We start from the raw sequence: 115,343 nt of genomic DNA, 5'->3' as shown, positions 1-115,343 counted from the left end.
TTCGGATTGTTCACATAACGGAAAATAATCTGGTTATTCTTCTTCAACTCCGCCAACGTGGCCTCATCGCAATAGTAATTGCCTTCGCCGTGCGCAATCGGGATCGTGATTTCTTCCCCGGCAGCGTACTGCGCCGTGAACGGATTGGCGTTGTTCTCCACGCGAAGCACCGTGTCATGGCAGCGGAATTTAAGCGACGTGTTGCGCTGCAGCGTTCCGGGCAGCAGTCCCGCCTCCGTCAAGATTTGGAACCCGTTGCAAATGCCGAGAATGTATTTACCTTGTTCGGCGGCCTTGGCCACCTCGGCCATTACCGGAGCGAACCGGGCGATTGCGCCGCAGCGCAGGTAGTCACCGTATGAAAAACCGCCGGGAACCAGGATGCAATCATAGGCGGACAAATCCGTGGCCGTGTGCCATACATAATCCACCTGCTCGCCGATCGTATCCTCCACCGCCTTGTAGCAGTCGATATCACAGTTGGAACCGGGAAATACGAGTACCGCGAATTTCATGATTAGCCCTCCAGTTCAAAGCGGTAATCTTCTACCACCGTATTGGCCAAAAGCTTCTCGCACATCGCCTTGACCCGGGCTTCCACCTCGAAGCGGTCATCGGTGTCGAGCTCCAGCTCCATATACTTCCCGATCCGTACGCTGCTAACTTCCCTGAAGCCCATCGAATGCAGCGCCCCTTGCACGGCAACCCCCTGCGGATCAAGTACGCTTTCCTTGATGGTGACATAGACTGTCGCTTTAATCATATCCCTGTGTTCCTCCTAGTCATGGATTATGCGGCACGCCGCGAATTTGTATAAAAAAGATTATTGCAGCTCCTGTCCGGTCAACCGGTGAAAAATATCGCGGTACCTCCGGGTCGTTTCCTCCACGACCTGCTGCGGGAGCGGCTCGGGCTGGCTGTTCTTGTCCCAGTCGGAGCCGGCCAGATAGGTCCGTACCGGTTCTTTATCCATGCTGTCGATTTCGATGTCGAGCGCGTAGTTTTCCTTCGCCCAGAAGCGGGAGGCGTCGGGCGTGAACATCTCGTCAATGACGATCAGTTTGCCGTCCACCAGGCCGAATTCCAGTTTGCAGTCCGCCAAAATAATGCCGCGTTCCTCGCAATAATCGCGGGCAAACCCGTAAAGCTCCAGCGTCCGGCTGCGAAGCTGCTCCGCCAAATCGGCACCGACCATACCGGCCATCGTCTCAAACGAGATGTCCTCGTCATGGCCGACATCATTCTTGGCCGCCGGCGTAAAAATCGGCTGCTCCAGCTTGGCGTTCTTGCGCAGCCCCGCCGGCAGCTGAATGCCGTTGATCGCGCCCCCGCTTTCGTACTGCCTCCAGCCGCCGCCGGTGACATAACCCCGGACCACGCATTCGATATCGATCCGCTGAGCCTTGCGCGTCACCATAATCCGGTTGCGCAGCGCTTCCCGATGCGCCTCGGGGACGACCTCGCCAAGCCGGTCCACATCGGTGTGGATCACATGGTTCGGAATCAACTCCTTCGTCCGTTCGAACCAGAAAGCGCTCAGCCGGTTCAGGACATTCCCCTTGTCCGGCACCGCCGGCTCCAAAACATAGTCGAATGCGGAAATCCGATCCGTCACGACGATCAGGTAATGCTCCCCCAGGTCATAAAGCTCCCGGACCTTGCCTTTATAGAGCAGCGGAGCGTTTACCAGCCCCGCCGCCGTGGAAATTGCCGGTGTCGACATCCTGCGGCCTCCCTCTCCTCAACTGCTTTACTTTACACTCTTCATTCCATGTCCCCACCTGGTGGACATTTCAGATAATTTGTCTTTCCAAATGTGGACAAACCGACTATAGTTCGTCCCACCGTTCAAAATCCATATATGGTACTCCAATCCCAAACCACCATCGATATCTGGTTAAGAGATCCACTCGCTGCTCAATCCAACAAGCGGTTTGCGTGTCCACCTTTGAAAAGACACTTTAGCCCGAAAAATCCACCTCACAAGGACACCGCCAGTTACCTCGGAATCCCCGGCATCGCATTTCTTAATTTGCGCCTTTTGTATTTGCTACTATCCAACCGTGCTTCTACTGCTCGCTCCTGGTGCTTGCGTACTCTGCTGCTTACGTACCCCTGCCTGCGTACTCTGCTGCTTACGTACCCCTGCCTGCTTGCGTACTCTGCTGCTTGCGTACCCCTGCCTGCTTGCTTACTCCTGCTGCTTGCGTACTCTTACCTGCTTAAGTGCTCCTAAGTGGCTTCCCCCAACACTGTCCTTCTACTGTCCTTATAGGGTAGACATTCTGCCAATTTGTCTTTCAAATAGTGGACAACCAACTTTTGCTCATATCCCCTCGGCGTCTCGTCCCAAAAACTACATCTTCTATTCGGAATACTTGCTCTGGGCTATATCTAGTTCGGTAAGTCGCCCTGTTTCCCGGCAGGACAAGTGTTCTGTTTGTCCTCATTTGCAAAGACATTTCAGCCCCAAAAGTCCACCTGGTGAGGACGGATGCATTGTCTGCAATGTCTGCAATGTCTGCAATGTCTGCATTGGCTGTACTGTCTACTTTGTCTAATTAATCGATTAAGCCCAGCTTGCGGAAGATCGTGTCCACGTGCTTCAGATGCCAGGACGGATTGAACGCGTCGTCGATGTCCTCGCGGCTTAGCACTGAAGTGATTTCCGGTGTCTCCTCGATGATTTCGCGGAACTGGCGCTGTGTTTCCCAAGCCTGCATGGCGCGCGGTTGAACGGTATCGTACGCCTGCTCGCGGCTGAAGCCTTTGTCGATCAGCTTCGTCATGACGCGGCCGGAGAACGGAACGCCGAACGTGCGGCCCATATTGCGCTTCATGTTTTCCGGGAACACCGTCAGGTTTTTTACGATATTGCCGAAGCGGTTCAGCATATAATTCAGCAGCATGGTCGCATCCGGCAGGATCACACGCTCTACGGACGAATGCGAGATATCGCGCTCATGCCAGAGGGTGACGTTCTCGTAGGCTGAGATCATATGGCCGCGAATGACGCGCGACAGGCCGGAAATGTTCTCGCAGCCGATCGGGTTGCGTTTGTGCGGCATCGCGGACGAGCCCTTTTGACCCTTCGCGAAAGCTTCCTCCACCTCGCGGAATTCGCTCTTTTGCAGGGCGCGGATCTCCGTCGCGAACTTGTCGAGCGAGGTGGCGATCAGGGCCAGCGTGGCCATGTACTCGGCGTGGCGGTCGCGCTGCAGAGTTTGGGTCGAGATCGGCGCCGGGCTCGTGCCGAGCTTGCGGCAAACGAACTCCTCGACAAACGGGTCGATATTGGCGTAGGTGCCGACCGCGCCCGAGATTTTGCCGAACTGGACATTGTCCGCCGCCCGGCGGAACCGCTCCAGATTCCGCTTCATTTCCTCATGCCAGAGCGCCATCTTCAGACCGAAGGTGGTCGGCTCCGCATGTACGCCATGCGTCCGGCCCATCATCGGCGTGTCTTTGTAAGCCAGCGCTTTTTCGCGGAGAATCTCGATAAAGTTGACGATGTCTTTTTCCAAAATCTCATTCGCCTGCTTCAGCAGGTAGCCCAGCGCCGTGTCGACGACATCGGTCGAGGTCAGCCCGTAGTGAACCCATTTGCGTTCCGGCCCCAGGCTTTCCGAGACGGCCCGGGTAAAAGCGATTACGTCATGGCGCGTTTCCTGCTCGATCTCGTAGATCCGGTCGATGTCGAAGGAGGCGTTTTTCCGCAGCAACGCGACATCTTCTTTCGGAATAACTCCGAGTTCCGCCCAGGCTTCGCACGCGCAAATTTCAACCTCCAGCCAAGCTTTGAACTTGTTCTCCTCGGTCCAGATGGCCCGCATTTCCGGTCTGCTGTAACGTTCGATCATGAGTTTTGATTCCTCCAAATATTGGTTTGCTGTATAAAATCAAGTCCGTCCTGGACATCCCCGCAAAGCAGATTCACATGCCCCATTTTGCGTTTGGGAGCCGAGCCGTTCTTTCCATATAAGTGTACTTTCGGGATGACCCGAAATCCAGCCGGATCTGCACCGCCTTCCGCTTCCGCGCCCCAGCGTCCGGTAACCACCGCTTCTTTGACGGCGTCCAGATGCTCGCCCAGGACGTTGACCATAACGACCGGGGTCCGAAGGGCCGGATCCCCGAGCGGCAGATTGCATACGGCCCGAACGTGCTGCTCGAATTGCGAGGTGGCGCAGGCCTCCATCGTATAATGCCCCGAATTATGAGGACGCGGGGCGAGTTCGTTGACGAACAGTTCCCCGTTCTCCGTCAAAAACATTTCGACCGCCAGCAAGCCGACGGCTTCCATCGATTCGGCAATCCGGGCGGCCAGGCGCTCGGCCTCCCGCAGCACCGTTTCCTGGACGCGGGCCGGGACGATGGACAGGTGCAAAATATTGTCCACATGAATGTTCTCCGCCACGGGAAACGTGCTGATTTCCCCGTGCGGGCTGCGGGCAGCGATGACCGACAGTTCCTTGACGAACGGGATGAACTGCTCCAGGACAAGTTCCGTGCCCGCGCGGCTCAGCTCGGCATATGCCGGACCGATCTCCTCGTCGGACCGGATGACCCATTGGCCTTTACCGTCGTAACCGCCGGTGGCCGTCTTCAAGACCGCCGGCAAGCCCAGGCGCCGGACGGCCTCCCGCAGCTCCTCTTCGCTGCCGATCTCCGCATAAGGCGCCACCCTGGCACCGGCGGCCTCCACCGCGCGCTTCTCGCGCAGGCGATGCTGCGTAGTATACAGCAGCCGGCTGCCCTGCGGCACGTACGACTGCTGCTCGAGCAGCGCCGCCACCTCGGCGTCCACGTTCTCGAATTCGTACGTGATGACATCGGCGCGCTTCGCCAGCTCGCGCGCGGCCTCCTTGTCCCCGTAGCCGGCGACGATCTGCTCCGCGACCTGGCCGCACGGCGATTCAGGCGTCGGATCGAGCGCGATGAAGCGGTAGCCCAGATTGCTGCCGGCGAGCGCCATCATGCGGCCGAGTTGGCCTCCGCCCAGTACGCCGATCGTCGCGCCCGGCCGCACCTGACGCTCCCGCCGCTCCGCGGATACCGCCTTGCCGGAAGCCGCTTCAGCCTCGCGGGCCTTCGCCGTGCTCCCCGCCTTGCCGTCCCCCGTCTTTGTACCGGAGGACTCCAGTGAACCCAGTAACTCCCGGCGGATCATAGCGAATCACTGCTTTCCAGCACTTCGCTTGTGATTCGGTCGCGGCGGGCCTGCACCCGCTGCTGGACCGCCGGGTCGAACGCGCCGAGGATCTGCGCCGCGAGGAGCCCCGCGTTGACCGCCCCGGCCCGGCCGATCGCTACCGTCGCGACGGGGATGCCTCCCGGCATCTGCACGATGGACAGCAGCGAATCCAGCCCGTTCAGCGTCTTCGTCTGTACCGGTACGCCGATCACGGGCAGCGCGGTCTTGGCCGCGACCATCCCCGGCAGATGCGCCGCTCCGCCGGCGCCGGCGATGATGACGCGAATGCCGCGCCCCGCCGCCTCCTCGGCAAACCGGAACATCAAATCCGGCGTCCGATGCGCCGATACGACCTTTTTCTCATATCCGATCTCCAGCTCGTCCAGCACCTCGCACGCATGCCGCATCGTCTCCCAATCCGAGGTACTTCCCATGATGACAGCTACCTGTACCGACATTGTTCAACCTACTTTCCGTTTATTTTAGAGTTAAAAAAAGCCCGACCTTCAAGCGAGAAAAGGTTCTCCACCGGGAAGATCGGACCATGACGGGAATGTTGGCGCAGCCCTTGATCCGCGGAAAAACCCGGACGAAAAGACGACAAATGTCCGGTTTCCCCCTAGCTTCTCGGTAAAATGAAGCCGGGGATCACGGCTGACGCTGAATTCCTCGTAGTCCGGAAATTTACGGTTCCCGGGTAGAAACTGCCGGACCTTATTCCCGGCTTTATACGAGATTGATATATTTATTTTAATATTTAAGAAAAGAAGCTGCTTTAAGTTTACCAATCCCCTACGCCGAATGTCAACTTAAACCCGAACATTCATATGTGTAGTTTTTGGAATGTTCGTTTTTGAACAATACCTTCGACCTCCCTCTCTTTTTTTCGCGCGACCTTTCATCGTTTTATACGTATTCGTAATAGACTAAATAAGGAAAATCAAAAATGGAGGAAATCGCACATGCACTTGATTTTAGAAGATATCCTGAAGGACTACGGCGGGAAAAAGGTGCTGCGTGGTGCTGGATACAACTTCGAGCAAGGGAAGATTTACGGTCTGCTGGGCCGCAACGGAGCCGGCAAAACCACCCTATTCAACTGCCTGAGCGGAGAAACGAAAGCCGATGGCGGCAAAGCTTATCTTAAAGAGGCCGACGGAACGGTTCGGGAGCTGCGGGAGGAGGACGTCGGCTATATCTACTCGCTGCCGATTCTGCCCGAGTTTTTGACGGGATATGAATTCGTGAAGTTTTTTATGGACATCAATAGCGACAAGCTCCGGCCGGACCACGATATCGACGGGTATTTCGAGATGATGCGCATTGAACAGGAAGACCGGCATCGGTTAATCAAAAATTATTCCCACGGAATGAAAAATAAAATTCAGATGCTCCTGTTTATGATCACCCGGCCACCGGTCATTTTGCTGGATGAACCGCTGACCTCTTTCGATGTGATTGTGGCTCTGGAGATGAAAAATCTGCTGCGGGAGATGAAACGGGATCATATCCTGATTTTTTCCACGCATATCCTGCAGCTTGCATCCGATTTATGCGACGAGCTTGTGGTGCTCAATCAAGGACGCCTGTCGTCCGTTCCGTCCGAGCTGCTGCATAGTCCCGAGTTCGAACAAAGCGTAATTGATTTGCTGCAAGATGAGCCGGGAGAGGAGGGGTGAGCCTCTTGCTGAACACACTTCGTATGATCTTGAATTTGCGGGTATCCTCCTTTGCGAACATGCTCATCTATTATTTGCAAAGGCTGCCGTGGCTGGGGCGCCGCATTTCGGATCGCATCTACGGCAACCTGCGCATCAAGCGGATCGCGGCCGTCTTCGCCTTTTGTCTTAGCCTGCTCTGGGGATTCCTGGCGCATTCGCTGTACGTGGGGCTCGTGATTTTCTTTCCGGTCCGGGCGGCCGACGGGCATTTGAGTACACCGGAGCAATTGGCCTTATTTTGGCATATCTTCTTCCTATTGAGCTTCATCATCGCCGGTGTGGCCAATATCAAAATGCTGGAGCCCAAGCGGGACAAGTATATTGCGGTCAAGCTCATGAGGCTGTCCGCAACCCGATACATGCAGGCGACTCTCGGCTATCGCTACGCGGCCTTTCTGGTGTTCCTGCTGCCTGCTTTGCTGTTCTTTTCCGCCCGGCTGGGGGCTTCTCCACTGACGGGCGTCATCGTAGCCATAGCAACCACACTTTGGCGGCTCGTTTGCGAGCTGCTTCATCTTTGGATTTTCCGCCGGACCGGGACAATCCTGATCAAGCATAATCTGATCGTCTGGCTAGTGATCCTGGGCGGTTTGGCGGCGGCTTACGCGCCGCTGCAGCTGGAGTGGATTCCGGCGACCGGAACGCTCCTGATCAACGGGCCGGTCATGTTCTTGATCGCGGCGCTGGGCCTCACGGCGGGCATCCGGCTGTTCCGCTTCACGCGGTATGAGGATGCGGTCGAGGCGGCGACGAAACGGGATGATCCCCTGCTGGATCTCGGCAAGGTGATGGCTGATGCGCAGAAAAGCACCGTGCGGACCAAGGAGAGCGACTACACGGCGGAGACTCTCTCCAGCAAGGCCTTTGAGGGGAAAAAGGGATTCGCCTATTTGAACGCGATCTTTTTCGCCCGGCACCGCAGTTTGATCTATGAGCCTGTAAAAAAACGCCTAGCGGTTCTAGGCGGGCTCGGCGCGGCCGCCCTTCTCGCCGTCTTCGTGTTCCGCCAACAGGCGGCGTCTGTAGCGGCTGGGCTCGGTCATCTGCTGCCAATCCTTCTAATCGTCCAGTATTTCCTGTCCGTCGGCGAAAGAATCTGCAAGGCTTTGTTCTACCACTGCGATCTCAAACTGCTCCGCCACAGTTTCTACCGCCAGGCGGCGGCCGAGCATTTCCGGCTCAGGCTCGCCCGAATCCTCGGCCTGAACCTGCTGATCGCCGGAATTCTCGGGTTGATCCTGACGATCGTCGCGTCCGTTGCCGGAGACTTTAGCGTAAATCGGAGCAGTCTGATACTTATGTGGATATGCGTTCTTTCGCTGTCCGTCTTTTTCTCGGTGCATCATCTTTTCTCGTACTATATTTTTCAGCCGTACACCACGGAATTGAACGCCAAAAACCCGTTTTTTCTCATCTTCAACTGGGTCATTTCCATGGTCAGCGTGATCACGATCCAAATGCGGCCGGATCCGCTTTACTTTACTATAGCCGTGCTGGCGCTGAGTGTCCTTTATTTGGGATGTGCGTTCGCTCTTGTGCCCAAGTACGCTCCCCGGACATTCCGTGTGAAGTGAGCCTTGCTTGAAATGGCATCAGCCGACAAAACAGGCGTCCTCCTAGGCCGCATTTGCAAAAAAAGCCCTCCCGGGAAATGGACCGGCAATTTCCTGTCCTTTCCCGCGGAGCGGCTTCTTTTTTCTACAAAATATATAGTTATTTCACGACCAGTACCGGAATCCGGGCATGCTGCACGACATTGTGGCTGACGCTGCCGAGCACGAACTCGCGAATTCCGCCCAAGCCCCGGCTGCCAATAATAATGACATCATTGCCGTGTTTGTCCGCGTAATCCAGAATCGATTCGGCCGGAGCCCCTTGCACCATTTCCACCTTGGCGGCAACCCCGTCGGCTTCCAGCCGGCTCTTCACTTCCTCGACCGTCTTCTCGGCGAGCTCGTAGAAATCCTGGTTCACCTTGGCCGGAACGGGAGCGAAGCCCTCCGCGATATAAAAACGCGGAAAGTCAAAGGCGTGTACCACCTCGAGCGTCGCGCCGGGCGTCATCTTCATCAGCTCCACCGCTTTATCGAGCGCTTTGTTGGCCGCTTTGGAGCCGTCATAGGCCGCTAGTATTTTGGAAAATAACATAGGAAAGCACCTCACTTCTCTAGAGTATGTACTTCTCCAACCTGTCACACTTGCCAAAAACGAATGCCTCACTGCATAAAGAAGGCCCTCAAGTAAAAAAATACCCGTATAACGCGGCGTTTAAAACAAGGAGCGCAGGGATGCCCACCCTGAAGCTGACGTGCTTCGTCTTATGCCGCTTTAATTGCATGGCCAACAGTACGCCCGGCGCTCCGCCGATCGCGGCCAGCAGAAACAGCGTCTTCTCGGGAATCCGTTCCTTCCGCTGCCTGGCCCGCCGTTTGTCATCGGACATGACGATATAGGCCACGGCATTAATAAATATCAGCCAGACCAGCAAGCCCGTCCTCATTACCTTATCGCCTCCTCGTTCCCGTCGGGTTAGTTATGCGGATGCCTTCTGATTCCATTATAACGCCAACTTTTTAAATTAGGAAAATAAAATAAAGTGCTCCCCTTGCGGGGAGCGCTGCGTCTAAGACTCCTGCTTCGGAATCTCGTTGAGGTTCGGAGGATACTCGGCCTGCTTCTTGGGCTTCAGGGCGATATGCTCCTCCAGGATACTGGATTTATTCTGCCGGTTCTCGGTTTTCTCCGCTTTGTTATGCGGCATAAAATCACCTCCCGGGCTTAGGATTCCGGGCGGCCGCGGCTTTTATTCTATTCTCCCTTCTTCTCCAGCGCCGCTTTCAGGAGTTCCCCGAGATTGGAACCGAGCGATTCCTGCTTCGCATACTGCTTGACCAGCTTTTGCTGCTCCCGCTTGTTGACGTGCTTCGCATCCTTGTTCAGCGTCTCCGTAATGCCGCACGGGAGGCACTGCACGTACATGCCCGCCTTGCCTTCCTTTAGCTCCATCTTCTTATGGCACTGCGGGCAGCGCCGGTTCGACAAGCGCTTCTCTCCCGAACGCCGGTAGCCGCAGTCCTCGCTCGGGCAGACCAGCATCAAGCCGCGCTTGGATTTTTTCTCGAGGAGCCGCGTCCCGCAGTCCGGACAATGGCTGTTCGAAACATTGTGCGGCTTGTAGGTGGCCTCGCTGTTTTTTACGCCTTTGACGAGGGTCTGGGCCATCTCCCGGATTCCGTTCAGGAACGGTTCCGGCTTGCCCTGCCCTCGGGCGATCCGCTCGAGCTCCGCTTCCCATTTCGCCGTCAACTCCGGCGAGCGGAGGTCGGCGGGCGCGAGCTCGATGAGCTGCTTGCCTTTGCCCGTCGGATGCAGGCTGGGTCCCTGCCGTTCGATCGTGTCGGAGCTCACGAGCTTCTCGATGATATCCGCGCGCGTCGCCGGCGTGCCCAGGCCATGCTTCTCCATCTGCGTCAGCAGCGCGGCTTCGGTGTACCGCTTCGGCGGCTGCGTCCGGCCGGATTGCAGGCGGCACCGCTTGACGGTCAGCTTCTCGCCTTCCTTCAGCTCCGGCAGCGAGGCCGAACCGCCTTCTTCCTCGCGGTCCTCGTCGTCTTCGTCTTCGCCGTCCGCGACGGCCTGCCCGTCGTACACCGCTTTCCAGCCGCTGTCCTTGACCGTGACGCCTTTGGCGTGCAGCTTCTCCCCGTCCACGTCGATCACGACCGCGACGTTGTCGAACCGGGCCGGCGGATAGAACAAGCTGATAAACCGCCGCACGATGAGGTCGTACAGCTTGCGCTCCTCCGTGCTCAGCGTATTCAACAGCACCGTCTGCTCGGTAGGAATAATCGCATGGTGATCCGTCACCTTGCTGTCATCGACTACGCGTTTGCCCGGCTGAAGCGGCTTGCGAAGCAGCGGTCTGGCCAGCGACGCATAGGGTCCGACCGCTACGCTGGTGAGGCGCTCCTTAAGCGTCTCCACCATGTCGGAGGTCAAGTAACGCGAATCTGTGCGGGGATAAGTGACCAGCTTATGCTGCTCATAGAGCCGCTGAAGCACGTTGGAGGTCTGCTTCGCGGAGAAGCCCAGCAATCGGTTCGCATCCCGCTGCAGCTCCGTCAAATCGTAGGCCTGGGGATGCGGCACCTGCTTCTCGCTTTTGGTCAGCTTGACGATCGTTCCGCCCCGCCCCTCCAGCTTCCGCTGCAGTTGCTCGGCCCGACCCGGCTCAAAAATCCGCGAATCGCCGCCGTTTCCCCGCCATACGGCCTCAAAAGAGCCAAAATCCGCGCGGACTACTTGATACCCCTCCGACCGGAAGGACATAATTTCGCGTTCCCGCTGCATAATCATCCCCAGGGTCGGGGTCTGTACCCGTCCGGCCGACAAGGGCGAACCGAACTTGCAGGTCAGCGCCCGCGTGACGTTCAGACCGATCATCCAATCCGCCTCCGCCCGGCAGCGGGCCGATTGGTAAAGCCGGTCGAACTGCGAGCCCGGCTTCAATGAAGCAAAGCCTTCCTTGATCGCTTTGTCCGTTTGCGAAGAAATCCACAGCCGTTTAAACGGCTTGTTCCATTTCGCCATATCCATAATCCAGCGCGCCAGCAATTCGCCTTCCCTGGCCGCATCCGTCGCGACGATTAGCTCGCCGATGTCCTGGCGGCGCAAGAGCTGCTGCACCGCTTTATATTGATGGCTGCTCTCCCGCAGCACCTTGAGCTTCATTTTGCCGGGCAGAATCGGCAGGTCCTCCAAAGACCAGGTTCCGAATTTGCCGTCGTAATCCTCCGGCTCGGCCAGACCGACCAAATGGCCGAGCGCCCAGGTAACCACGTACTTGGGACCTTCGAAATGGCTCTTATGTTTTTCGCGGCTGCCCAGCACCCGCGCCAATTCCCGGCCAACAGACGGTTTTTCCGCCAGTACCAACGTTTTCATGACTGTTTGAGCACTCCCTTCTTTCCTTCATCCATTATAGCATCCCAATAAGCATCGCGCAGACTCGCCGGTGTTTTTTCGCCTAGATCATTTAAGGGTATGAGTGTATAAAAAAGGGGACTTGGAAAAAGGATACAAACCGGATATAATGTTTTTATCACCAGGTACTAATACCAGATAACAAAATTATCGAACATATGACTAAGGAGTGATTGTGAGTGAACCCGAAATCCGCAGCCCGCATCACCGCTTTGGGAACCTATGTACCCGAACGCCTGCTTTTGAACGATGATCTCGAAAAGCTCGTCGATACCAGCGACGCCTGGATTGTCCAGCGTACCGGGATCCAGGAGCGGCACATCGCCGCCGATGACGAATTCACCTCCCATTTATGCGTGCGGGCCGTTGAGAACCTCCGCGGTCCCGGCGGGGAAACCGTTGGCCTGGAGGACGTGGATTTGATCATCGCCTCCACCACAACCCCGGACTACTCGTTCCCCACCGTCTCCTGCCGCATCCAAAAGCACTTCGGAATAGAGGACGCCGGAGCCGTCGACTTGAACGCCACCTGCGCGGGCTTCACTTACGCCCTCCATATGGCGAACGGAATGATCACTTCGGGACTTCACCGCAAAATATTGGTCGTCGCCGGGGAAACGATGTCCAAAATTACGGACTACACCGACCGGAGCACCTGCATCCTGTTCGGGGACGGAGCCAGCGCCGCTTTGGTGGAGTATGCGCCGGATCAGCCGGGCTTCGAATCCGCGATTATGGGAACGCAGGGTAGCGGCGGTATCCACGTCTACCGCTCCGGCCTGTCGGCGGAGATGGACGGCGAGCCGCTGGCCGGCGAAGGCCGCATCGTTCAGAACGGCCGGGAAGTGTTCAAGTGGGCGGTCCGCACGGTCTCGGCCGGCATCGAGAAGCTGCTGGACCAAGCGCAGCTGACCGTGGACGATATCGACTGGTTCGTTCCCCACAGCGCCAATCTGCGGATGATCGAGTCCATCTGCGAAAAGTCCGGAATTCCCCTGGCCAAAACCCTCCAGAGCGTAACGGAGATGGGCAACACGTCTTCCGCGTCCATCCCCCTCGCGCTGCAAGCCGGCGTCCGGGCCGGGCAGTTGAATCCCGGCGACCGGGTGCTGCTCTATGGGTTCGGCAGCGGTCTGACCCATTGCGGGCTCCTGATCCGTTGGGGAGTAACCCCGAACTAGTTAAAACTCCCGGAACAACAGGCAGGTATATTCATATTTGCTGGAGGGATATTTGAAGACCAGCTTGATGCCTCCGCTCTGAATTTTTACCGCTTTTAGAGCGGGGGTTTTGACAAAACAACGAACCAAGCGGGAAGCGGCCCGTTGATGGCCTCTCCGGATCGCTCTGGCCAAGGCCGCACAATAAGAGGGACGACGGGCCATTTCCCGGTAGTACGGCAGAACGGCCCGGGCGATCCGCTGATGAATCCTCGGATTGAAGTGAAACTGAACCTGCCCCGGCGGAATGGTCACCCCGCACGAATAAGAGGACGACGACGGTCCGCTAAAGGAGATAAAATATCCGATCCCGTTGCTCCCCAACCCGTGGTGGGCCAGCCGCGGCGCCGCTACGCACAGCATTTTTTTCATCCCATCCAGGTCCGCGCCGACCACCGCCCGGCTCCAAGCCTCCGCAAAACGCGGATTGCAGGCGACCGTTTTGTACAAAGGAAGCATGCCCGCCGCCATCCTCTGCAGCAAATAGGCGGTGGGCGTCTGCCTTACCAGTCTTTTTCCGCGCCCTCCTCTCCTACCGCCAAGCCGATATCCAGACATGTCATATCCTCTCCTCAATGAAATTTTGAAAAGTCTTTTTAAAAAAATCGCGTCTCTTACTTCATCATATGCATAAGCCCGGGGGTACGGTTGGGCATTCCTTTCGGGTACCATGAGGCAACTGGACATTCAATAGGTTCGTTGATATGCTGGTGGCAAGAAACGAAGAGAATAGACAAGAGGAGATTATATACGCGTGCCAACGATCAGACGACTTTTGACCGAGCAGGATTTTCAGGAAGCGGTGGACCGTAAACTGTCCGTCCGTATTTTCCGCGATAACCATATGGTAGATAGCAGCACCTGCATCATCCGCTTTACCGACGACACCGTCATCACGCAAAAAGGCGTCAGCGAGCTGACATACCACCCCCGCAGCGACAGCCAATTTTTTGAGCTGAGAAAATAAGGCGGCCATTCCGGAAGACCCGCGGGCGAGGAACCGCTACGCCGGGTTGGAGACGGGTAGGGTCGGCGAGGACACGCTGGGGCAAGACGCGGGGCGGCCAGGACGAGCTGGGGCGGAGATGCGGGACGGTGAGGACGGACGCACCGTGCCCGAGTGAAGGCGAGCATGTGACGGCAGCCGGACACAGAGCGGGCGGAGACGCGGATCGGTGAGGATGAGCTGGAGCGGAGATGCGGGACGGTGAGGACGGACGCACCGTTGCCCGAGTGAAGGCGAGCATGTGACTGCAGCCAGACCATAGAGCGGGCGCGGCGAGGCGCGGGCAGTCAGTTGCTGCTCATGCCCCGCCTTTTTGAGGCAGCTTACGAAAATAGCGGCATTTTTGGGTGCTATTTTGTCGAATTTGGCACAAAAATGAGGAATAGCGGCATTTTGGGCCCTTATTTTTGGAAAATCGGGCCAAAACCTAGTTTCGGGGCCCGAAACAGGAAAATAAGGCCCTTTTTGACCGCTATTATTCCCCCGGAGCCAAAATGGGGCGAAATAACGGTCAAAAATGCCGTTATTTCGGCGGGCGGCCAGAGATTCGGCACGAAGGGCCAGAGATTCGGCGCAGGCAGCCAGAAATTCAGTGGGCGGCCAAAAAATAGCGCAGCGTGCCGGATCCCATTGCCAAGCCGCTCATTAGGGTGGCGAGAAGGACGCTATACCGAGTCCGATCCCATAAAAAAACGCAATCGCATCCCTAAAAGGGTCGCGATTGCGTTCAAAAATGACCGGCGGGATCATGCCGGTTCTTTAAGCACTTTTGGCTCAGGCTCGGCCGCAGGGGTTTCTTTTCCGTAACGGATAAAAATCCAGACTCCGCTCAATATGGCCACCCCCGCAACCAACTGGACACCGGTCAGGCTCTCCTTCAGCAAAAGCCAGGCCAGCAGCGAGGAGAAAACCGGCTCGCCCAGCACGGCCATCGAAACGGCGGCCGCACTGATGAATTTCATCAGCCAGTTGAACAGGTAGTGCCCGAACAAGGTCGGAACCACCGCGAGGAGAAGAAAAATCCCCCACTCTTTTGACGAATAACCGGTGAACTCAAACCCCTTGGCGGCGTTATAGCCCGCAAGTGTCGAAGCCGCGATGAAAAACACCCAGAAGTTGTAAACGAAGGCGCTCATATTTTTGAGCAATTGTTTGCCGAACAGCATGTGAACCGCCACGGCCACCGTGCCGAGCAGGGACAAAATATCTCCGTGCAGGGCGGTACCCGATAATTTAAAGTCCCCCGCACCTATCGCGATCGACCCGACGAGCGCCAGTCCCATTCCGGCGAGCATAGCCCGGTTTACTTTGGCTCCAAACAGGAAAAAAGAGCCTATCATCACGAGGATCGGTTCCAACGTCAAAATGACTGTCGAACTGGCCACCGTCGTTAGCCGCAGCGAGCTCATCCAGAGCAAAAAGTGGAGTCCCAGCATCACACCAGACAACAGCAGGCCTCGCCATTGCTTGGCAGTGAGAGAGAATATTTCCTTGCGGTACTTCCAGACGAACGGCAGCATCAGCAAGCACGTCAAATAAAGACGGTACATGCCGACGACGGACACCTCCGCGGCGGACCAGCGAATAAAGATCGATGAGAAAGAAATCGCAATGATTCCGATAACGTAAAGAAGCTCAAATGAAACAGATGACTTGGTACTCGATTTCATGGTGGTGCTCCTTGCTCTTTTGAATGTGTCGGCGACGTTTTTAAAAATTACAGTAAAGTCAGGCAGACCGAACCTAATTATAGTCTAAAGGCCAGGCGGTGTGCTACATTGAAAATAACTTTCACCTTTGTATCGAAAAAAAGCCATTTACTTAATGGAATGAAAAGGAGAGCCTGAACTCATATGACCGATCCCATCGTAACGCCAAAATGGGTCCTGGCCCGTATGTACGAGCCGGACCTCGTGATCGTTGACTGCCGGTTCACGCTGGGCCGTCCGGACGCCGGCCGGGAAGCCTATGCGGCATCGCATATTCCCGGCGCGGTTTTTTTGGACCTGGAGGCGGACCTGTCCGCTCCGGTCCGTGAACATGGCGGCCGCCACCCGCTGCCGGCGCCCGAGCAGTTAGCCGCCCGTCTCAGCCGGGCCGGCATCGGCAACGCCCACCGCGTCGTCGCCTACGACGACCAGGGCGGCATGTACGCAGCGCGCCTGTGGTGGCTGCTGCGCTGGCTGGGCCATGACGACGTGTACGTCATGGACGGCGAGTTCGCCGCCTGGCAGGCCGGCGGCTTCCCGGTGACCGACGCGCAGCGGACCGCGGTGCCGGCCGCGTTTGTGCTGAACGTCCGCGACGAACTGATCGCAGACGTGGACCAGGTCCGCCGGGCGCTCGGCGATCCCGGCGTCCTGCTGGTGGACTCCCGCGAAGCTTCGCGCTATGCGGGAGTCCAGGAACCGATTGACGCAAAAGCCGGGCATATCCCCGGCGCGGTCAATCGGTTCTGGAAGGACGTGCTGGATGACCAGGGGCGTTGGAAAGCGGAAGCTGCGCTCCGCGAGCAGCTCACCCCGGTCATCCGGGCGCTCGACGACGGACGCGACGCCGTCGTCTACTGCGGATCCGGCGTCAGCGCCTGTCCCAACGTGCTGGCGCTGTACCGGCTGGGCTACCCGCAGGCGAAACTCTATGCGGGCAGTTGGAGCGACTGGATTAGCTATGAGAACAATCCTATCGCAAAGGGAGAAGAACGCTAAAAGTTGGAATTGTAGAAGCCCGCGCCCGACGCGGGCTTTTCTTTTTAGATAGCGCCTGGCAGACGCACCGCTCCCCCCCCCGTCGCTTGGACAAACTCCCATAGCAATCGAGCAACCCCGGAAGAACCAGCGCGATTATCCGAAAACAAAAAAGGACAAGAAAATGACCCGTTACGGAAGTCACCCTTGTCCCGAAAATGAGATCGTCCATGTCTATTCACTGTTTCTCTCCATTCTAGTTGTAGTTATTTGTGTTTTTTTTCACATTTTATTTAACATCAATTTACAGTAAGTTCGTGCCCGGTGATTTCTAAAGAATAATTGGCCGAATCTTCAACACCATAAACGCCAATATAATAAGTTCCTCTAGGAGGATTAGATAAACTAAAGAACTCATGTGGCGGTCCGTCGTTTCTACGAATCCAGTAAGAAGATGGATCCCCTTGGTACGGATTTGATCCAGGTGCCCAAATCACAAGATCCAGATTTTCCGCCTTTTCATTTAAAACTAGCAAGGTGGCATTTAAATCAGCAGCACTTGAATTGACTCTTATAGCATATAAATCCACGTTTCCTTTTTGAACGCTCCCATTAGGTACTCGAATATAGGTCCGATGCGTGTCAAAACTCCCGGATGATTCTTGAGCAGCATCTTTGATAGACTCATATGCCAGTACTCTTCCATTGCCGTAGTTTTTATCGAAACCATCTTCTCCCATATCCGTTACTGTAAAATTAATGCTAGATGAAACTCCACGGGCATAGGCGGCATCATACATCAGCGCAAACACACCTGAAACCATCGGCGTAGCCATGGAAGTGCCAGAAAGTGTCACATATTCCTTCCCCGTATTGGCTGCAGCAGCCCGAACATTGTGACCCGGTAGTACTACGTAAGGGCCTTTATTATAGGATACATTTTCATCAGCTCCGCGAGAAGAAGTCTCTGCTAGTCCCCAGCCTCCTTCATAAGGGTCTTTAATATTTCCGACTGAGGTAGAGGTGTATTTAGCGTAAGTCGATAAAGTGTCGTAATAAGGTTCATCGTTCCCCTCATTTCCGGCTGCTACAAAAACCGGGACACCGCGTGCTTTAATTTTATTTATCGTGTTAATAACTTCTTTCCTGCTTTCATATGATGCTGTAGTTCCTATACTCATATTAACAACATCAATGCTATATCGATCTAGATTTGCTAAGATCCACTCTAAGCCTTTTAATGTATCTCTGGGATCACCGGTTTGACCTACTCCCGGTAAAGTTTTTACACCTACTAAAGCTGCGCCTGGAGCTACCCCTTCTTGTACTCCCGGATCTCCTTCTCCAGTTCCGGCGGCAATGCTAGCTACATGGGTACCATGCCCGCGATCATCATAGGGCTTGGTTTTTCCGTTAACCGCGTCGTACCAAGCAATAACTTTACCACCGTCCAAATCTACATGATTAGCATCAATTCCGGTATCTACAATGGCTATGACTACATCTAGAATAAACATTTTCATTTCCATCTAAATCACCTGTTACCTTAAAGTCCTTCCTTGCCTTTTTGACGCCGATCATGTCAGTAGACGAATTAAGGTTGATACCGATTTCCCCCCCCCCCTTCAGCCGCTTTATCGGGAACTATATAATTATTAATCGAGGCTATTACAAGAACCTCTTTTAGCATCTCAAGCTTGACCAGTTGCTCGTAGTTGATATTTTCAATAAGATAAGAGCTGATTTTTCTCTTTGTTAATTCTAAAGAATTTCCAAATAACTCCTTGTACTTCTGTTCAAACTCCTCGTCGGTATAATCGAAATGTACCAAAACCTCTACATCAAAGGTGGTCTCCTTATCTTTATTTAATTCTAATTCCTCTCTCAACATATGAGTAATCTTTGACTCAGGCTCCTCATCCTTCTCGAAGTTTTCCTCCTCAGTTAAAACAGGTAATTTAAATGTTTGTGTTTCTTTTTGCACACTCTGCTCATCAATCTGCTTTAAAATCAACTTCTCTTTATCCATGACGAGCCCATTTCCATCTGCATTAGCTTGAATTGTTCCGGACTGTGTCATCCCGCCAAAAACAATGGAACCTGCCAGAAGTAATGTAACCGTTTTTTTAGCATGCTTGCTTTTCTCCTTTCATAAGTTAATTTACTGACAAGATTTTAACTCCACGTTCATAATTGACTCTTGAATCCCGCCGCCCATAGACCGCCTCCTTTTGTTACCGTATTGGAGTAAATGATTTCACCTACCTGTTGTAGAATTACATATTTTTACTTTATTTACAGTTGATTCACGTCGAAAAATTGTGTCCAAAATTTTACTTTTTTCTAATGACGCACCCTCTCCCCAATTTGTTGCACAGAAAAAGGCCGATTCCCCAGAAAATCTTCCTGTTTGAACCGTCTACAAAGACATTCAAGCAACTCTCTCGCTTAATTCAACAGCCGGCCAACAAAGCGTTGCTATGTCTTCAAGATCACGGGAATAAACGGAACCCGGAGGCCCGTTTTTTCGTAGTAATATATGGACTTTGATTGTGGTAGGGATTTCCATGTTGTCCTACCCTTAATAGAATAAGCAAAATGGAGATGAACCGATATGGCAGACCATCCAACCAGCAAGGATATTTTTCGAGAATGTTGTTCCAGAATCGCTGCGGCCTGCGAGTCTTGCGGATTCAAGTACTATAAATCCAGGAGAAGCATGGTCAAACAAGTGGGCCCCTTCACGGCCGAGGTGCGTTTTTCGAGTCATAATTCCAATGTGGCCGGAAGTTATTTGGAGTTTAACACCGATTGCCGAATGATAAATACGGCCAGCGGAAAAACATACTGGTATATCAGCTTGAGCAGTTTCCGAGACAAAGGCAAGGTATGGAATCTGGCTAAAGAAGTCACCCGAGAGCGGGAACTGGCGGAAATTATCACGTTGATTCAAGACAAGGTTGTTCCTTTGGTGGACAAGTATGGTACGAATCTTGAGGAGGTACTTGAGGAAGCCATTATGACCGGATGGTTTTTGCCCCAGGCGAATCCTATGGAGTTTTATGTGATCGACATCATTGACCTGGTCGTTGATTTCGGCTCACCGGAACAGATCAGTGCATGCGCGCACCTATACATCCGCCATTTACCTGAGGATCTACAAGAGACATTCCGAAAAGACTTTGAAGCCTATCAAAGGGAGGAAAAGGCTGCATCCACAATCGCATTCCGTAAATTGATCCCTCTTATGGTGGAGAGAAATATTTCTTTGCCGCAGTAATCCAAAGGATACTATATAAGTTGAACTAAAGAATTGGCGTTGGGCAAGGATATGATGGGTTTCGGGATATACGCTGCCAACATCCACAATTGTAGATATAGGATTCCGCCGTCGGAGTCTACAACATTAACGGGAAAATCTCCTGTTAATGTACGGCTCTTGGCTCTTCCAGCGGATTTAGCTGGAAAAGCTCCATCTATTTCGCGGCCCTATTGCCGGAATACACAATTTCAGGCGAATTAACGGGAGGTTTTCCAGCTAATTCGCCTCTGCAGCCGCATACGTACCAAATTAACGGGAAGAATTCCCTGTAATTCAAACCAGACATTTAGTTTCAGATCAAGAGTGTGAAAAGAGCCCTTTACACCGCTGTCTAATATGCAAATCAATAGTTGAACCTAATATAGTTCCGTTTTGGAGCGGTTTCCACACGGATACAGTGAGCACTTTTTCAAAAGATAACATCCAATCCGTATTAAGCCCACGACCATCAAGAGCCCCGCGAACTTCCAACTCCAAAAAGATGCAAATCTGCAGGTATTTAAACCGATCGGACGAGGATATGCGAAAATAGATGCAAATCTGCAGGTATTTCTAGTGAATTTAGAGATAGGAGCCGGTTTCGTCAAAAATTGCTGCAGATTTGCAGGAATTTTCAAATTTGGGGTCCAAACAAGAAAAAAACATGCAGATTTGCAGGAATTCTATGTTAATCAAGGTAGGTTCGCTCAAGGTTGTCTGACGAGGCTGGGGCACTAGGCAAGGACCGCAGACTGTCATATACTGCGGCCCAGCGGCCCAGTCGACCCAGCGTCTCCGCCTATCCAAACGTTTTTGGCTTTGGAAGAGGCCGGCTTCCTTCCACATCCGACGGCGTCCATCCTTTTGTCATATTTCAGGACCTATAATGCAACCGCACCTCGCCGCTTGCTTCCGCGTGATAGCAGGTAAAGTCCATAACCGATAATATTTGTTAACAGAAACAGTGCAATCCAGCCTATATTGCCTTTCCCTTCATAATAAGCATTCATCCCCGCCCAGACCGTAAACAGCAGGCAGTAGCCGCCGAGCAGGAACAATCCCAGACTGTAGAAAAAGGTATAATTGAAATACGTGGTCGCCACGCTGACGATGAAAGAATTCTCGTCAATCGTCTGAGGCTGCTCCGTGGCTGAATGGCCATGGCCAGCTTTAGAAAGGATCCTGGTGTGGATGAAAAAATGGGATTTCGGCAAGGAGTCGCCTTCTCCTTCGGATTCCATATGAGGCGAACGGAAATAATTGAGCCATTGTTCCGCCTCCGGATCGGCTGCATACATAAACAGTCTGGGAGACGCATTCTTCTGATAGTAAGCGCGCTCGACGCTAATTCCTTTTACCCCCCAGGTGTCTTCCACCCAGGCTTTCAGTTTCTCCTGAAGCGGCTGGGATAGCGAGGTGGTACCGGGAGTGCTTAATTCCTGCCCCACCATTTGATAGGCGTCTTCAGTAAACTTTGCTACCGTCCGCTCATTCCATACACCGATGATCAATCCCAGGCAGATGGCAGACAGAACCAGTAAGGTAAGTGCACTGCGGAGTACGCCGGCGGCAAAACGCCTTTTGACGGTGTAGATTTTCTCCAGCTCGCGCTTGACTTCCCCGGCTTCGCCAAACTGCGACAACGCCATAGTTACCGCCTGCTGCTCGTTGATCCCGGTATGCATGTGCTCCAGAACCCCCGAGATCAGGTTGGCTGTCATCTCCTCGCGAAAGTCATTGATTTCCGCAGCGGGTTCTTTCATCAGTCTGCACAGTTGGTCGACATATTCCGTAATCCGGCGGGTGGATTCAGTGGTTAAGCTCATCGTTTTCATCATCGGTCCCCTCCTAGTAATGTATCTATAATGTTGCGGAACACCGCCCAGCTCCGCTGGTTTTCCTGCAAGCGTGTTTGCCCTTCCGGCAGCAGCCGGTAATATTTACGCCGTCCGCCGCCGCTCGATTCATCGTCTTCTCCCCAGAAGGCCTCCACCAGACTCTGCTTCTCCAACCGCTTAAGCGCCATATACAAGGTGGCTTCTTTAATATCCATCGCGCCGCCGCTTACCTCGCGCACTTTCTTGGCAATTTCATACCCGTACATCGGCTTGTCCTGAAGTAGACTCAAGAGAATGACATCGATATACCCCTTCAACATCTCTTTGTCGAAATTCAAAAAACTATTCACCTCTTTCAAATACTTCGTACCATTTAACTACCTCGCATTACGAAGTATATCGTATAATAGTTTTTGGTAAAATACAAGTCCGCACATAAAACGTAAAACCAAAGAGGCCCTTGCCGGACGCACAAAAAAAAGCCCACGCTATCGCGGGCTCTTCGTCTTAAAGATCATGTACAGCAAATTTCCGAGTATTCGATTCCGTTCCTCCGCTCAAGCCTCCTCCTCCGCCACGCCGAGCGCGAGATTTCGCTCCTTGAACTTCGGATTATGGGAGGAGACATACGCCATCCTGTACGCCTCCGGCTCCAGGTACTGCTTGGCGCTGTTCACCGCCAAGGCGGCATCGGTAAACGCCCCGGCGATCAAGTGCAGCTTGCTCGCATAACTCGCCACGTCGCCGGCCACAAATACACCGGGCAGATTGGTCGCCAACCTTTCGTTAGCTTGAATATCCCACTCTCCCATATCCAGCCCCCAGTTAACGATATTGCCGAAGTCGCCGCGAAGACCGTGATTTACGATCACGGCGTCCACGTCAATCCGCATCGAAGTGTCCGCCAACTGGCCTTCTGAAGTCACCTGGGCGATGGATACCGCCTCGATCGCCTTGCCGTCCGTATTGCCGTGAAGCTGCTTTACGGCATAAGGCGTAAGGACACGGGCGGACGACGCCATCATCCGTTTCACAATGCGCTCATGTCCGCCAAAATGCTCACGGCGGTGAACGACGGTTACGCTTGCGGCGATCGGCTCCAATTCGTTCGCCCAATCCACAGCGGAATCCCCGCCGCCGGAAATGAGCACCCGCTTGTTCCGGAATACCTCCAGTTCCTGCACGGTATAATGCAGGTTGCTGACCTCATAGCGCTCGGCTCCCTCGATCTCCAGCTTTGCCATCTTCAGCACCCCCCGCCCCAACGCAAGGATCACCGTTTTGGTCCAATGCCGTTCGCCCGTTTCCGTCTTCAGCAGCATCGTTCCGTCATCCAGACGCTCGAGCCCGCAAACTTGCTGTCCCAGCACGATCGTAGGATCAAACGTCATCGCCTGATCGATCATTTGCCGCGTCAAACGTTCACAGCGCACGGGCGTTACTCCCCCCACGTCCCAGATCATTTTCTCCGGATAAATCAGCGTCCGGCCGCCGAGCTCTTCCTTCGCCTCGATCAGCTTGGTCTTCATATCCCGCATCCCGCTATAGAATGCCGCATACAGCCCGGCGGGCCCGCCGCCGATAATCGTCAAATCATAAAGTTCCAAATCATGCACGTTAGGTTACCTCCCGCTTGTCATCAAGATCTTTCATTTTCTCTATCCATCGATCCGACTCCCGGTCAACACGGCCGCAAAGAACGGCCTTAAGTTCCGAATTGGGCCCGGTGCAGGCGGCTGTATACGCCGCCGGCCTCCACCAGCTCTTGATGCCGTCCCTGCTCGGCGATGCCTTGATCGGTTACGACCACGATGCGGTCCGCCTCTTTGATCGTGGCCAGCCGGTGCGCAATGACCAGCGTCGTCCGTCCATTCGCCAGCTCGGCAAGCGACTGTTGAATCGCCAGCTCCGTTTCGGTATCAAGCGCCGAGGTCGCTTCATCAAGGATCAGAATCGGCGGATTCTTCAAAAACATTCGGGCAATCGCCAGACGCTGCTTCTGACCGCCCGACAGCTTCACGCCCCGCTCGCCGATCATCGTATCCAGCCCTTGCTCCTGGGCGCGGATAAATTCATCAAGCTTCGCCCTCCGGGCGGCTTCCCACACCTCTTCATCCCTTGCGCCGAGCTTGCCGTACAGGATGTTGTCGCGAATCGTCCCCGCAAACAGGAACACATCCTGCTGCACAATACCGATTTGTCCGCGCAGCGATTCCTGGGTCACGCAGCGGATATCCACGCCGTCGATGCGAATGGCGCCGCTATGCACTTCGTAAAAACGCGGCAGCAGGCTGCACAGCGTGGTCTTGCCCGCGCCGGACGGCCCGACGAAAGCCACCGTTTCTCCCTTGCGGATGACCAGGTCAACCCGGTTCAGCACCTTTTTGTCCTCTCCATAGCCGAAGGAGATGTGGTCGAAGTGAATTTCCCGCTGAAACGGCTGCATCTCTGCGGCGTCCGGCGCATCCTCGATGTCCGGCTCCGTATCCAGCAACTCCGTATAGCGTTTGAAGCCGGCAAAACCCTGCGGATAGCTTTCCACTATAGCGTTGATCTTCTCGATGGGCCGGAAGAACACTTGGGTCAGCAGCAAGAATCCGACAAATTCGCCGTAAGACAATCGCCCCTGAATGACGAACCAGGTTCCGCAGACCATAACAAACACCGTAACAAAACGCATCATCATATAGCTGATGGAGCCATTGCGGGCGATCAGCTTGTAGGAGGCCAGCTTCGTCAACCGGAAACGCCCATTGTTCACAGCGAATTGCGCTTCCTCGTGGGTCTCGTTGGAAAAAGCCTTAACGACGCGAATTCCTCCCACGCTATCCTCAATCCGCGCATTAAAATCGCCAATATCGCTAAATAGCTGGTCGACCGCTTTCGTCATTTTTTTATTAAAATAAATCACGACCCAGACGATGCCCGGCACAATCACGAAAGTCAGAAGCGCCAGCTCCCAGTTGATGAACGCCATCAGTGTAAAGGAACCGGCGAGCGTCATCACGGCGATGAACAGATCCTCGGGTCCGTGGTGCGCCATTTCGCCGATCATGTTCATATCGTTCGTCAGCCGGCCGATCAGGTGACCGGTTTTGGTATTGTCGAAGTACCGGAACGACAGCTTCTGGATATGGGAAAACAATTTGCGGCGCATATCCGTCTCAATATTGATGCCGAGCATGTGGCCCCAATAGTTGACGATATACATCAGCACCGCGCTCAGGATATACAAGGCGATAAGGGCGATGGAAGCCAGCAAAATGACATTCCACTTTCCTTGCGGCAGCAGATCGTCGATAAACATATTAACGGCCATCGGAAAGGCCAGCTCCAGCAGCCCGGCGATAATCGCACAGCTAAAATCGAGCAGAAACAAACCTCGGTAAGGTTGGTAATAGGAGAAAAATCTTCGGATCAATCGAAATCTCACTCCTTTCCTGTTGTTATAACCCTTATGATTATGATAATCATTATCAATAAATAATCAGACGTATGCCTTTTTTTCAATAAATTAGCTGTACTCTTTATTTAGGCGGTAATCTTTACTTAAACAGGTCCGGATACATCTCTTTGGCCAAAATCCCAATTCCGTCCAGGGTATTGTACCCATAGCCGAACATGTAGTTATAATCCATGGCGTAGATTTGTTTGTTTTTAATGGCTTTCATGCCGGACAATTTGGGATTGGCGTAAAGCCCGTCCTTGATCTTATCCGGGCTCGTGCCGTTGCTGATGCTCCAATCCGGAATAATCAGCACATCCGGGTCGGCCTCGATCAGCATTTCTATATTCCCCTCGCCCGTCTGATCCTTCAACGCGTTGTCCAATTTGATCATATTCATCGCCCCGTTAAAGAACGTCTCCCCTTCCAGCGTCAATACGCTCACCTCTTTGGGATCGCTCATGTGAAGGTAAACATACGTCTTGTTCTCCGTAATGCCGCTTAACTTGGAAATGACCGCTTCTTGCCGGCTTTTGAGCTCCTGGGCGAATTCTTTTGCTTTGTCCTGCACTTCAAATATCTCGCCCAAATTTTTAATATCGTTATAGATGGATTCATACGTCCCCCCGGCTACGGAAGATTCAAGGACATATGTACGAATTCCCATTTCGTTAAGCGTATCTACGGTACCGACGCCCCAGTCGGCATTGTCGAACAGCCCGCCCCGGCCCATGACCAGATCCGGATTCGTTCCCATCGTTACTTCTTTGCCCACATATCCGTCGCTAAGAATGTTCAGCTTGGCGTACTCCGCTTCCACCGCTTTGTCCGGCTGCCCGAAACTGGCGCCTACCCCTACGATTTTGTCGGCCAAGCCCAGATGCAGCAGCAGTTCCGCGGACGGCCGGGTGTTCGCCATGATGCGCTCGGGAGCTTTGTCGAAGACTTGATCTTTTTTCTCCCAAGTGGTTCCGCCCTCCGTCTTTTTGAAGTTTTGAATCGTTACAGGGTAATGACTTGGCGTTTCGGATTCCGCTACAGGTGAACCGCTTTTCGCCGAACCTCCGCATGCCGCCAATGTCAACATGAGGGTCAAACCGATCCCCAAAACTAAAATTCTTTTCACTTTCCTTCCTCCATTCTTAAATTCCATAAGCAAAGCCGAGTCCGTTCGTTACCGGATTGATGTAAGTCTGGCACTTGACTTGATACAACGCCTCGATAACTTCAGGGGTGAGCACCCTATTAGGGATGCCGTGCGCATACACTTCCCCGTCTTTGATGGCGTATAAATAATCACAATAATGCGCTGCCATTTCCAAATCGTGCAAAGCAGCCAGCACACCTATTTTTAATTCCTTGACACAGGTTAAAATTTCAAGCTGATAGCGGATATCCAAATGATTCGTCGGCTCATCCAGAATCATAAATTCAGGCTGCTGGGCGATGGTCCTTGCCAAAATCACCCTTTGCTTTTCCCCGCCGGATAAGGACAGGTAGCTCCGCTCCCTGTAATCGAGCAGACGGGTTCTGGTTAATGCGTCCTCGACGATCCTGTAGTCTTCCTGTTTATCCGACTCCAGCATCCGTTTATGCGGCGTTCTGCCGAGCATCACCATTTGCTGTACGGTCAAATCGAAGTGCATTTCGTTAAACTGGCCGACGACGCCCAATCGCTGCGACACTTTTTTTTCGGATGATTTCAACACGTCCAGCTCATTCAGAAAGACGGATCCCCTTTGGGGAACCAGGCTTTTGTAGATGCTTTTTAACAGCGTCGATTTCCCGCACCCGTTCGGGCCGATCAAACCTACGAACTGCCCGGTTTTGACCTGAATCGAAACATTTTTTACGATCTCTTTTTTGCCGAGCCTGATCTCCATTTCCTTCGCGGTCAATTCCATGCTTTTTTACCCTCCGAAATTGTAGCCTTTTTTAACAATCATGTAGATAAATAACGGCGAACCGATAACGGAAGTGATGATGCCGATAGGCAGTTCGACATTATGAATTAGCGTCCTTGACAAGATGTCGGCCCAGATGAGAAACAGCGCCCCCAATAGCAGGGTACCCGGCATTAACCGTTTATGATCCGCTCCGAACAAGCCTCTGCATATGTGCGGAACGATAAGACCGACAAAACCGATCATCCCCGCATACGCTACCATCGTTCCGGTAATCAGGGCGGTGGCCACCAAATACAATTTGCGATAACCGCTCAGGTTGATACCGAGAGTTACGGCGGCTTCATCGCCAAGCAGCATCGTATTCAGGACCCGGTGTTGAAAAAGAAACATCGCGCAGCCCAGCAAAACGACCACGGCCATGATCGGCGTTTTCTCCCAACTGGACGAAGCGAGACTCCCCATAGACCAAAAAGTAACGGTTTTGATCCCTTCCGTGTTGTTGGCAAAATAAATAATCAAACTCGAAAATGAACCGCACAACGCGCCGACGACAACCCCGGACAGGACAAGCTTCACCGATGTGGCTTTTCCTCCTATACTGGATAGAACCAACACCGCTAACGAGGTGATCATGGCGCCGGCGAAGGCTCCGAATGCGATGCCGAACTGCGACAAAAACGCGCCGCTTCCAAATCCGACCAGAATCGCAAACGTGGCTCCCAACGATGCCCCCGAAGAAATGCCGAGGATGTACGGATCGGCGAGCGGGTTTTGCACGACAGCCTGCATGACCGTCCCGCACAACGACAGCCCGATGCCTATAAGAAGGGCGAATATAATCCGCGGTGCCCGCACTTGCAAAATAATGTTCAAGTAAGATTCGCTTTCGATATGTTCCAGCGAACCCAGATGACCGTTTGTCATGGCATGAAGCAAAATCTCCATCGCCTGGCTGAAGGGAATGTGAACCTGTCCAATCGATACCGAATATACCGCGGACAACAAAATCATGCCGATCAAAACGAAGATCATCGCAAAGTAGAGGCCCCCTGTTTTTACTCCAACCGGCTTTGATAGCGTTACACTTGTACTCGCACTCGCGCTCTCACTTTTCATATTCCTAATTCACCTCCCTGCATTCATCTCTATATGAAAATGATTCTCATTCTCATAACGATAATATTACGAGAATATATTTTAAATTACAATCAAATATTTTCCAAAAATAAAAACAGCCCTTACTTCAGCGTAAGGGCCGTCCTTTGGTTACCATGGGTAACCATGGTTTTTATGACTCTGCCACAATTAATTTTTGGAGATCAGTACGATTCGCGACACTTTCTCATCGGCCAGCTTCTTGGTCGTTTTGCCGTCTTCGCCCATCCAATACAACCGGCCGTTATCGCCCGCATTGACATAGAAGACCCCTGCCACATCTTCTTTATACACGCAGAGATCCCACTCCACGCCCACCATCTTGGTCAGGGTCAAATCGGCATTCAGCACATAAGCGCCGCTCTCGGCAAACAAGGCCGTCGATCTGACTTTGCCGCCGCTGGTCAAATTCCGTACATACCCCACATCGGTCAAAGGAATCGCCTTGGTGCTCGCCACTTTGCCGTTCGCCAGCGTACTTACATAGGCTTTGCCTTTTGCGTCGACATAAACGAATTTATTCCCGCCCAGGGCGGCGATTTCGTAAATCCCGGTTTGGTTCAGTTGGATGTTCTTGCCCGACTTGTCGATCAGGAAGCCCTTGGATTTGGAATAATCGTAGCCATCACCGGAGCCGGGAAGAACCCCTTTGTTGTACAAGTAATGATCGCCCGCCCACATTCCGGAAAACACGGCGTTCGCGTCCAATGGAGCTTTGGCATTCAAAGCCTTGGCTGTTCCGCCCGCAGCCGGCATCGAATAAAGCACCATACTGTTGAGGGAATATTGGGTTTCCATCGGTTTGGTATCCACCATGAAGTAAAGGGTGTTGTTTTCCTTATGTAAGTAGTAAGAAGATGAAAGCGCACCCTCGGCGATCCACTGAACCGTTCCGCTGCCGTCCGCCGATTTGGCCGCAACCCAGATGGTTCTGCCGTTTTTGAGCGCATTGTAGTATACTTTGCCGTCCAGCACAGTGAACTGAGGATGCTTGGTGTCGGCCATGTCGGCAATCAGCGTGCCCTCTTCTACCTTCTTGGCTTCCGCAGGCACACGATAGATGCGTCCTTTATCGTCCATACAGTAAACGAAATTGCCCTCGGTGGTAAAGTAAAGAATGTCATGATCCCCGCCAAAGTCGGCAGCCTTCGCTTTGGAATCCACCATGGACAATTTAAGCAAGGTGAGCGATTTCTCATCAAATAAATGGAACAGATAATCGCCCGCCGGCTTCAGTTCAACGCCGAAGAAATTTTCGCGGATTAGCTGGGCGGGGCTGCCGTCCGTCCGTACCCGGTACAAATCCCCGTCAGATACATAATACACATAGGCATCCGTTGACGAAGCCTCGGCGGCTTGCGCTTTCGGAGCGGCCGCAGCCGCTCCGGTAAAGGCCAGCAGGACGGCCAAAAGCGGGAGCAGCATTTTTCTGGTAAATTTGACATAGCTGTTCATTCCCATTCTCCTTCTTCTGAAAAGAATATATGTATAAAAGACTATACTTCTCTTTTATCGGAGACAGCTGTGTATATTTTCCATAAGCCTTTAGACCCATATTTTACCTGAAGCAAAAACTATAACCTCAACATCCGCCCGCAGCCCGACAGCTTTACCGAATTATTACTTGAAGTGCTTAATTTCCAGGTTGCTGAATACCGCCGTTCCCCCTTCGGCAAAGAGCGTGATGCCCAAGTCGTTCCGTTCGGGAAAGATAAGATTGGAGAATACCACGGAACCGTCATTCACATAGACCTCAATGCTGGTCTTATCCACCAGTATTTTCAGGTGTGCTTTATTGTCGGCGGGATGAAACGGAGCTTGACTCTCCAAATAACGGCCGTTCAGGTCGGGATGCCCGGTATATGACCGGTTCACATAAGCGTACCCGCCTTCCGTGTAAATCCCGACATCGGCATGACGGCTCCCATCGGCGGATTCCCGGAGCCTGAATCCTACATTCTTTATGGCTGTCCAGGAAATGTCGGCATCCAGCTGATAGGAATCGCCCGAAGCCAGTAGGGTTCGGGAGCCGTTGACAGTGATCGGTTCGAACGATTCCCGCGAAACCACGGATTCATCCAAGGCGTCTACCGGCTTGGAAACCAAGCGATACTCTCCTTCCTTGGACTTTCTGAGTTCAATTTCCCGCACGATCGAGTCCATGCCGTTGTAACCTTCCTTTAGCGTGGGCGTACGATTGGCGTAACTCCAGTTGTTCATCCAGGCCAAGGCATACCGGTGACCGGTCTTGTCGCTGTCCGTTCCATCCTCGAACGTCACCGCCCCGTACCAGTCAAATCCGTAATCCAGCCACCCGGGCTCAGGACGGTCCGGCATAAACTCCTGGCCGTCAAAGCTCCCCGTCCAATAAGCGTAAGTATTGGGCCGTCCCGTTGAAATGCCGTTGGCGCTAACCCCAAGCACCCACTTATAGACACCATCGTCCGCTCTCATCATGAATAAATCCGGGCATTCCACCAGACCGATATTATCCGTGCGGAAATCGCCGGTATAACGCCAATCTTTCAGGTTGGCCGACTCATAGAAACCCACTTTCGTTCCCTCCGCCAAAACCATGGCCCATTTTCGGGACCGGGGGTCCCAGACGACCTTAGGGTCTCTGAAGTCTTTTTTTCCCGGATTCTTAAGCACGGGTTGGTCCCCGTAGAACTTGAACGTCTTCCCCCGATCGGTGCTGTACCATAAAAATTGCTCCTGTCTCCCGCCGTTGGCGGAGGGCTGTGTCACGATCGCAACCAACGCACCCTTGCCGAATCCGGCCGTCCCCGACTCGTCCACGACAACCGAACCCGACCAGGGGTCGCCGTTCCGGTTCGTATATTTGGGAATCGCCACACCCTGATCCTCCCAGTGGATCAAGTCCGAGGAGACGGCGTGCCGCCATTCCGTGCCGTTACCGTTAGGGTAATCACGGTTATACAAATAATAGTAATGATACTTCCCGTCCAGATAGATAGGTCTCTGCGGATCGTTCTTCCATTTGTCCGGTACGGTGAAATGGTAATTTGCCCGCAAGCCTTGTTCGGGAACGAGCGATTGAGCTTGCGTTTCCGTTTTCTGCGCGTTCTTCTGCGTACTCGTCATCATCGGAACCTGCACGGTTAAGCCAAGAGCCGCCAAACAACCGCCGCAAACGGCCCACGTCACAAGTTGTTTTTTCATTCGGTTCTTCATGTTGCTGTTCATAAGGCCCCTCCCCGCTTGTAAAAATAGTAAAGAAAATGCCAATATCATTGACATTTTCTTTACGTACACCCTATTGGAGAACGGGTTTATTTCACCGTCAATTGTCCTTGTTCAAGGATACTGTCCTTCACGACGGATGTTTTGGTGCCTTTAATGTTGACGAGGAAGCTTGGCGCGAAGGTGGAATGATGATCCTCGAAAAAGCCTCTGTTCGTCATGTAACTCGTAATGACCACGTTGTTACCTTGAACTTGCGGAACCGCAAAATGCGCATAGGTCCATGTCACGTCTTTGGGATCAAGATCCTGATGCAGCACCAGTCCGGTCCCGTTCAACGGCTTGTAAGGCCCGGTCAGGGAATTGGATACGTAGCCGAGCATATAGATATCTTCGGCGTCAATGCCGTCCACAAACATTTTGGCGCCTCTTGTATCGGTGAACAGATACCATTTCCCGTCCAATTTAAAGATGTTGGGGCGCTCGATTTCGTCCGTTACGGTATTTGATGCGATGAGCGGCTTCATGACCTGTTTTAACGTGTAATCGTCGTTCAGTTCAATAATCCCCAGAGCGCCGTTGGCCAAGGAAATGCCTTTCTTGTCCGGACTTTGCGACAATTTCTCCCGCTCGGCTCTGAAGAAATTCATGCTTCCCTCGTAGTAAGCCCGGTTGTTGAAGGAATCCTCGCCTTGATAACCCGTTTCCGTTCCGGTGTTCGCTTCAAAAACAAGGTATTTGCGGCCGTTGTCCTCCACATAATGCGGATCTCTCAGGGTATGGTTGTCCGCGTAGTCGCCTCCGCTAAAAGCCTGATCGACCGTTTGATACATTTTGCCGTCGCCGTCAAAGATCGACTTAAAGTCCTCGACACCGTTCACCTGGAGGGTGCCGGATTCAGGTTCGGACACGTTGATTTGAGCGGTCGTCAACGTTTGCTTGCCGTAAAATCCGTTCGCGGGATCCCAGCCATGACGGTTGGTGTAAAACAGGCGGATATGACCGTCGGAAGTCAGCGTGGCGGAACCGGACCACTCTTCTCCCTGCTTGTTCAGGATTGGATCGTTCGGCACGTCCTTGTCCGTGTTTTTGAACACTCTGCCTGCATTTTTCCAAGCATCGATGGAATTGTCGCCGATTTTCTTATAGAACATATAGATGAATGTGTCCCATCCCCGCTTCGGATCGCCAGCCAGACCAAACACGATTTCATAGCCATTGTAGTTAGCGACGGTTCCGTCCGCATTTTGCAGCGGCCAAGTGTCCCACACGTCCAGGTCAATGACGTTGCCATTTGCGTCCAAGCCTTTGGCGGATGGAAGATTCCGGATCGTTGAAGCGTCGAATTGGGGAACCTTAAATTGTTCGCTTGTTTGTTGCCCCGGGATATTCAGGGCATCCGAGCGTGTAATATGGGAGAAGCCGTAGCTCTCTTTGTAATCTGAACCTTTTTTTGCAAATACCGACGTTCCTCCTGCTGCCAATAAAGCTGTTGCCAAGGTTACTGCTGATGCTCTTCTTACGATGTGTTTGAGATTCATACTTGTTCTCTCCCTTTCTCGTGTAATTTTCTGGAGAACAGAAAAAGACCTAAAAAGCCTTAGAGCGTGGTGGACACACCATTCCCTAGCGGATTTTTAGGTCTTGCCTGCTTACCAGTAACAATCCCGACATATTCAAATGTCAAAAGTAATTCTATCCTGTCGAGGCCCGACATGGCTATAGCCCGTATTTCCCGATTTCCACAAGGACCAAAGACCCCTATTCCTATGCGAATTGATAGAAAAGGGCTAATTTTTCGGCTCCCCGCGTCTGGTTCCTATCCGGTTAATTTCCAAAGCGATCACAACCCGTTGACTCTCCGTAAAAACGTACCCGTATTCCCCCTCAACCCATTCTCCGATTTCGCAGGCCTGTCCATAAGCTTCCGTAAAATTGCTTCTTGCCATCGCCACAAGCTCCGGGACCAGTTCGTTGCGAAGTCTGCCCGATTCATCGGTCTGCAGCATATTCTCAAGCTGGGTCAAAAGCCGTTCATAATTGGCGGAACGCCGGTTCAACGTTACCCCCGCAGCACGCTCCACCCCCTCAGCGATATCCCGGATCATTGCCGTTTTCTCCGTCGTCTTCCCGCGAGTCCCCGAGTTCTTCCAGGCGGTATGAATGTGCATGGCGATATAGCCCACCTCATCCTCCGGAATATCCACCTGTAATTTCTCGTAGATCATGGTTTTGGCATGGAGCCCGATCTGGAACTCTCTTGGATAAAGGATGCGGATCTCCTCCAGAAGCGTGTTCCGGATAGCGATTCCTTTACGGATCCGCTCCAGGGCGAATGAAAGGTGGTCGGTCAGAGCGATATGGATATGTTCGTAAAAGGCGACCCCCAGTTCCCGCTCGGCGAACGTAATAATTTGCTGGGTCACCGCGATTTCTTCTTCCGGTAATGTACCCAGCATTTCCTGAAGATGGTCGTATTGCGAAGGATCGCTCATGATGAACACTTTCTCGATGAGGGCGGGGTCAACCACGTCATTCTTTCCCTTCCCGAAGACAATGCCGGCACCCAGGACGATTTTTTCCTCTCCAAAGTCGTTGACAACCGCTGCGTTATTATTCAGTATTTTTTTGATTTTCATGATCGTCTCCTATGCCTGATCGTTTTCAAAGTCGTTTAGCTATGCCTTCATGCATAAAAGTTTGCTTCGTACCGAGCAGCCAAGTGGCGCAAAATGCCGTGATCAGGGCAAGCAAAAAACCCGTTAAATAATGGATCAGATTCATCGGTCCAGGTTGGACAACAAAAGCGGTCATCGGAATTCCGGTTAGACCGAACGAATTGGACACGACCTTATGAAAAGCGACATACGCCCCGCCGACGGCCCCTCCCGCCGCAGCGCCCAAAAAAGGGCGCCCCAGCTTCAGGTTGACGCCATAGACGATCGGTTCGGTGATACCGAATAGAGCGGTGATGGAGGCCGGCAGGGCCACTTTTCTTAAAGCCGTGTCCCGGGTTCCGACATAAACCGCAAGTCCGGCTCCGGCCTGGGCGACATTCGCCATCGACCAAATCGGCAGCAAAAAATTGACGCCGATGTCCGGATTGGAAATCAATCCGGCCTCCACCGCCTGAATGCCGTGATGGAGTCCGGCAATCACAATCGAGCTGTAAATCCCGCCCAGCAGCAGACCGAACAGCGCGCCGCTGGAGGCGAACAACTGCTCCAGCCAACCGCCAAGAGCCCCACCCAGCCGGAAGGCAATCGGCCCAATGATCAGCACCGCTATGCCTCCTGCCATGGCAAAGCTTATAAAAGAGGCGAGTGGAAATGCCCCCCACGACGGAAGCCGGCGGCGCAGCCCTTTCTCGATGAAAGTCAACAACAGCGTCGAAAGAATCGTAGGAATCAGGGCCCCCTGATGCTCAAATTGAGGGGCCATGAATGGGACGCGCATACTCGCCTTTTCCGTAACTAACCCGGTTAGTTCCAGAAAATCGGGATGTGTCATGATCAGGCCCATCGCCGCTCCGAGAACCGGAGTACCTCCAAACCGCTTGGCCGTGTGATACCCGAACAAGACCGCCATAAGTTGAAAGGCCGATCCCGTTAACAGCGACAAGGCGCGAAACCCGACGTTGCCGGGATCATCCCAGCCCATAGCCCCCATCAAGCCCAGAAGGCCGAGCAGAAGCCCCGTCCCGACAAATAGCGGAATCACGGGCACAACGACATCCGAAAAAAACTGAACCGCCTCCAGCAACCGCGACAAAAGCGAGAACGTCCCGTACTTCTTGGATGAGGATGCCTCGAAACCGCTCCGGGCCTCCTGCCGCTGCGGTGTTGGCGTAGCGGCCGCTTCCAGCAAGCCATTCACTTGACGGGTGACTTTAACAACAGCTTCCGGCCCAAGGATAATCTGCAGTTGCCCGGTTCGCACGAACAGCCCTTGGACTTCGCTTATCTCGTTCAGACGCTCCTTATCGACAAGATCGCTATTTCGCAGCCTGAGACGGAGCCGGGTCGTACAGTGGGTACACTCCATAATGTTCTCGGCACCGCCGGACAGCCCGACTAGGCGGGCGGCCAATTCCTTCACCGAACCGCGAACCTGAGTCACACGCTGCTTATCCTGCGGCATGGCGATCCTCCTTTTTTTCAAAACTCCTTAAAAAGCTCACCGGTCAAAAGGTTACAATTTCGTCATCTTAAACAATAGTTCTATTGTGACCACTTCACTTTTCAAAATCAAGGGTCAAGAAATACCATTTTAAACCACGGTATATTTTGAGGTGGGTACGGGGAAACAACTTTTGGGGCAAAAAGACGGAAAGCCCGCGTATCCACGCGGGCTTTCCGTCACTGTATTTGAATGTCCTCGCACTACTCCGCCACCTGCGCCAAAAGCCGCTGCACATAATCGGTATAGTAGCGATTCCCATTACGGGTATCGAATTTCCCGGCGGCGGTCAGGGCCCGTTCCGCGTAGATCTCCGACAGCAGGGATACGTCGCGGGCTGCCGCGGGATCGGTAATATGTCCAGGCAGCCGGATATCAAATTTCACCTGCTCGCGGGCCAGCCGCCTAAACAAGACCGCCGCCGCACCCGTCAAAACCCAGGCGAAAAAGCGGGTTCTCATGGTTAACGGATAACGGAGCAAACGCCTCATAAACCTCGAGCCCTCTGAAAAGATCGGCCTGGCTCAAATAGGCGATCTGCTGACCCGCCGCGAATAGAAAATCGCGGTTTCCCTTGATCAGGCGGTAGCTTTTTCTCTCCAGGTCGGCTGCCTCTTGCCGCTTCCCGGTTCGGTACAGCGGAAGCAGCAGCTTGGGGTACGTAAGATGCGGCACTTCGGCGCAGGATAATCTGCCGCTCAAGATCTTTTGGGCTTCCTTTAAAGTTCGATCATCGTCCCCCGTCCAATAATAGAATTCGACCAGCATATCCTGCTCACAAGCTTGACAGTTGCTAAGCGAATCCCGGTCGGCCGGCCTCCACTGATCCATCCATTGTTTGGCCTGTTCCAGTTCTCCCGTCGATAAAGCCAAACTGAACCGGTAGTAATGATACGTCCTTTCCGAGTAACCGGCCTTCTTCGAGCGGAGGCGGAAATCCTCCAGCAGGTTTTCGATTTGGGCCAGCGGGATATCCGGAAACGACGGAAGATCATGGAGAATCCATTTATACGACCACAGCAAATCATGCAGGTCATGCTCGAATCGCTCGGGATGCTTATCGTATTGGCCCAGTTGCCACGAAAAAGCAACCAATGCTTTGAGCGGATACCCGTTAAAAGAGGCCGTGTTGACCAGCATACCGCGCGCTTCATAACCTTGGTCGATATCGCCCGCCGTATCGGCCACCCTGATCGCCTGCTCCAGCAGTTCGATTTTGGCCGCCGAATCGGGCATCCCCATGGCTTCGTCCATTAAATCCTCAAAATCCAGCTCCATGCTCATAGTGTTTCCCCTCCCTTTCCATAGGCCGATAGACCCAAATCGATAAAGCGCAAAATACCTTCGTTCAGCACCTTCATTTCCTTTCGGTTCAGCGGATAATGCCCCATCATAAGCGCATTGACATACAGCATCTCGACCGCGGCAACCAGGATGGCGCGATTTCCGGAACCGAAAACCCGGGCTACGACTTCATTGTCCAGGTTCAAGTACAAAGTGGAATAGAGCTGATCCTCATAGGCGGAGCTTAAGCTGCCCAGTATCGATGACAGCTCCGTCGTGCTCACTTCTTCAGCCGCGACAAGGTTCCGCAGATCGGACGATTCCTTCGATAAAGTGAACAAGGAAGGAAGCGTCGACGGTTTAAACCGCTTCAACTGCACCCGGCAGCGAAACCGCTGCAGCGCCGCATCCCCATCCCGGGTCAGCTCGTAATACTGTCTCCGTTCTTCCGCCGTAAGGTCGATAAAAGAGAAGGATACATCTTCCGGCAGCAAACGCTCGATTTTTTTATGCGGGTATAAATACGGCAAACCGGCAAGCAGCCCGGCATCATAAACATATCCCCCGTTGATGACCGGCAAGCTCTGCGCGGAAGCTACATGCATGATCTGCCTGTACTCATCGAGCGTGATCGTATAGTAAAGCTCATCGTTCTCATCCAGCAGTTCGCCCAAATCGCGGCGGCCATAACTGCTTTCAAAGGGCAGCCAGCGGTGTATCATTCGGAAGAACGCTTCGTCCTCCACCGCCAAAGCCTTCATGGACAACGCGTGCAGTTGAATGATTCCTTTCAACCGTTCCGGGTCCAGGTCGGCCAGGGTCATCAGTTCCCGGCGAAGCGATTCGCCGAGCTCGGAACGAACCGTCTCCAGCTTCTCGTTTTCATAGAAGTGCTCCCGCGAAGCCGTCGGCTGAAGCTCATCCGTCCAGATGATGCACTTGACGAAAAAGGCCCAATCCGGAACGATATTCTCCGCCGATTCGGAAACCAGCATATACTTCAGGTATACACGATGCGACCGCTTCGCGCTTAGGTTGACGGCATAAGGCAAAATATAAGCGATTCCACAGGTCCGCCCGGAGGAGGAGGTCAGCGGTATAAAATCGCGAACCGATTCTCCAAGCAGCTGTTCACCGAACTTCAGCACTTCCTCCCTACTACCCCGCGCAAGCGCCAGGTTGTTCATCCAATCCGGATGCGGCATGTTGATCGTCTTACTGGAGCCCTCCGCCTCAAACAGAATCGGATACGGAAGCAATGAGCCGTAATCGCTAAGCCAGGCTTCCACATTGGCCGGGTCGAAGTACAGCTCGCTGCCCGGCTTGCATCTTAAGTAAACTTTGGTGCCGCAGGACAACTCGCTCTCCAATTTGCGTATGCTGTATGTACCGTCCGGCTTTCCCCGCCATTCCAGCGAAGGGCCTCCTTTGGCCGACCGGGTCAGAAGCACGATTTCCTCGCTGACCATAAAGCAGGACAACAAGCCGATTCCGAAGCGGCCGATAAATGAAGTTTCCCCTACAAGCTTTCCGTCTTTCCGCTTGGACGATTGGCCGATCATCGCCAGAAACTCGTGAATATCCTCCTCGGTAAGGCCGATCCCGTTGTCTTCCATGGCCAGAGTGGCGCCGCTGCCGGTCCCGATGATCTCGACTCTGACCCGGCCCTGGTGGGATGCCTCCCGCTCCCGCATGGCGGTAATCGCGTCGACCGCGTTCTGCAGCAATTCCCGTAAGAAAACCTTGGAACTGCTGTACAGGTGATTGGACAAAATATGAATCATTCCGCTAAGATCGACTTGAAAGCGAAAATCTTCCTGGGCATGCCGATTCATGAAACTCCCTCCTTTTTTAATAGACTACCTACCTCATTAATTTACCATATTTTGCACCCGGAGGCAGGAGGACGTGGCGGTTCGCGGTTTTCGGTACCTGCTGTTCCGCCGCATAGAACATGAAATGATCCGTTATCGGCAAAATCATAGAATGGAGGAGCATCATGCTATTTATATTATTGATGGCGGGAGCCATCGTAAATGGCGCCCTGTGTGCCGTAGGAGGTGCCATTTTATTTATGGGAGTGGTGTTCTATCTGATCGGACTTCCTCAATTCAAGCGCTCCGAGAAAACCAAGGTTTGCGACGGGATCAGAGAATCGCTTCCCATCTTTTTTACCTTACTGATGATCCTCTTCTACATGGTGATTACCTACTGGTGCGCACGCACCGGAGGAACTCTGGCGTTCCGCTCCGTTCCTTCCGCGGACGATTTGAGTCAGGCGAAGAAACTCGTTCTATTGGGGATCGGGCAAGGCCTATTCTCGCTGATCACCTTCAAATGGATCCTGCCAGGTGCCATCGGCGAACTGAAGCTGGACCGGAAACATAAATGGGGGATTGCGGCCGGGGTGATCGTCACGATGGCGGGCGGCGGCGCAGCCTGGCTTACGGCGGTTTAATCACAGTACGGCCTCCCTGTTTCGCCGAGCCGCTCTCTTCCCGGGCTGAGCTGACCTATCGTAGCCACGGTGCAGCCGGACGCGAATTAGGGGGCTATTACCTTGTTTTTTTCGTATAATGGATGAAAAACCCAAACCTACCGAAAGCAGCAGGTGACGACTTGTGATCTATTTATGCGCATGCGAAGAGCCCGAATTGGGAACCTATTATTTTGAAACCGATCAGGACGGTGTCGCCCTGAGACAAATCGTGATCGAAGAGGACGGCAGCCGGGTCACCTCCCATCGGAAGCATGAGCTGTATCACTTCATGTTGGCCGAGCATCCGATCGATCTTTCCGACCCTTCCTATGAGAGAATCCCCAAAGCCCGGTTTGAAGAGCTGTGGTCCGAGGTTTTGCTCGCAACCATGGAGGAATGGCGGCAAATCAAACAAGCTTTACCGATCGGCCAAAAAGTGGCGGGGAGCATTGAAGCCTTTTTTCCGCAGGGCACTTTGGTCGATTTGTTTGAACACCGGGCGGTCGGATTAGCGGATACGGCATTTCTAAAACAACATTCTCCCCGGGAATGGATGTACCCGGGCTACAAGCTTACGGCCAGCGTGAAAGGCTATGACGAGATCAATCAATGGGTTTTGCTTGATCAAGCTCGCATGCTGGACGGGGAACGTCGTGTCGTTGAACGATAGCCTGTTTTTCGATAGGCGCCGTTTACCCCAGCCTTACTTTCGTTTTATGGCTAATGGCCACCATGCTCGCCTCGGGCCGGATTGCAACCTTGTTGAATATCACCCAACGTGAGTAGGACCACTGATCGGGGTCATATTTTTGGATCAAGGCTCCCGTCGTGTAATTAATCACCTGAACGGCAGGCTATCATAGATCCACATCTCTTCGTGCTGCTCGCTGACGTAAATTTCCTCCACATCATGCAGGCCTTGGTCGAGCAGCACTTCCATCCCTTCCGAACCGTTCCGATACCGGAGGAGGCGAGAGGGGGTATTATGACGATATTGTGCAAAAATAACGCGGTCTCTCGAATCCCAACAGAGTGCGCCGCAAACGGATTTCTCCGGCATCGGGATGTCCTCCGTGCGAAAGGCATCGGTCTCGGCCAGATGAACGATCCGAACGGTCTGGCGTGACGCATACGCTAACTTTTTACTGTCCCGACTAAAAGCTACCGTCTGCGTCATGCCTACCCGGGACGGCAACCCCAGCCAGACGAAATCCTTATTCTCGTACACAGCCAGACGCGTGCTCATCTCCCACAACTTGATGCCTTGGCCGAAGCACCCCGCAGCCAGCCATCGTTCGTCGGAGCTCATTTGGACCGCCGCAATTTTATATCCCTCGGGAAAAGTATGCTGCAGCACAACTTCACCGCTTGCGAACTCCACGCAATAAAAGGTTCGGTAGGGCTCGGGGATGCCAAAACCGTCATCGCCTTGAGGATCATAGCTGGCCGCGGTCGGTACCATGATCAAATAACGGCCGGTCTCGCTGAATGTTACGTAAGTATACTCCTCATAATACGCGTTCCGCTCCAGTTGCTCCCAATCCAGTCCGGGATAAGCGTATTCCGTAAGGGGTTCCTTTTTTGCAAGATCATAGACCTTCACGATTCCTACGCCCAATCCTACCGCGAGATACCGGGAATCCGGGCTAAACGCCAGGCCGGCTTCGCCCGCCTTTTCGCCTTGAAACAGAGGCCGGCTGTCCGAAAATGAACACACTTCATTTCCGTCAGTCGTACGCAGCACCTTTAGCTCGCCGTCCTTGTACATGACCGCCAAAAGAGAGGCATCCGGGTTCAAACTGACCTGCACGACCCATTCCTCGTAATCCCCCAGCTCGATAAAAGCCCGATGCCGGGCTCTCAAGCTCTTATAGTCCAGCCGTTTGCGCGCCTGGATGTTATGGCGGAGTTCATCGATCGGGCCGGCAAAAAACGCGGCTTCTTCCTCGGAAATTTCCGAAAGCTTCCGCTCGGCATCCACCACGTTGTAATCCAGGTAGTCCGCCAGCGCCACGAAGTATTGGATCCTGGAGGTCCAAAAAGGCGGCAGTTTTCCAAACTCGAGCGATTCGCCGAAACTCCGCAGGCAAACCTCTGTTTCTCGCTCTTTTGTAAATAAGAAGGCCATGTCCTGCAGCATATTCCTCATATGCACGGCCTCCCCCAATTCCTCTGGATTCGCCTCGGCCGCGATCCGGTAAAGCTCCTCAAATCGCCGGGCGGCCTTCGCGGCCTTCGCGGGCTCGCCAAGCAGAACCGCAGCCTCCGCAAAAAAATACAAGGCGTGCAGAAGTTCGCTCCCCTTGGGCGATGATGGGCCGTCTCCTCCTAAGCCCATTTCTAGCAGTTGCGGCTCCCATAACGCGATCGTGTCCGCATATCTGCCTGAGCGATTCGATTCCATCGCTTCTTCCAACATCTGCTCCATTTGACTCTAAACCTCCTGTTAGTTTTGCAAAAAAAAGCGGCGGCTACCGCGTGCCCTCAGGCTTACCGACAATCCGGTTCGGACTGATGCAGATGGTCCGCATCGCGCGGTGACCTTGCGGCAAATTGACCACGCGGGGTTCTTGCGAGTCAGGCCGCACGGGACGTCGGACCGCGCTGGGGCCCTTGCGAGAGTCGGAGCCTCAAAGCGGCTCTATTCGAGGTCCAGGCTGTTCGGCGGGCCGCCCGGCAGTTGTGACGGCCCTCGGCAGGGATTGGCCGACCTCGGCTGGTTCCAGCAGAGGGCTAACGGAAATAATAGCCGCTATTTCGTGATTTTTGGGCCTTTTGGATTTCTAACGGAAATAGTAGCGCCTATTTCGGCTCATCCAGGTCCAAAACTCCTCTTTTTCCCAAAATAGCGGCTATTGCGTCCGTTAGAATTCTCAATAGGCCGATTTGGACGAAATAGCCGCTATGGCTTCCGTTAGACGCTCGGACCGGGCGTGGCTGCATACTGTTTCCGCAGCCACGGCGACTCTCGGCGGGGATTGGCAGGGATTGGCCCACCTCGGCAGATCCCTGCCGATCCCTGCCGAGGGCTAACGGAAATAATAGCCGCTATTTTGTGATTTTTGGGTCTTTTGGATTTCTAACGGAAATAGTAGCGCCTATTTCGGCTCACCCAGGCCCAAAACCCCTCTTTTTGCCAAAATAGCGGCTATTGCGTCCGTTAGAATTCTCAATAGGCCGATTTGGACGAAATAGCCGCTATGGCTTCCGTTAGACGCTCAGCCCGGTCCGTGGCCGTGAGTCGTGACCCCACCGCCATCCTCCGTGTCCCGCCGTGACCCACCATGCCCCGCCGTAACTCACTGTGACCCCTCCGTCACCCGCCATGCCCCCACCATACCCGCCATGATCCACCGTGACCTCACTGTGACCCGCCGCGTCCCCACCATAACCCGGCATTGCGGCTGGATGGGATTGTTGAAACGGCCTCAGGGCCTGGTTCTCTTATAGTAACCGTAGGCTTGCTTTATAGGAATCTGAAGCAGGGCGGCGATTTCCTGGATCCCGTTCCCTTGCGCAAGCAGATTCCGAACCTGCCCGATCAAATCTTCCTCGTAAGTCTCGGCTGCATCATAGGCGGGGGCCAGCATCATTTTCCATATCTCGACGTCGGCATATTCATCTTCAGCCACGATTTCAGCTACGAGTTTGTCCAGTTCGGATCGGGTGACCGGAATCGGTAGTTTCCGGTTATCCTCCTGTCCCTGTTTCTGTCCCTGTCCCTTTTTTTCAGCTATCCATCGATTCACTTTCTCCAGGGCTTTTTGTAATTGTCCGATCGAGCCTGCGATATAGCTGCCCGCTCCCCACTCTCCCATACCATGCATCAGGTAGGAAACGGGCTGCCTCGCTTCGCCGAGATCCACAATGATCGGGTCGCCGACCAATGGCGTATAGCCGATGACCACCCATTCCGGCCGCCAGGCCCCTTCTTCGCGGGAAGCCAAGGATCGGCCTTCAGGATCGATAGCGTAGCCGACTTGGGCCCGCTCCAGCTCATCTGGCGCATGAAACGCCATATCAAGCCAATCTTCAGCCTGTTTCCATTCCCTCTTAAGCAGTTCCAAAGCTCCCTCTAATTCGCTGTTCAAACGCATTTCTTCACCCTCTCTCTATCATCTCTCTATCATCCCTCAATCATCTCTCTACCATCCCTCAATCATCTCTCTACCATCCCTCAATTATCTCCCTACCATCCCTCTATCATCTCTCTATCATTTCTCTATTATCTCTCTATCATCTCTCTATCATCTCTCTATCATTTCTCTATTATCTCTCTACCATCCCTCTATCATCTCTCTATTATCTCTTTATCATCTCTCCACCATCGCCTATCTGATTCTCTGAAATTTGACTAGCCACATCATTAATATTGGCGATAATTGGATTCTACGAACGAATCAACCATTTGGCAAGTAAAGGCGGGCCGTGGGCCGCGAGAATCATTGAAGCCCCCTTCGGCCCCAGGATATACTAGTGGTTAGTATTGGCAGACCCTATTTGCCGGGATGGAGGAGGTTAACATGATCACACAGCAACGCGCGGAGTGGAACAATACGAGCAGGCCGGATAAAGAACGCTTCATGCGCGAGTTGGAAGGAAGTCTGCCGGAGGGCTTTTCCTTTCGGGGAATCGAACGGTTTGAGCGCTATGGACAATGCCTGGAAACGGGTGTTTTTACATATAAGGGGAGCGAATTTCTCTGGGTTCCGGGCGATGAGGTAACGCTCGGCTGGAGCACCGATCAATGGCCGGGCGATATGGACCAGGCCACCCTGGACGATCTGCTGACGGGACTGAAGGCGATGGGGCTGGACGCGTCGGAGGCGGCCCGGGTGCTGCAGGAGCAGATGTCCCCGCCGCGTAAGGCCGTGATCGGTGCGATGCTGGTGGAACGGTCTCCGCGCTCCGCCGGGTGGACTCAGGTAACCGAACCGGAGCTGGATCCCGAATTGCACGCGGAGATCCGGCAGCAGCTGCCTCTTTTCAATGAGTCCACCTCCTTAAGTTATGAAGTGTATGAGTCCTACCGGCTGGAACGCGATGGGGAGCGGATTCGGATCCATCTATTTGACTACACCGCGGACTTTGCGGAATGGTCCGCTAGCCATTTGGAAAAGCCCTTCAGTATCCTGACGGAAGACGAATGGGAGGACCTCTATGGCGGCGGAAGCCGCACCCTGTTCCCCTGGGGCGACAGCTTCGACTATACGATGAAGGTCGGTCATTTCGGCGAACTGGATCGGCCCGAAATGACCGTATTTAATTTGGAAGAGGGGGACGAAAAACGGCCCTATGACCTCGAGCTTCCCAACGGCTTCGGTCTATGCTTCCTCGGCGATCCTTACCGCGTTGAGCTGGTCGTCTCGCCGGAAGGCGTCGCATCCGGCAAAGGCGGGGACGGGGGCTGCAACATTTGCGGCGGGATGGGGATTTTCTGGGGGTACCTTCCGGTTGCGACCTATTATCGGGACCTGAAGGAGAACGAACTGGATTGGGTGGATCGGCTGGATTACTTGCATTTTCGCCGAATCCTGCGCCTGCAAAGATGAATCCTTTGGACCTGCTGGTTTAATTCCCCAATTGATATAATAGGATAATTACACCAATTATCGGGGGATATCATGGACCAAACGCTTATAGAACAATTGAACCGATGGCATGAGGAAGACGAGCAGCAGCAAATCGTCGACACCCTCTCGGCGATTCCCGAAGAAGATCGGGATTATGAAGCCGTAGGCCGCTTGGGCAGAGCCTATAACAATCTGGGACTCTACGAGGAGGCCCTCGCTCACCTCGGCACCATCGCCGAAGCGGGAGAGCGGGATGCGGTGTGGCACTACCGGGTAGGCTACGCCCTATTCCATTTGCAAAGATATCATGAAGCGGCGGAGGCCTTCGCCACCGCAAGCCGGCTTGAACCCGGCGATCCGGATTTCGAATATTTCCTGCAAATGAGCCGGGGTAGAGCGGAAAAGCAGCTCAGACAGGAGCGGCGCCTTGCCGCCAAACGGGAGGCCGCCTTGCAATCCGGAGGTTCAACAGCCGAGAACCACACTCCTTTCGCTGGGATGTCGCTCGCCGACTTTTGGGAAGATAGCGACTACGCCAGAAAGGAATACGTTTCCGCGCCGCCAACCGATGAGATGATCGCCTCGGTCGAGGAAGAGCTGGGATACAAGCTGCCCGCCTCCTATATCGCGCTGATGAAGCAGCAAAACGGCGGAATTCCGAAGAATACCTCCTTTCCGATGGAGGAAGCGACCTCTTGGGCCGAGGATCATATCGCTATTTCGGGTATCCTGGGCATCGGCCGGGAAAAAAGCTATTCCCTCTGCGGGGATCTCGGCAGCCGGTTTATGATCGAGGAATGGGGATATCCCGATATCGGCGTGGTGATCTGCGACTGCCCTTCGGCAGGCCATGACCTGGTCATGCTGGACTACCGGGCCTGCGGGCCGGATGGCGAACCGGAGGTCATTCATGTCGATCAAGAGGACGACTACGAAATTACCTTCGTGGCGGAAAATTTCGAGGCGTTTATCCGGGGCTTGGTGAATGCGGAAGAATACGACGACTCCGCCGAAGACAAGCTGACGGATCTGCACAACGTAGCTCACGGCGGTTTCTCACCCTTACTTGCGGAACTGTGTGCCAACGTCACGGAGCTCGATCAGATCGATCAAAAAATCCGCCGCATCTGCACGCAAATCGTCGAAGAAAAAGGTCATTTTTCCTTTCATGCGGATGAACGGTCGTACCTGATGTATGATGTGCAGTTCTGGCTTTACACCAAGTCCTACCCGGATACGGATCGCCAGCGCTACCTGGACATTTACCCCAACATCATCGCCTTCGGCGCGGGGGAATTCAGCCAGGGCGGCTACGGGCCCGGATGGATCTCCGGCTGGCTGGACCTCCGCTTGAAGGAAGGGCGGATCGTCAAGGAGCACGGGCGAATCCGGTTTACGGATCAGGCCGCGGCCGAATTGATCGGACGATTGAAGGAAGCCTGATTCATCCGGCCAGCAGGCTGGCAGGCTGACAGGTCAGGATGACCGGCTTCCGCCACCGAGTGGCATAAGCAAAAGCCCGCGCAAATGGCGCGGGCTCTTTTTCGCTCAAATCTGAAGTTTGAGTTTACTTCACAACGTCAACATTTGGAGCGCCACCAGCTGTTCCAGGCCTTCCTTCAGCGGAGGCTGCGCTTTCCGGGCCGCTGCGGCCAATTTTTTGACGCTCCCGAAAATCCGGCACAGTACCAGCTCACGTTCATGTATCTCTTTCCCCTTCAACGCCTGGACAAGCGCTTCGGCGAGCTCCGGAGTGTCGATGACGGCATTTTTCACCGGCCTGCCCTCGTCATTGCCCCCCAGCAAAATCGCAACGAATACCGGCATATGCTCTGCACGTAATCCATGCGCCTCTATAAACGCTTCCGCATAGCTGTCCTGTACCATTTGATGCTCCGTATCCACCAGCTCCATATAGCGGCGGACTAACGGGAAATAAGATTCGCTGTACAAGCCCAGGCCCATAACGGCGTAGGTGCCCGGCATGACCGATTTTTCGCCCGATTCCACATCCTCGTACCACGCAAACTCCTCCATCGCGATGTCGGCATATTCCGCCAGCTTAGGGAAGAGAGCCGGATAACTGAGCGCGTTGGCAAAAAACTGGTGCAGTTTGGACTTCGCCAGCTTTTTCAGCGGCAGGAAATGCTTTTGGCTGCTTTTCAGTTTCAATTGATAGCCTTTGGGAAATCCCTGACGCAATAGGCCGATGATATAGTCCAAAGCTTCTTCATAAGCCGGCGCTTCTTCGGTAAGGATCCGAATTTCGATCGTCCGCGTCACATCGTTGTTCTTGCCCTCCACCCGCTCTCCACGATAGGTGCTGGCAAACTTTCCGCTGCCCGTTTTCAAATAACCGGCGGCCCGCTGCGAGCCGAGTTGGACCGCCAGCTCCAGATAGTCCTGACGGTTATCCGGCTCGGTGAGCCCGACCTGCAGGGCGGCATACAGGAAGAAGTCCAGTTCACCGCCGTCAACCGCTTGTAGATCCTGCCCCGTCTTCAAAGTCCAGTAGTTTCCATAGTCACGGGTACGATCAAAATACCGCGGCAAAAAATATTCCTGCGCCCATCGGTTAAAGGCAGCGGTATAGTGCCGGATCCATTCGGCGTGGCGGCTCGGGTCGGTACGCAGCTTCGCGGAGAGCCGGCGGACCAGCGGGTCGATCTCTTTCTCCTCCTGCCGCATCAGCTCCGGATCGACCAGATGATCGGCGAAGAAGAACAGGTCTTTCTCTCCCGGCATGTCCCCGGGCGACTCGGAAACAACCCGCGTTTGAATAAAATGCTCCAGCGTTTTGCGGAGTTCCGTCCGCTTGGCTTCACTTATCAGTCGGCGGTTCAGCGAAATGGTGGACGTCTCCCGTTCAAATTCAAACACGACTTGAAACCGGAAATCAAAGAAGGACGGACCGAACTTCTCCGAACGAAACAGCTGGTCCACCCGATCGCACAGGGCGGGGAAAAATTCCTCCGTCAATTGCTCGTCGGTCAACTCCGCGATGTAAGGACCCGCTTCGATTTTATACGAACTATCGCTCCAGGAGAACGGCTCATAGATATCGATGTGGATTTTTCCTGCTTCCCAAGTGAATTTGCCCTTTCTCCAGGCCACCTGCAGATAATCCATAATTCCCGCCTGCAGGCTGCTTCGGTGCTCCAGTTCGCCGATTTGCGCGCTTTCCTTGGCGTAAATCGTCATGACCTCCCGCCAAACCTCATTAAGAAAAGCTTCCACCGCCTGATTCATATTGGCCTGTCCTCCCGATCATTGATTGATAGAGTATAAAAAATAGAATGACGTTTATGCTGCACTTCCTGAACTTCCTACACTTCTCCGTCTAATTGTAACCGTTGTCTTAAGCTTAAGGCCAACTCCCGCCAACGCTCGCCTTCCGGGTTCCTTGCAAGTTCCGATTCGTCTTTCTCCAGCCAGTAGTCCCCGTCCAGCAGCTCGTACATGTCGAACAGCGTAATCTCCGGTATGGCCGGGTTGGCGAATGCGCAGAGCATCGGTTCCGGGCCGTCGTCCCAGTTGTACCCGTTCACGACCGCATGAAGCAGAACCGGGGAGTCCAGACGCCGGATTTTGTCGCACATGTCTTTGCCGGATTCTTCATACAAAATATCGTCCACGACCTCTTGTTCCTGCGGTGTCAATGTGAGGCGGACCGCTCCGGCGGTCCCGAGCAGCATATCGGCGATTTCCTTGTTGCCGCGGGCCGCGTTCCAGGCGGTCGCCAGGATGCCCCCCGGGGAATTCAGCTTCGCACCGGCCTCAAGCAGCTTGCGGATCGCTTCCTTTCGCTTGAATTTGACCGCTTTTTTGAGCGCCGTATCCCCCAGCCTGTCTTCCGCTTCCAGATCCGCTCCCGCATTCAGCAGCACTTCGATCGCCTCGACCGGCATACGATGCGTCAGAAACAGCATAAGCGGTGTTCTGCCCCGATCGTCCCGCTCGTTTACGTCCAGCTCGGCTGCGGCGTTTCGAACCGTTTCCAAGTCTTTCGTCCGGCTGACCTCGTTCCAATTCATAGACTCAGACTCCCTCCATATTTTGATAGACTCGACTCGAACTCGTAAGCGATAATTCGTCAGGTTAAATATTCCAACCATTTAGCCGATAAACAAAGAGTGGCAGCCATTCTCAACTAAAGGAGGTGTTTTCCATATGAAACTTGAACCTATATCCCTATTCAGGTCGAATGCTTCCACGCCATCCGCTCCCTCGTCCAAATTGGATCAGCTTATGCAGATCTCCCAAAACAGCGCATCCGCGGCGGAGAAACGAAAGATGGCCCGAATGATGCAAATGCAGATGGAGCAGGAATCGGTAGGAACCCTATTCGCCCATATCCCTGAAATTAAAGGGAAAGCGGAGAAGCCGTCCAAGGAGGACGCGGAGAACGGAGATAAAGTATCGAATGAGCATGGAGATACGGTACAGATTTCCGATACGGCCAAACAGCAGTTCGAGACTAGCCGCTCCGAAAGCGGCGGGTCGGCTCCCGAACCGGCCGCTACATCCTCACCCGCCACCTGACGCGGCGATTGACGGTGTGCAGAGGCTGTCCTATAAGGGACAGCCCTCTTTTGACAAGGCCGTTTTTTTCCGGCAGGAAAGCAAGCTGATTACCCCATGTACCAGTACCCCTTCAGACATCATAGCAGGAGAAAAATCGTATTTAACCCGCGGAGATCAAGGACCTAGCGCACCTTCCAATACTTCTTCCAACTCCAAAAAGATGCAAATCTGCAGGTATTTCCATCCAGTCCCTGAGGGAATTCGAAAAAAGATGCAAATCTGCAAGCTTTTCTGGCAATTTTAGAGATACGAGCCGATTCCGTCGAAAAATCCTGCAGAATCGCAGCAATTTTGAATTTTTTGTTCCAAACAGAAAAAAAACATGCACATATGCAGGAATTCTATGACTATCAAAGGTTTTCTTCATATGGACACTAGATTGGAGCAGCTGTTAAGGCTGGCTTTGCAATCATACCAGGTATCTTTTTATTCGCTGTTCAAACAGCGTAACATAATGAAATTTACGAGGATACTTGTCTTCACGCAGCACATCGAGCAGCACCGACTGTCCCTCCGAATAGCATACCGCGTACTCGCACTCGTCATATAATAGCCGCGACAACCTTTGAACCTCCTCTATATTTTCCTTGGTCCGCCATCCAAAACGAATCATATCCAACTGGTCCAGCGGATCACGGTAAGTGTCCAAAACGACGCAACTGCCCGGCTGTTCTTTCCTGCCGAATACCAGCACATCCCCCGTGTTCACCGGATGATCAAAATAACGCTCATAAATGGCCTCTATAGGCACGCGGATGCTGAGCGTATCTATCACCGCCTGAAAATTCGGATGAGGGATATACTCGTCGCGCTGCTCGTCCGGATAAAATACCAAATCGGAAATCGAGGCCATGATCGAAAAATCAATATACATAGAGTAACCTCCTTCATTTTGGAGGGAAGATCCCCATCAGGTCCGGCTGACAAACCTCAGGCCAGCACCGCCAACCTCCAGCTAGCCCGACCGCGAAGCGCGCACGCTGAGCGACCGCTTCCTAACATACTTTCAGCTTTGCTGATACACGCTCGCGGTCAGCCTGTCCTCTGGACATACGAACATGTATACCAGCGACAACAGGATATTTTCCGCGATCCCCCTATCTCCGTCCCCGCCCCCGTTCATAAGCTCCATTGCATATTCCAGCAACCGTCCGGCAGGGAATACGTTCGGTCATGATGATTCCACCTCCAATATTTAACGCCCTCTCCCTCTCAGATAAGGATCCAAAATAGTTCTGAGCATTCCTCTCACTTGCAGCAAAGATGCGGGTACCTTCCGCTCCATCTCTTCCATGGTGGCAAATCCGAACTCCTCCAGACGACGGCGCACATTCGAACGGACATAATCCCGGTCCGTCCGATGCTGCCGGAGCAGCCGTTCGTACGACTCGAGCAGCGCGGGATCGGGCACGTCCGACAATGCCTGAACGGCGATGAGCTGCACACGGACTTCCGGATCTTCGAGCGCCGTCATGAAATCGGACAGGTGCTCAGCCTTCCTTGTGGACTTCCCGGCCCGATGGACGGCCTGTACACGAAATGCCTTGTCCGGATGACGAAAAAAAGGCAGCATCCATGGCAGCACGTCCATACCGGCATCATCCAAAACGTACGTCATGAAGCGAAATGCCTCCGCATTCGTTTCCTGCGGCAGCAAACGGATGATATCCTCTGTAAAGCACCGCTCTCCCGGGGGCATATACCACTTGATAAACTGTAGAGCGAGCAGGCGGCCTTCGGCATCCGTCCCGTTCAGCTTTTGGCGGATCAGCGGTTCCGCCCGGCCGAACCTGGTTTTGGCCAGCACCTGCAGCGCCCGGCGGGCTGCTTCCCCCGAGCTCTCCCGGCATAGCTTCTCTAGGAACAAAGCCGTTTCTTCGGTGATCTCCGGCAGTTTGAGCATGCCTTCCAACGCCTCCAGCCTGACCGCTTCTTCCGTCGCCGCGGCATACAGGTCCATCAGCAATCGATCATCTCCGCCCCGGCGCATGCCGAACCAGGAATCGTCGTAACCGGCGATCGTCTCGTCGAGCCAGCGCTCATACCAATCCAGGAAATTGGCTTCATATGTAAAAAAAGACCGGTGGCTGTCCAGATCCAAATAAACCACCTTTCCCCGGTATTCGCCCGTTATGACCAGCATCGTTTCATAGCTGCATCCCTGTTCGCCGATATTCAGCAGACCTTGAACCTGTCGGGCGACCCACTCGTCATACTCCTCATCGCTCATCGTGTCGGGATCGGGATCGGGAGCGTGGGTTCCTCCGCCCGCGATGTCAGGACTCGTCTTAGGACGCAGGGTCGCAGGCTGGTTTATACGATCCAGTTCAATAGATTGCTTGGTCCCCAGCGGATGAATCCCGTAGTAAGGGCCCGCCCCGCCGTTCCCGATTTCCGTCAGAAAAGCGGCATAGGCTTCGGGCAGCACGATCCCGTGCGTTTGCTCAAAGCGCCGCAGCTCAACGGAACTCAGCGGTTCATTAATCCTATACCGATGCGACTTGGCGCCGAATACTCGATATTCCGAATCCGCTTGAGCGGCCAGCACGAGTTTGCGGCGAATCCGATCCAATTGATTGTTCAAACGAAGTCCCTCCTTCTAGCAAAAAAAACTATGGTATACTTTGGGGATGACATTTAACGGAAAGGATGCACGAAGCCTGATGTTAAAGGAACGGATCGACTATTTGTGCAGAAAAAGAGAAATCGCCCGCAAAGAGCTGGTGGACGGCCTTGTCACACAGGCCCACTTCGCCAACATTTTGGCGGAGCGCTACCCGCTGCCCGAGGATTTGGCGGTGCAGATCGCGGGCCGGCTCGGCGTCACCCCCGCCTATCTGCTGGAGGCCTCGTCCGTCTCGGAAGAAACGCTGTCGCGGGCGGAAGCGGTCTTCGACCTGTTGTCACGGTCCGCTGCCACAATCGATGAACAGCAGATTGGCGAGCTCCCCGATAAGGACGACACCCTGACCGTCGAACTGACAACCGCCTTGATGAAAGCCGTCTATTACCGGCAGTTGAACAACACGATAGCCTATGATTATTTACACCGGAACTACCTAGACTTTTTCCTCGACAAGTATGGCCGCCCCGAAGGCAGCAGCGTGCCTCATCTGCCGACGCCGGCAAAAAAAGCCCTCCACTACTACCATATCCAGCTGTTCCGCTCCCAAGGCCGTTACGACGAAGCGCTGAACCAGTCGCTGCTTCTGGCGGAGACGATTGAACCCGGAACGGAAATCTGGTTGACGGCGCAAAACTTTATGTTGGAATCCTACATCTATTTAAAACAATTCGACCAGGCGAAGCGGACCTTCGAGCATACGTTGAAACACGTCTATGAACAACGTTGGTTCCATCGTCTGTCCGAACTCTATATCGCCTACAGCGGCTATAATTTCTCGGTCGGACTCGTTCAGGAGGCGCTCCTTGCCCTGGCGATGGCGGAAGCCAACCTGGTTTACGCCTCCAACCAAGGCGAACTGTTTCCGGCGCTGCTCAACAACCGGATCATTATGCTGATTCTGCTGGGCGAACATGACAAGGCCGAACAGGAAATCGCCCGTTACGAAGCGATGGCTCTCCGGGAACCGGAGGAGGTTCGGGCACAGTTCCGTCCGCTCATCCATGTATACCGCTGCGAGCTTGCCGTAAGCCGAAAGCAATGGACATTGCTGGAGAGCGAGATCGCCATGCTTGACCGAACCGCTCATAACACCGACCAGCAGATGTCCCTGCTGTTTTACCGCAGTCGGCTGTCGCTGGCCCAAGGCCAATACGACTCCTTCATGGAGCAGGCTTTGGCCTGCCTGCCCTATTACGAGTCGATCCGGCAGGCCAACCGGCTGGAGCCGCTGTACGAGGCGCTGGCCGTCGTCTCCGAGGAGCTCCGCAAATATAAGGACGCGGCGGCTTACTATAAGAAGCTCGTTCAGCTGTTGAGGAGCAAATAGAGCAAATAGAGCAAGTAGACCAAGTAACGGAGGCAGAGGCAGCAATCGCTCCCCCTGGCCGCCCTCTGCGGTATTTAGCGGCCTTTTGGGCCGCTATTTCGCCCCGATTTGCGTTTTCGGGAAGAATAGCGGCCAAAAAGGACCTTATTTCACTGATGCGGGTCCAAAAATCAGGTTTCGGTCAGCTTTCCCCTAAAATAAGGCCCCAAAAGACCGCTATTTCTCACCGAAGGGACGAATTCGACAAAATAAGGCCTCAAATGACCCTTATCCTCCCGCCAAGCTTCAAAGGGAGGCGATTACGGTTATTAATCCCTTCGGGTTAATGCAACACTAGTGCCAAAAAGGCCCTTATTTCCCTGATACGAGTGCCAAAATCATGTTTTGGCCTGCATTTTCCAAAATAGCGCCTCAAAAGACCCTTACATCGAAGAGTAATTGACGATGATCGCCTCCCGCGAGGCCTCGTCGTAAGCGATCCACACGTCGTCGCCGACCTCCACCCCGTACACCGGTTCAATCGTTTGGGTGATGCGGTAGACGACTCCGCCTCTTTCCGCCGTGATCGTCGCCAGCGGACGTTCCCCCAGCGTTCCGGCGTATTGAACCGCAGTCACCTTCGCCGCCCCCTGCTTACCTCTATGCAGCCGGACTTCCTTCGAGTAGTCGTCTTTTCTCATCGTGACGGGAAGAACCACGCCGGCTTTTACCGGCAGCTCTTTCGGCACAAACAGACTGTTGATCTTGCGGAGCCGCTCCGGTCCCTCGGTTAACATGACTTCGAACAGCATGAGCTTCCGTCCCCCGATCGCAATCGGGAATTCCTCCACCCGGAGCACTTCGCCCTCCATGGAAATTTGCTCCGCATGTTCGAAGCTGCCCCCGTCACCGTAACTGTAAAGCCGCACCGTCCCCTGGATCAGCGCCAGGGAAGCCCGTTCGCCGACGCGGTATTCGAACCCGGGAGGCTGCACCACCGGCACGGCATAGTCGCGGCCGTCGGCCGTAAAATGGAGTTGCAACGCCTGTCCCCGGTTCACCCTGCCGCATGCCTCGATCCGCCGCAGTACCGCGTTCTTTACGATCTCCGGTCCCGATTCCGGTCGCTGCCCCATGTCCTTAAGATCATCTTCCGTGATAAACACGGCCTTGTTCTTTTTCCGGTTATAGCTGATCATGACAGGATCTCCAACCTTGATATCGTTCAGGTACGAGATGACCTGTTTGATTTCAATCTCCTTAACCTGCCCCTCGTCTTCGAACCGGACGGTAAACCCGACCTGCGGTCGCTCGTTCACATAAAGGCCCGTTTCCCGCATATCGACGATCTTGCCCGGCAGCGCCACACCTTCGGCGATTTTTTTGGATCTTGTTCCCCTTAATAGGCGAGGAAGCAGAGCTCCGCTGAGGAAGGTGACAAACGGAATAAACAGCCAGACCACCCAGTTGATAACGAGTGCGTTGCCTTGCTTCACGTAATTCCAGAAGCTTTGAAGCGATAGGCGAGTTTCATTTTCCGCAACCACCCAGCTTCTGACCTGATCGCCCAGGAACACCTGGGCCTCCCGGCTTTTGACATTGACAAAGCCCGCCGCCGCATGCTCGCCGTTTACATAGTAAAGCATATCGCTGTCCGGTTCTTTGTGGAAGCCGGTATCCTCCCCTTTCAAATCCTCATAAGAGAGCTTTCCGAGCAAATCGGTGGCATCGCTGTATTTCCCGGTTTTCTCATTGAACACATAGCCCAGCACAGTCCCGTTCAGCTCATCTTCCGCCGTCGATCCGGCAATCAGCACCTCTTGGTCGTTCAGCAGAAAAACCTTGGCCTGATAAACCGGTTTGGGCGTCGGTACGGCGGCTCCCCATTCGCTCTTGGCCGCATTATAAAACACGGCCTTTCCGGGATAATCGCCATTCTCCCGGACCAGCTTCGCGTTGTTGAAGCCGAAGTGCTTGGCGAAACTCGCCCCGGCCCGGTCCTCCGCCTCGAACGTGTTCTCCTCCTTGTTCTGCAGGAGCACGAGCGGAAGCCCGTTTTTGTCCAAAATTCCGCTGACGAACGCGGTTCGGTCGTCTTTCAGGCTCACCGAAAAGATCGGAACCGCCTGATCGTTCTCAAAGCTGCGGTGAACTTCGCTCACACTGACAGGTCTCGCCGGAAGTAGATCGGGCTTATTGAAATTCGCAATTTGCAGCTTCCCGTCTTTCACCTGGGCCAGATAGAGCGCATCCCCTATCGTTTTCCCGGACACAATCAGCCGACCGCGCCACGAATAAGTCCCCGAGCCCATTCCCCCGGGGATGTGCACCGTTGATCTTGCCAGTTCTTCAACCTCCCCGGACGGGCGGATAAAGTTGATCCGCAGCCCGTTGCTGGTATTATACGTCGGTATGATCACACCGCCTTGCTGATATACCGCCGGTCCCAGTTCCCCGCTAAAGTCGGAATCCAGGACGAACTCCTTCAGCACATTTCCGGTGGCGGTATCAAACAGCCGAGCCGTAAACTGCTCTTCGCCGAGGTCCTTTTCGAAAACCCCCACCGCTTTTTTCCCCTCATCCAGCGCATAAACCCCTTTCGGAGTCGGCAGGTAATCATCGACATTCCCGACATAGCGGTTGTAATCGTTCCAGACGAACACGCTTAACAGAATTCCGGGTACAAAGAACACCAGATTCAACAGCGATATTCCCCGCATTTTTTTCACAATACAACCTCTCCCTTCCTAAAACACACGGCCGTCCCCAGCCTCCTTACAGATACGCTCCGAAATAGAACTCCGCCTTTTCCCTGGAATAACCATCCTCACCCCTCCAGGTGGCCATCGAGTTAAAGTCGGTGCCGCGGCCCCGTTCCTTCCGGTAGTCGTCTCCGGACTGCAGCAGTCCGGCGTATCCCCAGATTTCCATCACAAAGTCCCGTTCGTAGCCATTGGACGGAAAAACATCCTTCCAGCGTTTCTCCAACTGCCGAGCCGCTTCTTTGTCTCCGCAATCTTCCACCGCTTCAAACATGCGCCTAAGGATCGTCACGTCCTCCGCGATGACCGCGAATTCCTCCTCCTGCCCGGCGAGCAATTCCAAGTCCATCAGACAGTAGCTCAGCCAGTTTAAACGGACGCCTCCCCATTTCACACGCTCAAAATTAAGGACATTCCAGTCCTCATCGCGATATAGTTCGTTCGCCATCAGCCTTCTGTCGTTACAAGCGCTGCAAGTGGAGTAACTCGGCTGTTCGGCCGCTTGCGCCGTATAGGTATGTAAAGACAAGTCGTACGTTAACGCATAGCTGGACAGGGCGCTGCGCAAATAAACTTTGCGCGTGGATAAACTGTGCAGGAAGGCGCGTACGACTTTCTCTTTTGTAATCGACTTCTCGTGCAGCTCTCTAAGCCGGCGAATGCACTCGTCATGCGAGATCGTCACCGGGTCGAACATAACGCCTTTGCTCTTCGCATACTCGAAATCTTCATCCGTACAGAGAGGACCGCCCGCTCTCCAGCGGCCGGAACTCCAGTAGGTGTTCAGCAATATCTTTTTGGCCTTCGCATCCATTGCCTTACGCCTCCGTTCACTCAAAAATCCGCTCCACATAAAGTCCGGGGTTTGCCATAAATTCTCCGTATTTCGCCAAAGGCGCGTATTCCTGATGCTCCACGTCATAGTAACCGATCATTTTGGAGCCGGGATGCCAGACGAGAAGGATATCGCTGTAATTGTCCAGCTCGGCGGACAGACGCAGCAGCTTTTTACGGCCGTGCTTCATCTCAATCGTGTCGGTCAGGCTGAAGAAATCGATATAATTCACATCGTATTCGTTATCCGGCAAGGCAAGACGGAGCTCATCCCCGCTCAAAAAGGCCACCAGCTCCGCCGGAAGATGATAGCTTTTGAGCGTATGCAGCTTGATGCTCCGGTCATGAAACTCCGGCGGCTCCAACGCTTTGAAAAACTCCGCCATATCGCGGTTTTTCGCCGCTACGGCGATCGTATACGGCCGCTCGCCATTCTTCTCGGCCAGGGTGACATCCGCCCCGCGCTCGACCAGATAGCGGACCATGGCCATGTTTCCGTTTCTGGCCGCAACGGTCAGCGGGGTCGCACGGTAAGGGTACACCATGTCCGGTTCGTTGTAATTGATATCGACCCCGTGGTCCAGCAAATATTCGACGATGTTCAACTTATGGTCGGAAACGGCGGTGCGCAGCGTTTCGCCTCCGTGCTCCCGTAGGTCGAGCCCCAGCTCGCGGATCAGCGGAATATGGCCTGATTTTCCGTAGTAGGCTTCCTGATAAGCCCCCGAGCCGACATGGTTCACCAAGTCGATTCGGGCCCCCTGCTCCCGGACGAAGCGGACGGTCTCCTCCCGGCCGTACCGGACCGCCAGCAGAAAGGCCGGATTTCCCGGTTCGTTCAGCTCCGCTCCGTGCCGCACCAGCAGCTTTACAATCTCCAGCCGATCCATAATCAGGGCCAGATCCAGAGGGGATAGCTTGATACGGGTCCCCAACTTTATTTTTTCTTCCAAATCCCATCCATCCGCCAACCTCGTCTCTATCGCCGCCACATCCCCTTCGTAGATGTATAGCGCCATTTCCGGCAAAGTTTCAAATTTCCCTTTATCCCTGATCTTGTACATCATGATCCCCTCTCCGCCATAAATTTGGCCAAACTTTATTCCGCCGCCGTAAAAACCAACACCCGCCCGTCGGTATTGATGACCTGCGTCCCGTTGCCGAGCTCCGCCATGGGCCGATCCCAATGGATATGTCCGCAGCAGACCAGCAGAGGCGGCGCGGCCTCAAGCTCCCGCCGGATTCCCGGATGGCCGGGCAGCCCTAGGGCCGGTACGTCCGGCCCCTGATGCAGCAGCAGCATATCCGGACCGCGGCGAAGCAGGTTTTTCAGCGCGGCCAAAAAATCCGCCTCGGGCATCCGGTTCGGCTTGCCGGCCCTCCCGGTCACGCCGCCCAAGCCGCCAACGACAAGGCCGCGGTGCGGGGCTGTCTTCGGCTCGGCATAGTAATCCACACCCGGGAGCGCCTCGAGCCTGGCTCTCCCCTCCGCTGTCAACAAATCGTGATTGCCCGCCACGCCAAGCACGGTGCCGAACTCCCGGCGGAACGCCTCCCATACCGGAAGCGGATCGCCGCTGGAGCCTCTTTGGCCCGGGTCGGCGTACAGATCTCCGCATAGGAGCACGACAGCCCGTTCGGGACTGAATTGCGGAAGGCAGTCTTCCAGCACCAAAGCCAATAGTTCAGGCAACTCCTCGCCGACCAGCCTGGGGGAACGCGTTCCTAATGGACCGTGTCCGGCCACCCCTTGAAGATCCGAGGCGACGATCAGCGCATCCACCTCGTCCGGAAGTCCGAGCATCTCCCCCAGGTAAACCGGCAAATATTCGTAGGACACCCCTTGGCTTCCGGGGGCGGCGGCGGTATAGGGCAGTCGCTCTATCGGTTCCTCCGCCAGACAGACCACCTTCAACTGCGCTTTGCCTGCGCTGCTGCGGGACTTCATAATGCATCACTCCTGACTTTCGGGTCACCCGATCGTAGAGACCACATTTCCATCCTGGTCCTTGATATGGGTTTTGACGACCTGAATAACCAAGCCTTTATAAGTAGATATCCGTACCGTCTCTTCTCTCGGCTGCAAGGTCCGCGACAGTTCTTCCGCCGCCGCTGCATCCAGCCTCAACCGTACCTCTTCCTCGCCCGCCTCGCAGCCGGTTTCTTCTCCCGGCTCCAGAACGACCCGCAGGTCGTGGCTCGCCAGGGTCAACTCCTTCCCTTTCAGGAGCCGGCCGCGCAGCAGCTTCGCTACCGTCGGCGCCTGCTTGGCTCCCAGCGTAAGCACCGCCGGCGTCTTGCTCAGAAGGCGATTCTTGCCGGCCTCCCAGGCCAATTGATCCACGAACAAAAAGCCGGTGCTTGAGCCGTCCCGCTCGATCCCTCGTTGGATCGCTTCGTTTACAGCGGGAATCTGCAGCAGGGAATCGCGCGACAAGTCGGTGATGTATCCCGGGAGCGCAGCCCGGCCGGCCTCCAATACGCTCAGCGTGCTCCATGTCTTCATCGCTTCCAGCTCATCCTCCGTAATTCCGATCATCTGCAGAAATTCAACCCGTCCGTTCGGAGTATGTACGGCAGGCAGTTCGGGATCTTCCATAAAAGCCAGGGCGGTCAGCAGGGTGTCCGCGCCCAGGCAGATCGGCCCGTTGGCGTCCAGATAATCGCCGGCCGCGAAAATATTCCCGCTGTTAAACACGTACCGCCCCATATTTTGCAGCAGGTTCAGCGCCCACATCGGAGGCTCCTCCTCGTCTTCCTTGCGCGCCACCCGAAACGTAAGCTCGAATCCGTAGCCGCTGTAATCGGGATCCTCCGATTCTTTTTCGTAAAGCTCGGAAAATCCGAATGTCACGATATGCCAATGCGGGGACGGCTGGTCCGCCTTATAGGCGCTGAGGCCGTCCAGCGGATCTTTTCCTCCCAGCATATAGGGGATCACCGTGCCGTAATGCTTGGGCTCCTGCGTCCCGTAAATCCTGGTCATCTGCTCCGTAATCGCATCCCATCCGATGGTCACTGCCTCTTCGCTCATCCTTTATTCCTCCAAGTCATTTTTTTGTTATATTTTGTTAAACGGGCACCTGCCCGAGATACCGAGAGTTTCTAAAATCCATGAAACGATGCCTAGTGTCCGTCAAATGTCCGTGTCGTCCGTCGAAAATCTCTGCAGATTTGCAGGAATTCTAATCAATGGTGTCAGATGGGGCACTAGTACCTATCAGACAACATGGATTAACGGGAAAACCTCCCGCTATTCTACCGTTCTTGGCCCTTGAATTGAATTTAACTGGAAAAGCTCCATCTATTTCGCGGCTCAATGGCCGATCTGCACAATTTCAGGCGAAATAGCGGGAGGTTTTCCAGCTAAATCGCCTCCCCAGCCGTATAGGCACCAAAATAACGGGAGGAATTCCCGTTAATAGAAACCAAGCCGTCGGATTACCAGCCAGCCCCCCACCTGTTCACGGCAGCTTACGCTTCGGCTTCTTCGGCACGACGGGTTTCCAGGCTATCGATATTCCGGCTTCGCCGCAAGCCTGGTTGACCGTGTCGAGCTGCTCCGTTTCCACCTCCCACAGCCAAAAGTCGTTCCCGAGCTCCGTCAGCTTTCCGTGCTCACGGCCGCTAACAATCCATTCCCCCAGCTTGACCCCGCCAATATCGATCTCAAGATGCCGATGGTTCACCAGGTTGCAAGGGTACACCATCCGGAGCATCTCCCCGGAATACCGTCCCTTTCCACCGTATAAACCGGGCGTTTCCTTGTTAAAGGCAAAGCGGTTTTCATACGGATACACGGCCGCCCCTCCATTCCCCGCGGCATATAAATAGGCGTCGGTCATCTTTTTGGCACTGTAAACCACGGCGTAACTAAAGCGGGGAAAACGCTTCACCAAGTTTTCGAGCCACGTTTTCAGCGGGGCGTACACTTCTTCCAGGGAGAACTCGCAGAACGCCGTCAGATGGGGAAATCCGCCGAACTCCCCGGTTTGCCGGCTGAAGGCCGCATGCCAGGGGACCGAGCCTTTTCGCTCGTGATAAAGCCAGTAGGCATCGCAATCGCCGCTCAACACCATCTCTTTCAGCCGGTCCGGGGCAACCTCGAACAGGTCGTGATCCCCTATGTGGTCCCCGTCGCTTAAAAGCCTGTAGTACGTAGCGGAGTTTACGCTGACGCCGATCGTCTCGAAAAAAGACCGGCCGATGTCCAAAGCCTCCCGCGCGGTAATACCCTCCGTATCGTAAATCGCAATCCCCGTACTCACGGCAATCCACCTCCGTTTTTTTTGAATAAATGATGTAAGTAATGGTTAATCCGTATTTCTTATGTATGATGCAAAATGGTGGGGAAATCGCATTCGTATTACATGGTAAACCCTCCTCTCAAAATTCTGTAACTCCGCAAAAAATGAACTAGACTCGCCGCAAACGAAGGCCGGCTGCTTTAGGATGAAGCCAATCCGTTCGGTTCAACGGGTTTGCTGAGCCAATGCTCGTCGGTTTGCACATGATTCTTCCGGACAAACTTGGCGACCGAGCGCTTGAAGTCCTCGTAAGGAAATTCGGAGGCCAGCCGGACCACGTAGCCCTCTTGCTCTCCGCCGCACCGCGACTGCTTCGTATAGCACGCCTTGGCGGCTTCCTCGCTCCAGATCCCGCGATACAGCACCGGAACCGACGGGATTCCGAGCTTCTCCGCCCAGGCTACCGTCTCATCCCACGACAGACAAATATTGCGGTCATCCCATACCGAGAAGAGCAGGTAATAACCGGGCAGTGCCGTATAGTACAGCGAGTGCTTTGCGTACACGTTTTCCCCGCACAACCGGTATCCTTCCGGGATCAAATATTTGATGCCGCCGTGGAGCGTCTTTACGTAATGGCGCGACGTGTGGTCTTTGCTGTCCAGCGATCTGGCGTGCATAAAGTCCCGGTACATCGTCGTGTTCTCCCCGTCCATTTTTTCCGTAATGACGACCTCCCGCCCCGTAAAATGATCCGTATTCCGCAAAATCTTGTCATCGTCGGTGTAGCTTCTGGACCACGGCAGGTGCATCGTTTTCGGGTATTTCACTTTCATTTCATCACCTCCTCTATTTGCCGAACGTGTCCGCTTCGGCGAAGAAATACAGCTCCGCAAGCATCCTGTCGCCAAGCAAATGATAGATTTTCGAAGCTCCGGCGTCTCCGCCGTGCAGAATCTCCATATGGAAGCTCACCAAATCGACCACATGCAAAATAAAATCGTCCCCGTACCCAAGTTCCTTCAGAACGTGGCAGGCGATCGCCGCGGATACATGCTCGTGTCCAAAATACGAGTAATAGCCCCGGTTCGGCTTCCAGACCTTGCAGAACGGCTTGCCCGCGTCATGAAACAAGGCGGCCAGCTGCATTTCCAGCAGGTATTCCCCTTCGTAAAAAGCATCGACATATTCCAGAACAGCCTGAGTATGCTCGGACAACGTTTTGGAATGATAGGGATTCTCCTGGTCAAAGTGCAGCATCGCTGCAAAATAGGGAGAACTCCGCAAATAGGCAAACAGCTCGTCATGGCCCGGTTTTCGCGCAAGCAGCTGTTCCAGCCCAGCCCTCTCCAGCCCGGTTTCCGCGGGCGTACGAACGAGGTGCAGCTTGTCGAAACCTTCGGCTAGCACGGGAAACTCGAAGTTCTTTGCGTACTTCTCCAGCACCCGGTCCTCAATTTTGCGTTTTCGCTGCTGCACCCGTTCGCGGGCCAGCTCGTAAGGCGTGGTAAAAATATGGCATTCCACCGGAACCGCCTTGAATCGCTTTACAAACTGCATCCGCCGGTCCCTCGCTACGTTCGTCGCGTCAAACACGACGTTTCTCCCGGACGCCAGCGCCCGTTCGATCTCGGCAAAGGCTTCGTCAAAAATGCGATAGGTGTTTTTTTGCCGGGTTTCGCTCCCGAACAGCCTTTCCCGGATCGCATCCGTCGCCACCAGCACGGCTCTTTCCCGTTTGCAGCATTCTTTCGCATAGTGGCTTTTGCCGCTGCCCGGAATACCGGCCAGCATATGAATGGTACTCATCTTCATCACCTCCTCTCCAAGGCTTGATGTCTCAAGTATATCAACCCGCTTTCCTGTGCAGAAGGTATTTGCGATGAAACAAAAAAATCGGCGGTCTAATGGATTAAACACATTAAATCGCCGATTCAACAAGGGTATGCAGCTTGCTTTCCGCAAAATTTACGTGCCAATTCTGAAATAGAAAACCATCATTCACTTTTTTTATTGTATGGATTACCAGCGCAGCGGCTCCTGGTCCCGCCACAGCATCCAGCGGTCCGTTTCCAGAATATCGGCCGTTCCGATGCTGTATTCGCTCTTTCGTCCGCTGTCCAGGTCCAGCAGATGGAGCATGCCCCCGTACGTGCCGACGGCCAGCATCTTATCGTCCGCGGTTACCGTCATGCCGAAGATCGTACTGCCTACGAAATACCGCCAAATCTCCCGGCCATCGCCGTCGATCAACTTGAGATAGCCGTAGGCGTCCCCGAGAATAAAGCCTTGCTTCAAAGACACGCCCGCATAGACCCGCATCTCTTCATTGGTCAAAGGCCACTCCGCTTCCCTGTCGCCGAGCCGCCCCTGACCGGACTCCGCAAACGGCACTCGGATCGTCGCCCCGTTATAAAAGTGACAGGCATTGTACCACACTTCACGGCCATCCTTTGAAAACCGGGCAAAGTGCGGGTAGCTGGACGCCGGTTCGAAGGCGTAGACCTCCCCGCTTTGCAAATCCTTCAACATATGCGAGCTTCCCTGCGTGCCGTAAGCCAGCCACCGGCCATCGGGCGAGACGTCCCCGTGAACCATATCCTCAATGGTATCTTCCGCTTTGTACTTGAGGAGGTCCGGGAGTTCGGGATAGAGCAGCTCGGCCTTCCCCTCGCTGTCCAACAAATAAACCCCGTACCCGCAAACGAGCAGCAGCTTCCTCCCCCCATCAAAAGGAATCACCTCGTCCATCACGTTCTCGGGATGCGCTTCATCGGCCAGGGATTCCAAATCCGGGATCGCCGCCTTCAGCTTGCCCTGCACCTCTTGCCAAAGGTAGACGGCTACGCGTTCGCCTTCCGTATCGGCGGTCATGCCATGAACCACGCGAATGCCTTCCTCATCGACCAGAGCGACGTATTCGCCGTCCCGCGATCCTCCGGCGAAGCACGCGCCGGATACTTCGCCGAGCCCCTCCTCCCGGGCGACATAAAGCGTCCCCCGTTCCCGCTGGCCGCCGACATGCACCAGCAAGCTGCCGTCCCGCAAAAAAGCCAGCGGTTTGACCGGCTGGAGCCGCTCCTGAAACTCGGAGGTAATCGGCCAGGATGCCGGCGGAATCTCCTCCCGCAGGCGCTTCGTCTCCCCGGCCCGATTGGCGCCGCGAATCATGCCCAGGATCTCTCCCGCGAGGCTGCGACGCTGGTCCTCCTCCGGCGGCGTGAGATCTTCCGGCCAGTCGGTTTCCATGCCGACCCGGACATATTCGTTGATGTCGGAAGCGTAGCGTTTCCCTTCCGTCCGCCACCGTTCCGCGATTTCTTGATTCAACCAACTCATCGTATCAATCTCCTTATGTATCGAACTATTGATTTGCATGTAGGGCAGCCGTGTGAAATGTTCTTCCGATCGCTGTTGCTCCCAGATGTCTTAATTAAACTCATTAAGGTAGAAATCCGGTCACAAAGGCGAGCGCTACGCCTCTCCAGAATCATTTCACACTCTCGCCTATTGCTAAATCTTAGGTTCAACTTATATATATATTAAACGATAAGAACTCGCAGAGGTGTTCCGCGCGCTCCGCTCCCAGCAATGCCCGAAGTGGCGGTTCTACTTGCTCCAAATAAGCCGGTTTGGTTTCATAGGTTTCTTCATCCACGACTTCTCCGCCAAAAGCGCGCGCCCCCTCGATCAAAATCGCCAGCGCCAGGAACAAATCTCCCAGCGAGGACGCGACGCATTCGGGACGTCCCCCGGCTACCCCTGCATATACCGGAGAACCCGGCACAGAAGTATCGACAATCAGCGGATCGTCGTTGAAATTGGCGATGACCACGTGCTGACGCGGCCAGGTTTCGGATTCCCGGTAGGGCTCGCTCTGACCGATCCAGCGATAGCCCAACTGCTGGCGGTGCAAATGCTCCGGCGCGGCAAAAAACAACACGGCGGCATCCCCGATCTCAACGGCGGCATTCCTCAGCTTCTGTGTCCCTTGCGCCTTCGAGTCTCTTATTTCGTAATGGCTGTATAAATACATAAGCTCCGGAGAAACCGGAATCTGCTCGTCGATTTCACAATGAACCGGCTCGGGGCGGAGACGGATCTCATGCTCTTCGAACAACCCAAACTCCGCATTGTAAAGATCCTGCTGCTCCAAGAAACGCTGCAAAGCAGCTTTCAACTCCTCCACAATTTACCTCCCCTCTGCCTTAAGAGTCCCACTCCATAGGCCTATCTTTTTATGATACACTGGAAAAGCTAGGAAGCGGTAGGTACAAAGTATTCAGAAAGGCAGGGATGAGGATGTTCAGTTTTTCAGCGGAAACGCTGGTGGATCGGGAAAACCACGCATGGGAGGAGATCCTTGAGCTGCTGCGTCAGGGCAAAAATCCATATATGATCGCTCCCGCCGTGCGGGAATCGGCGATAGACACATTATACAACTTGCAAGTGAGTACAAAGTCCTATCTGGGAGCGGTGGCTTACGAGACGGGAGGCATCCAGTGGGACGAAGGCTGGATTACACTGCTTGGAGCGGGTGGTCCGGGTATCTTCGGCAGTCTGAGCTCCTGGAATGGGCTGGGGACGGAACCATCAGTAGTCACGCCCGAGGACGGCTTGCTGGTGGTCGCTTATGATGCGGCCGGAGGCTTTTTTGCGCTGGATACGGACAAATTCGGCCGAAGCGGGCTTATCTATTATTTCGCGCCGGATACGCTGGAATGGGAATCGACCGACCTGCAATATTCCGGTTTCCTGGCCTGGCTCGCGGAGGGCGATTTGGATTTGTTCTATCAGACCTTCCGCTGGAAAGGCTGGCAAGCCGATATGAAACGCCTTGAGGAAGGCCAGGTTTTCGCCTACTACCCTCCCCTCTGGACCGCGGAAGGCGGCGGAGAGTCGAGCCGGAAATCACCCGTTTCCGTTGCGGAGGCCTGGGGCGTTGCCGTGGGAGGAGCCAAATAAACGTCGCGGACCCAGGCCCAGGGCGCTCTTCGTAAGGGGGTGGAACGATTCCCTGTACGACGGACCGCGCTTTTGAAAGTCCAACCCACTAACGGGAATTTCTCCCGTTAATTTGGCTCATAACGTCCTCAGGGGGCAATTTAGCTGGAATTTCTCCCGCTATTTCCGCCCACAAGGGGCAAAACCGCCTCTTCACCGGAGATTAACTGGAGGTTTTCCCGTTAATTGTGAGCTTCCGGCTATGTGGGTTAAATTAGCGGGAGATTTTCCAGCTAAATGTTCGGTATGTGTTCCGGCCATATATAAAGGCGCGGCGGGAGCCCGAATGTCCAACGGGCAATAACCGGGCGGCCTCAAGCCGTCAAACCAACGGCCTAAACCATGTCCTCCCGGACCCGGACGTCCCTCGTCCTCTCTCCATACCAGGCGTAGAACGACTGCCCCCAAACGGCGGGAACGTCGGACAGCTTCTGATGGAGGACGGGGCGGGCCCGGTTTGCCACATGCACGGAAGCCAGCCCCAACCAACGCTGCAGTACGTTCCGCGTGACCTTGACCTCAATGATTTTATCCCTCTTGCTGATAAACAGCCGCGAAGTTAACCCGCCGGTCCGAAATTGCAGAAAAGGACCGTGGATCGCATAAGCGGTATTCCAATAATTCAGCAAACTCCATATCACCGTCCAGATGAACAAGCCAGCCGCTACCATCCACCACTCCACAAAAGACATCCATCCCGGAACCGGCGGAGGAAAGCGAAGCAAAATCAGCGCCGCCGCGGCCCAAACCCAGCTGTATTTGATCATACTCGTCCCCAATGAGCGACGGGGCAGCGGGTCCATCCCCGGCGCTATCTCATAGGCGGGCAGCATTTCCGACACCAGACGGTAGGCTTGCTGCACCGGCAGAAAGGGATACAGCGAGTTCACCTCCTGCTCTTCCTCCCCCGTTCCGCCGGCGGTAATCAGTCGGACCTCCGCCAAGCCCAGGAGGCGCTTCATCGGGGATTGCGTGATTTCCACACCCTGGACCTTTTCCTTCGCGATCGAGAACGCCGTTGTCTCCACCATCCCCTTGGCGATATAAATCCGCTCCTCGTCGGAGGAAAGTTCGAACTTGCCGAATTTGTAAAAAGTGACGGCGATCCCCGCAGCGACGGAAACGACGGCCAGCAACACGATCACCCCGCCCGCCAGCCACCAGGAGCTCATCAGCACGGCGAGCACCCCTTGGGCCTTATCTTCAAGGTCAAGGTCGATAAAATCCTCGGCCTTGGAATAAAGCGAAAAAAGTACCGGAATCAGAACGAGAAAGCTTAACGAAGTGAAGGAGGCTTTAATCAACTCCTTTCGCGTCGGGCTAAAGTGCATCCTCCAATCGGGTTCCGGAGCGCGCGGCGCTTCCGGAGACGCCGAAGGATTCGCCGAGAGGTCTCGAGACGCCGTTTCCATAACGGCTTCAGCCTGCGCTTCCGCCGACTCTTCTCCCACGTCCGACGCGTCCGACGGTCCCTCCAACCGGATCAGCCCCGCCACCCGCTTCTCCATCCGCTCCGCCTCCTCATTAGAGACGACCTTAAACTCGACGGCGGCATCCTCGCCATCCATCCCGGTTTCAAACCGGATGGCCGTCACCTTGAAAATCCGGTGAAACACCGTCGTATGGCGGTTTATATTTTGGATTTTGGCGAACGGAATCACTTTTTTCGATTTGACGAAGACCCCCTGCTCCAAACGAAACGAAGTATCATCAAGCTGATACCGGCGGGTCAACCAGTTCCACCCGATGGACAATAAGCCGATCCCTGCGATAACAAGTATAATTAGCCTCCCGTACTTCACCCAGGCTGCGTCGGACCCCGCCTTAAGCACGAACAGGAAGAAAAAGAAATAGACCGTGTTCTTCCCCAGGTTCCAGATTCCGAGCAGCATAACCAAGGGATGATAACGCTTCGCCCGGCTCATTCGTCTACCTCCTTCAGCTTGGCATATCGCGCGATCTGATTTCTTAATGCCTTGGCCACATCCTGCTCCAGCACGGGAATCGTATGCGAGGAGCCCATCGTTTTGACCGTGACCGAGCAGACTCCGTACCTTCTTTGCAGCGGCCCCTGTTTGGTCGCTACCGATTGAATTTTGGCCATGGGAATCAGCTCATCCGTTTCCGTAAAAGCTCCGTATTTTAACTGCAAAAACTGCTCCGACACGGCGTAGCGCCATCTGGAGTAAAGAATAAACGGCTGCAGCAGCAAGGACCAGAGCGTAAGCACAGCCGCGAGAACGGCCGCTCCGAACAGAATCCAGCCCACCCAGAATACCCAGGAAAACCGGGCATCGAGATAAAATAACGTACCGAGCACCAGAAAAGCGATAAGGCTTCCGACCGCCTCATGGATGATCCATATTTTCACCGCGTGTCGGGATAAACGGTTTTGGGGATCTTGTAATGTATTGGGCAAAACGACCACTCCTTTCAACCGACACCTAGTTTAACAAGGGTGTTCATGTATTTCAATACATATTTATTGTTTTTCGATAAAACATTGTTGATTTTCATGATACCCTGTGCTAAATTGAGTTCCAGATCACCATAACTTTCGGGCAAAGGAGCATCATCCATCATGAAATCCAAAATGATTTTCAAGCTGGGGTCCGTTCTTAGCTTGGTCGTATTTTATATCGCCCTGCTCATCTGCGTGCTGGAAGCGCTGGAACATATCTCCCATCTGTGGTTCGCCGACAGCGGGTGGACCGGAATTCTCGGTACCTTTGAACCGATTTTCAGCTATGTCGATATTCATTTTAAGCAGCATCCGGATCTGTATCAAAGTAAGTCTTACATTGCCCTGTCCTTCGTAAACTCCATCAGCGCGATGCTTTTGACCACCATGTTCGCATGGTATATGCATCGATTGCTGAGAAACATTTACCGGGACAGCCTGTTTATGAATGAGAATGTTCCGGTTTTTTACAGATTGGGGATCAGCATTATTGTGCTGGGGACGTTGTTCAACTACACGGAAGGTGTGATGTTGTCCCAAGCCATCGGCGAACTGCAAATCACCAACGCCTCCATCTCCTTGACCGATATTTCCTATGTGGACAGCCTGATCAGCGGATTCATTCTGATCATCATTGCCTCGGCCCTCAAGATCGCCGTTCGCGCGGTAGAAGAAAACAAAAATACGATCTGATGCAGAAAGTAGGTGACGGGCGTGATTCGAATCAAGCTCGATGTCGTGATGGCTCAGCGGAAGATGTCGTTGACCCGGCTCTCCCAGCTGGTCGGAATTACGCAGGCCAATCTGTCCATCCTCAAGAACGAGAACGGCAAGGCGATTCGGTTCTCCACCTTGGACGCGCTTTGCCGGGCGCTCGAATGCCAGCCCGGGGACTTGCTGGAGTATGTGGATGACGGAGAAGAAAGCGGCGGACGGAGCAAGGGGACGGAGGAAGAACGTTAGAGGTATAAAAAGAACGGCCGGTTCAGGCGGATCGCGATCGCGACAACCTGAATCGGCCGACGTGAACGGCTCAGACTTCGTTAATGTTTTGCAGCTTTCATCAGCTCATAGATTTTGCGGGTCGTATTGACGTTTCTCACCGTAACTTTATAGTAAAGCTTTGTCCCAATCAGCTTCTGCATCCCGCTCTTGGTCACATGCTCCCGGTCCACCGACCACAATATCGCTCCCGGAACGTAGATCACCCGGTCGAATTCGGGCTTGATCACCAGTTGCTCCAGCGAGCTTTCGTGATCCACCTCATCCCAGAGAAACAGCACATCGCTTTTCATGGCCGGGCCGTTGCTCCAATCGGGAGGAAGCGCCTCGGCGATCCGGGAGAATTCTTCGAAACTGCGAACCACCACCCGAATCTGCAAACCGAAATCCGCCAGAATCGCCGCTTCCAGCACGGCGGCCAGCTCGCTGTTCGATGGGATATCGGAGTCGAAAATAATATTTCCCGTATTAATATAGGTTACGACATCCCTCATCCCAACCCGCTCGAAGCTCGCTTTCAGTTGCTTCATATCAATCTTGTTGTTGCCTCCGACATTGATTCCGCGAAGCAGAGCAATATAAATCACGCGCTTCCCCCTCTCAAAAACTCAATGACTACTATTAAAATCATATTTGAACCGTCAGCTTTTGTATATATAAGTTTAACTATTAGCATTTCACACTTTCGGACGTCTTCCGGGTTGCGGCCCAGAACAGGAACGCCGCCGCGCTGATTCCTCCTCCGAGCGCGCAAACGCCGAGCCATCCAGCCCGGGAATAAACGAAAGTCGCGGCTACCGCCCCCGCGGCGCTTCCCAAAGAATAAAAAATCATATACCCTGCGGTCAGCCGGCTTCTCGCTTCCGGACGAACGCTTAATATCATGGTTTGATTCGTGACGTGAACCGCCTGAACCGCATAATCCAACATGATTACCCCCAAAACAAAAATCCATAAAGACTTCTGCAGCAATCCGATCGGCACCCAGGAAAGAGTTAGCAGCAGCAGCGCCAAACCGGTTGTGCGTTGACCCAGCCCCCTGTCCGCCAGCCGCCCCGCACTTCTGGCCGCCAAGGCACCCGCAGCTCCGGCCAGCCCGAATAAACCGATCGCGGTATGGCTTAACGAAAAAGGCGGGGAACTGAGCGGCAATACCATTGAGGACCATAAGGTACCGAAGGCAGCAAAGATAAAAAAGGCCAGCATCGCGCGGACCCGCAGCAATGGAATGTCAAGGAACAAATCCTTCATCGAGCTCAGCAATTTCAAATATGAGATACGCGACGAACGTCTACGGGCGACCGGAGTGACCAGGACGAATGAAATGGACATGATTAAGGAAATAGCGGCCGAAACAATATATACCGTGCGCCAGCCGGACAAGTCCGCCAGCGTCCCCGAAAACGTCCGGGCCAGCAGAATTCCGATGACGATACCGCTCGTCATGAGCCCGATAACCTTGCCGCGATCACCGGGTAAAGATCTTGCCGCTGCGAGCGCAACAAGGACTTGCGCGACAACGGCCAAAAAGCCGACCATTCCCATGCCGAGAAACAGCACAGTAGCGCCGGGTGCGAACGCCACCAGACTTAGAGCCGCGGACGACAGCAGCAGCATCCAGGTGACGAGCCGGCGCGGCTCCAGTATATCGCCCAGCGGGACGAGGAAAAACAACCCCAGCGCATAACACAGCTGGGTCGCCGTGATCACCGTCCCGATTACGGCTTTACCGATACCAAATTCGGTGGCGATAACATCGAGCAACGGCTGGGAAAAGTAAACGGTGGCCACCGCGGTACCGCACAGGAAGGCATAGAGCAAAGCGGCCGCTCTGGAGAGGTGCGTCGAAAAATCCGAAGATTCCGGATTCGAATCGGGAAGAAGTACAGGATGGGACAACAAAACAACCTCCTTTTTTGTACCAATCGGTATTTAATTTTGTTCATATTACCTTGAACCTTTCTCTATTGTCAACTGGAATTTGACGAAACCGCAATTAAATCCTATGATTATTTTATACTGTTCGGTATTTTAGAAAGGGGAAGACTATGGGCAGAATTCGCGAATTCGATGAACAAAAGGCTTTGACCGAGGCGATGCATCTTTTTTGGGAGAAGGGATATGAGGCCACCAGTTTGAGCGATCTGACCGCCCGCATGGGGATTCGCAAGCCTAGTCTTTATGCGGCCTACGGGGATAAATCGTCTCTATTTGAGGCGGCGCTCCGCAAGTACAATCACCTGCATGCCCAGCAGGTTCGTGAACGGCTAAAATGCGAGACTTCTGTTAAAGAGGCTTTTCGAAAACTTTTTCACGAGGGGGCGTTCCCAGGCTCCGTTCAAGGAAGAAGCGGTTGTTTCTGCGTCAATACGATGGTTGAACTAGCCCCCCATGATGCGAGGTTTGAAATATTAACCCGCGAGCATCAACAATATCTGGCGGTAATGTTTGAAGAAACGCTCGCACGTGGTGTCGCATCCGGAGAGCTCGGCGAGATCGGGGATAAACGGGCCGTCGGACAGACCCTGGTAGCCTCTTTTATCGGAATTACCGTCCTGAAAAAATCGAATCCGGACCCGGCATGGATCGGAAATTGCATTGATACGGCGTTGACGCTGCTTCCCGATCCGAAAGGGAATGGATCCTGTTCATCCGAATTGGGGGGCATTTATGAAAAGCGACCGTAAAAAATACATGTTCCTTTTTGCCGCTGTGCTTCTCGTAATCCTGGCCCTTATGGTCATTCCCACCCTAAAGAATTCATGGCAAATGCGGACCCTAAAATCGACCGATCTGACGGATTTGTCCATCATGAACATAAGGCCGGGCCAAACCGAGAACTCTGTTGATTTTTCTCGGTTTAAGCCCTCGCCTGACTTTGAAGACCAAACCCAACACGGTATTCAATACAAATACTTTGAAGACTTCATGGTCGTCTTCGATTCCAGCGGAACGATTGTGAAGCTGCAAACCTTGTCCGATAAGGGCCTCCGAAGCTTTGGGGACGGGACGATCACCGATATGGCGCAGGTGGAGAAGCGCTGGGGAACCGATTTTGTCGTGCGCAGTTATAACCGTGAGCAAGGGCTGACCGCGAGGATTTATGAGGATAAGCAAAACCGGCTAAAAGCGGAGTTTGTGTATCCCGGAAACGGAGAACTCGACGGTAAGCTCGTTTTTTTGATACTGGAGAAATACTAACCCGCTCGGCCCCTCAAATTCCGACGCGTTGCGCGACGTACTGGCGGTATCCGAAGCCGGAGCGGATAACACGACATCTTTATACCGAACCCCCCGGAATAAGATCCCGGGGGGTTTGCTTTACTCCTCCATAACCGCCCAAAAGTCCGGCCCATACTCCCCCTCCGGCAAAAGGACCTTCACCTCTCGGTAAGGGAACTTCCCGCCCGTCTTTAAACGGTGCAGTTCGTTATAAAGCGGCGAGCCGAAGGTGAATTCCAGTTCACCGTCCTGCAGATTCAGCAATAACGAGTGAACCGTTCCGAAGTTTTGCCGGTAATTATGAACTGTAATTCCATCCGGGGATTCTTTGAGGGTCAAATCTCTTAGTTCTTTTTTCGAAACAGTATAATTCCCTCCAAGCATCTGATTCATCTTATCGTAACGAACTTTGGACTGCCGCAGTGTTCCATCGTCTTAGATTCCCGGCAATAAAGCATGATTCGTTGCGGTGATATATCCCGTCTCCCGGTCGGCTCTTTTCATGGCTCTCCGGCCGTCGTATGTCTCAAACAGGGCGGCATGCCCCTGGCGATCGGCCATCAGCAGATTCATATTGGCCCCGATCGGCATATCACGCAAGTAAAGAATCGCTTCCTCGACATCTTTGCAGTTCTCGAGCAAGGCCCTCACGATGATGCCGAATTGCAAACCGCGGACAACCGGCCTTTTCATGCCGGGATGAGCCCCGACCGGGATGCCGCAGGAGGCGAAAGCCACCGCTAACCCCCTCTCATTTATACCTTCGCTGCGGCCGAAGAAAGATACCGAGAACCCGCTGTGACTGTATTTTCTCCGGACTCTGGTCGAACACAGCCGCATATCGGATATTTCCGGAGTCAAATCGTAGTTCCGAAGGAGATAGGTTTTCCGGTCGGTCGATTTAGAGGGTAAAATCGCGGCTAGACTGCATCCGCCGGGCTCCAAAAAGTTCTCGTCAAAAAACTTCAGCGACCTGCACTCCACGTTCAATGAATCCGCAACGGCTTGCAGCTCTTCTTGAAGCCCGGGACAGTATTCTTCCAATACCGTTATCGATTGTTTAAATCTTATCGGTTCCATAGGGTGGGAGGAAACCCATCTTTCCGCCCAAGGGAACGATTTTATCTCTTCTCCCTGTATTCTGCCGACCTCATAGCTATCTCCTTCCAGATAGGAAAAATAAGCCGATACGCTTTCTGCGTCCGGAATTTCCGCCTTCATCGTACGGCCCCCTCTTTCCGCATCTCGGCATAGTGTTTTCCCGCTTCAAACGGATGTCCTTTCAATCGGGAATGATACTGATACACTGGTTTTCCTCCTTTATAAGCGTTCTACTAAAAGAATAAACTCTCCAGCAGCTGGAGAGTTTACCCTCTATTTCGCCTATGAAACTCGAAGAACATGATGTGTTATTCCCAAAGCGCGACGGGCACGCATAATTTGGTCATAAGTTCGGAAGGCGGGAGACTTAAATCGGGATGAATCTCTCTACCGGTATATTCCGACGGAACAAGTCCTTGTTCGTAAATCTCCAAGTAATCGCCTTTTCGAGTCAAATTTTGTTCGGCCAGCCAGTGCTGCAGTCTTTCGTAACCAGCTCCAAGCTCGGAGTAAGGCCCCTTTATCTTCAGGCAAGCATAGGTCCCCGCAGGCAACACCTTACAGCCTTCGATCTGAGCGTTCCCCTCGACCGGTAGAAGGAGCTCGACATCCGCTTCTCCTTGACTCAAGCCCCGCTCATGAAAAATCGCCATCAATTTTCCCTTGACGGTTAGGTTAAACGCGTAAACCCGGTCAAATAAATCTTGGACCAGGTTATCGATAAAGACAGGTTTAATGTGCCGCCGAATCGTATAAACGCGCAACGCTTCCCGTTCCTCCAGGCAGCACTCCGACATCATCGGTCCCGGAAGCAGCGACGATGCTTTGGCGACCTGCTCCTTTAAGCGGCGCATCTGTTCCATTTGTTCATCCAGCTGTTTTCGCTTCTGTTCAAGCTCGCGAAGCTTTTCTTCAAACAAACCCTCCCAGGGTCCCGAGTCCTGGTTTTCCAAAAACTCGCGAATTTGTGCCAAGGAGAATTGACAGCTTTTCAGCAGTTTGATTTTTTGTACGGCTTGGATTTTGTCATAATCATAGTATCTGTAATTGGTGAATGGATCGATAAAAGAAGGCTCTAGCAGCCCGATTTCACTGTAATAGCGCAGCGTTTTGACCGGGACTTTGCAAATTTCGGAAAATTTCCCTATAGAGTACAGCCTGCTCTTCCTCCTTCCCCGTCTTACTTAGGCCCGCCCGGCACAGGCCAATGAAAAGGGCGCGACAGACCGGCGGGAAGCTTTGTTCCCGCATCGCCTTTGGCCGCATTCACCTGGAATTGGGACAGAAACAGGCTGTCCCTCAGGTCCGCCCCACGGAGGTCGGCGTCACGCAGATCCGCTCCGATCAGATCCGCCACCCGCAGATCCGCTCCGCGCAAGTCGGCCGCGATCATATAGGCGCCGCGCAAGTTGGCGTATCTTAGATCGGCTCCCTTTAAACTCGCCCCGATCAGATCGGCGCCCCGGCCCGCTTTTTTGTGGGGCTTCCATGGGCCCTTGTGTCTCCGGATAGCCTCGTTCCGCACCAGCTCGCTCGTCTGCAGCAGCAGCACGTTGACTTCCGCGCGATGGGCGGCCACATCCAGCTTGACCAGCGCTTCCGGGTCCAGCGCCGTCATCCGCTTCGTCTCTTCCAGGGCGGACGAGAGCTCTCCGTGAATGGACTGCGCCGCCTGCCGTTCCAGCGCTTCCGTCAAATACCACAGCAGCTCGTGCAGCTGACGCATCACCGGAAACACTTCGTACATACGCCCGGCCGTTTCCGGAGCCTGCCGCCAGTCACGCCCGGCGTAGGTCACCTGCGAGACCTGTTGACCGGCCCCAAAGCAGTCGTACACGGTGCAGCCGCGGAAGCCCCGCTCGCGAAGCGTGCTGTGAATGCCGCAGCGAAAATCCTCCTTCAGGTTGGAGCAGGGCCGGCCTGCCGGCTTGTCGACGGCAAAATCGACGGAAGCCGCAAAAGGCAGCGCCACGCAGCACAGCCCAAAGCAGTTCTCGCAATCCGCCTGTAACCGGGACGGGTTTTCACCGGAATAGGGCGGTTTTTTTATAGAGTTCTCAGACATTCGAATATCCTTCTTCCTCGGCTTAATTCTCTCTAATTCAGATAGACTAAATTTTATCGCAGGCTCGATGAGATGAACAGAGAGAATTTTTGCTGGCAGCGCGGGTCATGGCTGGAACCAGGCTTCCGCCTTAGCGCTGGCCGCCGGAAGGTCCATTCCTTTCTTCCAAACCAGAATGCGGTTCTTTCCTTCACCGTAATAGAATGCCCGAATTTCATGGTTCCCGCCGTACTTCGCTTGGTAAATCTTATTTTCGACATCGATAACTTCATAGTAACTAACCGCGATTCCCACATTACTTTTTATAGGGATAATTGGACGATAGGGCACGATATGAAAATCTCCATTATCATCCATCACATACTTGGCCCGATTCGATTTAACCCCATCCGCGAAGGCGATATGATAAGCTACCTTGCCATTTTCCAACCTGCTCACCTCCGAGATCTTCATGACTTCGGGCGGAACCGGGACGATACTCCAACGGAAAAGACCTACATATCCCAAAGCTATCACTCCGCAGACGGATACCGCCACTGCCGCACCTTTTATAAATGACTTCCATTTCGAGCGATTCCAAAAGACGGAAACCTGCCTTAGCCCCTCCGCCTCCTTGCGGTTAGTCTCCCTGCGGCTGGCCTCCCCTTGATTACCCGGAATCGGTAGCTCCGCCTTCATCTGTTCAAGCTCCCTCCGAATAACGGGCGAAGTCATCAAATACGCCTCCACCAAATCTTCCGTTTCCTTGCTGCACACCTTATCGGCATACAAGGGCAGCAAATCCCGGATCACATTTTCATGAACCTTGCTCAAACGCCCCATCTCCCTTCAACATATCCTGGATTTTTTGCTTGGAGCGGTAAAAAGTCACTCTCGCCCAGCCCTCGCTTTTCTCAAACAACTCTCCGATTTGGGCAAAAGACAACTCCCCGAACACCCGCAGACTAAATACTTCCTTGTACGGCTCCTTTAGCCGATGCAGCGCCCCATGTATCCGCAGGGTTTCATCTTTGTTCAACAAGGCGTCCTCCAGGTTCTCACGAGGAGACGGGAGGTCGGTGCGAGACTCCGGCAAAAAACGCTTTTGTTTCTCAAGGTGGGAAAAATAAGTATGCTTGGCGATTTGGCAGAGCCACACGCTGAGCTTGCAGTTGCCCTTAAAGCCGTCAATTCCCTTAAGCGCTTTAAAAAACGTTTCCTGGGTGATTTCCTCGGACAGTTCCTCATTCCGGCTTAATGAATACACAAAGCGGTAAACATCGCGAAAATAGAGGTGATAGATTTCCTCAAAGTCAGCCACTTGTTCACATCCTCACAATGATTAGACCGGCCAAACCACAATTCGTTACAAATTTTTCTCACTATTGATAGCTCAAATATATAACTAAAAAAGAGAGCCGACATTCGGCTCCCCCTCACTCAACTTTGTTGGAATAACGTAGCTGTCAGCTTGTCTTTTTCGCACAAAAACATATACAGGATTCCTTCGCCGTACTCCTCCAATTCACTCCAATCCAGTTGAGCGATGAAGTGCATGCTCTCGCCGCAGCAAGGGCAAGCCGGATACTCCGCCTCCTGAATCCAACTCGGATGCCCGCCAATTTGGGAATTCGTCTGGGTCAAGCCCCAAACCGCCGCATGGAAGATGGAACGCGGCTTGGTTTCCAACTCAAGGAACGGCCCGGAGTTCAGATATTCTTCACCGTAATCTCCCAAATCGATCTCCGGCATATATCCCGGCCTTTCATTGTACTCGCTCCAGCTTGCGACTCCCCGATCATCCAGCTTCATAAAAATCGTGCTGTAGCAGCCGCACCTCATACAGGTTTTAAAATGCAACCGTTCCTGCCGCAAGGACAAACCCGAGATAGAGGGATGATGGGTATCTAGGTTAATAAGAGCCGTCAGCTTACCGCCGCACCAAGGGCAGTCGTCTCGATCCTGCAGCAAAAACTTGCCGGGTTCCCCGCTATCAAGTACTGCCGCGGACGGCTCCTTCTTCCTCAGGATTGCATAGGCGGGGGTTCGAATCAGGTCCACCCGCGTCCCGTCTTGGCCGAGCTCCCATCCGGCCGCGTATGTATATTGTTCCGGAGGAACAGGCAGCTCTTCCGCCCAAGAAGGGGGATCTTCCCTCCACTCCTGAAACCGGGTTACCACTACCGCATCACCAATCCAGCTTAAAGCCGGCAGGAGGAAATCGAGATTTTCAACGTCCGATTCCAGTTGTTGAAGCAATCGATCCCGCACCTCCGGTCCGGCATCTTTAAACAGGATCGCGGGATAATACATCCCGTGCTCCATAAGTTTGGGCAGAGCGCGCGAAATATTATATCCTCCGTAACAGACCAGAGAAGATAATAGTTCCCTACACATCTCCTCATCTCCGGAGACTAATTGTTCCAGCGCCTCATCAAGTATTTTGCCCGCTTCCGCTTCCGTTAAAGATACAAATAACGCCTCATTCCTTACATTTGTCATCGGCTTACCTTCCTTTACTTCTTCTCTATTGCAACCCGTATTCCATTATAATCCAACCCCTGGAAATAAGCCTCAGGGACAAGGCGGAAATTTGCAATTCAGGACCAACGCCCTGCTTGATTTATGATAGAATGGTCATGCTATATCGAAATGACTTAAAGAGAGGAACGTCCCACATTGGCACAATTGTTTTACAAATATGGAGCGATGAACAGCGGCAAATCGTTCGAAATTTTGAAGGTGGCCCACAATTACGAGGAACAGAACAAACCGGTCTTGATCTTTACGTCCGCGTTGGATAACCGGGATGAGGTCGGCTATGTGTCATCCCGCATCGGATTGCGCCGGGAAGCGATTCCCATCGATGAAGATACCGACATTTTCGGCATCGTTCAGAAACATACCCCGAAGCTCTATTGCGTTCTGATCGATGAATGCCAATTTTTAAGCGAAGGCAGCATTCGGCAACTGGTGCGTATCGTCGACGAGCTGGATATCCCGGTCATGGCGTTCGGACTGAAGAACGACTTCCAGAACCAGCTTTTCGAAGGGAGCCGGCAACTGCTCATTTATGCGGATAAAATCGAGGAAATGAAAACGATCTGCTGGTTCTGCGCGCGGAAAGCCACGATGAACCTGCGGGTGGAGAACGGCAAGCCCGTATACACCGGCGAGCAAATTCAAATCGGAGGCAACGAATCGTATTACCCGGTATGCCGGAAATGCCATGCGAATCCTCCGTTGTAGGGTTGGTTTTGTTTGGGGTTTTAGCCAGTTGAGCACGCGAAGCGTGCGAAACAACAAACCCACCTGTTATACGGGTGGTGTAGTGATGCTTGTAGCAAAAAACCACCTGATTGAGCATAGGAGTGTTCAAGCTACTATGTATAACGAAGGAAAAGGTGGGCTAATGGAAGTGATATGTCACATTATAAAGAGGCGCCTAGTGTGCTTCCAAGCTTCCAACTCCAAAAAGATGCAAATCTGCAGGTATTTAAGCCGATTCCCAAGGGAATGCGAAAAAAGATGCAAATCTAGGAATTTCCAGCGTTTTTAGAGAAACAAGCCGGTTTCGTCGAAAATTCCTGCAGATTTGCAGGTATTTAGAAATTTTGAGTCCAAACAGGAAAAAAGCATGCAGATATGCAGGAATTTTATGTTATCAAGGTTGTCTGACGGAGGGACTAGTAATAATGCACCCCTTCAGGGGTAGGCAAATGCAGCAACGGCATAGTAGCTTGAACGTAGCGAAAGCTCGCACCTTTAGACGCGAGCCGGTAATAAAGACTTATAGCCTTAGAGCAAACCTCCCGTTCACACGGGTGGTTTTGATTTTTTGGGGTTGCCCGCGGTATTAACGGGATAATCTCCCGCTGCTTTACCGCGGCCGTGCCCGCCGGGTGCTCATAAATCGAACCCCAAATCTGTTTTACGTTTTTGATTTAAACTATATAAACCATATGTTACGCTGTAATCCGTCCAAAACGAGGGGGAATGTACAGTCGGAGTCTCTACTAATGGAAGTGAAAAGGGCATCTTCATCCCCGGTAATACGCCAAAAACGCGGCTTGTCTTCATACCGGACTGTAAACGCGCGACTTCAACGTCATCCTTTTGTTGCGAAGGTCCGTCGCAGACGGTATGACGGTACCCGATTTCCCCGTTCTCCTGAATCGTGACTAATTGGGACATGCTTTCAACGGATGTCGGATCTATGGCCGCATTTTGGCGAATATCGTCGTCAAAATATTTTTTAACCTTGTCTACGATCTGTTTGGCGTAAGCTGGATCCGAGTTCATTCTCTCTTGAACCGCCGGATGTATGATAACAACGTGCAGACCGTTTGGTATTTTCTCCAAATCTTGTTGCACCCAAGGTTCATAGCCTGAGGCCAGACGAGTTTTGGGCTTCCACGAGCTTAATTCATGGATTGTATTTTCATCAACCGTGTCCTTAAATAGCTTGGATGTGGGGAAGTCCAGTCTCTCCCAGTATTTAAACCGGGACGCGTCCAATACATGATATTTCAGATCAGGATAGATTTCTTTTAAACTGTGCTCAGCGCTAACGAATGGAGTATTGTCATTTGCTTTTTTCAAAGCGGCACCCATTAACTCCCGAAAGTCGAACCCAAACCTCGAATTCTCAGTTGCATTACTCGGGTAATTAAGCGCATTCAGATATTCCCTTGCTCCAACCCCATATATATTCACTTCACTTGCCTCCTTATTTCGACAACCTTGTTATGTCATCAACTCCTATGTACTACTAATATGTATCGGCTAGATTCCAAAATTTATGATATGGGTCCACTAAAAATTTCCTGCCTTCATCGGTTGCTGAGCATGATCCTACTCTCTAAGCTTGGAGCTATTCCTCGTATGTCTATCCTTCACGACTCTACATTGAAGCTTCAGTTGGGCGGAAGGGGGCGAAATGGGCGAAACGGGTTTGACTCGGCTAGCTCACTTCTACCGTAACGGAAGCCATAGCGGCTATTTTGTCCTTCAAGCTATTTTTGGCCCACTAACCGGACGCAATAGCCCCTATTCAGGTAAATGCAGGTCATTTTGTCGGGGAAAAGCAGGAATAGGCGCTATGATTTCCGTTAGATTTTCAAAAGTGCCGATTTTTGCAAAATAGCAACTATAGTTTCCGTTAGTCTGGCATTTTCCGTTAGCCTCGCGGCCTCCGTCGGAGCTTCCTAACTTCCGCTGAGCAACCGCTTATGGCCCAAGGAGCGGACCCGCTTGCCGCATCCCCATACCGCTGCTATCTCAGCTTCCCGCAAGCTTCACGTTGCCGATCACAAATCGGCTTTCCGGCAACGCCGGCATCCGGGACAGCTTGAGCGTCAAATCCTGCTCGGGAACCGTGTAAGAGATGCGGTTCACCAGAAAGTCCAGGCTCACTTTCATCAGATCGATCGTGAGCCACTCCCCGGCACAGCGGTGCCCGGTATAATGATCCCCGCCGCCTTGGGGGATCAAGTCAAACGGACCGCCCTCCCAGAAGCGGAAGCGCTCCGGACGAAAGGACTCCGGGTCCACCCAGAGCGAAGGGTCCCGGTTGGTGCCATAAACGTCCAGCAGAACCATCGTCCCCTCCTTAAACTCGCAGCCCCGCCAGACAAAATCCCGGCTAACCTCCGCTCCAAGCAGCGGGGTGAACGGGTAGAATCTGCGGACTTCCTGTACAAACCATTGGGCATACTCCCCGGCCCCAGCCCCGGCCTCAGCCCCATTTCCATAGGCCTTCCCGTTTCCGTACGCCTTCATTCTCAACTTATCCGCACAGGCAGGATAGTCATGCAGCGCCAGGGCCGCGAACATGACATACCAGCTGATTGCGACGATCGGCCGCACAATGTTAATGAGCTCTACAGCAGCCACCTTGGCATCCAGCAGTTGCCCATCCAAGCCCCGGTGCCAGGCCATCGCATGCGCCGCGGTATCCTCCGGCACCTGACGCAGGCCACCTCGGATCTCTCCGATCAGTTCGGCGATACGCCGTTCCGCTCTGGCACGGGCTTGTCTTCCCCGCCGATGCCGCAGCCCGACGGCGCCAAACGCATCGATCATGTCGATGTATTCCTGGCCGCGTTCCCGCACCTCGTCTTCTTCTAAAGGTACACCGGCCCATTGGTGGGCGGAACGGCAAAATACATCCCTCGCCTCGTCGAACAAAACCACCGATTCTCTCCCTATCCAGCGATTCGCGGCCTCCAGCCAAGCCTTCTCCGTTATCCCCTCCAGCTGTTCCAAACGCTCCGGCGTCATCAAATCCATGAAAAGCCGCTTCCGGTGGGCATGCTCCTGACCATCCAGCGTCTGCACGCCCTGCTGGCCAAACAAAGACTTTTGAATCCGCTTCGGAATCGCGCCCCGCCGATGAAAGCGGTCGGTATCGTAAAACAGTCTGGCCGCTTCCTTGCCCCCCATACATATGGCCGGCTTGCCAAGCAGGCGGGTCTCAAATATGTCGCTGCCAAACTCCTTGCGTCGATTGAAAATAAACTCGTAACCTTCATTCAATAGGGCCACGCTGCTATCCAGCGTTTTTTCATGCGGTACGGACTCGTGCTCAAACTCACTCACCTTGACAGTTCTCCCTTCATGGCATCGCTTTTCTATATCTTTACCGCTTTCTGCCATCCGGTAATCACGGTCCTCCAAAATCTGTTCTTGGCGATTAAAAATTCATACGCCTCCGTCCTTTAGGTTCACGTTCCCGCCGGGACCTGACAATCCGCTTTACCTTCCCGTTTGTCCGCTTGCTCGGCTGCGTTTTGGGCATCCCACGTTTCAGCCAGCAGCAGCACATAATCTAGCGATTTTTGCAAATCGAGCATTTCCCTAGTGAATACATACTTCCGGTCGTCCAGCAGCGCGAACACCTCGATCTCGCCGGGCGGTTCGCCGTAAGCGCTGTGCCAGAACACATGAGCGGTGTGGACGAAAGCTTTGACAAGCTCCTCATTGTTTTCTACTAAAAACTTCTGCACCTTGACTTGATGCGGGCCCAACCGGCTTGGCCAAACCGCCTGAAAAATGACGGACAAATGCCTGTCCAGCTCCTTCACCTTCGTTTCCCAGCTTTCGTACAACGCCAGAGGATACTCGTAAATCAACTCCCCCGTGATTCGCGTCAATTGCGCCACAATGACGTTATAAACCTGCCAATAATGTAGCGAATCCTTAAATGTGGCCTTACTGCGCGGCCAGCGCCGGTTAAGCAGCACTTGAATCGGCGTATGAATCCGAACGGCCGGTTCCAAGGTAAAGTAATCGTGGATCGCATGCCCCACGGCATATTGTACGCGATGCTGCCACGTTACTTTGAGTTTAGCGGGTTCACGGCTTCCCGAGTCTGTCTGCGATCGGAGCCATTCCTCCAATACATAATCGACAATGCGCTTCGTCATTTCTTGGAAACGGCCTCCAAGCTTCGGGCGAAATTCACGCCGAATTCCCGGCACAGCCCCTTCTCTTCGGGACTCGGCCCATACTCCACTTTCAAGCTGTCCTGAACGATGGAGGCGCCGAGCTTCCTCAGTCTTCCCTCCAATTCGTCCACGGCTCCGCAGTATAACCGGTAAGTTGTATCGCCGCTTCCAAAGACGGCAGCCGGGCCGCCCTGAAGCCGAATGTCCTCCAACTCATCCGCGAAATCCGTAAATTCATCGGGCAGCTCTCCGTCCCCCCAAGTGTATGTCCCAAGCAGGTATCCGTCGTATTCCAACAGGAGAGCCGCACTGCAATCCTCCACCATCTTCAAGTCGGCTGCAACTCCGGTGTCACGGATTCCTTCGGCGATCAGTTCGGCCATTTCTTCCGTGTTGCCGGTCAAACTGGCATAGACAATGATGATCTTGCTCATATCCCTCATCCCCTTATGGCGACTAAAATTGATATCAGAAGTATAATTGATAATGATTATCATTGTCAATTGAGAAAATAGATGCACAAAACCCGCCCAGCGTCTCTGCAGACTTGGAGCGGGTTTCTTTTTCGTGCGCCAACGTGTTTTCAGTCCATATCGTAAATCGTTCCGACCTTCAGTCCGTATAGCTCGTTGTAGATTTTCTCGGCGTAGGCGTCCGTCATCCCGGCGATATAATCGATGATCATATGCTCCCAGGTCCAGATCGGATCTCTCCGCCGCTGGTCCCGGTCGAATCTGCGCAGCCAGTCCCCGGGAATGATCGATTTCGAGGTGACCGGGTCGACAAAGGCGTCCCAGAGCCTTTTGATGATCCAGGCGCTCCGCTTCTGGAGCCGCTGCACCCGCAGGTCCCGGATCATAGTGACCCACGCGAAGCTCTTCAGGACGCTGACGGTCCGCAGCATATCTTTGTCTTCCCGCCCCTCTTTGACGAACGTGACTTTTTTCCAGTTCCCGTCCTCCACAACGCCCAGGCTGCCCACAAACAAGCTGACCCAGTAAGCCTTCACTTCGCGGCGGGTTCGCGAGTAATCATGGTCGCAGATCGGCATTTTGGCATTCCAAATGTTCAAAAAAGACGTGAGCACCTCTTCCACCTTGACCCGAATTCCCTCCGGCGCCCACCCCTCCCAGAAGAAATCGTCCAACGTCAAAATTTTCTCCACGATCAGACGCTGAATATGCGAATCGAACAAAAAGTGCTCGTGGACTTCAATTTTTCCGGCTTTGATGCCGTCTTCGAGATCATGAGCGGAATAAGCGATATCGTCGCACAGGTCCATCAGTTGGGCTTCGAATGTCTTCTTCCCGGCCGGCATCCCCCACAGGTCCCGGATATGGGAAATGTACTGCCATTCGTGGCGGTACAGTCCCTTCACGTTTTCCGTGCCGGGGAAAGGATATTTGTTCGTGCCGAGCAGGACGGCGTCGGACAAGTTCAGCCCGTCGATATTCTCGCGCTTCTCCAGGAACATCATCAGGCGGAAGTTGTGGGCATTGCCTTCAAAATGCTCATATTTATGCCGCATCTCCCGCCGAATCGCCTCCTCTTCCTCCGGCGCCGCGTTCCGGTTTTGCATCGTCTCCCGGACTTTCTCGTCGATGAGGTTATTCAGAATGTGCTGAAGCACCTCTTCCCCTTTGTGCCCGAAGGGAGGGTGGCCGAAATCATGGGAAATCGCAGCGCATTCCACGACTTCGGGATCGATAATCAGGCCCGGATGCTCCGCCGCTTCCGCCGATAGGGCCGGATAAGCCCGCAGCAAGCTGCGCGCCGCTTCCCTGGCAATTTGCGCGACCTCCAGCGAATGGGTCAGTCGTGTGCGATAATAATCGCCGGTGCCGGCGCCAAAGACCTGCGATTTCCCTTGAAGCCGCCGAAAGGTCGGCGAATGGATCAGCCGCGAATAGTCCCGCTCGAACGTTGCGCGGTTCGTTTCATGCCCGATATTATCGGGATACTGCCGGTGTTCTCTCAATTCCTGAATATTCATGCTGCGCACTCCTTTTCTCTATATCAATGTCAATTACGCTGTTATGGGTGATGTACAATACCTGCCTTATGCTATTGTAGCTCCCAACGAAGCTGGCTTAAAGCCATGATTTGTACATTTTTTTGCATATTCCTATATTTTAATCCGGATACGAACAACCTTATTTACTTGATCGCCGTATTCGGGCTCAGCCGAACCGTCCGGTTTACCCCGGAACAACGTTAAAGAAGCTTTGGCTTAGTAAGCCAAGGCTTCTTTTTTTAGATTTAAACTAAACTTAAACCCGGTTATATCCGTCGTATGATAAGATAGTACAATCGAGAATCTGATGATACGGAAGGTGTTTTACCGATGATGAAGTCTTATCTGTTTCCCATATCCTATGCCTTTATGGCGTTTCCATTCGCGGCGCTGCTGTTTACGCTGCCTTTTCTTGTGGTTCAATACCGCCGGCACGGCTATATCAACAAAGTCCGCGCGTTCGTCTTGTACCTGTTCCTTCTCTATTTGATGAACGCGGTGTTTCTGGTCATGCTGCCGTTTCCGTCGACCCGCCACAACGCTCCGCTCCCCGGAGGAGCCGTTCAAGGGATTCCCTTCAATTTTATCCAGGACATTCTCAGGGAAACGTCGATCGTCAAAGGACAGCCGTCCACGTATTGGAGGCTCATAAAAGAACGGGCTTTCCTTCAGGTCGTATTTAACGTCATCTTGACCGTGCCGTTCGGGATGTTCATCCGCTACTATTTCCGCTCCGGGCCGCTCCGGTGTTTGCTGCTGTCCTTTCTGCTGTCCTTATTCATTGAAATCACGCAGCTAACCGGGATCTACGGCGTGTTCGATCATCCCTACCGGGTGTTTGATATCGACGATCTGATGGCCAACACGTTGGGCGGCATGATCGGTTTTCTCGCCGCGGAATGGCTGTCCGGGCTGCTCCCCAGGATCGAACACCTGGACAAAAACGTCGACCTTGCTACCAAAAGAGTCTCTTACACACGGCGCGGTCTGGCGTGGATGTTTGATATTTTCCTCTGCGTTATCCTTACGACCATATGCTATAAGTTGGGGATCCCGGGGGCCTATCTCGTGGGGACGGGGCTGTATTTTATGCTGCTCCCCTATCTGACCGGCGGCTGCACGTTCGGCAAATGGCTGGTGCGAATCCGGCTGACGGCCGTGATACCGGAAACCGGACAAAACGCGAACTCATCCGGCTTCGCGGAGACATTGAAAAGCCTCTGGACGAAAGAGGGGCATTCCGAATCCGTCACTCTGTTTGCGCTTATGGTCCGTTACGGCTTGCTTTATTGGGTAATCATCGGACTGAATTATACGGTTGTGCTGGCTCCCGGATCGCTGGGCGGATTTTTGAGATGGGTGGCGGCCATGTTCGTCCTCATCCTGGACGGTTGGTTCTTCATCCATTTCGTCAAACATTTACTCCAAAAGGACTCTATGCTGTTCTATGAAAAAATGAGCGGCACCCACCATCGGATTCTGATTAAGCAGCCTGCCGCCGAATCCGACGCCGAAAAAAAGTAAATTCTAAAAAACGCCCCTTCCCAAAAAGGAAGCGGGCGTTTCTTGTCCTGCAGTTATGTACGGATTTTCGGATTTTAAAACACGTTATCCAGATAATAAGACGATCCAGGTTCGAAGTAATTTTTGGCGATTTTCAAGGAAAATCTTTCGCATTTGACGATCCAGTGACCGGTTACGATATAGTTCCGAATGACCTCGTATTCTCCCCGATCCAGTTCATCCTCGAACTGCCGGATAATTTCTTCGGGATCCCCTTGCCTGGCCAATCGCTTATAAATAATATGTTTCTTCGGATTCAGGACGCGGGATACCAGCCGATACGCCACAACCAAAAACCAGGCGACGAGCAGAACAAAAATCAGAAGCATCATCGAAGCACCAATGTAAAAATCCCGTGTCGTATCCAGCACAAAGGGATAATTCGGATTGTTCCCGATATCCGGACTCTCCTTGAAATAAGCTTCCATCATCGCATCCATGCCGGTCAAATTCCCCCTGAACCGGAGTTCATCCTTGCGGATGGCGCCCGAATCGGCTTTAAAAAACATATAGCTTCCGTCGATTTTGACCAGTCCGTACTCATACATCGCCTTTCTGATCCCATGGAAACGGTATTCATCCACCATAACCGGTTCGGAATAGCCGTCGATCGCTTCCGACAAGTCCACGAGCCGGTTGGACCAGTCCCCATTCGTTTGAAAGTCCCTTAATTCCTCTGCGGAAACGGCCACCGGTTTCTGGAAGACGCCCGCAATCATCCTTCTGTTATGTAGAGAAAATCCCACCACCAACAGGAAAATCAGGATTACGACAACAAAAAGATTCCGGTTTGTCCGCTTCATCGCTCGTTCAATAAACCCCATCCATTCACCCCCTTTCCAAATGGCATGCATGACAAAAACCAACTGTAAGGGAGATTCCACAATTTGTCAATGTCAACCGTTGGGGGAGGAAAAGTCAGGCTTGATCTCCAGAATTACAGGGCAGTGGTCGCTCCCCATGATATGGCAGTCGATTTTGGCGTCCGCCAGATACGGTGTCAGCCGTGCCGAGGCCAAAAAGTAATCGATGCGCCATCCGACATTCCGCTCCCGCACTTTGGGCATGTACGACCACCAGCTGTAGACATTTTCCCGGTCGGGATAAAAGTGTCTAAACGTATCGACAAAACCGGATTCAAGCAATTGCGTCATCTTCCCGCGCTCTTCAAGCGTAAACCCGGAGTTCCCCTCATTCGATTTCGGATTCTTCAAATCGATTTCCCGATGGGCTACGTTCAGATCGCCGCAGACGATCACCGGTTTGCGGCCGTCCAGTTCCATGAGAAAGCTGCGGAAGCGGTCCTCCCATTCCAGCCGATAATCCAGGCGCGTCAAATCGCGCTTGGCGTTCGGCGTGTAAACGTTGACCAGATAAAATTCCGCATACTCCAGAATGACCAATCTCCCTTCGGGTTCTTCATTCTCTTCCATCCCGTAGCGGACCGAGAGCGGTTTGATTCGGGTAAAAACCGCTGTGCCGGAGTAGCCTTTTTTCTGCGCGTAATTCCAATACTGCTCGTATTCTTCTCCAAGCTCCAGCGAAATCTGCCCTTCCTGCAGCTTGGTTTCCTGAACGCAAAAAATATCCGCGTCCGCCTCTTTGAAATAATCGTAAAAGCCTTTATTCACACAGGCTCTCAGCCCGTTGACGTTCCACGAAACCAGCTTCATGTCTCTCTCCCTGCCGGGGTACAGCCTTAGCTTGTCCCCCTGTTTTTATAAAAATTTTACCCTTTGTCCGAAAAGACCGTCAATCCAAGAAAAAAGCCGCCCGAGTGGCGGCAGAATAACGAAGGCCGAAATTTCGGCCCTAACACGATTGGGGATTGTGATTGGAGATTAGCGAGCAGCCTTGCCCCGCTTAACAACCTCGGCCTCGTACATCTTTACTTCCGTCCCGAGGACGAACGCCGGCGGCAGTTTCCCGCGGTTTTCCTTATGGCCTTGGATATGAGCGTCGCTCTTCTCCCAATTTTTCCAGGCCTCCTGGGATTCCCAGCGAATGATCACCACGACTTCTTCTTCCTCTTTGCTTCTGGTATTCACCATCACGCTGACGTCGATTAGTCCGTCCATTTCATGCAACGGGCTCGGTTCACTGAACCGGGCGACCACTTTGTCGCTGTTGCCCTTTTCAACCCGTATCGTTCTTGTCATAACAAACAAGGATAACGCCTCCTTATAGTAACAAACCCATCACGTTCCAGTTTAATTGATAATAATTATCATTGTCAATCAGTGAAGCAAGTTTGGTTTGTACCGTGCTTTATGAACAACATCACATTTTTTAAACCCGGCCCGTGCTACGATAATGGCATTGTTCTCAATATTCAAAGTTTTGAATATACGAAGTTATGGATACAAGGGAGGGGCTTATTCGATGGACGTGAGTTTGCAGCAATTCAAGGCCGAATTTTTCAAAGCGCTTGCCCATCCGATGCGGATTCGTATATTGGAGGTTCTGTGCGAAGGAGAACGCAATGTCAACGAGCTTCAGACAATCCTCGGTTCCGAAGGCTCGGCCGTATCCCAGCAATTGTCCGTGCTTCGGGCCAAAAACCTGGTCAATACGGTGAAAGAAGGCACAACGGTCGTCTACTCCCTCCGCGATCCTTTGATCAAGGAGTTGCTGGCGGTGGCCCGGCAGATCTTCGACAATCATTTGGTGGAATCGATCTCCTTGCTTGAGGGGATCCGGAAAGAGAAGTAAGAATAAGTGTTTTCAACAACATACGGAAAAGAAGGGCTAGGAAAATGAAATGGACAGGTCGGTTTAGCGGGTATCAAGCGGGGGACTTACGCCGGGATCTGATCTCGGGATGCATCGTGGGAATTGTGGCGATTCCGCTCGGCATGGCGTTCGCCATCGCCTCGGGAGTGAAGCCCGAGTATGGGCTTTATACCACCATTGTTGCCGGTATACTTATTTCACTGCTGGGGGGATCCAGGTTCCAGATCGGCGGACCGACCGGCGCATTTATCCCCATTCTGCTGGCGATCGTGCTTCAGTACGGTTACGAGAACCTGCTGATTGCCGGGTTTCTAGCAGGGGTGATGCTGCTGCTGATGGGGCTCTTCCGGCTCGGGGCCTTGATCAAGTTTATTCCGCGCCCCGTGACGATCGGCTTTACCGCAGGGATCGCCGTCACGATTTTTAGCGGGCAAATCGCCGGTTTTTTGGGGCTTGAAGGTGTCGGACGGCATGAATATTTCCATGAAAGCATGCTGGACATCGCCCGCCGGCTGCCTACCCTGAATGTCTTCAGCATCTTGACGGGATGCGTCTGTCTGGCCGCGTTGCTGATCACGCCGAAGATCCTGCCGAAAGTGCCCGGGTCGCTGATCGGCATCATCGTATCCACCCTGGCCGCGACCTGGCTTTATCCGGGTGAAGTCGCGACGATCGGCTCCGCTTACGGCGCGATTCCCGGCGGCCTGCCTCGCCTCCATCCCCTTGACTTGTCGTGGGATCATATCGGCAGCATGCTGCAGCCGGCCCTGATCATCGCGATGCTCGGGAGCATCGAGTCCCTGCTGTCGGCCGTGGTCGCCGACGGAATGACGGGGACCCGCCATAACAGCAACCGGGAGTTGATCGGCCAAGGCATCGCGAACATCGTGACCCCGTTCTTCGGCGGCATACCTGCCACCGGGGCGATCGCCCGGACGGCCACGAATATCCGGAACGGAGCGGTGTCGCCTTTTTCCGGCATCATTCATGGGGTCGTCGTGCTTCTGGTCGTAGCGGCATTCGCACCCTATGCCTCGAATATTCCGCTGGCCGCCATGGCGCCGATTCTGATGATGGTAGCCTGGAATATGAGCGAGCGCAAATCGTTCGCCAAGCTGCTTCGGACGCGGACCAGCGACACCTTCATTCTGGTGGTCACCTTTTTGCTGACCGTGTTCACCACACTTACGACAGCCGTGGAAATCGGGCTCGTTCTCGCCGTTCTGTTCTTCCTTAAGCGAATGAGCGAAATGCTGACCGTGGATAAAGTCCTGCCGGATCCCGCCTCCAGCAGAAAGAAAGTCAGTGCCCATACCGTTACCGAGGAGCATGACTGCCCTCAGGTCTCTATCTTTACGGTAAACGGACCTTTGTTTTTCGGGGCCTCCCAGACCTTTGCCGATTTCGGCGCCCGCCTGGAGCGCCGGGATTTGCGTGCCGTCATTTTCCGCATGAGCCAGGTTCCCTTGATGGATACGACAGGGGAAGCCAATTTCGCTTCGCTCGTGAAATGTCTGCAATCGGCAGGGGTCGCCGTCATCGTTACCGGCCTTCGCCACCAGCCGCACCGGTTGCTTCAGAAGACCGGTGCCCTAGAACTCATCGGAGAGTCGCATTTGTTTGAGCATACCGGCGAGGCCATTGAATATGTGCTGGGTATGTTGGATAAGGACAAATGCCTCGGATGCCGCCATTTCGCCTTCAGCGAATGCGCGGGATTCTGCGGCCTGGCCGCTGCGCCTGCTTCCCCAACGGCTGCGGCGGCCGCAAAGGCGGCGGAGCCGGCATTCGGGCAGCAGCGGCCCAAGCCCTCGCTGCATTAGTATGCCATACGCAAAATGAGCATTTAACCTGGCTCCGTCCGCCCCCTAACTCCGGTTAGGGAACAGACGGAGCTTTACTTTTTTCCGGCATTCGGTTATGTTAATTAATAACTGATTAGTTAGTTATAAATTTGAATGGACGGGGGTCCAAATCATGCTTACCTCCAAAGGCGAAGCGAGCAAGAACAAGCTGCTGGCCGCGGCGGAGCGGCTTTTTGCCGACAAAGGCTATCACGCCGCCACCGTAAGTCAAATCGTGAAAGCCGCCGGGCTTACGCAGGCCTCTTTTTATCAGTATTTCAAGAGCAAGGACGAAATCCTGCAGGAATTGCTCAGCCAATTTGCGGAGCAACTGCGTCCTTTTACCGATGCGGGACGCGAAGCGGGGAACAGGCCGCCCGATCAGCTGGAGACATTCGTCATCCAAGCCTTTACGGGTCTGTTCGAGCTTCTCGGTCAGAACGCCAATCTTACCCGGATTGCGCTGCTTGAGTCGGAGGAAGGGGCTTCCTTCCGGGAATCCATCGTCCGGCAAATCAGCGGCAATATGATTCGAAATCAGCAGGCCGGGATCGTCCGCCCCGATGTGGATCCCGAGCTGGCCGCGGAGTCGGTGGTCGCCTCGGTGGAGCGCCTGATTTACAAATACGGGACTGCCGGAGACAAGACCGCGGCGGAAATGGGCGAACAACTGGGACGTTTGTTCCTGAACGGCATCTTACTTCACCCGGCGAGTCCTGTTTAAGCCATGGGGGTGATTGCGTGAGCCTATTGAATTTTTTAAACGAACATATTCAACTGGTCAGCCTGTTCTGGCTGTTCCCGGTAACTTTCCTGTTCCATGACTTTGAAGAACTGCTCACCGTAGAGAACTGGGCCGTCCGGCATCGCGACCGTCTCGACAGCACTTTACCCGACTTCTTCAAAAAGATGCTCGCATCTTCCCTTCGGATAAACACGCTCCATTTCGCCAAAGATGTGTTTGCGGTTTATACGATGATTGTCGTCGCAACGGGACTGGCCGTCTTTTTTCAAGTCTATCTGCTCTTCCTGGCGGCCCTCCATCTCTACTTTCTTCATGTTTTCACCCACATCGGGCAAGCTCTATATTTAAAAAGTTATACTCCCGGCGTCATCACCGCCGTCTTTCCCGTACTGCCTTATTCGCTCTACGCCTACTACCGTTTGCTTTCGGAAGGTGTCGTGGACCCCGGGAACTTGATCCAAGCTTTAATCTTAATGCTGGTCATCGTCCCGGTCGCTCTGTTTCTACTGATCAAGGGAAGAAACCGCTGTGCCGACTAAGCCCCCTCCGCCATAGCGGCCTTTTCCTTTTGGGGCACTGTGCCGCCCGGCTTCAAAGGAAAGCTGGCGCTGTCAAATGAAATCATAACACCTGTCCAACGGGTGGTTTCCTGCATATGTGCATGTTTTTTTCTTGTTCAGAGCCCAAAATTTCAAAATTCCTGCAAATCTGCAGGAATTTTTGACGAAACCGGCTCGTTTCTCTAAAATCGCTGGAAATGCCTGCAGATTTGCATCTTTTTTCGAATTCCCGCGGGGACCAGCCAGAAATGCCTGCAGATTTGCCTCTTTTTGGAGTTGGAAGCTTGGAAGCAAGCACACTAGGCGCCTCTTTGTATGTGACATATCACTTTGATTAGCCATTCAGCCACCTTTTCGTTATGCACAGTGGCTTGAAACCTCCTATGATAACGCCCCCAACATTAGCTGTTTTTTGCTTCGCACGCTTCGCGGGCTCAACTGGCTAAAGCCCCAAACTTAAAAGAGCCCGTGTCTTTTATGACACGGGCTCCTCGCATCTCGCCAAGGAATTATGCCGCAGCCGGTTCTTCGGAAGAGTCTGGACCCTCGGAATCACCGGATTTTCCTCTTGGAGATTCAGAATTATTATTCGATGAATTGGGGGCCGGGTCGGCAGATTCCAAAGTTGAGGCTTGGGGCGCTCCTGGCCGAATATCGCCATTCCCGTTGTATGTCCATGTTCCGGCGTTGAAGAAATAATTTCGTTGGTTGTTGCTGTCCCAATTCGCTTTTCCGTCGCTAAAGCAAGCTTCCAAACGCAAAGCGATTCCGATATCGATGGTCAGCTTGCTGTATTCCGCTACCTCGGACGGCTCCATGGCCACCCCCGGCGCAGTCGTCCAGCTTTCGCCTTCCGGTCGGTAATGAATAAACGGCGTGGTAAAGCCGTGTTTGTAGTAGACCGTCACCTGATTGGTAGACGACGGATTCGGCGCCCCCTCCACGATAACCCCTTTCCCGTTGTATGTCCATGTTCCGGCGTTGAAGAAATAATTTCGTTGGTTGTTGCTGTCCCAATTCGCTTTTCCGTCGCTAAAGCAAGCTTCCAACCTCGAAGCTGTTCCGATATCGATGATCAGCTTGCTGTATCCCGCTACCTCGGACGGCTCCATGGCTACCCCCGGCGCAGTCGTCCACTTTCCGCCTTCCGGACGGTAATGGATAAACGGCGTGGCAAAGCCGTGTTTGTAGTAGACCGTCACCTTGTTGCCTCCGCTTCCGGCCGGCTCTGTGGTCACTTCCACCCTGTCGCTGGCCGACGACTCGTTGCCCGCGGCATCGCGCGCTTTTACCGTGTACTGATAAGCCGTCTCCGGCGTCAGCCCCGTATCCGTAAACGTTGTCCTCGAAGCGCTGCCTACCTTAGCATTGTTGCGGTAAATGTCATACCCGGTTACCGCTACATTATCGGTAGACGCGTCCCAACTTAACGTCACCGTCGTATCGGTAGTCCGGTCGGCTCTCAATCCACCGGGAGCCGTAGGCGGCTCCGTGTCGCCAACCCCGTCCGGATTCGCTTCATGCCAGGTTCCGTCGTACCACCCTTCCGAGGTTCTTACGAATCCTGGCTGCCCTTGTCCGGGATTCTGCCTGCCGCGGCTGTCCCGGAAAATCAACGTCGCACTGTCGACGCCATCGATGGTGTAAGCATACCACTCTCCGCTCTCCTTGATCATCGCAGGAGACGTCGCCCAAGTGGGCTCGGTTACCTTCGGGATGGTGTCGTAATAATACAATTGCGGCGCTCCCCAATCGGCCGGTTTCTTGAAGTGGACCGTCAAACCGCTGTTGGGGTCTTTTTTGGTATATTTATACTCTTGCAGGGAGGAACCGTGTTGATTTTCGGCATATAATCGCAGCATGGCCGAATCGCCAAACTCCATCGCTTCGCCGATCGTAATCTCCGTTCCGTCCGTGTAGCTGATCCCTTGTTTGGGATCGCTTCCGTCCAAGGTATACTTTCCGCTTTCGGCTTTATTGACATGCAGTTTAATGTCCAAAGTCTCGGTTTTGAAGCTGCCCCCCGCGGGAGAAGCGGATACGGCCGGCAAATCGGATTCCTTGATCTGCTCGATCAAGATGAGTCCATGGGCTCCCGGCGTGAGTGTGGCGACACCTCCGCTTACCAAGGCTTCGGCCCCGGTATAGGCATCCCTGACGGTGGCTCCGTCCGGAAACACGGACGCCACGTTCACCTGGGTAGTCCCCAAAGCGCCTATGGCGACTACTACCTTGTCGGTGATCCCGTCTTTTTCATAAGTGCGCTTGAAGGTGTAGGGACTGTCGGCAATTTTGGCATGGCTCCCAGCTCCTACGGCAATATGTTGATTCCGGAATTGGCCTACCTTCTGCCAATGCGAAAGTACATTCTGATTGAGCTGATTCCAGTTCATGGAAGAGCGCGTCCCCTGTTGGGGATCCGAGCCGGTATCTCCGAAGGCCCTCGCCGCCTCGTCTCCATAGAACGTTTTCACTCCGCCCGGCAACAAAAGAAGCGCCGTGCCGGCCTGAATTAACCCTCCCCGATCGTACAGCTTAGTATCGTGCGAGGAAATATAGCTTAATACGTTAAACTCGGGATCGTTATTGATCTTGGCGGCGTAATCGGCATAGATGCTCTCCAGGGAGTTTAGGTTCGCCCCCTGAAAGGAGAAATTAATGATGGAATCGAAGCCGTTGTTGAAATACTCGCTTTTGCCTACCCCATGCCCCCAGACTTCGCCGGTCATCCAAAAAGAATCGTTCCAATCGGCACCGGGTTTATCCGGATTGTTTTGTCTCCATCTTTTCAGGGCCGCATCGCTTTCATTCTTGAGCTGTTTCCACCTGTGAAGCTCCACATGCTTGGCCGTATCCGCCCTAAATCCGTCAATGCCAAACTCCTCCACCCAAGCCGCCAGCCACTTGATGACATAATCTGCCGGGGGAAGGCCCAAATCCTTACGCAGGTTTTTGGCCGAAGGAACGATCCACGGCTCGTATCCGGCGGTTTCTTTGCTCCATTTTGTTTTCAGCAGAGGCGGGAGCCCGATATTGTCCGTCACGTTTGTGCGAAAATCAGGTAGATTTCCTACACATTGCGTCAGATCGCTGCCTCCGCAGCTCTCATAGCCGGCGATGCCCGCCCGAACCCAACCTCCCCACCATGCGGCCCAGGCGGAAGCGTCGTTATAATTTACGTTATCGTGAAAGCTGTGCCAGGTTTGACCGTTTCCAGGCGTCCAGCCGGCCCCTATGTTGCTACGGGCGCCGAAGCCGTATTCCTCCATGTCTTTCAGGGTTCCGTAGCCCGGGTGGTTCAAAACGACGTCCAAAATGACCCGAATCCCTTTTTCATGCGCGGTATCCACGAATTCCCGCATATCTTCAACGGTGCCCATGTTTTTATCCATCATGGTAAAATCAAGCGCATAGTAACCATGGTACCCATAATGGGCGAAGTCCCCGCCGGTCCCGCCACCGACCCAACCGTGGATCTGCTCGTAAGGGGCCGTGATCCAAATCGCATTGGTCCCCAGCTTCGTGAAATATCCTTCATTCAGCTTCTCGGTCAGCCCCTTGAGGTCACCTCCATGAAATGTGCCGATATTCTTGCCGGTCGCATCGCGAGTAGGTCGGCTATAAGCGTTATTATTGCTTGGATCGCCATCCTTAAACCGATCGGTTATTACAAAGTAAACGTTTGCATTTTCCCAGCTGAATGTAGCCGGTCCGGTAGGACCCTCCGTCTCCGTAACCTTCCCCGCTGAAGCGGCCGCCCCCGCCTCCATAGCATTCGCATAATCGACCGGTAAAACCAGCGAACTAAAGAATATTGTAAATAGGAACGTAAAACTGAGAAAAAATGACGCACACCTGAGGGTCTTTTTCTTCACGCGTTTACTCCTTTCAAAATAAATATTTTACGTGCAAACGTTTGTATTTTTTTCAAAAATACACTCTTCCAAACAAGATTTCTTTCTTATCCATTGGAATATGAGGCAGTGCAAACGTTTGTTTTTTGAGACATACTCACCTCCTACTGTTCAACTTTGCAGCTCCGCAAAATTATTTTGTAAGCACTTACAATATTAATGTTGTTAATTCTGTTTAATATTGGGAGTTGCTACCTGGATTGTATCAGATCCCCCCACACATGTATACCCCGTTTTTATGCAGCCAGCTTCTTCAACCCATCTGGGTCATTTTTTACCCGGTTGTTTAAAAACTCCCTCTTTGGTTAATAGTAATCGACAAGCAAATTAAACACATAAGAGGTGATACGAATGGGTTTCTTATGGTCCTTAATTATCGGAGGCATTATCGGTTGGCTGGCAGGGTTAATTATGGGCAGAGATATTCCCGGCGGCATCATCGGTAATATCATTGCAGGCTTCATCGGTGCTTGGCTGGGCAGCCTGATTCTGGGCAACTGGGGTCCGGTCATCGGGGATTTCTACTTCATCCCGGCTCTGATCGGTGCCGTCGTGCTTGTATTTATTGTCAGCCTGATTATGGGCTCAATGAGACGCGGGCGCTCGTAACTTAATGCGAAATAAACCCAAAAAGAACCGCCGATCCGGCGGTTCTTTTTGGTGCTGCCGCCACCTCAGGAGGCCGGGTCTTCCCGGTACTCCGACGGCGTCATGCCGGTGACCTTTTTGAACACCTGTGTGAAATAACGGGGATCTTGATACCCGACGAGCGGGGCGATCTGGTACACTTTGACCTGACTGTTCTTCAAAATATATTTGGCTTTCTCGATTCGGCACTGCGTCAAGTACTCGAGAAAAGTGTATCCCGTGACCTGTTTAAACAGCATGCAGAAATGGCTGATGCTCAGATCGGCCACTTCCGCCACTTCCTCAATGCTGAGATCTTTATGATAATGGTTGGCGATATATCCCTTCGTCTTGTCGATCATGCTCTGGATATGTTCTTTCGGCTGAGAGTCCCTGCTCTCCCTGATCCATTTACCGAAATTCAGTTTTAGCAGTCCCATCATCTCGTTCAAAGTATCCATCGAATGCAGTTCCTGCAAAATGCCCTCCAGCGACCACTCCAGCAGCAGCTTCATATGCTCGAATTCCCGGTACAGCACCACCGTCAGCTCCACGATCATGCGTTCCGCGGTTTCCTTGGAGAACGCCTGAGCTTCCAGATAACCCCTCGTCTCGTCCAGCAGAGCGATCAGGCGCTCGTCGTCCAACGTCCGGACCGCATCCAGCATCCCCGATTCCAAATGCTTCGGATATTTCGCTTCGCGCGTCGCTCCGAGCTCGGGGACCGGCTCGACGAAGACCCCTTCCCTGTCGCTGTAGAACCGCTGATACAGCGCTCTGGCCGCGCTCTGGTAGGCTTCGCTCAATTGGCCGATCCCCTTCGCCGTCTGGCTGAAGCCGATGGAACAGGACAGCTTCGTATTGACTTTGATCCGGTGAATAATGTCCCGGCCCAGGTTTTCCCTCCGCTCGCTCATCGCCGCCGGAAACAGCATGACCCATTCTCCGCTGTGAAAAGGAAACACCGTCAACGCCCCCTGGGCGATCGACCATTCGCTTAAAATATTGCGGATCGCGAACAGCCACAGCCTTCTTTCTTCCATGGACCATTGGTTGTACAGCTTCAGATAGTGGTCCAGCTGCAGCACGGCCACCATATAATCCTCCTGAAGCTCGCTGTTCTCCAGCCATTTCATATGCCGCAGATGGCTTTCACTGTGATTGCCTTCGATCAATTCGGCAAACATCCGCTCACGAGCGAGCATCGACAACATTTGCACGGAATGAAGCAGCTTATCGTTCTCCATTTGCTTTTCGAGCGTCTTGATGGCACGTAAGATCATTTGAATCAATTCATCGTGGTCGATCGGTTTAAGCAGGTAATCGAAGGCTCCCTCCCGCAGCGCTTCCCTGGCATATTCGAACTCCCCGTAGCCGCTGATAAAGATAAACAGGCGCTTCGGATTCTCCGCCATGACTTCCTTCATCAAGCTGATTCCGTCCAGCCCCGGCATGCGAATATCGCTGATAATCATATGCGGAGACAGCTCGCGGACCAGCCTGAGCGCCTCTTCTCCGTTTCTCGCTTCCCCGGCGATTTCCAGATTCAGCTCATCCCAGGGAATCGCCACCTTCAAGCTTCGCAAAATAATCGGCTCGTCATCGACGAGAATCACCCGATACTTTGCTTCTTTGGATTCCATAGAGCACCTCCAGACCATTAATTGGGCAGAGAACTGTTGCGTTGCTTCCAGTATTGCTCGGATGTCGCCTGTATTTGTTCGAGCGCGTCATTCGGCGGGATTTGGCCCGCCAGAATCTGTTCCACGACCTTGAGGAACGTTTTGTTCACCTCGGGAGACAGGGCATTGTCATACGCCAAAAAAATCTCGTCGCTCTGCCGCATCAGCTTCACGACCTGATCGAACACCGGCCCGGTGCGTTCCGAATCAAACGTGATTTTCATCGACGGAATCCGCAAGCCTTCATAAACGACTCGCTCCTGGATCTCTTCCGTATAAAACGCTTGCATTAATTCCAAAGCCGCTGTCCGCTTCGCCTCATCGAGATTGGACGACAGCGCGATTCCGATCGTATAACCGCCCGCCAGCGAGGGCTTCTGATCCGGAAGCAGCGTCGGAAACGAAGTTACGCCGACCCGGTCCGGGAAGTTATCCCCCGGTTCATTTCCGTTATGGAACAGATTGATATCCCAGCTTCCGTTCAAATACATGGCCGCTTTCCCCGACGTAAACAAATCGATCGCCTCTTCCGTCGACAAATCATTAGCCGGCTCGCTGAACGCTCCTTCGGAAACCCAGCTTTTAAAATGCATCATCGCCTGCAGGTAGGCGCTGTTGTTAAAGTCCGCTTTGGGGTTGCCCCGGGTCAGTTGGTTAATGAGTTCCGGTCCCGCATAACGATCCATAAAATAGTGGGCGAAAATCGCGGCGGGCCAGCGCTCTTCATTGCCGAGCGCAAATGGAATCACCCCATTCGCCTTAAGCCGTTTCACCACCTCATCCATTTCCTCAAGAGTCCGGGGCGGTGTGATGCCGTATTCGGCGAAAATCTCCTTATTATAATAAAGCGGCTCGGCATGCCCCTCGATCGGCAGCCCGTAAATGCGGCCGTCGTAAGACCACGCCTCGAGATCCTGAAATTTCCCCTCCAGCCCGCTCTCCCGGACGAAATCCGTCAGATCCATCAGCCGGTTGGAGCGGACATAAGGTTCAATCTCGGCGCCGGCGAACAGTACGAACATATCCGGTGCCGTCCCCGTCACCATTTCGCTTTTGAGCTTTTGCTCCCGGTGGACGGTCTGATCCATCCCCTCAAAATTCACCTTCACATTCGGATGGGAATTTTGAAAGGAATCCACGACTTCCTCAAAAATGCTCAGCATCTTCCGGTCATGCTCCTTGATCCAAAAGTGACGGAAGGTGAGTGTGATTTTTTCGGTCTGCCTCTCTTCGATCGGCTCGCTCCCGTTCTTGGAGAGGATGAGCACCGAGACGGCCAAAACCATGGCGTATACGACGATCCAGCCCCAATTGATCAACCATTTCACGACCGCTCTTCCCCTCCTCATGAATCGATTTTCGGGATGCGAATCCGTATGATCGACCCGAATCCCGGGGAGGAACAGATCATGATGCCGTAATAGCCGCCGAACCGGATGCTGAGCCGCTCGTGCACATTTTTGAGGCCGACGCCGTTCTCCCTGTATTTTTTCAAACTGCCGCGTTCCTTGCTCCATAAGGTCATCAGCGCCACGTGATCGAACCCGGGCCCGTTGTCCATCACGTCGATGAAGATATCCCGCCCGCCATCCCGGGCGGTGATCGAAATAAAACCGCGCTCCTCCATCGGCTCGATGGCGTGGTACAGCGCGTTTTCGACGATCGGCTGAACGATGAGCTTCTGCGTTTTGTAATATTTCAAGGATTCCGGAATTTCGATTTGATACGTGAACTTATCTTCGAACCGGAATTTCTGAATGTCCAAATAATGCCGGACGTGCTCCATCTCCATGGACAAGGGAATCAACTGCTGGCTCTCGCTGATGCTGATCCGCAGCAGTTTGCCGAGCGATACGACCATTTTGCTGATATCCTTATTCCCCTGAAGCACGGCCATCGAATTGATCGATTCCAAGGAATTGTATATAAAATGCGGATTGATCTGCGCCACGAGCGCTTGCAGCTCGACCTCTTTTTTACGCGCCTGCTCCGTCTGCACCTGTTCGATCAGCTCGGAAATTTGCGTACTCATCCGGTTAAAGCCGTCGATCAGCAAATCCGTCTCGTCCCCGGCCCGAAGGGTGGGCGGAATCGGCACAAAAATCCCCTGCTGTACCCGCTTCATACCGTTCACCGCACTGATAATGCTGCGCACCAGCCGGCGAACAAAGTAGCGGTCGAACAAAAAGGCCGATACCAAGGAGACCAACACCAGCACCATAGCGATATTGCGGATCTGAATCGACTCCGAGGCGATCAGCTTGCTCGGCGTAATGGCGACGAGATGCCAATCCTTGTTGTGCGAAGGCAGATAGGTAATCAGCGATTTCTCGCCCGCGTATTTATCGACATAATAGCCTTTTCCGTTTCCGTCCGGCTTCGGACTCTCTTTTAAAAACGGAAAATCCGTACGTTCCCCAATATGCTCGCCCGACTTGTCGAAGACGATATTGCCCTGCTGGTTGACCAGCAGAATATCCCCCTGTTTAAGCGTGGCGGCGTCCCAAAATACCTGATCCAAAAGTTCCGGCTTCACATAAATCACGACGGCTCCGATATCCTCGAGAGAATAATAATCCTTAATCACCCGGGCCTGGATCAAAACCGGCTTCCCCGTGGAGGCGCTGCCATTTTCGCCCGGGCCGACCCAAATGGGTCTGCCTTCGGCCGCTTTCATCGCCTCATACCAGTTTTGTTTGCTGAGCGTATCGAATGACATGGCCTCATTATATTGATACAATAGCTTATCCTTGGAATAGAGCCCGAAAGAAGTAATCATCGGATGGTTGATTAAGTTGTTGATATCCTGCCTTTGATCATAAGTGACGACAAAGTTTGGTTGCTTCAAGGTCTTCTGAATGACCGGCTGCGTTATCGCCGAATTCGAGATGGTGGTGACCTCGTTCAAGGCGTACTTCAGCTTCCGGTCGGTCTCCAGCAGAGAGACCCAATAAAAATTACTCGACTTCTTCTCCATAGCGCCCGAAAAACTGAAATACGAAATCGACCCCATCAAAATTACGGGGATAAACACAAGAAGAATAATAGCCAGCAAGATTTTCCGACGGAGCTTCAAGCCTTCGTCCCCCTCCACAATCTCCTATCTCTATTATTCTTCGTTATGCGTCTTATCTCCTTGCCACCCTAACAAAAGTCCTAGCTTTTTATCGCGCCGGAAGTCAAACCGGCGATCACCCAGCGGCTGAACAGCAGGAATACGATCAGAAGCGGCAGCGTCGCCGTAAACGTGGCGGACATGATCATGCCGAAGTCCAGACCGTCTTTATTGGTGAACAACTGCTGCAGAGCGATTTGAATCGTGTAATTCTCTCTGTTTTTCAACACGACCAGCGGCCAGAAGAAGTCGTTCCAGACATTCATAAAGTTCAGAATGCCCAGCGTTGCCATTGCCGGCGTAACGACCGGAATCGCGATATTCCAGAAAATGCGGAAATGTCCGCCGCCGTCGATCCGTCCGGCTTCCAGCAGTTCGGAATGCACCGCCGAGGCGATATACTGCCGCATCCAGAAAATCCCGAACGCATTGACCATCGCGGGAACGATCAGCGCTTTATAACTGTCGATCCAGTGCAGCTTGGCCATGATGACGTACTGCGGAAGCACACCCAATTGAGCGGGTACCAGCATCGTGGCGATGACGAAAACAAACAGCGTTTTTTTGAACGGAAACTCATATTTGGCAAAAGCATATCCCGCCAGCGTACAAAGGAAGACGACCGAAATCGTGACGGCCGAGGAAACGACGACGGAATTCAATAGCGCCCGGAAAAAGTCCGTCCGCTCCAGTACGCGCGAGAAGTTGTCGAAAAACTCCGCTCCCGGCGTCAACAACGGCGGGATATGGAAAGCGGCATCCTTATCGTTGGTAGCCACCACGAACATCCAGTAGAACGGAAAGATGGATACCAGCGCTCCGATAATCAGAAACAGGTAAAAGAACGTCTTGGCGACCAGACCCGGTTCATCCGGTTTTTTGCGGCTTGCTGCAAGCGTGCTCATGCTTTTTTCCCCCCGGTGTCTCCGCCCATCCGGCTCGATAGCATCATATTCAGGACGGAGAAAAGAATCGTGGCGATAAACAACATTACCGCCGTGGCGGCCGCGGTTCCGAAGAATCCGTTTTTGAACGCCTCATTGTACAGGTAGGTCACCATCGTAACCCCTTCCTGACGCGTGGAGCCTGTGCCGGACTGGCCTAGGAATACGTACGGCTCGGTAAACAGCTGCAACGCCCCGATGGTCGATACCAGCGTGACGAAAATAATGAACGGACGAAGCAGAGGGAGCGTGATATAGATCAGCTGCTGCCCGCGGCTGGCCCCGTCGATTTTAGCGGCCTCGTAAATATCCGTAGGAATGCTCTGCAAACCGGATAAGAAAATGATGGCGTTATATCCCATCCAGCGCCACATCACCATGGTGGAAATCGCGATTTTGACGCCCCACCAGCCGGAGTTGAACGGCACGCTTTCCATTCCCAGGTTGTTCAGCAGCCAGTTCACCATCCCATTGTTCCCGAACATGGTGCTGAACACCAGCGTTACGGCAACAATGGATGTGATATTGGGCATGAAATACAAGATGCGGAACGTGTTCTTGAACTTGTTCAGGGCGGAATTGAGCATGACCGCCACCAGGAGGGCGACGATCAACTGCGGCACCGTCCCCATCAAGCCCATCAACAGCGTATTGGTGAAGGAGATCCAGAAGGTCGGATCGCTCGTAATCAGCTCATAGTTTTTGAATCCGACATATTTCATCGGACCCAGCGCATCCCATTTAAAAAACGACAAATAAATCGTAAAAAGTATCGGATACAATCCGAAAATGGCGAACAGAATAAAGAACGGCGAAATAAACGTGTATGCCGTTAGCTTGCTTCGTCTTGATTCCGTCCAGAATGGCCGCTTGGCCGGAATCGGCTGCGACGGTTTCGCGGTGACTGTGTCAGCCATGACGCACCTCCAGGAAGTCATTGATAAATCCGAATCCGTCGGAGAGATATGCATCTCCCCGCGAATTCGGATGATAAATTGCGCTATGCAGCCGCTTCGATCTTGTTCGGCTTAGCTGCGTTCCACCAACGTCTTGATTTGTTTCATCGCTTCATCCCACTCTTTTTGCGGGTCGGCTTTTTTCTCAAGCACGTTTTTGAGCGCATTTTTGATAATCGTATCGACTTGGTCGTGCAGCGGGCCGTAGTAGACCGGTTTTACGCGTTCCGCCGATTTGGCGTAGGCTTGAGCAATGATTTGCCCGCCGAAGAAATCGTCCTTCTCTTCGCTGAACGCCGGTTCGCTGTAAACCGCCGGAATCGACGGGAACAAGCCGCTGTCTTTAAACGATTTCAACTGGTTCTCCTTGTTCAGGACCCAGGCGATAAACTCGTAAGCTTCCTTCGGATGCTTGCCTTCTTTCGGCAGCGTCAGGAAGGAGCCGCCCCAGTTTCCGGCGCCTTCGGGCATTTGAGCGATCGCCCATTTGCCGGCGCTGTCCTTGGCGTTCCGGATCGTACCGGCGATCCAAGCCGGGCCGAGCATGACGCCGAAATCGCCTTTGTTGATCGCGTTTTGCCATTCCGGCGACCAGAGGACCCAGTTGCCGATCCAGCCTTCTTGAATCCCTTTTACCGTAAAGTCATAAGCTTTCTTGACCTGAGGATTGGTGTCCCCGATGAAAGCGCCGTCCTCTTTGTTGAAGTAGATTTGGTCCGGCGATTGGTCGCGCAATCCGTTGTACACCAGGTCCGTCAAATCCGCAAACGGTTTGCCGGTTTTATCTTTGAATTGTTTGGCAACGGTTGCGAACTTATCCCATGTATCGATCGCCGCGCTGAATTGGTCGGGATCCTTCGGCAAGCCGGCTTGCTCAGCCAGATCCGTGCGGTAGTACACTACCGTAGGACCGATGTCCGTTGGAAGACCCAGTTGGAACGAGCCGTCCGTGGAAGTTGCCTGTTTCCATTTCCAATCCAGGTAGTTGCCTTCGATATCTTTGGCCCCGAGATCGTAAAGGTTATAGAACTTGTCTTGATTGCTGATGAAGCGCTCCATAAAAGCGATTTCAAGTTGAAAAATGTCAGGCGCGCCTGACCCTGCGGACAATGCTGTCGTCAGGTTGTTGTGATGCGCCGTTTGGTCGGACGTATTCTGGAACTTGAAGGTGACGTTCGGATGTTCTTTCGTGTATTCCTTCGCCAGATCCTCATAGTTCGTCGTACCCAGCGACCAGAAAGTGAGCTCGACTTTTTCGCCCGAGTCCGTTCCTCCGCCATTGGAGCCGCCTCCTTCATTAGCGGTCTTCGCCGGAGCGTTTCCGCCGTTTCCGGTCGCTTTATTGCCGCTTCCGCCGCATGCGGACAAGGAAGCGACCATCAGAACGGCCACCAGCAGCATCGCCCAAATTCTCGTTCTCTTCATTGCTTTGTAACCCCTTTCTTGGTAACTCGTATTTTCATCCTTAGTCTAATGGAGACGGGCGTTTTTTTTGAGGAGACAATATTGCGATTTATGGTTGGAATTTTTATGATTCGGGGATAACCTGCTGTTTTGGCGGCACTTGTCCACATGGGGATAAATCAGCCGAGTATATAGAAAATTGTGTACAGTTTGTTAATATCCTGTGTATAAGCATTTTTCTATAAAAAATAGCCACAAACACTCTCTTGCGCCATGAAATCGGCTCGGGCTCCATGGCAAGGGAGTGCTTATGACTCTATATGGGTGGATCTTATGATATCGGATTAGAACAAGCCTACGATTTCTCCCTGTTCGTCGAGTTGGATTTGCTCCGCCCCCGGGGTTTTCGGCAATCCGGGCATCGTCACGATATTGCCGGTGAGCACGACAATAAATCCTGCACCGGCCGACAGCGTTACGTCCCGTACCTGGACGACAAAGTTCTCCGGCGCGCCAAGCAGGTTCGGCTGATCGGAAAAAGAGCTCGGCGTTTTGGCCATGCACACCGGCAAATGCCCGAAGCCCTGGCGCTCGAATTCCTGTATTTTCGCCTCCACCTTAGCGTTTAGACGGATGCCCGCGCCTCTGTAGATCTCCCGGACGATGGTCTCGATTTTCTCCCTGATGCCAAGCCGCTCGGAATAGAGCGGCGCATACCGTGATGATTCCCGTCGAAGCATGGTTCTGAGCGTTTCCGCCAGTTCGATCCCGCCTTCACTGCCCCGGGCCCAGACGTCGGATAGCTCCGCCTTGACGCCCAGGCGGGCGCATTGCTCTTGAACGATCCGGATTTCCTCCGTCGTATCGCTGGTAAAATGGTTAATCGCCACCATGACCGGCACACCGAATTTGCGGATATTGTCCACATGGCGGTTCATATTGGCCAAACCGGCTTGCAAGGCTTCGGGATTCGGTTTATCCAGCTCCGCCCTCGGAACGCCGCCGTTATACTTCAGCGCTTTGACGGTGACGACCAAAACCGCCGCGTCGGGCTTAAGCCCGGCTTGTCGGCATTTGATGTCGAAGAACTTCTCCGCGCCGAGATCGGCCCCGAATCCGGCTTCCGTCAACACGATGTCGGCCAGTTTCAGCGCGGTTTTCGTACCGATGACGCTGCTGCAGCCATGGGCGATATTGGCGAACGGCCCGCCATGCACGATCGCCGGCGTGCCTTCGGCCGTCTGCACCAGATTCGGCTTGAGCGCTTCCTTCAGCAGCACGGTCATCGCATCCGCGGCGCCGATGTGCTCGGCGGTCACCGTCTCGCCGGACATCGTGTAAGCGACGACCATACGGCCCAGGCGTTCTCTCAGGTCCCGCCTATTCTCGCTAAGGCATAGCACCGCCATCACTTCGGAGGCCGTCGTGATCATAAACCCGGATTCGTGCACACCCCCGTTCCCTTCCCCAAGTCCTACGACAATTTGCCGCAAGCTCCGGTCGTTCATATCCATCGCCCGTTTCCACAAAATCCGGTTTGAATCGATTTGCAGCGCGTTTCCCTGAAATAGGTGATTGTCGATCATGGCCGCCAACAAATTATGCGCCGACGTAATCGCGTGCAAATCGCCCGTAAAATGAAGGTTGATGTCCTCGGATGGCATCAATTGAGCTTTGTTGCTGCCTGTCGCTCCACCCTTCATGCCGAAGCATGGGCCTAACGACGGCTCCCGCAGCACAGCGATCGTCGGCTCGCCGATCGCGTTGAGCGCTTGCGCCAGCCCGATCGTGGTCAGCGTTTTTCCTTCCCCGGCCGGCGTCGGATTCATCGCCGTCACCAGCACCAACTTCCCGTCCGGCCGGTTCTTTAAATCCTCGCGCAGGCTTAGATCTATTTTGCATTTGTACCGTCCGTACAACTCCAAATATTTTTCCGCAATCCCGATGGATTCCGCCACTTCCAAAATAGGTTTCATTGCTGTTCAGCTACCTCCAGCCATTACATTTCATTTTCTGCAAGCTTATGAAAATACTATTCCATTGTACATGAAGCGGCCGGAAATATAAGTGACGGAAGTGGTAACGTAGTAACGCGGATGCAAATTCCTGCAAATCTGCAGGAATTTATGGGGAAATAGCCCCCACCGAGCAAAATTCCTGCAAATCTGCAAGCTTTTTTATCGATGGGGGCTCTATGGGAGGAAATAACTGGAAATACCTGCACTTTTGCATCTTTTTCACTGTTCAAGGCTTAAGAGCTCGGAAATTCCTGCAGATTTGCAGGAATTACTGTAGAACATAGAAACTCATCTTATAACGATTTTATAGATAATTTTTTGTTTATTCGATCTGTTGTTTCTTGCCTAAATTCGCCTCCTGGCAACTACCTTCGAGGCCCCCGGCATGAATAGGAGTTATAGACTGTTGGTGCCGTCTTCGAATTGAAACTTCCCACCCTCATTCTTCCTCATATAACCTTCTACCTATTAGTGACCTTGCTTCACTTTCCTCCAAGTCTACGAGCAATCCTATACGATTAAAGTTTATTTCCCTATTTCCGAAGTTAACCATTTCTATAGACTTCACAAGTACTTTTTTGTTTTTATAGTCTCTACAAATTAAAGTATCGCCATTCTTTAAAACGGTCCCACGATCAATGATTTCTCCCCCAATTACAAATCCTCTACCACTGATTTTAAATACATCTATCACTTCAATCTCAAACATGTATGTCACGCCCTTAATGGCAGTTTAATAGTGCTGAATTAAATTCTTGATTCCAATTGCCTTGAAATTTCATTCATCGTATTCACAATATGCTTCCAATCAGGAGTATCCGCATAAAGCAATTTCTTGTTTTCAAACGCTGAAACGAGCTCTTCGTATTGAGATTGATTGGTTAATATTTGTTCACTGTCAATCTCCAGATCGGTGGGGTTACTTTCTAACAATGCAGAAATCTGCTTATTCATATCTAAACCAAATGCTTTAAAACTTTTTACCAGGTCCTCTATAAATTCGAAATAGTTACAGGAAAATGTTCCTTCATGGCTGCTCCATAATGAAATACCTTTATCATTTTGATATTCAGCAAACCAATAAATATGTAACTGATCCTCATTTCTTATTAAAAAACAATCAGGACCTCCTGTTAAATATCCAAAATCCAGCCTTCTACAGTAAAGCCAACCACGGGCCACCTCGTACACTTCGTCAAATTGTTCGTCACTTTCATCCCAAGCTAATTCGATCCAATTTTTTAACAGTTCTATGTATTTCTTTAATTTATCCAATGAATTTATCTTCTGAAAAATTTCGTTCGGAACTGAATTTTCTACATGCCGAATAACTTCGCAAATATCCCAAAATATCCTGGCAAATGGATAATGTACAAATTTAGAATCATTCTCCGGCTTCCATTCCCTAATGATTTCATCACTATATTTAGGAAACTCAACGCCTTTAAAATTAAACCAGTAATGAGCGTCGGTTAATGCAAACCAGTGTAACGTTGAACAGTTACCGTTTTGCCAGGGAACAATCTCCTTCCAGTCTTTCAATTGATATTGAATCAAAAGATCACTCCTGATCTTCAGGTTTTGTTACATCCACATATATCCAAATTCAGGTTTATCAAGCATCGTTAATTGTTTTTCGAAGTCTTCTATTGGTTCTATATCTTCTACAAAATGCCACTTGTTTTTACTGTCCTGCCAATATACTTTCCATTTCCCTTCATCGTTTCTGAATTGAGCGATCGGCAGCTCAACTCGTTCTCCTGGCATATAGGAAGGTACATCTTGTGAAAGAGTAATTGTGTTACCTCGAAACTTATATATGATCTTATATTCTGACTTGAGATGGCCGGGGATCTTCTTATCTATGTAGTTATCAAGTATTTTTTCAAGTCTTTTCTTAGTAAAGGCATCAAACGCCATAAAAATCACCTCATCTAGTATTTAGCTATATTTCCTTATGTTAACGGTTCTTCTCCAAACCTTGCCCACAATAGAGGGTATCTAACTTCCAGGTCTTCTTCCACCCAATCAATTTCAATATCCATGGGTTCAAAATTATATCCGTGAGCTTCCATTTCATTCAAAAACTCCGTGTTGGCAGAATCGTTATACTCGTACGTTCCGGTCTTTTGATAAGTGTAAGCATCTGAAGCCGCTAATAACATTTCTTCTAATTGAGGTGCAAATTCATCTTCCTGTAAATAATCCTCAGTTAAAAATCCAGCTAAAAATTCAGGATTCTTTAAAGCTTGATTGAACACTTCTTCTCCTCGGGAGATTAACCAGCCCCTGAAATAATCAAATCCATCATCCGAACATCCTCCCATAATAACATAGGCCGCACCCCATAATGAAGAAGTATATGATTGTACCATCTTATTCTGAAACTCTATTTCGAACTGAATAATTTCTTTACTCGTTTTCTTGGTTAATTCATTAGTTAGCCATTCTATTTGTTCTGCGCCATACTTTTTGGAATCACTTATTAATTCCCAAAAAATATTTGCTGCCATAGGATTAACCTCCTCCAACGTACTTTTTTCCTATGCGGGATTTCGCCTGAATCCGCTGTAATACGGTGTTATCGAAAGTTACCGATTTCCTCGAATTACTGAACACCTGCGTTTGAAATTATTTTCTCCTAAACATACGATATCTTTAATTCCTTAACGTATACTGCGGTTCCTGAGATAAATACATCGATTGATTTCCCATTTCGTTTTGCCATTACAACAACTCGTCCATCTTTTTCAATCTCTTGCCCTTGTTCAACCAGGAACTCCGCTTCAGCTGTTTCCTTACTTACATACTGCAAATAATAAGCCCCCATGACTCCAGATGCCGTCCCAGTTACGGGGTCTTCAATTGTTCCTGAATAAGGTGAAGAAAAGTGTCTTGCATGCATGCTAGCTCGTTTATCATAAGTTTCTAAACAAAACGGATGAATTGAAGCACGACTATTTTCCGCAAGTATTTCTGGAAAAAGCGAGTTGTTTGGCTTCATCTTTGAGAAACTGTTTAAACTTCGAATTGGAACAAGTAATGTCCAAGTCCCAGTACTTCCATATACAATAGGCATCTTATCGTCTATTTCTTCTTCGGTTAGTCCGATACATTCAGCAAGTTTGGATACTGAACCTTGAAAAGACATAAATTCAGGTTTATCCTGTTTCATCATGACTTGTAGCTCGCCATTACACTTGTTGAAGCGAATGGGTAAGATACCTACATTTGTTTCAATAGTTATTTCACTTTTGTCTGCGTGTATAATTCCCAAAGCCTTTAAACAATACATGGAGCCCACCGTAGCGTGACCACACAAGTTTATTTCATGCCCAGGGGTAAAATACCTCAACCTAAAATCTGCTTTTTGCGAAAGTTGTACAAAAACAGTCTCATTAAAGCCAACTGACTTGGCAATTGCTTGCATGGACTCATCATTTAAACCATCCGTATCCAGAACAACCCCTGCTGGGTTTCCTTTATTGGCTATTGACGAGAATGCGTCATAATGTAATACCTTTATTATTTTCATCTTGAACCCTCTTCCATTATGCTTTCACCCAAATTCCTCTTACATGAGTATATCTAATTTTTTTATGCGCAAGAATATTAACTAATTTATTATATGGATCCCGAACATAGAATCTCCGCACACCCCATGGTTCATCTACTGGTCCATACTCAATCTTGAAGCCTGCATCTGCCATTCGTTTATAAACTTCATCAATATCATCTACCTCAATTGATAAATCAGGCATAACGGTTCCTGCCCCTCCCTCGGACGCAAAGCTAATTTGAATGTTCATCTCATCCTTGGATCCGTAGGTTGCTATCCAACCATGATTCATCATCAATTCGAGTCCCAATACGTCTTGATAGAAAGATTTAGCCAACTCTATGTCATGCGAATGAATGTTGGCCACGATTCGTTTAACCTTCATTTCAATCCCTCCTGCTGTTTAATTCGTCACCTATTCTTAGCCAAGGCCTAATGGCGAACCGCGCTTCTCCTGTTCTATAATCGAAAAATCTTTCTACAATCTTTTCGATTCTATTATCAATAATTAATGACCATGGGCTTCAAATTTTTGAGAGTTCTTTTAATGCATCTCGTGCAACTCTCTGCACAATCAGATCCCCATGGTTCTCAAAATTAAGGAGTAAGGGAACATATTTCTTGTTGTAAGTAATACCTATAGCATAGAGTGCATCAGCTAAATCATGAGGCTCAACCTGATCAATACGTTCCGCAAGATAATCTAGCTGTTCTCTTGAGTAATCAGTAAGTAACTGAAATAGATCATTCTTTATATTTCTATCTTGTTCTTGAAACAGTTGTTTCTGTAAAAGTAGAATGATTTCATCAAAAAACGGCAGATTATAACCAAAGTACGGATCAAGATATCTGTCCAGGCACAGTAAAAGACTTCGCTTCTCATCATAATCGGCTTCACTTAAGTACTTCTTAATCGCTACCGAACCACTTTCAACAATTTCATTGTGCTTCTGAGAATAAGAAATATATCTGGATCCATTATCGTCCATCGATTTCACCTCTCTGCTTTCAGTTTTCTTGTTGCCTCAATAGCATATAACGTCGTTGTAATTCTTAACCCGAGAGGCTAAAGTCCTCCGTCAGGACCGGGGGTGGCTCCACCACTTAGCCTCGTAGCGTTGTTTGCCTGACTCCACGTTACTGGAAAACCTCGGGAAGACCAAATCGTTTTTCGAGACCTCATTCCTTGATTAAATTCTTTGTCATTATTATATCTTTACCAAAATCTTCAGACTCTATTATTTCTAATGCATGGTATCCAAGCTTCTCATAAAATCCTTGTGCCGTAATGCTACTAGGAAGCTTAAGTGATGTAGTCCCGGAATCAAGAGCTATTCGTTCAATAAAATCAATCAGAAATCTACCAATTCCCTTATTGTGGTGAAGAATATCAATAAAAACTGTGTAAATGGTATCTTGATCAAGGCTTGCAGTACCGATTATCTTATTACCTTCAACTACAACATATACTTTTCTGATTTTTGATATCGAAGATATATATTCTGGGGTGAAGATTCTACTCATATTCTTTATTATCTTTTCTGGATAATCTTTGATGTTTACGTTTACTAAGTTTTCTTTGATAATGCTTGATACCATTCCGGAATCCTCATCAATGAAATCCCGAATCAATAAATTAGTATTCAATAATCTCACCTCTTATTAGAATTAAATGTTTGGGTGGTGAATACAAAGTTAGCCGGTGCAGGGTTGTCCGCTGATGCCACTTCATCGAATTATCTCCTAGCGGAAAAGAGCCAACAGGCGACCACGAGTGAATATGGTGTTAGACGATGTTAATGACCTCTCGATCAAACATTCTTGTATTTATAAAAAGACCCAGTCTCAGAAAGCACTTATCCTAGGCTGGGTCACTTATTGTTTTGGGTTCTTTCCTTAAAATATTATGTTAACAGTCTCGAAATCTCCTCGTTGATCAGTTTAGCCTGCTCATGATTTATTGCATGTCCTGCATCTTTAATGACCTTATAATTTAATTTATTATCCTCAAGTCTCTTTATGGCCTTGGGATAATTAGTTAATCTATCATATTCTCCAATTAGAAATATTCCCTTTTCTCTTAATTTAGATAACTCTAAGTCACTGTGGATTTCAATTTTATGTTGCATCATTGATTTATTGTTAAAGTACTTCAATAAGTAAAACCAGTGCTTCATAAGAACATCATTCTCTTCAAACTTGGAGAAGTTCGGCCTGCTTAATTTTCTTAGTAATTTTCTACAATTCTTCTCTGTTGGAAACAGCGCCTCCGGCAGAAAGGCAGCCATCATTTTTGAAAAAATCTCAAATTGACTTGTAGGGATTCTGCCTGCCAGGCAGATTGCCTTGGTGACTTTGTTGGGTCTCTTTAATGCGTAGTAATAAGATAAGTATGCGCCGTATGAAACTCCACATATATTGGTAGTATGTATTTCTAATGAGTTTAATATGTCGTCAATCCAGATCGCTTGATTAAAACTTTTGAAATATTCTTCATTAGGTTCACTTTTTCCTGAACCTCCAATCGCATCAACCGCAATGATGTAAAACTTCTGTGATAGCTCCTTTATGTTGTATATCCACATCATTGCCGAATTATCGGCAGTTCCATGAAACAGTAGTAAAGAAGGCTGCTGACGATCGCCGACAATAATCACGTGTGTCAATCCATAAGTAGTTTCTATATCCTTCTCTTCAAAGTCCGAATCCCAAGAGTTTAACAACATGTCGTATGTATCGACAATCAATTGCCTTCCGGACAGACTTTTATATCTTTTCATCGGCGTTATCCTTTCATAAATGGTTCCGTATGAGAATCACAAACTAATTAATATCTCCATCTTTTCCCTCAAGTATATCAGTATAATAAAATACGGGGAACCAAATTATGAATGACTTTAAGGTCCCCCCCCCCCCGAAGTCTTTCTTTTTGTTCGGCGGTGCTCTACTCTCCCGGGCCTTCGGTCCAAGTTCCATTGCGCTGTAGGACATAATGGTCTTGTTCGAGATGGGCAAGCCGTGGAACCCTCACCTTCGCCACCAAACATGATCATTGCGCTGCTTCCTCAGCCTGACTTTGCCAGGAAACATATCAGACCTCAGTTACAGCTTTCATGTGCAATATAAATTCCTGCAAATCTGCAGGAATTTATGGCTAAAGGACCCCCGCAGAGCGAAATTCCTGCAAATCTACAGGCTTTTTTGCTTTAGGGGCCCCATTCGGACGGACGAGCCGAAAATCCCTGCACTTTTGCATCTTTTTCGCTTTTCGAGGCTAAAACGCTCGGAAATTCCTGCAGATTTGCAGGTATTTCGCTTTTAACATACAAAAAGAGCACCACCGCATCATACGGTAGTGCTCTTCTCAGTTGCTTGGCGGCGTCCTACTCTCCCAGGACCCTTCGGTCCAAGTACCATCGGCGCTGGAGGGCTTAACGGTCGTGTTCGGGATGGGTACGCGTGGAACCCCTCCGCCATCGCCACCAAACGATTCAAGGCGTTAATCCTTGAAAACTGGATACGAAACGAATTTGCGAATTAGCCCCTACTTGGTTTTCGGGGTCCCCGCAAAGTAATCGGAATCAGCATCGAAGCTGTTCTTCACTTTGTGGGGTGATTTTTTGGATAAGCCCTCGACCGATTAGTACCTGTCAGCTCCATACATTGCTGCACTTCCACCTCAGGCCTATCAACCTCGTCGTCTTCAAGGGGTCTTACTAAATTGGGAAATCTCATCTTGAGGGGGGCTTCACGCTTAGATGCTTTCAGCGCTTATCCCGTCCGCACTTAGCTACCCAGCTGTGCTCCTGGCGGAACAACTGGTGCACCAGCGGTGCGTCCATCCCGGT

Annotated in this window: 106 protein-coding genes, 2 rRNA genes and 1 riboswitch (1 of these 109 running past the window's edge); of the genes, 25 read left to right on the top strand and 83 right to left on the bottom strand. The window is 52.5% G+C overall.

Going from position 1 to position 115,343, the window contains the following annotated elements; genetic code table 11:
- The 6 genes from purQ to purE all read right to left on the bottom strand — a co-directional run.
- A protein-coding gene (gene purQ, locus LBW89_RS06820) for a phosphoribosylformylglycinamidine synthase subunit PurQ (RefSeq protein WP_148456262.1) crosses the window boundary here: on the bottom strand, nucleotides 1-515 show its 5' portion. Its footprint begins 175 nt before the window's first position; only the first 515 of its 690 coding nucleotides appear in the window; its start codon is at nucleotides 513-515; its stop codon lies beyond the left edge, outside the window.
- 2 nt (nucleotides 516-517) lie between these two features.
- Nucleotides 518-763 (bottom strand): phosphoribosylformylglycinamidine synthase subunit PurS, encoded by a 246-nt coding sequence (purS, locus tag LBW89_RS06815; RefSeq protein ID WP_225038810.1) that lies wholly within the window; start codon nucleotides 761-763, stop codon nucleotides 518-520.
- Between the two features lie 60 nt (nucleotides 764-823).
- Nucleotides 824-1,723 carry a phosphoribosylaminoimidazolesuccinocarboxamide synthase gene (locus tag LBW89_RS06810; protein WP_148456256.1) on the bottom strand — a complete coding sequence of 300 codons (900 nt, stop codon included), beginning with the start codon at nucleotides 1,721-1,723 and terminating at the stop codon, nucleotides 824-826.
- Nucleotides 1,724-2,561: 838 nt separating this feature from the next.
- Nucleotides 2,562-3,860 carry an adenylosuccinate lyase gene (purB, locus tag LBW89_RS06805; protein WP_148456253.1) on the bottom strand — a complete coding sequence of 433 codons (1,299 nt, stop codon included), beginning with the start codon at nucleotides 3,858-3,860 and terminating at the stop codon, nucleotides 2,562-2,564.
- Nucleotides 3,857-4,978 carry a 5-(carboxyamino)imidazole ribonucleotide synthase gene (purK, locus tag LBW89_RS06800; protein WP_373317745.1) on the bottom strand — a complete coding sequence of 374 codons (1,122 nt, stop codon included), beginning with the start codon at nucleotides 4,976-4,978 and terminating at the stop codon, nucleotides 3,857-3,859. Before purK ends, purB begins: the two co-directional genes overlap by 4 nt.
- 188 nt (nucleotides 4,979-5,166) lie before the next feature.
- Nucleotides 5,167-5,652, bottom strand: coding sequence for a 5-(carboxyamino)imidazole ribonucleotide mutase (gene purE, locus LBW89_RS06795; RefSeq protein WP_148456247.1), 486 nt, complete (start codon nucleotides 5,650-5,652; stop codon nucleotides 5,167-5,169).
- A 194-nt stretch (nucleotides 5,653-5,846) separates the two neighbouring features.
- Nucleotides 5,847-5,948: riboswitch (purine riboswitch) on the bottom strand.
- 208 nt (nucleotides 5,949-6,156) lie between these two features.
- Between purE and LBW89_RS06790 the strand changes: the two genes are divergently transcribed.
- Together LBW89_RS06790 and LBW89_RS06785 are read left to right on the top strand one after the other, a co-directional pair.
- On the top strand, nucleotides 6,157-6,873 hold the full coding sequence (locus LBW89_RS06790) for an ABC transporter ATP-binding protein (protein ID WP_148456244.1): 717 nt from the start codon (nucleotides 6,157-6,159) through the stop codon (nucleotides 6,871-6,873).
- Between the two features lie 5 nt (nucleotides 6,874-6,878).
- A complete protein-coding gene (locus LBW89_RS06785) occupies nucleotides 6,879-8,489 on the top strand; it encodes a hypothetical protein (RefSeq protein ID WP_148456242.1) in 1,611 nt (536 codons plus the stop codon).
- 139 nt (nucleotides 8,490-8,628) lie between these two features.
- Here the strand turns inward: LBW89_RS06785 and LBW89_RS06780 are convergent, their stop codons facing one another.
- The 4 genes from LBW89_RS06780 to LBW89_RS06765 form a co-directional block, all read right to left on the bottom strand.
- Entirely contained in the window at nucleotides 8,629-9,063 is a 435-nt protein-coding gene (locus LBW89_RS06780) for a universal stress protein (RefSeq protein ID WP_148456239.1), read from the bottom strand.
- 88 nt (nucleotides 9,064-9,151) lie between these two features.
- Entirely contained in the window at nucleotides 9,152-9,415 is a 264-nt protein-coding gene (locus LBW89_RS06775) for a DUF1294 domain-containing protein (RefSeq protein ID WP_148456236.1), read from the bottom strand.
- A gap of 123 nt (nucleotides 9,416-9,538) precedes the next feature.
- A complete protein-coding gene (locus LBW89_RS06770; RefSeq protein WP_170287157.1) occupies nucleotides 9,539-9,676 on the bottom strand; it encodes a hypothetical protein in 138 nt (45 codons plus the stop codon).
- Nucleotides 9,677-9,723: 47 nt separating this feature from the next.
- Nucleotides 9,724-11,859 carry a DNA topoisomerase III gene (locus LBW89_RS06765; RefSeq protein WP_148456233.1) on the bottom strand — a complete coding sequence of 712 codons (2,136 nt, stop codon included), beginning with the start codon at nucleotides 11,857-11,859 and terminating at the stop codon, nucleotides 9,724-9,726.
- Between the two features lie 218 nt (nucleotides 11,860-12,077).
- Here LBW89_RS06765 and LBW89_RS06760 point away from each other — a divergent pair, with 218 nt between their 5' ends.
- The gene (locus tag LBW89_RS06760) at nucleotides 12,078-13,079 is read left to right on the top strand and encodes a ketoacyl-ACP synthase III (RefSeq protein ID WP_225038809.1); all 1,002 of its coding nucleotides are present in this window, start codon (nucleotides 12,078-12,080) and stop codon (nucleotides 13,077-13,079) included.
- Here LBW89_RS06760 and LBW89_RS06755 read toward each other — a convergent pair whose 3' ends face one another.
- Nucleotides 13,080-13,676 (bottom strand): hypothetical protein, encoded by a 597-nt coding sequence (locus LBW89_RS06755; RefSeq protein ID WP_148456227.1) that lies wholly within the window; start codon nucleotides 13,674-13,676, stop codon nucleotides 13,080-13,082.
- Nucleotides 13,677-13,872: 196 nt separating this feature from the next.
- On the opposite strand from LBW89_RS06755, the gene LBW89_RS06750 reads away from it, so the two are divergent.
- Nucleotides 13,873-14,085, top strand: a complete 213-nt coding sequence (locus LBW89_RS06750) for a hypothetical protein (RefSeq protein WP_148456223.1) — start codon at nucleotides 13,873-13,875, stop codon at nucleotides 14,083-14,085.
- 785 nt (nucleotides 14,086-14,870) lie between these two features.
- On the opposite strand, the gene LBW89_RS06745 is transcribed toward LBW89_RS06750, so the two are convergent.
- Nucleotides 14,871-15,794 (bottom strand): DMT family transporter, encoded by a 924-nt coding sequence (locus LBW89_RS06745; protein WP_148456220.1) that lies wholly within the window; start codon nucleotides 15,792-15,794, stop codon nucleotides 14,871-14,873.
- Nucleotides 15,795-15,977: 183 nt separating this feature from the next.
- Here LBW89_RS06745 and LBW89_RS06740 point away from each other — a divergent pair, with 183 nt between their 5' ends.
- Complete coding sequence (locus tag LBW89_RS06740; RefSeq protein WP_148456217.1) at nucleotides 15,978-16,832, top strand: sulfurtransferase; 855 nt, start codon at nucleotides 15,978-15,980, stop codon at nucleotides 16,830-16,832.
- Nucleotides 16,833-17,110: 278 nt separating this feature from the next.
- Here LBW89_RS06740 and LBW89_RS06735 read toward each other — a convergent pair whose 3' ends face one another.
- Together LBW89_RS06735 and LBW89_RS06730 are read right to left on the bottom strand one after the other, a co-directional pair.
- A complete protein-coding gene (locus tag LBW89_RS06735; RefSeq protein ID WP_225038808.1) occupies nucleotides 17,111-18,340 on the bottom strand; it encodes a S8 family serine peptidase in 1,230 nt (409 codons plus the stop codon).
- A gap of 65 nt (nucleotides 18,341-18,405) precedes the next feature.
- Entirely contained in the window at nucleotides 18,406-18,840 is a 435-nt protein-coding gene (locus tag LBW89_RS06730) for a hypothetical protein (protein WP_225038807.1), read from the bottom strand.
- A 690-nt stretch (nucleotides 18,841-19,530) separates the two neighbouring features.
- Between LBW89_RS06730 and LBW89_RS06725 the strand changes: the two genes are divergently transcribed.
- Nucleotides 19,531-20,091, top strand: a complete 561-nt coding sequence (locus LBW89_RS06725) for a hypothetical protein (RefSeq protein ID WP_225038806.1) — start codon at nucleotides 19,531-19,533, stop codon at nucleotides 20,089-20,091.
- Between the two features lie 902 nt (nucleotides 20,092-20,993).
- On the opposite strand, the gene LBW89_RS06720 is transcribed toward LBW89_RS06725, so the two are convergent.
- The 15 genes from LBW89_RS06720 to LBW89_RS06650 all read right to left on the bottom strand — a co-directional run bounded on the left by LBW89_RS06720 (nucleotide 20,994) and on the right by LBW89_RS06650 (nucleotide 38,959).
- Complete coding sequence (locus LBW89_RS06720) at nucleotides 20,994-21,950, bottom strand: permease prefix domain 1-containing protein (RefSeq protein WP_148456212.1); 957 nt, start codon at nucleotides 21,948-21,950, stop codon at nucleotides 20,994-20,996.
- Complete coding sequence (locus LBW89_RS06715) at nucleotides 21,947-22,288, bottom strand: PadR family transcriptional regulator (protein ID WP_225038805.1); 342 nt, start codon at nucleotides 22,286-22,288, stop codon at nucleotides 21,947-21,949. Before LBW89_RS06715 ends, LBW89_RS06720 begins: the two co-directional genes overlap by 4 nt.
- 219 nt (nucleotides 22,289-22,507) lie before the next feature.
- A complete protein-coding gene (locus tag LBW89_RS06710; protein ID WP_225038804.1) occupies nucleotides 22,508-23,566 on the bottom strand; it encodes an NAD(P)/FAD-dependent oxidoreductase in 1,059 nt (352 codons plus the stop codon).
- Between the two features lie 89 nt (nucleotides 23,567-23,655).
- Nucleotides 23,656-25,371 (bottom strand): ABC transporter ATP-binding protein, encoded by a 1,716-nt coding sequence (locus tag LBW89_RS06705; protein WP_225038803.1) that lies wholly within the window; start codon nucleotides 25,369-25,371, stop codon nucleotides 23,656-23,658.
- Between the two features lie 124 nt (nucleotides 25,372-25,495).
- The gene (locus tag LBW89_RS06700; protein ID WP_225038802.1) at nucleotides 25,496-26,521 is read right to left on the bottom strand and encodes an ABC transporter substrate-binding protein; all 1,026 of its coding nucleotides are present in this window, start codon (nucleotides 26,519-26,521) and stop codon (nucleotides 25,496-25,498) included.
- A 16-nt stretch (nucleotides 26,522-26,537) separates the two neighbouring features.
- Nucleotides 26,538-27,299 carry an ABC transporter ATP-binding protein gene (locus LBW89_RS06695; protein ID WP_148456197.1) on the bottom strand — a complete coding sequence of 254 codons (762 nt, stop codon included), beginning with the start codon at nucleotides 27,297-27,299 and terminating at the stop codon, nucleotides 26,538-26,540.
- Nucleotides 27,300-27,305: 6 nt separating this feature from the next.
- Nucleotides 27,306-28,334 (bottom strand): FecCD family ABC transporter permease, encoded by a 1,029-nt coding sequence (locus LBW89_RS06690; protein ID WP_225038801.1) that lies wholly within the window; start codon nucleotides 28,332-28,334, stop codon nucleotides 27,306-27,308.
- 273 nt (nucleotides 28,335-28,607) lie between these two features.
- The gene (locus LBW89_RS06685) at nucleotides 28,608-29,912 is read right to left on the bottom strand and encodes a DUF5050 domain-containing protein (RefSeq protein ID WP_225038800.1); all 1,305 of its coding nucleotides are present in this window, start codon (nucleotides 29,910-29,912) and stop codon (nucleotides 28,608-28,610) included.
- A gap of 165 nt (nucleotides 29,913-30,077) precedes the next feature.
- Nucleotides 30,078-31,640: a glycoside hydrolase family 32 protein gene (locus tag LBW89_RS06680; protein WP_412066991.1), complete on the bottom strand. Its 1,563-nt coding sequence runs from the start codon at nucleotides 31,638-31,640 to the stop codon at nucleotides 30,078-30,080.
- A 110-nt stretch (nucleotides 31,641-31,750) separates the two neighbouring features.
- Nucleotides 31,751-33,202, bottom strand: a complete 1,452-nt coding sequence (locus LBW89_RS06675; protein WP_225038799.1) for a glycoside hydrolase family 68 protein — start codon at nucleotides 33,200-33,202, stop codon at nucleotides 31,751-31,753.
- A 249-nt stretch (nucleotides 33,203-33,451) separates the two neighbouring features.
- Nucleotides 33,452-34,300 carry a PRD domain-containing protein gene (locus LBW89_RS06670; RefSeq protein ID WP_225038798.1) on the bottom strand — a complete coding sequence of 283 codons (849 nt, stop codon included), beginning with the start codon at nucleotides 34,298-34,300 and terminating at the stop codon, nucleotides 33,452-33,454.
- A 25-nt stretch (nucleotides 34,301-34,325) separates the two neighbouring features.
- Nucleotides 34,326-35,801 carry a PTS transporter subunit EIIC gene (locus LBW89_RS06665; RefSeq protein WP_225038797.1) on the bottom strand — a complete coding sequence of 492 codons (1,476 nt, stop codon included), beginning with the start codon at nucleotides 35,799-35,801 and terminating at the stop codon, nucleotides 34,326-34,328.
- Nucleotides 35,802-36,043: 242 nt separating this feature from the next.
- Nucleotides 36,044-36,253: a hypothetical protein gene (locus LBW89_RS06660; RefSeq protein WP_225038796.1), complete on the bottom strand. Its 210-nt coding sequence runs from the start codon at nucleotides 36,251-36,253 to the stop codon at nucleotides 36,044-36,046.
- Nucleotides 36,246-37,124, bottom strand: coding sequence for a hypothetical protein (locus LBW89_RS06655; protein WP_225038795.1), 879 nt, complete (start codon nucleotides 37,122-37,124; stop codon nucleotides 36,246-36,248). The genes LBW89_RS06660 and LBW89_RS06655 overlap by 8 nt, the downstream gene beginning before the upstream one ends.
- Nucleotides 37,121-38,959, bottom strand: a complete 1,839-nt coding sequence (locus LBW89_RS06650) for an HSP90 family protein (protein ID WP_225038794.1) — start codon at nucleotides 38,957-38,959, stop codon at nucleotides 37,121-37,123. Before LBW89_RS06650 ends, LBW89_RS06655 begins: the two co-directional genes overlap by 4 nt.
- A 164-nt stretch (nucleotides 38,960-39,123) precedes the next feature.
- Here LBW89_RS06650 and LBW89_RS06645 point away from each other — a divergent pair, with 164 nt between their 5' ends.
- Both LBW89_RS06645 and LBW89_RS06640 read left to right on the top strand, forming a co-directional pair.
- Nucleotides 39,124-39,582, top strand: a complete 459-nt coding sequence (locus tag LBW89_RS06645) for a hypothetical protein (RefSeq protein WP_225038793.1) — start codon at nucleotides 39,124-39,126, stop codon at nucleotides 39,580-39,582.
- A gap of 163 nt (nucleotides 39,583-39,745) precedes the next feature.
- Nucleotides 39,746-40,273 carry a hypothetical protein gene (locus LBW89_RS06640; protein WP_225038792.1) on the top strand — a complete coding sequence of 176 codons (528 nt, stop codon included), beginning with the start codon at nucleotides 39,746-39,748 and terminating at the stop codon, nucleotides 40,271-40,273.
- 168 nt (nucleotides 40,274-40,441) lie between these two features.
- Here the strand turns inward: LBW89_RS06640 and LBW89_RS06635 are convergent, their stop codons facing one another.
- Nucleotides 40,442-42,031, bottom strand: a complete 1,590-nt coding sequence (locus LBW89_RS06635) for a WD40 repeat domain-containing protein (protein ID WP_225038791.1) — start codon at nucleotides 42,029-42,031, stop codon at nucleotides 40,442-40,444.
- A gap of 476 nt (nucleotides 42,032-42,507) precedes the next feature.
- Here LBW89_RS06635 and LBW89_RS27450 point away from each other — a divergent pair, with 476 nt between their 5' ends.
- The gene (locus tag LBW89_RS27450) at nucleotides 42,508-42,636 is read left to right on the top strand and encodes a hypothetical protein (RefSeq protein ID WP_263639051.1); all 129 of its coding nucleotides are present in this window, start codon (nucleotides 42,508-42,510) and stop codon (nucleotides 42,634-42,636) included.
- 395 nt (nucleotides 42,637-43,031) lie between these two features.
- On the opposite strand, the gene LBW89_RS06630 is transcribed toward LBW89_RS27450, so the two are convergent.
- Entirely contained in the window at nucleotides 43,032-43,700 is a 669-nt protein-coding gene (locus LBW89_RS06630; protein WP_225038790.1) for a hypothetical protein, read from the bottom strand.
- A gap of 426 nt (nucleotides 43,701-44,126) precedes the next feature.
- Between LBW89_RS06630 and LBW89_RS06625 the strand changes: the two genes are divergently transcribed.
- Together LBW89_RS06625 and LBW89_RS06620 are read left to right on the top strand one after the other, a co-directional pair.
- Nucleotides 44,127-45,155 carry a hypothetical protein gene (locus LBW89_RS06625; protein WP_225038789.1) on the top strand — a complete coding sequence of 343 codons (1,029 nt, stop codon included), beginning with the start codon at nucleotides 44,127-44,129 and terminating at the stop codon, nucleotides 45,153-45,155.
- A 72-nt stretch (nucleotides 45,156-45,227) separates the two neighbouring features.
- Nucleotides 45,228-46,619 carry an SMI1/KNR4 family protein gene (locus LBW89_RS06620; RefSeq protein WP_225038788.1) on the top strand — a complete coding sequence of 464 codons (1,392 nt, stop codon included), beginning with the start codon at nucleotides 45,228-45,230 and terminating at the stop codon, nucleotides 46,617-46,619.
- 129 nt (nucleotides 46,620-46,748) lie between these two features.
- Here the strand turns inward: LBW89_RS06620 and LBW89_RS06615 are convergent, their stop codons facing one another.
- Nucleotides 46,749-48,425 (bottom strand): DUF6138 family protein, encoded by a 1,677-nt coding sequence (locus LBW89_RS06615; protein ID WP_225038787.1) that lies wholly within the window; start codon nucleotides 48,423-48,425, stop codon nucleotides 46,749-46,751.
- A gap of 77 nt (nucleotides 48,426-48,502) precedes the next feature.
- Entirely contained in the window at nucleotides 48,503-49,210 is a 708-nt protein-coding gene (locus LBW89_RS06610; RefSeq protein ID WP_225038786.1) for a DUF4274 domain-containing protein, read from the bottom strand.
- Nucleotides 49,211-49,346: 136 nt separating this feature from the next.
- Here LBW89_RS06610 and LBW89_RS06605 point away from each other — a divergent pair, with 136 nt between their 5' ends.
- Nucleotides 49,347-49,718: a hypothetical protein gene (locus LBW89_RS06605; protein WP_148456153.1), complete on the top strand. Its 372-nt coding sequence runs from the start codon at nucleotides 49,347-49,349 to the stop codon at nucleotides 49,716-49,718.
- 451 nt (nucleotides 49,719-50,169) lie between these two features.
- On the opposite strand, the gene LBW89_RS06600 is transcribed toward LBW89_RS06605, so the two are convergent.
- Both LBW89_RS06600 and LBW89_RS06595 read right to left on the bottom strand, forming a co-directional pair.
- Nucleotides 50,170-50,634: a hypothetical protein gene (locus LBW89_RS06600; protein WP_225038785.1), complete on the bottom strand. Its 465-nt coding sequence runs from the start codon at nucleotides 50,632-50,634 to the stop codon at nucleotides 50,170-50,172.
- Nucleotides 50,635-50,955: 321 nt separating this feature from the next.
- A complete protein-coding gene (locus LBW89_RS06595) occupies nucleotides 50,956-52,344 on the bottom strand; it encodes an SMI1/KNR4 family protein (protein ID WP_225038784.1) in 1,389 nt (462 codons plus the stop codon).
- 79 nt (nucleotides 52,345-52,423) lie between these two features.
- Here LBW89_RS06595 and LBW89_RS06590 point away from each other — a divergent pair, with 79 nt between their 5' ends.
- On the top strand, nucleotides 52,424-53,713 hold the full coding sequence (locus tag LBW89_RS06590) for an XRE family transcriptional regulator (RefSeq protein ID WP_225038783.1): 1,290 nt from the start codon (nucleotides 52,424-52,426) through the stop codon (nucleotides 53,711-53,713).
- 422 nt (nucleotides 53,714-54,135) lie between these two features.
- On the opposite strand, the gene LBW89_RS06585 is transcribed toward LBW89_RS06590, so the two are convergent.
- The 10 genes from LBW89_RS06585 to LBW89_RS06540 form a co-directional block, all read right to left on the bottom strand.
- The gene (locus LBW89_RS06585) at nucleotides 54,136-56,421 is read right to left on the bottom strand and encodes a hypothetical protein (RefSeq protein ID WP_148456142.1); all 2,286 of its coding nucleotides are present in this window, start codon (nucleotides 56,419-56,421) and stop codon (nucleotides 54,136-54,138) included.
- 46 nt (nucleotides 56,422-56,467) lie between these two features.
- Nucleotides 56,468-57,268, bottom strand: coding sequence for a hypothetical protein (locus tag LBW89_RS06580; protein WP_148456139.1), 801 nt, complete (start codon nucleotides 57,266-57,268; stop codon nucleotides 56,468-56,470).
- Nucleotides 57,269-57,284: 16 nt separating this feature from the next.
- Complete coding sequence (locus LBW89_RS06575) at nucleotides 57,285-58,352, bottom strand: ankyrin repeat domain-containing protein (protein WP_148457336.1); 1,068 nt, start codon at nucleotides 58,350-58,352, stop codon at nucleotides 57,285-57,287.
- A 35-nt stretch (nucleotides 58,353-58,387) separates the two neighbouring features.
- Nucleotides 58,388-59,236 carry a metallophosphoesterase family protein gene (locus LBW89_RS06570; RefSeq protein ID WP_148456136.1) on the bottom strand — a complete coding sequence of 283 codons (849 nt, stop codon included), beginning with the start codon at nucleotides 59,234-59,236 and terminating at the stop codon, nucleotides 58,388-58,390.
- Nucleotides 59,237-59,260: 24 nt separating this feature from the next.
- Nucleotides 59,261-60,322 carry a suppressor of fused domain protein gene (locus LBW89_RS06565; protein WP_148456132.1) on the bottom strand — a complete coding sequence of 354 codons (1,062 nt, stop codon included), beginning with the start codon at nucleotides 60,320-60,322 and terminating at the stop codon, nucleotides 59,261-59,263.
- Between the two features lie 430 nt (nucleotides 60,323-60,752).
- On the bottom strand, nucleotides 60,753-61,556 hold the full coding sequence (locus LBW89_RS06560) for a hypothetical protein (RefSeq protein WP_148456129.1): 804 nt from the start codon (nucleotides 61,554-61,556) through the stop codon (nucleotides 60,753-60,755).
- 179 nt (nucleotides 61,557-61,735) lie between these two features.
- On the bottom strand, nucleotides 61,736-62,371 hold the full coding sequence (locus tag LBW89_RS06555; protein WP_148456126.1) for an RNA ligase family protein: 636 nt from the start codon (nucleotides 62,369-62,371) through the stop codon (nucleotides 61,736-61,738).
- Between the two features lie 13 nt (nucleotides 62,372-62,384).
- On the bottom strand, nucleotides 62,385-63,344 hold the full coding sequence (locus LBW89_RS06550) for an AAA family ATPase (RefSeq protein WP_148456123.1): 960 nt from the start codon (nucleotides 63,342-63,344) through the stop codon (nucleotides 62,385-62,387).
- A gap of 213 nt (nucleotides 63,345-63,557) precedes the next feature.
- Complete coding sequence (locus LBW89_RS06545; protein WP_225038782.1) at nucleotides 63,558-64,874, bottom strand: PQQ-binding-like beta-propeller repeat protein; 1,317 nt, start codon at nucleotides 64,872-64,874, stop codon at nucleotides 63,558-63,560.
- Between the two features lie 187 nt (nucleotides 64,875-65,061).
- The gene (locus LBW89_RS06540) at nucleotides 65,062-65,724 is read right to left on the bottom strand and encodes a hypothetical protein (protein ID WP_148456121.1); all 663 of its coding nucleotides are present in this window, start codon (nucleotides 65,722-65,724) and stop codon (nucleotides 65,062-65,064) included.
- Between the two features lie 113 nt (nucleotides 65,725-65,837).
- Between LBW89_RS06540 and LBW89_RS06535 the strand changes: the two genes are divergently transcribed.
- Complete coding sequence (locus LBW89_RS06535) at nucleotides 65,838-66,500, top strand: DUF2625 family protein (RefSeq protein ID WP_148456119.1); 663 nt, start codon at nucleotides 65,838-65,840, stop codon at nucleotides 66,498-66,500.
- Between the two features lie 374 nt (nucleotides 66,501-66,874).
- On the opposite strand, the gene LBW89_RS06530 is transcribed toward LBW89_RS06535, so the two are convergent.
- A complete protein-coding gene (locus LBW89_RS06530; RefSeq protein ID WP_148456115.1) occupies nucleotides 66,875-68,464 on the bottom strand; it encodes a PH domain-containing protein in 1,590 nt (529 codons plus the stop codon).
- Nucleotides 68,461-68,958 carry a PH domain-containing protein gene (locus LBW89_RS06525; RefSeq protein ID WP_148456113.1) on the bottom strand — a complete coding sequence of 166 codons (498 nt, stop codon included), beginning with the start codon at nucleotides 68,956-68,958 and terminating at the stop codon, nucleotides 68,461-68,463. Before LBW89_RS06525 ends, LBW89_RS06530 begins: the two co-directional genes overlap by 4 nt.
- Nucleotides 68,959-69,120: 162 nt before the next feature.
- Here LBW89_RS06525 and LBW89_RS06520 point away from each other — a divergent pair, with 162 nt between their 5' ends.
- Nucleotides 69,121-69,693, top strand: coding sequence for a DUF2975 domain-containing protein (locus LBW89_RS06520; protein ID WP_148456110.1), 573 nt, complete (start codon nucleotides 69,121-69,123; stop codon nucleotides 69,691-69,693).
- Between the two features lie 21 nt (nucleotides 69,694-69,714).
- Nucleotides 69,715-69,963, top strand: coding sequence for a helix-turn-helix domain-containing protein (locus LBW89_RS06515; protein WP_211373346.1), 249 nt, complete (start codon nucleotides 69,715-69,717; stop codon nucleotides 69,961-69,963).
- Nucleotides 69,964-70,043: 80 nt separating this feature from the next.
- Here the strand turns inward: LBW89_RS06515 and LBW89_RS06510 are convergent, their stop codons facing one another.
- Together LBW89_RS06510 and LBW89_RS06505 are read right to left on the bottom strand one after the other, a co-directional pair.
- Nucleotides 70,044-70,589 carry a DUF1697 domain-containing protein gene (locus LBW89_RS06510; RefSeq protein ID WP_148456107.1) on the bottom strand — a complete coding sequence of 182 codons (546 nt, stop codon included), beginning with the start codon at nucleotides 70,587-70,589 and terminating at the stop codon, nucleotides 70,044-70,046.
- 82 nt (nucleotides 70,590-70,671) lie between these two features.
- On the bottom strand, nucleotides 70,672-71,901 hold the full coding sequence (locus tag LBW89_RS06505; protein ID WP_225038781.1) for an MFS transporter: 1,230 nt from the start codon (nucleotides 71,899-71,901) through the stop codon (nucleotides 70,672-70,674).
- 149 nt (nucleotides 71,902-72,050) lie between these two features.
- On the opposite strand from LBW89_RS06505, the gene LBW89_RS06500 reads away from it, so the two are divergent.
- Entirely contained in the window at nucleotides 72,051-72,689 is a 639-nt protein-coding gene (locus LBW89_RS06500) for a TetR/AcrR family transcriptional regulator (protein ID WP_148456101.1), read from the top strand.
- Entirely contained in the window at nucleotides 72,673-73,203 is a 531-nt protein-coding gene (locus LBW89_RS06495; protein WP_148456098.1) for a hypothetical protein, read from the top strand. Before LBW89_RS06500 ends, LBW89_RS06495 begins: the two co-directional genes overlap by 17 nt.
- A gap of 120 nt (nucleotides 73,204-73,323) precedes the next feature.
- Here the strand turns inward: LBW89_RS06495 and LBW89_RS06490 are convergent, their stop codons facing one another.
- From LBW89_RS06490 to LBW89_RS06460, 7 genes are all read right to left on the bottom strand, one after another.
- On the bottom strand, nucleotides 73,324-73,563 hold the full coding sequence (locus tag LBW89_RS06490) for a hypothetical protein (protein WP_148456095.1): 240 nt from the start codon (nucleotides 73,561-73,563) through the stop codon (nucleotides 73,324-73,326).
- A 96-nt stretch (nucleotides 73,564-73,659) separates the two neighbouring features.
- Nucleotides 73,660-74,445: a C45 family autoproteolytic acyltransferase/hydolase gene (locus tag LBW89_RS06485; RefSeq protein ID WP_148456092.1), complete on the bottom strand. Its 786-nt coding sequence runs from the start codon at nucleotides 74,443-74,445 to the stop codon at nucleotides 73,660-73,662.
- Between the two features lie 188 nt (nucleotides 74,446-74,633).
- Entirely contained in the window at nucleotides 74,634-75,473 is an 840-nt protein-coding gene (locus tag LBW89_RS06480; protein ID WP_225038881.1) for a MerR family transcriptional regulator, read from the bottom strand.
- Nucleotides 75,474-75,505: 32 nt separating this feature from the next.
- Nucleotides 75,506-76,390, bottom strand: a complete 885-nt coding sequence (locus tag LBW89_RS06475) for a pentapeptide repeat-containing protein (RefSeq protein ID WP_148456086.1) — start codon at nucleotides 76,388-76,390, stop codon at nucleotides 75,506-75,508.
- 105 nt (nucleotides 76,391-76,495) lie between these two features.
- Nucleotides 76,496-77,203, bottom strand: coding sequence for a hypothetical protein (locus LBW89_RS06470; RefSeq protein WP_148456083.1), 708 nt, complete (start codon nucleotides 77,201-77,203; stop codon nucleotides 76,496-76,498).
- Nucleotides 77,187-77,690: an RNA polymerase sigma factor gene (locus LBW89_RS06465; RefSeq protein ID WP_148456080.1), complete on the bottom strand. Its 504-nt coding sequence runs from the start codon at nucleotides 77,688-77,690 to the stop codon at nucleotides 77,187-77,189. The genes LBW89_RS06470 and LBW89_RS06465 overlap by 17 nt, the downstream gene beginning before the upstream one ends.
- A gap of 119 nt (nucleotides 77,691-77,809) precedes the next feature.
- Nucleotides 77,810-78,871, bottom strand: coding sequence for a DUF1963 domain-containing protein (locus LBW89_RS06460; protein WP_148456077.1), 1,062 nt, complete (start codon nucleotides 78,869-78,871; stop codon nucleotides 77,810-77,812).
- A gap of 177 nt (nucleotides 78,872-79,048) precedes the next feature.
- Here LBW89_RS06460 and LBW89_RS06455 point away from each other — a divergent pair, with 177 nt between their 5' ends.
- On the top strand, nucleotides 79,049-79,618 hold the full coding sequence (locus LBW89_RS06455; RefSeq protein ID WP_148456074.1) for a thymidine kinase: 570 nt from the start codon (nucleotides 79,049-79,051) through the stop codon (nucleotides 79,616-79,618).
- 657 nt (nucleotides 79,619-80,275) lie between these two features.
- Here the strand turns inward: LBW89_RS06455 and LBW89_RS06450 are convergent.
- From LBW89_RS06450 to LBW89_RS06430, 5 genes are all read right to left on the bottom strand, one after another.
- Nucleotides 80,276-81,085, bottom strand: a complete 810-nt coding sequence (locus tag LBW89_RS06450; RefSeq protein ID WP_148456071.1) for a hypothetical protein — start codon at nucleotides 81,083-81,085, stop codon at nucleotides 80,276-80,278.
- Nucleotides 81,086-81,649: 564 nt separating this feature from the next.
- On the bottom strand, nucleotides 81,650-82,969 hold the full coding sequence (locus tag LBW89_RS06445; RefSeq protein ID WP_225038780.1) for a cytochrome P450: 1,320 nt from the start codon (nucleotides 82,967-82,969) through the stop codon (nucleotides 81,650-81,652).
- A gap of 125 nt (nucleotides 82,970-83,094) precedes the next feature.
- Nucleotides 83,095-83,796 (bottom strand): hypothetical protein, encoded by a 702-nt coding sequence (locus LBW89_RS06440; RefSeq protein WP_148456065.1) that lies wholly within the window; start codon nucleotides 83,794-83,796, stop codon nucleotides 83,095-83,097.
- Nucleotides 83,793-84,251, bottom strand: a complete 459-nt coding sequence (locus LBW89_RS06435) for a flavodoxin (protein WP_148456063.1) — start codon at nucleotides 84,249-84,251, stop codon at nucleotides 83,793-83,795. Before LBW89_RS06435 ends, LBW89_RS06440 begins: the two co-directional genes overlap by 4 nt.
- A 149-nt stretch (nucleotides 84,252-84,400) precedes the next feature.
- Complete coding sequence (locus tag LBW89_RS06430; protein ID WP_148456060.1) at nucleotides 84,401-85,810, bottom strand: deoxyguanosinetriphosphate triphosphohydrolase family protein; 1,410 nt, start codon at nucleotides 85,808-85,810, stop codon at nucleotides 84,401-84,403.
- Between the two features lie 351 nt (nucleotides 85,811-86,161).
- On the opposite strand from LBW89_RS06430, the gene LBW89_RS06425 reads away from it, so the two are divergent.
- A complete protein-coding gene (locus LBW89_RS06425) occupies nucleotides 86,162-87,355 on the top strand; it encodes a VanZ family protein (protein WP_148456057.1) in 1,194 nt (397 codons plus the stop codon).
- 74 nt (nucleotides 87,356-87,429) lie between these two features.
- Here the strand turns inward: LBW89_RS06425 and LBW89_RS06420 are convergent, their stop codons facing one another.
- The 3 genes from LBW89_RS06420 to LBW89_RS06410 all read right to left on the bottom strand — a co-directional run bounded on the left by LBW89_RS06420 (nucleotide 87,430) and on the right by LBW89_RS06410 (nucleotide 89,562).
- Entirely contained in the window at nucleotides 87,430-88,218 is a 789-nt protein-coding gene (locus tag LBW89_RS06420; protein WP_148456054.1) for a hypothetical protein, read from the bottom strand.
- A 72-nt stretch (nucleotides 88,219-88,290) separates the two neighbouring features.
- Complete coding sequence (locus LBW89_RS06415) at nucleotides 88,291-89,067, bottom strand: exodeoxyribonuclease III (RefSeq protein ID WP_148456051.1); 777 nt, start codon at nucleotides 89,065-89,067, stop codon at nucleotides 88,291-88,293.
- A gap of 168 nt (nucleotides 89,068-89,235) precedes the next feature.
- The gene (locus LBW89_RS06410) at nucleotides 89,236-89,562 is read right to left on the bottom strand and encodes an antibiotic biosynthesis monooxygenase (RefSeq protein WP_148456048.1); all 327 of its coding nucleotides are present in this window, start codon (nucleotides 89,560-89,562) and stop codon (nucleotides 89,236-89,238) included.
- Between the two features lie 214 nt (nucleotides 89,563-89,776).
- Between LBW89_RS06410 and LBW89_RS06405 the strand changes: the two genes are divergently transcribed.
- The 4 genes from LBW89_RS06405 (at nucleotide 89,777) to LBW89_RS06390 (ending at nucleotide 93,255) form a co-directional block, all read left to right on the top strand.
- The gene (locus tag LBW89_RS06405; protein ID WP_148456045.1) at nucleotides 89,777-90,106 is read left to right on the top strand and encodes an ArsR/SmtB family transcription factor; all 330 of its coding nucleotides are present in this window, start codon (nucleotides 89,777-89,779) and stop codon (nucleotides 90,104-90,106) included.
- A gap of 44 nt (nucleotides 90,107-90,150) precedes the next feature.
- A complete protein-coding gene (locus tag LBW89_RS06400) occupies nucleotides 90,151-91,950 on the top strand; it encodes a SulP family inorganic anion transporter (RefSeq protein ID WP_148456043.1) in 1,800 nt (599 codons plus the stop codon).
- 154 nt (nucleotides 91,951-92,104) lie between these two features.
- On the top strand, nucleotides 92,105-92,695 hold the full coding sequence (locus LBW89_RS06395) for a TetR/AcrR family transcriptional regulator (protein ID WP_148456040.1): 591 nt from the start codon (nucleotides 92,105-92,107) through the stop codon (nucleotides 92,693-92,695).
- 17 nt (nucleotides 92,696-92,712) lie between these two features.
- Nucleotides 92,713-93,255, top strand: a complete 543-nt coding sequence (locus tag LBW89_RS06390) for an HXXEE domain-containing protein (RefSeq protein WP_148456037.1) — start codon at nucleotides 92,713-92,715, stop codon at nucleotides 93,253-93,255.
- A 530-nt stretch (nucleotides 93,256-93,785) separates the two neighbouring features.
- Here the strand turns inward: LBW89_RS06390 and LBW89_RS27680 are convergent.
- Entirely contained in the window at nucleotides 93,786-97,151 is a 3,366-nt protein-coding gene (locus LBW89_RS27680) for a carbohydrate binding domain-containing protein (protein ID WP_318249341.1), read from the bottom strand.
- A gap of 390 nt (nucleotides 97,152-97,541) precedes the next feature.
- Between LBW89_RS27680 and LBW89_RS06370 the strand changes: the two genes are divergently transcribed.
- Nucleotides 97,542-97,799 (top strand): GlsB/YeaQ/YmgE family stress response membrane protein, encoded by a 258-nt coding sequence (locus tag LBW89_RS06370; protein ID WP_148456031.1) that lies wholly within the window; start codon nucleotides 97,542-97,544, stop codon nucleotides 97,797-97,799.
- Between the two features lie 65 nt (nucleotides 97,800-97,864).
- Here the strand turns inward: LBW89_RS06370 and LBW89_RS06365 are convergent, their stop codons facing one another.
- The 18 genes from LBW89_RS06365 to LBW89_RS06280 all read right to left on the bottom strand — a co-directional run.
- Nucleotides 97,865-99,460: a response regulator gene (locus LBW89_RS06365; RefSeq protein WP_148456028.1), complete on the bottom strand. Its 1,596-nt coding sequence runs from the start codon at nucleotides 99,458-99,460 to the stop codon at nucleotides 97,865-97,867.
- Nucleotides 99,461-99,477: 17 nt separating this feature from the next.
- Nucleotides 99,478-100,827, bottom strand: a complete 1,350-nt coding sequence (locus tag LBW89_RS06360; RefSeq protein ID WP_148456026.1) for an extracellular solute-binding protein — start codon at nucleotides 100,825-100,827, stop codon at nucleotides 99,478-99,480.
- A gap of 17 nt (nucleotides 100,828-100,844) precedes the next feature.
- The gene (locus LBW89_RS06355) at nucleotides 100,845-102,575 is read right to left on the bottom strand and encodes a sensor histidine kinase (RefSeq protein WP_148456023.1); all 1,731 of its coding nucleotides are present in this window, start codon (nucleotides 102,573-102,575) and stop codon (nucleotides 100,845-100,847) included.
- Between the two features lie 80 nt (nucleotides 102,576-102,655).
- On the bottom strand, nucleotides 102,656-103,519 hold the full coding sequence (locus tag LBW89_RS06350; RefSeq protein ID WP_148456020.1) for a carbohydrate ABC transporter permease: 864 nt from the start codon (nucleotides 103,517-103,519) through the stop codon (nucleotides 102,656-102,658).
- Nucleotides 103,516-104,475 carry a carbohydrate ABC transporter permease gene (locus LBW89_RS06345; protein ID WP_148456017.1) on the bottom strand — a complete coding sequence of 320 codons (960 nt, stop codon included), beginning with the start codon at nucleotides 104,473-104,475 and terminating at the stop codon, nucleotides 103,516-103,518. Before LBW89_RS06345 ends, LBW89_RS06350 begins: the two co-directional genes overlap by 4 nt.
- 111 nt (nucleotides 104,476-104,586) lie before the next feature.
- Nucleotides 104,587-105,939 carry an ABC transporter substrate-binding protein gene (locus tag LBW89_RS06340; RefSeq protein ID WP_148456014.1) on the bottom strand — a complete coding sequence of 451 codons (1,353 nt, stop codon included), beginning with the start codon at nucleotides 105,937-105,939 and terminating at the stop codon, nucleotides 104,587-104,589.
- A 323-nt stretch (nucleotides 105,940-106,262) separates the two neighbouring features.
- Nucleotides 106,263-107,894: a formate--tetrahydrofolate ligase gene (locus LBW89_RS06335; protein WP_225038779.1), complete on the bottom strand. Its 1,632-nt coding sequence runs from the start codon at nucleotides 107,892-107,894 to the stop codon at nucleotides 106,263-106,265.
- A gap of 481 nt (nucleotides 107,895-108,375) precedes the next feature.
- Nucleotides 108,376-108,645, bottom strand: coding sequence for a hypothetical protein (locus LBW89_RS06330; protein ID WP_148456008.1), 270 nt, complete (start codon nucleotides 108,643-108,645; stop codon nucleotides 108,376-108,378).
- Nucleotides 108,646-108,683: 38 nt separating this feature from the next.
- Complete coding sequence (locus LBW89_RS06325; protein WP_225038778.1) at nucleotides 108,684-109,493, bottom strand: DUF5984 family protein; 810 nt, start codon at nucleotides 109,491-109,493, stop codon at nucleotides 108,684-108,686.
- Nucleotides 109,494-109,520: 27 nt separating this feature from the next.
- Nucleotides 109,521-109,856, bottom strand: a complete 336-nt coding sequence (locus LBW89_RS06320; protein WP_213508750.1) for a DUF3024 domain-containing protein — start codon at nucleotides 109,854-109,856, stop codon at nucleotides 109,521-109,523.
- A 35-nt stretch (nucleotides 109,857-109,891) separates the two neighbouring features.
- Complete coding sequence (locus tag LBW89_RS06315) at nucleotides 109,892-110,449, bottom strand: DUF4240 domain-containing protein (protein ID WP_225038777.1); 558 nt, start codon at nucleotides 110,447-110,449, stop codon at nucleotides 109,892-109,894.
- Nucleotides 110,450-110,577: 128 nt separating this feature from the next.
- On the bottom strand, nucleotides 110,578-111,471 hold the full coding sequence (locus tag LBW89_RS06310; protein WP_225038776.1) for a PhzF family phenazine biosynthesis protein: 894 nt from the start codon (nucleotides 111,469-111,471) through the stop codon (nucleotides 110,578-110,580).
- Between the two features lie 16 nt (nucleotides 111,472-111,487).
- On the bottom strand, nucleotides 111,488-111,880 hold the full coding sequence (locus LBW89_RS06305) for a VOC family protein (protein WP_225038775.1): 393 nt from the start codon (nucleotides 111,878-111,880) through the stop codon (nucleotides 111,488-111,490).
- 139 nt (nucleotides 111,881-112,019) lie between these two features.
- Nucleotides 112,020-112,484: a hypothetical protein gene (locus tag LBW89_RS06300; RefSeq protein ID WP_225038774.1), complete on the bottom strand. Its 465-nt coding sequence runs from the start codon at nucleotides 112,482-112,484 to the stop codon at nucleotides 112,020-112,022.
- A 190-nt stretch (nucleotides 112,485-112,674) separates the two neighbouring features.
- A complete protein-coding gene (locus LBW89_RS06295; RefSeq protein WP_148455989.1) occupies nucleotides 112,675-113,142 on the bottom strand; it encodes a GNAT family N-acetyltransferase in 468 nt (155 codons plus the stop codon).
- Nucleotides 113,143-113,399: 257 nt separating this feature from the next.
- Nucleotides 113,400-114,275, bottom strand: coding sequence for an alpha/beta fold hydrolase (locus LBW89_RS06290; RefSeq protein ID WP_148455986.1), 876 nt, complete (start codon nucleotides 114,273-114,275; stop codon nucleotides 113,400-113,402).
- 590 nt (nucleotides 114,276-114,865) lie between these two features.
- Nucleotides 114,866-114,982 (bottom strand): 5S ribosomal RNA (gene rrf, locus LBW89_RS06285).
- Nucleotides 114,983-115,115: 133 nt separating this feature from the next.
- Nucleotides 115,116-115,343, bottom strand: a 23S ribosomal RNA gene (locus LBW89_RS06280); the annotation flags it as partial.

Source organism: Paenibacillus sp. alder61 (assembly GCF_020179875.1).
Classification (GTDB): domain Bacteria; phylum Bacillota; class Bacilli; order Paenibacillales; family Paenibacillaceae; genus Fontibacillus; species Fontibacillus faecis.
The sequence above is the reverse complement of the archived record's forward strand: the minus strand, read 5'-3'. Positions and strand labels throughout refer to the sequence as shown.

Coding starts and splice junctions, on each gene's coding strand:
- LBW89_RS06765 (WP_148456233.1), bottom strand. CDS start 11,859: ATGAAAACGTTGGTACTGGCGGAAAAACCGTCTGTTGGCCGGGAATTG.
- LBW89_RS06395 (WP_148456040.1), top strand. CDS start 92,105: ATGCTTACCTCCAAAGGCGAAGCGAGCAAGAACAAGCTGCTGGCCGCG.
- LBW89_RS06575 (WP_148457336.1), bottom strand. CDS start 58,352: ATGTACAAGATCAGGGATAAAGGGAAATTTGAAACTTTGCCGGAAATG.
- LBW89_RS06370 (WP_148456031.1), top strand. CDS start 97,542: ATGGGTTTCTTATGGTCCTTAATTATCGGAGGCATTATCGGTTGGCTG.
- LBW89_RS06425 (WP_148456057.1), top strand. CDS start 86,162: ATGATGAAGTCTTATCTGTTTCCCATATCCTATGCCTTTATGGCGTTT.
- LBW89_RS06555 (WP_148456126.1), bottom strand. CDS start 62,371: ATGAAAGTGAAATACCCGAAAACGATGCACCTGCCGTGGTCCAGAAGC.
- LBW89_RS06550 (WP_148456123.1), bottom strand. CDS start 63,344: ATGAGTACCATTCATATGCTGGCCGGTATTCCGGGCAGCGGCAAAAGC.
- LBW89_RS06350 (WP_148456020.1), bottom strand. CDS start 103,519: ATGAGCACGCTTGCAGCAAGCCGCAAAAAACCGGATGAACCGGGTCTG.
- LBW89_RS06475 (WP_148456086.1), bottom strand. CDS start 76,390: ATGTCTGAGAACTCTATAAAAAAACCGCCCTATTCCGGTGAAAACCCG.
- purE (WP_148456247.1), bottom strand. CDS start 5,652: ATGTCGGTACAGGTAGCTGTCATCATGGGAAGTACCTCGGATTGGGAG.
- LBW89_RS06305 (WP_225038775.1), bottom strand. CDS start 111,880: ATGAAGGTTAAACGAATCGTGGCCAACATTCATTCGCATGACATAGAG.
- LBW89_RS06610 (WP_225038786.1), bottom strand. CDS start 49,210: ATGAATTGGAACGAGGTCAGCCGGACGAAAGACTTGGAAACGGTTCGA.
- LBW89_RS06745 (WP_148456220.1), bottom strand. CDS start 15,794: ATGAAATCGAGTACCAAGTCATCTGTTTCATTTGAGCTTCTTTACGTT.
- LBW89_RS06615 (WP_225038787.1), bottom strand. CDS start 48,425: ATGAATCAGGCGGTGGAAGCTTTTCTTAATGAGGTTTGGCGGGAGGTC.
- LBW89_RS06315 (WP_225038777.1), bottom strand. CDS start 110,449: ATGGCAGCAAATATTTTTTGGGAATTAATAAGTGATTCCAAAAAGTAT.
- LBW89_RS06335 (WP_225038779.1), bottom strand. CDS start 107,894: ATGAAACCTATTTTGGAAGTGGCGGAATCCATCGGGATTGCGGAAAAA.
- LBW89_RS06650 (WP_225038794.1), bottom strand. CDS start 38,959: ATGAATCGGCATGCCCAGGAAGATTTTCGCTTTCAAGTCGATCTTAGC.
- LBW89_RS06645 (WP_225038793.1), top strand. CDS start 39,124: ATGCTATTTATATTATTGATGGCGGGAGCCATCGTAAATGGCGCCCTG.
- LBW89_RS06655 (WP_225038795.1), bottom strand. CDS start 37,124: ATGAGCATGGAGCTGGATTTTGAGGATTTAATGGACGAAGCCATGGGG.
- LBW89_RS06310 (WP_225038776.1), bottom strand. CDS start 111,471: ATGAAAATAATAAAGGTATTACATTATGACGCATTCTCGTCAATAGCC.
- LBW89_RS06725 (WP_225038806.1), top strand. CDS start 19,531: ATGGTCAAACAAGTGGGCCCCTTCACGGCCGAGGTGCGTTTTTCGAGT.
- LBW89_RS06625 (WP_225038789.1), top strand. CDS start 44,127: ATGATCACACAGCAACGCGCGGAGTGGAACAATACGAGCAGGCCGGAT.
- LBW89_RS06675 (WP_225038799.1), bottom strand. CDS start 33,202: ATGAATCTCAAACACATCGTAAGAAGAGCATCAGCAGTAACCTTGGCA.
- LBW89_RS06435 (WP_148456063.1), bottom strand. CDS start 84,251: ATGAGCAAGATCATCATTGTCTATGCCAGTTTGACCGGCAACACGGAA.
- LBW89_RS06775 (WP_148456236.1), bottom strand. CDS start 9,415: ATGAGGACGGGCTTGCTGGTCTGGCTGATATTTATTAATGCCGTGGCC.
- LBW89_RS06685 (WP_225038800.1), bottom strand. CDS start 29,912: ATGAACAGCTATGTCAAATTTACCAGAAAAATGCTGCTCCCGCTTTTG.
- LBW89_RS06790 (WP_148456244.1), top strand. CDS start 6,157: ATGCACTTGATTTTAGAAGATATCCTGAAGGACTACGGCGGGAAAAAG.
- purK (WP_373317745.1), bottom strand. CDS start 4,978: ATGATGGCGCTCGCCGGCAGCAATCTGGGCTACCGCTTCATCGCGCTC.
- purB (WP_148456253.1), bottom strand. CDS start 3,860: ATGATCGAACGTTACAGCAGACCGGAAATGCGGGCCATCTGGACCGAG.
- LBW89_RS06485 (WP_148456092.1), bottom strand. CDS start 74,445: ATGAAGGCGGAAATTCCGGACGCAGAAAGCGTATCGGCTTATTTTTCC.
- purS (WP_225038810.1), bottom strand. CDS start 763: ATGATTAAAGCGACAGTCTATGTCACCATCAAGGAAAGCGTACTTGAT.
- LBW89_RS06495 (WP_148456098.1), top strand. CDS start 72,673: ATGAAAAGCGACCGTAAAAAATACATGTTCCTTTTTGCCGCTGTGCTT.
- LBW89_RS06735 (WP_225038808.1), bottom strand. CDS start 18,340: ATGGAAATGAAAATGTTTATTCTAGATGTAGTCATAGCCATTGTAGAT.
- LBW89_RS06810 (WP_148456256.1), bottom strand. CDS start 1,723: ATGTCGACACCGGCAATTTCCACGGCGGCGGGGCTGGTAAACGCTCCG.
- LBW89_RS06690 (WP_225038801.1), bottom strand. CDS start 28,334: ATGATCTTCGTTTTGATCGGCATGATTTTGTTGTCCGCGGTATATTCG.
- LBW89_RS06420 (WP_148456054.1), bottom strand. CDS start 88,218: ATGGGGTTTATTGAACGAGCGATGAAGCGGACAAACCGGAATCTTTTT.
- LBW89_RS06665 (WP_225038797.1), bottom strand. CDS start 35,801: ATGCCGCAGGATAAGCAGCGTGTGACTCAGGTTCGCGGTTCGGTGAAG.
- LBW89_RS06695 (WP_148456197.1), bottom strand. CDS start 27,299: ATGGAATTGACCGCGAAGGAAATGGAGATCAGGCTCGGCAAAAAAGAG.
- LBW89_RS06730 (WP_225038807.1), bottom strand. CDS start 18,840: ATGGATAAAGAGAAGTTGATTTTAAAGCAGATTGATGAGCAGAGTGTG.
- LBW89_RS06340 (WP_148456014.1), bottom strand. CDS start 105,939: ATGAAGAGAACGAGAATTTGGGCGATGCTGCTGGTGGCCGTTCTGATG.
- LBW89_RS06530 (WP_148456115.1), bottom strand. CDS start 68,464: ATGAGCCGGGCGAAGCGTTATCATCCCTTGGTTATGCTGCTCGGAATC.
- LBW89_RS06620 (WP_225038788.1), top strand. CDS start 45,228: ATGGACCAAACGCTTATAGAACAATTGAACCGATGGCATGAGGAAGAC.
- LBW89_RS06500 (WP_148456101.1), top strand. CDS start 72,051: ATGGGCAGAATTCGCGAATTCGATGAACAAAAGGCTTTGACCGAGGCG.
- LBW89_RS06415 (WP_148456051.1), bottom strand. CDS start 89,067: ATGAAGCTGGTTTCGTGGAACGTCAACGGGCTGAGAGCCTGTGTGAAT.
- LBW89_RS06635 (WP_225038791.1), bottom strand. CDS start 42,031: ATGGAGCAGATGTTGGAAGAAGCGATGGAATCGAATCGCTCAGGCAGA.
- LBW89_RS06780 (WP_148456239.1), bottom strand. CDS start 9,063: ATGTTATTTTCCAAAATACTAGCGGCCTATGACGGCTCCAAAGCGGCC.
- LBW89_RS06430 (WP_148456060.1), bottom strand. CDS start 85,810: ATGAATATTCAGGAATTGAGAGAACACCGGCAGTATCCCGATAATATC.
- LBW89_RS06365 (WP_148456028.1), bottom strand. CDS start 99,460: ATGGAATCCAAAGAAGCAAAGTATCGGGTGATTCTCGTCGATGACGAG.
- LBW89_RS06720 (WP_148456212.1), bottom strand. CDS start 21,950: ATGATGAAAACGATGAGCTTAACCACTGAATCCACCCGCCGGATTACG.
- LBW89_RS06590 (WP_225038783.1), top strand. CDS start 52,424: ATGTTAAAGGAACGGATCGACTATTTGTGCAGAAAAAGAGAAATCGCC.
- LBW89_RS06405 (WP_148456045.1), top strand. CDS start 89,777: ATGGACGTGAGTTTGCAGCAATTCAAGGCCGAATTTTTCAAAGCGCTT.
- LBW89_RS06440 (WP_148456065.1), bottom strand. CDS start 83,796: ATGACGAAGCGCATTGTCGATTATGTATTGGAGGAATGGCTCCGATCG.
- LBW89_RS06545 (WP_225038782.1), bottom strand. CDS start 64,874: ATGAGTTGGTTGAATCAAGAAATCGCGGAACGGTGGCGGACGGAAGGG.
- LBW89_RS06600 (WP_225038785.1), bottom strand. CDS start 50,634: ATGTATATTGATTTTTCGATCATGGCCTCGATTTCCGATTTGGTATTT.
- LBW89_RS06300 (WP_225038774.1), bottom strand. CDS start 112,484: ATGGACGATAATGGATCCAGATATATTTCTTATTCTCAGAAGCACAAT.
- LBW89_RS06345 (WP_148456017.1), bottom strand. CDS start 104,475: ATGGCTGACACAGTCACCGCGAAACCGTCGCAGCCGATTCCGGCCAAG.
- LBW89_RS06570 (WP_148456136.1), bottom strand. CDS start 59,236: ATGAAGTCCCGCAGCAGCGCAGGCAAAGCGCAGTTGAAGGTGGTCTGT.
- LBW89_RS06740 (WP_148456217.1), top strand. CDS start 15,978: ATGACCGATCCCATCGTAACGCCAAAATGGGTCCTGGCCCGTATGTAC.
- LBW89_RS06680 (WP_412066991.1), bottom strand. CDS start 31,640: ATGAAAAAACAACTTGTGACGTGGGCCGTTTGCGGCGGTTGTTTGGCG.
- LBW89_RS06580 (WP_148456139.1), bottom strand. CDS start 57,268: ATGGATGCGAAGGCCAAAAAGATATTGCTGAACACCTACTGGAGTTCC.
- LBW89_RS06400 (WP_148456043.1), top strand. CDS start 90,151: ATGAAATGGACAGGTCGGTTTAGCGGGTATCAAGCGGGGGACTTACGC.
- LBW89_RS06670 (WP_225038798.1), bottom strand. CDS start 34,300: ATGAAAATCAAAAAAATACTGAATAATAACGCAGCGGTTGTCAACGAC.
- LBW89_RS06520 (WP_148456110.1), top strand. CDS start 69,121: ATGAAATCCAAAATGATTTTCAAGCTGGGGTCCGTTCTTAGCTTGGTC.
- LBW89_RS06755 (WP_148456227.1), bottom strand. CDS start 13,676: ATGTCTGGATATCGGCTTGGCGGTAGGAGAGGAGGGCGCGGAAAAAGA.
- LBW89_RS06605 (WP_148456153.1), top strand. CDS start 49,347: ATGAAACTTGAACCTATATCCCTATTCAGGTCGAATGCTTCCACGCCA.
- LBW89_RS06460 (WP_148456077.1), bottom strand. CDS start 78,871: ATGACAAATGTAAGGAATGAGGCGTTATTTGTATCTTTAACGGAAGCG.
- LBW89_RS06535 (WP_148456119.1), top strand. CDS start 65,838: ATGTTCAGTTTTTCAGCGGAAACGCTGGTGGATCGGGAAAACCACGCA.
- LBW89_RS06630 (WP_225038790.1), bottom strand. CDS start 43,700: ATGCGTTTGAACAGCGAATTAGAGGGAGCTTTGGAACTGCTTAAGAGG.
- LBW89_RS27450 (WP_263639051.1), top strand. CDS start 42,508: ATGGCTTCCGTTAGACGCTCGGACCGGGCGTGGCTGCATACTGTTTCC.
- LBW89_RS06770 (WP_170287157.1), bottom strand. CDS start 9,676: ATGCCGCATAACAAAGCGGAGAAAACCGAGAACCGGCAGAATAAATCC.
- LBW89_RS06565 (WP_148456132.1), bottom strand. CDS start 60,322: ATGAGCGAAGAGGCAGTGACCATCGGATGGGATGCGATTACGGAGCAG.
- LBW89_RS06330 (WP_148456008.1), bottom strand. CDS start 108,645: ATGTTTGAGATTGAAGTGATAGATGTATTTAAAATCAGTGGTAGAGGA.
- LBW89_RS06320 (WP_213508750.1), bottom strand. CDS start 109,856: ATGGCGTTTGATGCCTTTACTAAGAAAAGACTTGAAAAAATACTTGAT.
- LBW89_RS06290 (WP_148455986.1), bottom strand. CDS start 114,275: ATGAAAAGATATAAAAGTCTGTCCGGAAGGCAATTGATTGTCGATACA.